Annotated in this window: 97 protein-coding genes, 1 pseudogene and 1 riboswitch (1 of these 99 running past the window's edge); of the genes and pseudogenes, 70 read left to right on the forward strand and 28 right to left on the reverse strand. The window is 65.0% G+C overall.

Annotated features, from left to right (window positions below):
- Positions 1-297: 297 nt before the first annotated feature.
- Both KHZ24_08000 and KHZ24_08005 read right to left on the reverse strand, forming a co-directional pair.
- Positions 298-499, reverse strand: a pseudogene (locus KHZ24_08000) (type II toxin-antitoxin system mRNA interferase toxin, RelE/StbE family).
- A gap of 266 nt (positions 500-765) precedes the next feature.
- Positions 766-2,379 carry a peptide chain release factor 3 gene (locus tag KHZ24_08005; protein ID MBS5451134.1) on the reverse strand — a complete coding sequence of 538 codons (1,614 nt, stop codon included), beginning with the start codon at positions 2,377-2,379 and terminating at the stop codon, positions 766-768.
- Positions 2,380-2,585: 206 nt separating this feature from the next.
- Between KHZ24_08005 and KHZ24_08010 the strand changes: the two genes are divergently transcribed.
- Together KHZ24_08010 and KHZ24_08015 are read left to right on the forward strand one after the other, a co-directional pair.
- On the forward strand, positions 2,586-2,858 hold the full coding sequence (locus tag KHZ24_08010) for a type II toxin-antitoxin system RelB/DinJ family antitoxin (GenBank protein MBS5451135.1): 273 nt from the start codon (positions 2,586-2,588) through the stop codon (positions 2,856-2,858).
- On the forward strand, positions 2,858-3,157 hold the full coding sequence (locus KHZ24_08015) for a type II toxin-antitoxin system YafQ family toxin (GenBank protein ID MBS5451136.1): 300 nt from the start codon (positions 2,858-2,860) through the stop codon (positions 3,155-3,157). The genes KHZ24_08010 and KHZ24_08015 overlap by 1 nt, the downstream gene beginning before the upstream one ends.
- Before the next feature lie 138 nt (positions 3,158-3,295).
- On the opposite strand, the gene KHZ24_08020 is transcribed toward KHZ24_08015, so the two are convergent.
- On the reverse strand, positions 3,296-5,101 hold the full coding sequence (locus tag KHZ24_08020) for an FAD-binding protein (GenBank protein MBS5451137.1): 1,806 nt from the start codon (positions 5,099-5,101) through the stop codon (positions 3,296-3,298).
- A gap of 242 nt (positions 5,102-5,343) precedes the next feature.
- Here KHZ24_08020 and KHZ24_08025 point away from each other — a divergent pair, with 242 nt between their 5' ends.
- From KHZ24_08025 to KHZ24_08040, 4 genes are all read left to right on the forward strand, one after another.
- A complete protein-coding gene (locus KHZ24_08025; protein MBS5451138.1) occupies positions 5,344-6,867 on the forward strand; it encodes a LuxR family transcriptional regulator in 1,524 nt (507 codons plus the stop codon).
- Entirely contained in the window at positions 6,857-7,495 is a 639-nt protein-coding gene (locus KHZ24_08030; protein ID MBS5451139.1) for an FMN-binding protein, read from the forward strand. The genes KHZ24_08025 and KHZ24_08030 overlap by 11 nt, the downstream gene beginning before the upstream one ends.
- A 416-nt stretch (positions 7,496-7,911) precedes the next feature.
- On the forward strand, positions 7,912-8,190 hold the full coding sequence (locus tag KHZ24_08035; protein ID MBS5451140.1) for a DUF4160 domain-containing protein: 279 nt from the start codon (positions 7,912-7,914) through the stop codon (positions 8,188-8,190).
- Positions 8,191-8,280: 90 nt separating this feature from the next.
- Complete coding sequence (locus tag KHZ24_08040) at positions 8,281-8,961, forward strand: hypothetical protein (GenBank protein MBS5451141.1); 681 nt, start codon at positions 8,281-8,283, stop codon at positions 8,959-8,961.
- Here the strand turns inward: KHZ24_08040 and KHZ24_08045 are convergent.
- A complete protein-coding gene (locus tag KHZ24_08045) occupies positions 8,955-9,707 on the reverse strand; it encodes a Crp/Fnr family transcriptional regulator (GenBank protein ID MBS5451142.1) in 753 nt (250 codons plus the stop codon). The two genes, KHZ24_08040 and KHZ24_08045, sit on opposite strands and share 7 nt — an antisense overlap.
- A 505-nt stretch (positions 9,708-10,212) precedes the next feature.
- Between KHZ24_08045 and KHZ24_08050 the strand changes: the two genes are divergently transcribed.
- The 3 genes from KHZ24_08050 to KHZ24_08060 all read left to right on the forward strand — a co-directional run bounded on the left by KHZ24_08050 (position 10,213) and on the right by KHZ24_08060 (position 14,845).
- Positions 10,213-10,920, forward strand: coding sequence for a 4Fe-4S dicluster domain-containing protein (locus KHZ24_08050; protein ID MBS5451143.1), 708 nt, complete (start codon positions 10,213-10,215; stop codon positions 10,918-10,920).
- 19 nt (positions 10,921-10,939) lie between these two features.
- Positions 10,940-13,222 (forward strand): molybdopterin-dependent oxidoreductase, encoded by a 2,283-nt coding sequence (locus KHZ24_08055; protein MBS5451144.1) that lies wholly within the window; start codon positions 10,940-10,942, stop codon positions 13,220-13,222.
- A 141-nt stretch (positions 13,223-13,363) separates the two neighbouring features.
- Positions 13,364-14,845, forward strand: coding sequence for a DUF1846 domain-containing protein (locus tag KHZ24_08060; protein ID MBS5451145.1), 1,482 nt, complete (start codon positions 13,364-13,366; stop codon positions 14,843-14,845).
- 76 nt (positions 14,846-14,921) lie between these two features.
- On the opposite strand, the gene KHZ24_08065 is transcribed toward KHZ24_08060, so the two are convergent.
- Entirely contained in the window at positions 14,922-15,365 is a 444-nt protein-coding gene (locus KHZ24_08065) for a helix-turn-helix domain-containing protein (GenBank protein ID MBS5451146.1), read from the reverse strand.
- A gap of 43 nt (positions 15,366-15,408) precedes the next feature.
- Positions 15,409-15,591 (reverse strand): type II toxin-antitoxin system HicA family toxin, encoded by a 183-nt coding sequence (locus KHZ24_08070; protein ID MBS5451147.1) that lies wholly within the window; start codon positions 15,589-15,591, stop codon positions 15,409-15,411.
- A 238-nt stretch (positions 15,592-15,829) separates the two neighbouring features.
- Here KHZ24_08070 and KHZ24_08075 point away from each other — a divergent pair, with 238 nt between their 5' ends.
- From KHZ24_08075 to fdhF, 5 genes are all read left to right on the forward strand, one after another.
- The gene (locus tag KHZ24_08075; protein ID MBS5451148.1) at positions 15,830-16,642 is read left to right on the forward strand and encodes an AIM24 family protein; all 813 of its coding nucleotides are present in this window, start codon (positions 15,830-15,832) and stop codon (positions 16,640-16,642) included.
- 263 nt (positions 16,643-16,905) lie between these two features.
- Positions 16,906-17,265, forward strand: a complete 360-nt coding sequence (locus KHZ24_08080; GenBank protein ID MBS5451149.1) for a BlaI/MecI/CopY family transcriptional regulator — start codon at positions 16,906-16,908, stop codon at positions 17,263-17,265.
- 70 nt (positions 17,266-17,335) lie between these two features.
- A complete protein-coding gene (locus KHZ24_08085) occupies positions 17,336-19,984 on the forward strand; it encodes a M56 family metallopeptidase (GenBank protein ID MBS5451150.1) in 2,649 nt (882 codons plus the stop codon).
- A 297-nt stretch (positions 19,985-20,281) separates the two neighbouring features.
- Positions 20,282-22,126, forward strand: coding sequence for an FAD-dependent oxidoreductase (locus KHZ24_08090; GenBank protein ID MBS5451151.1), 1,845 nt, complete (start codon positions 20,282-20,284; stop codon positions 22,124-22,126).
- 55 nt (positions 22,127-22,181) lie between these two features.
- Entirely contained in the window at positions 22,182-24,884 is a 2,703-nt protein-coding gene (fdhF, locus tag KHZ24_08095) for a formate dehydrogenase subunit alpha (GenBank protein MBS5451152.1), read from the forward strand.
- A 232-nt stretch (positions 24,885-25,116) separates the two neighbouring features.
- Here fdhF and KHZ24_08100 read toward each other — a convergent pair whose 3' ends face one another.
- Positions 25,117-27,084: an FAD-binding protein gene (locus KHZ24_08100; GenBank protein ID MBS5451153.1), complete on the reverse strand. Its 1,968-nt coding sequence runs from the start codon at positions 27,082-27,084 to the stop codon at positions 25,117-25,119.
- A 299-nt stretch (positions 27,085-27,383) separates the two neighbouring features.
- Between KHZ24_08100 and KHZ24_08105 the strand changes: the two genes are divergently transcribed.
- Entirely contained in the window at positions 27,384-28,790 is a 1,407-nt protein-coding gene (locus KHZ24_08105; protein MBS5451154.1) for a helix-turn-helix transcriptional regulator, read from the forward strand.
- Positions 28,791-29,198: 408 nt separating this feature from the next.
- Here the strand turns inward: KHZ24_08105 and KHZ24_08110 are convergent, their stop codons facing one another.
- The 6 genes from KHZ24_08110 to KHZ24_08135 form a co-directional block, all read right to left on the reverse strand.
- On the reverse strand, positions 29,199-31,178 hold the full coding sequence (locus tag KHZ24_08110) for a YgiQ family radical SAM protein (GenBank protein MBS5451155.1): 1,980 nt from the start codon (positions 31,176-31,178) through the stop codon (positions 29,199-29,201).
- Positions 31,179-31,358: 180 nt separating this feature from the next.
- A complete protein-coding gene (locus tag KHZ24_08115) occupies positions 31,359-32,150 on the reverse strand; it encodes a TatD family hydrolase (GenBank protein ID MBS5451156.1) in 792 nt (263 codons plus the stop codon).
- A gap of 5 nt (positions 32,151-32,155) precedes the next feature.
- Positions 32,156-33,091 carry a ThiF family adenylyltransferase gene (locus KHZ24_08120; protein MBS5451157.1) on the reverse strand — a complete coding sequence of 312 codons (936 nt, stop codon included), beginning with the start codon at positions 33,089-33,091 and terminating at the stop codon, positions 32,156-32,158.
- A gap of 50 nt (positions 33,092-33,141) precedes the next feature.
- Positions 33,142-34,035 carry a DUF4931 domain-containing protein gene (locus KHZ24_08125; GenBank protein ID MBS5451158.1) on the reverse strand — a complete coding sequence of 298 codons (894 nt, stop codon included), beginning with the start codon at positions 34,033-34,035 and terminating at the stop codon, positions 33,142-33,144.
- A 144-nt stretch (positions 34,036-34,179) separates the two neighbouring features.
- Entirely contained in the window at positions 34,180-34,572 is a 393-nt protein-coding gene (locus KHZ24_08130; GenBank protein ID MBS5451159.1) for a hypothetical protein, read from the reverse strand.
- Positions 34,553-35,998, reverse strand: coding sequence for a DNA repair protein (locus KHZ24_08135; protein MBS5451160.1), 1,446 nt, complete (start codon positions 35,996-35,998; stop codon positions 34,553-34,555). The genes KHZ24_08130 and KHZ24_08135 overlap by 20 nt, the downstream gene beginning before the upstream one ends.
- A gap of 316 nt (positions 35,999-36,314) precedes the next feature.
- Between KHZ24_08135 and KHZ24_08140 the strand changes: the two genes are divergently transcribed.
- The 4 genes from KHZ24_08140 to KHZ24_08155 all read left to right on the forward strand — a co-directional run bounded on the left by KHZ24_08140 (position 36,315) and on the right by KHZ24_08155 (position 40,519).
- Positions 36,315-37,364 carry an iron ABC transporter permease gene (locus tag KHZ24_08140; GenBank protein ID MBS5451161.1) on the forward strand — a complete coding sequence of 350 codons (1,050 nt, stop codon included), beginning with the start codon at positions 36,315-36,317 and terminating at the stop codon, positions 37,362-37,364.
- On the forward strand, positions 37,361-38,155 hold the full coding sequence (locus KHZ24_08145; GenBank protein MBS5451162.1) for an ABC transporter ATP-binding protein: 795 nt from the start codon (positions 37,361-37,363) through the stop codon (positions 38,153-38,155). The genes KHZ24_08140 and KHZ24_08145 overlap by 4 nt, the downstream gene beginning before the upstream one ends.
- A gap of 23 nt (positions 38,156-38,178) precedes the next feature.
- Entirely contained in the window at positions 38,179-39,315 is a 1,137-nt protein-coding gene (locus KHZ24_08150) for an ABC transporter substrate-binding protein (protein MBS5451163.1), read from the forward strand.
- 202 nt (positions 39,316-39,517) lie between these two features.
- Positions 39,518-40,519 (forward strand): YitT family protein, encoded by a 1,002-nt coding sequence (locus KHZ24_08155; GenBank protein MBS5451164.1) that lies wholly within the window; start codon positions 39,518-39,520, stop codon positions 40,517-40,519.
- A gap of 30 nt (positions 40,520-40,549) precedes the next feature.
- Here KHZ24_08155 and cydC read toward each other — a convergent pair whose 3' ends face one another.
- Together cydC and KHZ24_08165 are read right to left on the reverse strand one after the other, a co-directional pair.
- Positions 40,550-42,451, reverse strand: a complete 1,902-nt coding sequence (gene cydC / locus KHZ24_08160) for a thiol reductant ABC exporter subunit CydC (GenBank protein MBS5451165.1) — start codon at positions 42,449-42,451, stop codon at positions 40,550-40,552.
- Positions 42,448-44,364, reverse strand: coding sequence for an ABC transporter ATP-binding protein/permease (locus KHZ24_08165; protein MBS5451166.1), 1,917 nt, complete (start codon positions 44,362-44,364; stop codon positions 42,448-42,450). Before KHZ24_08165 ends, cydC begins: the two co-directional genes overlap by 4 nt.
- Positions 44,365-44,619: 255 nt before the next feature.
- Here KHZ24_08165 and KHZ24_08170 point away from each other — a divergent pair, with 255 nt between their 5' ends.
- Both KHZ24_08170 and KHZ24_08175 read left to right on the forward strand, forming a co-directional pair.
- Entirely contained in the window at positions 44,620-45,117 is a 498-nt protein-coding gene (locus tag KHZ24_08170; protein MBS5451167.1) for a YbaN family protein, read from the forward strand.
- A 185-nt stretch (positions 45,118-45,302) separates the two neighbouring features.
- On the forward strand, positions 45,303-46,802 hold the full coding sequence (locus tag KHZ24_08175) for an ABC-F family ATP-binding cassette domain-containing protein (protein ID MBS5451168.1): 1,500 nt from the start codon (positions 45,303-45,305) through the stop codon (positions 46,800-46,802).
- Positions 46,803-46,930: 128 nt separating this feature from the next.
- Here KHZ24_08175 and KHZ24_08180 read toward each other — a convergent pair whose 3' ends face one another.
- Complete coding sequence (locus tag KHZ24_08180) at positions 46,931-47,941, reverse strand: aldose 1-epimerase family protein (protein ID MBS5451169.1); 1,011 nt, start codon at positions 47,939-47,941, stop codon at positions 46,931-46,933.
- 168 nt (positions 47,942-48,109) lie between these two features.
- Here KHZ24_08180 and KHZ24_08185 point away from each other — a divergent pair, with 168 nt between their 5' ends.
- The 4 genes from KHZ24_08185 (at position 48,110) to KHZ24_08200 (ending at position 53,269) form a co-directional block, all read left to right on the forward strand.
- Positions 48,110-49,381, forward strand: coding sequence for an ammonia-forming cytochrome c nitrite reductase subunit c552 (locus KHZ24_08185; GenBank protein ID MBS5451170.1), 1,272 nt, complete (start codon positions 48,110-48,112; stop codon positions 49,379-49,381).
- 188 nt (positions 49,382-49,569) lie between these two features.
- Positions 49,570-50,250, forward strand: a complete 681-nt coding sequence (locus KHZ24_08190) for a M15 family metallopeptidase (protein ID MBS5451171.1) — start codon at positions 49,570-49,572, stop codon at positions 50,248-50,250.
- Positions 50,251-50,802: 552 nt separating this feature from the next.
- Positions 50,803-51,897: a histidinol-phosphate aminotransferase family protein gene (locus KHZ24_08195; GenBank protein MBS5451172.1), complete on the forward strand. Its 1,095-nt coding sequence runs from the start codon at positions 50,803-50,805 to the stop codon at positions 51,895-51,897.
- A 148-nt stretch (positions 51,898-52,045) separates the two neighbouring features.
- Positions 52,046-53,269, forward strand: coding sequence for a hypothetical protein (locus KHZ24_08200; GenBank protein ID MBS5451173.1), 1,224 nt, complete (start codon positions 52,046-52,048; stop codon positions 53,267-53,269).
- Positions 53,270-53,864: 595 nt separating this feature from the next.
- On the opposite strand, the gene KHZ24_08205 is transcribed toward KHZ24_08200, so the two are convergent.
- Positions 53,865-55,775: a DHA2 family efflux MFS transporter permease subunit gene (locus KHZ24_08205; GenBank protein ID MBS5451174.1), complete on the reverse strand. Its 1,911-nt coding sequence runs from the start codon at positions 55,773-55,775 to the stop codon at positions 53,865-53,867.
- Positions 55,776-56,024: 249 nt separating this feature from the next.
- On the opposite strand from KHZ24_08205, the gene KHZ24_08210 reads away from it, so the two are divergent.
- Both KHZ24_08210 and KHZ24_08215 read left to right on the forward strand, forming a co-directional pair.
- Positions 56,025-56,684 (forward strand): TetR family transcriptional regulator, encoded by a 660-nt coding sequence (locus KHZ24_08210; protein MBS5451175.1) that lies wholly within the window; start codon positions 56,025-56,027, stop codon positions 56,682-56,684.
- A gap of 293 nt (positions 56,685-56,977) precedes the next feature.
- Positions 56,978-57,928 carry an RsmB/NOP family class I SAM-dependent RNA methyltransferase gene (locus KHZ24_08215; protein MBS5451176.1) on the forward strand — a complete coding sequence of 317 codons (951 nt, stop codon included), beginning with the start codon at positions 56,978-56,980 and terminating at the stop codon, positions 57,926-57,928.
- A 341-nt stretch (positions 57,929-58,269) separates the two neighbouring features.
- On the opposite strand, the gene KHZ24_08220 is transcribed toward KHZ24_08215, so the two are convergent.
- Genes KHZ24_08220 through KHZ24_08230 form a run of 3 tightly spaced genes read right to left on the reverse strand, consistent with a single transcriptional unit; the run spans position 58,270 to position 62,958 of the window.
- Positions 58,270-60,072 carry a HAMP domain-containing histidine kinase gene (locus tag KHZ24_08220; GenBank protein MBS5451177.1) on the reverse strand — a complete coding sequence of 601 codons (1,803 nt, stop codon included), beginning with the start codon at positions 60,070-60,072 and terminating at the stop codon, positions 58,270-58,272.
- 46 nt (positions 60,073-60,118) lie between these two features.
- Entirely contained in the window at positions 60,119-61,972 is a 1,854-nt protein-coding gene (locus KHZ24_08225) for a response regulator (GenBank protein ID MBS5451178.1), read from the reverse strand.
- Positions 61,972-62,958 carry a hypothetical protein gene (locus KHZ24_08230; protein MBS5451179.1) on the reverse strand — a complete coding sequence of 329 codons (987 nt, stop codon included), beginning with the start codon at positions 62,956-62,958 and terminating at the stop codon, positions 61,972-61,974. The genes KHZ24_08225 and KHZ24_08230 overlap by 1 nt, the downstream gene beginning before the upstream one ends.
- A gap of 317 nt (positions 62,959-63,275) precedes the next feature.
- Here KHZ24_08230 and KHZ24_08235 point away from each other — a divergent pair, with 317 nt between their 5' ends.
- From KHZ24_08235 to gatB, 6 genes are all read left to right on the forward strand, one after another.
- A complete protein-coding gene (locus KHZ24_08235; protein MBS5451180.1) occupies positions 63,276-63,737 on the forward strand; it encodes an Rrf2 family transcriptional regulator in 462 nt (153 codons plus the stop codon).
- Positions 63,738-63,866: 129 nt separating this feature from the next.
- Positions 63,867-65,165: an O-acetylhomoserine aminocarboxypropyltransferase/cysteine synthase gene (locus tag KHZ24_08240; GenBank protein MBS5451181.1), complete on the forward strand. Its 1,299-nt coding sequence runs from the start codon at positions 63,867-63,869 to the stop codon at positions 65,163-65,165.
- 125 nt (positions 65,166-65,290) lie between these two features.
- Complete coding sequence (locus tag KHZ24_08245; GenBank protein MBS5451182.1) at positions 65,291-65,971, forward strand: molybdenum cofactor guanylyltransferase; 681 nt, start codon at positions 65,291-65,293, stop codon at positions 65,969-65,971.
- 135 nt (positions 65,972-66,106) lie between these two features.
- The gene (gene gatC / locus KHZ24_08250; protein ID MBS5451183.1) at positions 66,107-66,415 is read left to right on the forward strand and encodes an Asp-tRNA(Asn)/Glu-tRNA(Gln) amidotransferase subunit GatC; all 309 of its coding nucleotides are present in this window, start codon (positions 66,107-66,109) and stop codon (positions 66,413-66,415) included.
- A complete protein-coding gene (gatA, locus tag KHZ24_08255) occupies positions 66,415-67,911 on the forward strand; it encodes an Asp-tRNA(Asn)/Glu-tRNA(Gln) amidotransferase subunit GatA (GenBank protein ID MBS5451184.1) in 1,497 nt (498 codons plus the stop codon). Before gatC ends, gatA begins: the two co-directional genes overlap by 1 nt.
- Complete coding sequence (gene gatB / locus KHZ24_08260; protein ID MBS5451185.1) at positions 67,911-69,449, forward strand: Asp-tRNA(Asn)/Glu-tRNA(Gln) amidotransferase subunit GatB; 1,539 nt, start codon at positions 67,911-67,913, stop codon at positions 69,447-69,449. Before gatA ends, gatB begins: the two co-directional genes overlap by 1 nt.
- Positions 69,450-69,773: 324 nt before the next feature.
- On the opposite strand, the gene KHZ24_08265 is transcribed toward gatB, so the two are convergent.
- Complete coding sequence (locus KHZ24_08265) at positions 69,774-70,667, reverse strand: conjugal transfer protein TraX (GenBank protein MBS5451186.1); 894 nt, start codon at positions 70,665-70,667, stop codon at positions 69,774-69,776.
- A gap of 139 nt (positions 70,668-70,806) precedes the next feature.
- Here KHZ24_08265 and KHZ24_08270 point away from each other — a divergent pair, with 139 nt between their 5' ends.
- From KHZ24_08270 to KHZ24_08290, 5 genes are all read left to right on the forward strand, one after another.
- Complete coding sequence (locus KHZ24_08270; protein ID MBS5451187.1) at positions 70,807-71,391, forward strand: GNAT family N-acetyltransferase; 585 nt, start codon at positions 70,807-70,809, stop codon at positions 71,389-71,391.
- Positions 71,392-71,503: 112 nt separating this feature from the next.
- Positions 71,504-71,621: riboswitch (FMN riboswitch) on the forward strand.
- Between the two features lie 214 nt (positions 71,622-71,835).
- Complete coding sequence (gene ribD, locus KHZ24_08275; protein MBS5451188.1) at positions 71,836-73,074, forward strand: bifunctional diaminohydroxyphosphoribosylaminopyrimidine deaminase/5-amino-6-(5-phosphoribosylamino)uracil reductase RibD; 1,239 nt, start codon at positions 71,836-71,838, stop codon at positions 73,072-73,074.
- Positions 73,074-73,757, forward strand: a complete 684-nt coding sequence (locus tag KHZ24_08280) for a riboflavin synthase (GenBank protein ID MBS5451189.1) — start codon at positions 73,074-73,076, stop codon at positions 73,755-73,757. Before ribD ends, KHZ24_08280 begins: the two co-directional genes overlap by 1 nt.
- A 91-nt stretch (positions 73,758-73,848) precedes the next feature.
- Complete coding sequence (locus tag KHZ24_08285; GenBank protein ID MBS5451190.1) at positions 73,849-75,048, forward strand: bifunctional 3,4-dihydroxy-2-butanone-4-phosphate synthase/GTP cyclohydrolase II; 1,200 nt, start codon at positions 73,849-73,851, stop codon at positions 75,046-75,048.
- Positions 75,049-75,137: 89 nt separating this feature from the next.
- Positions 75,138-75,605 carry a 6,7-dimethyl-8-ribityllumazine synthase gene (locus tag KHZ24_08290; protein ID MBS5451191.1) on the forward strand — a complete coding sequence of 156 codons (468 nt, stop codon included), beginning with the start codon at positions 75,138-75,140 and terminating at the stop codon, positions 75,603-75,605.
- A gap of 114 nt (positions 75,606-75,719) precedes the next feature.
- Here the strand turns inward: KHZ24_08290 and KHZ24_08295 are convergent, their stop codons facing one another.
- The 4 genes from KHZ24_08295 to KHZ24_08310 all read right to left on the reverse strand — a co-directional run bounded on the left by KHZ24_08295 (position 75,720) and on the right by KHZ24_08310 (position 80,294).
- On the reverse strand, positions 75,720-76,343 hold the full coding sequence (locus KHZ24_08295; protein ID MBS5451192.1) for a molecular chaperone TorD family protein: 624 nt from the start codon (positions 76,341-76,343) through the stop codon (positions 75,720-75,722).
- A gap of 137 nt (positions 76,344-76,480) precedes the next feature.
- On the reverse strand, positions 76,481-77,167 hold the full coding sequence (locus KHZ24_08300) for a 4Fe-4S dicluster domain-containing protein (GenBank protein ID MBS5451193.1): 687 nt from the start codon (positions 77,165-77,167) through the stop codon (positions 76,481-76,483).
- 7 nt (positions 77,168-77,174) lie between these two features.
- A complete protein-coding gene (locus tag KHZ24_08305; protein ID MBS5451194.1) occupies positions 77,175-79,481 on the reverse strand; it encodes a molybdopterin-dependent oxidoreductase in 2,307 nt (768 codons plus the stop codon).
- A gap of 36 nt (positions 79,482-79,517) precedes the next feature.
- Positions 79,518-80,294 (reverse strand): hypothetical protein, encoded by a 777-nt coding sequence (locus KHZ24_08310; protein MBS5451195.1) that lies wholly within the window; start codon positions 80,292-80,294, stop codon positions 79,518-79,520.
- Between the two features lie 367 nt (positions 80,295-80,661).
- On the opposite strand from KHZ24_08310, the gene KHZ24_08315 reads away from it, so the two are divergent.
- The 3 genes from KHZ24_08315 to KHZ24_08325 all read left to right on the forward strand — a co-directional run bounded on the left by KHZ24_08315 (position 80,662) and on the right by KHZ24_08325 (position 82,899).
- Positions 80,662-82,032, forward strand: coding sequence for a hypothetical protein (locus tag KHZ24_08315; protein MBS5451196.1), 1,371 nt, complete (start codon positions 80,662-80,664; stop codon positions 82,030-82,032).
- 115 nt (positions 82,033-82,147) lie between these two features.
- The gene (locus KHZ24_08320) at positions 82,148-82,381 is read left to right on the forward strand and encodes a hypothetical protein (GenBank protein MBS5451197.1); all 234 of its coding nucleotides are present in this window, start codon (positions 82,148-82,150) and stop codon (positions 82,379-82,381) included.
- 176 nt (positions 82,382-82,557) lie between these two features.
- A complete protein-coding gene (locus tag KHZ24_08325; protein ID MBS5451198.1) occupies positions 82,558-82,899 on the forward strand; it encodes a DUF1292 domain-containing protein in 342 nt (113 codons plus the stop codon).
- A 582-nt stretch (positions 82,900-83,481) separates the two neighbouring features.
- On the opposite strand, the gene KHZ24_08330 is transcribed toward KHZ24_08325, so the two are convergent.
- A complete protein-coding gene (locus KHZ24_08330; protein MBS5451199.1) occupies positions 83,482-83,964 on the reverse strand; it encodes a YbaK/EbsC family protein in 483 nt (160 codons plus the stop codon).
- Between the two features lie 165 nt (positions 83,965-84,129).
- On the opposite strand from KHZ24_08330, the gene cobM reads away from it, so the two are divergent.
- The 19 genes from cobM (at position 84,130) to cobK (ending at position 101,740) form a co-directional block, all read left to right on the forward strand.
- The gene (cobM, locus tag KHZ24_08335; GenBank protein ID MBS5451200.1) at positions 84,130-84,969 is read left to right on the forward strand and encodes a precorrin-4 C(11)-methyltransferase; all 840 of its coding nucleotides are present in this window, start codon (positions 84,130-84,132) and stop codon (positions 84,967-84,969) included.
- On the forward strand, positions 84,969-85,784 hold the full coding sequence (locus tag KHZ24_08340; GenBank protein ID MBS5451201.1) for a sirohydrochlorin cobaltochelatase: 816 nt from the start codon (positions 84,969-84,971) through the stop codon (positions 85,782-85,784). Before cobM ends, KHZ24_08340 begins: the two co-directional genes overlap by 1 nt.
- On the forward strand, positions 85,784-86,956 hold the full coding sequence (gene cbiD / locus KHZ24_08345; protein ID MBS5451202.1) for a cobalamin biosynthesis protein CbiD: 1,173 nt from the start codon (positions 85,784-85,786) through the stop codon (positions 86,954-86,956). Before KHZ24_08340 ends, cbiD begins: the two co-directional genes overlap by 1 nt.
- Before the next feature lie 235 nt (positions 86,957-87,191).
- On the forward strand, positions 87,192-87,617 hold the full coding sequence (locus KHZ24_08350) for an Abi family protein (GenBank protein ID MBS5451203.1): 426 nt from the start codon (positions 87,192-87,194) through the stop codon (positions 87,615-87,617).
- A gap of 9 nt (positions 87,618-87,626) precedes the next feature.
- A complete protein-coding gene (locus KHZ24_08355) occupies positions 87,627-88,124 on the forward strand; it encodes an Abi family protein (GenBank protein MBS5451204.1) in 498 nt (165 codons plus the stop codon).
- Positions 88,125-88,317: 193 nt separating this feature from the next.
- Positions 88,318-89,064 carry a precorrin-2 C(20)-methyltransferase gene (cobI, locus tag KHZ24_08360; GenBank protein MBS5451205.1) on the forward strand — a complete coding sequence of 249 codons (747 nt, stop codon included), beginning with the start codon at positions 88,318-88,320 and terminating at the stop codon, positions 89,062-89,064.
- A 374-nt stretch (positions 89,065-89,438) separates the two neighbouring features.
- Positions 89,439-90,530: a cobalamin biosynthesis protein gene (locus KHZ24_08365; GenBank protein MBS5451206.1), complete on the forward strand. Its 1,092-nt coding sequence runs from the start codon at positions 89,439-89,441 to the stop codon at positions 90,528-90,530.
- Positions 90,527-91,342: a precorrin-3B C(17)-methyltransferase gene (gene cobJ / locus KHZ24_08370; protein MBS5451207.1), complete on the forward strand. Its 816-nt coding sequence runs from the start codon at positions 90,527-90,529 to the stop codon at positions 91,340-91,342. Before KHZ24_08365 ends, cobJ begins: the two co-directional genes overlap by 4 nt.
- Positions 91,339-92,760 carry a precorrin-6Y C5,15-methyltransferase (decarboxylating) subunit CbiT gene (gene cbiT / locus KHZ24_08375; GenBank protein MBS5451208.1) on the forward strand — a complete coding sequence of 474 codons (1,422 nt, stop codon included), beginning with the start codon at positions 91,339-91,341 and terminating at the stop codon, positions 92,758-92,760. The genes cobJ and cbiT overlap by 4 nt, the downstream gene beginning before the upstream one ends.
- A 20-nt stretch (positions 92,761-92,780) precedes the next feature.
- A complete protein-coding gene (locus tag KHZ24_08380; protein ID MBS5451209.1) occupies positions 92,781-94,148 on the forward strand; it encodes a cobyrinate a,c-diamide synthase in 1,368 nt (455 codons plus the stop codon).
- On the forward strand, positions 94,148-94,690 hold the full coding sequence (locus KHZ24_08385) for a bifunctional adenosylcobinamide kinase/adenosylcobinamide-phosphate guanylyltransferase (GenBank protein ID MBS5451210.1): 543 nt from the start codon (positions 94,148-94,150) through the stop codon (positions 94,688-94,690). Before KHZ24_08380 ends, KHZ24_08385 begins: the two co-directional genes overlap by 1 nt.
- Complete coding sequence (locus tag KHZ24_08390) at positions 94,681-95,538, forward strand: adenosylcobinamide-GDP ribazoletransferase (protein MBS5451211.1); 858 nt, start codon at positions 94,681-94,683, stop codon at positions 95,536-95,538. The genes KHZ24_08385 and KHZ24_08390 overlap by 10 nt, the downstream gene beginning before the upstream one ends.
- Before the next feature lie 233 nt (positions 95,539-95,771).
- On the forward strand, positions 95,772-95,993 hold the full coding sequence (locus KHZ24_08395) for a bifunctional adenosylcobinamide kinase/adenosylcobinamide-phosphate guanylyltransferase (protein MBS5451212.1): 222 nt from the start codon (positions 95,772-95,774) through the stop codon (positions 95,991-95,993).
- A gap of 14 nt (positions 95,994-96,007) precedes the next feature.
- The gene (gene cobD / locus KHZ24_08400; GenBank protein ID MBS5451213.1) at positions 96,008-96,979 is read left to right on the forward strand and encodes a cobalamin biosynthesis protein CobD; all 972 of its coding nucleotides are present in this window, start codon (positions 96,008-96,010) and stop codon (positions 96,977-96,979) included.
- On the forward strand, positions 96,976-98,088 hold the full coding sequence (locus KHZ24_08405; protein MBS5451214.1) for an aminotransferase class I/II-fold pyridoxal phosphate-dependent enzyme: 1,113 nt from the start codon (positions 96,976-96,978) through the stop codon (positions 98,086-98,088). The genes cobD and KHZ24_08405 overlap by 4 nt, the downstream gene beginning before the upstream one ends.
- Positions 98,081-99,637, forward strand: coding sequence for a cobyric acid synthase (locus KHZ24_08410; GenBank protein MBS5451215.1), 1,557 nt, complete (start codon positions 98,081-98,083; stop codon positions 99,635-99,637). Before KHZ24_08405 ends, KHZ24_08410 begins: the two co-directional genes overlap by 8 nt.
- A 16-nt stretch (positions 99,638-99,653) precedes the next feature.
- Complete coding sequence (locus KHZ24_08415) at positions 99,654-100,178, forward strand: cob(I)yrinic acid a,c-diamide adenosyltransferase (GenBank protein ID MBS5451216.1); 525 nt, start codon at positions 99,654-99,656, stop codon at positions 100,176-100,178.
- 48 nt (positions 100,179-100,226) lie between these two features.
- Positions 100,227-100,946: a precorrin-8X methylmutase gene (locus KHZ24_08420; protein ID MBS5451217.1), complete on the forward strand. Its 720-nt coding sequence runs from the start codon at positions 100,227-100,229 to the stop codon at positions 100,944-100,946.
- Positions 100,943-101,740, forward strand: coding sequence for a precorrin-6A reductase (gene cobK / locus KHZ24_08425; protein ID MBS5451218.1), 798 nt, complete (start codon positions 100,943-100,945; stop codon positions 101,738-101,740). Before KHZ24_08420 ends, cobK begins: the two co-directional genes overlap by 4 nt.
- Here the strand turns inward: cobK and KHZ24_08430 are convergent.
- Both KHZ24_08430 and KHZ24_08435 read right to left on the reverse strand, forming a co-directional pair.
- A complete protein-coding gene (locus KHZ24_08430; GenBank protein ID MBS5451219.1) occupies positions 101,737-103,737 on the reverse strand; it encodes an FAD-dependent oxidoreductase in 2,001 nt (666 codons plus the stop codon). The genes cobK and KHZ24_08430 overlap by 4 nt on opposite strands.
- A 266-nt stretch (positions 103,738-104,003) precedes the next feature.
- Positions 104,004-105,239, reverse strand: a complete 1,236-nt coding sequence (locus tag KHZ24_08435) for a glycosyltransferase family 4 protein (protein MBS5451220.1) — start codon at positions 105,237-105,239, stop codon at positions 104,004-104,006.
- Positions 105,240-105,456: 217 nt separating this feature from the next.
- Here KHZ24_08435 and KHZ24_08440 point away from each other — a divergent pair, with 217 nt between their 5' ends.
- The 10 genes from KHZ24_08440 to KHZ24_08485 form a co-directional block, all read left to right on the forward strand.
- On the forward strand, positions 105,457-105,597 hold the full coding sequence (locus KHZ24_08440) for a hypothetical protein (protein ID MBS5451221.1): 141 nt from the start codon (positions 105,457-105,459) through the stop codon (positions 105,595-105,597).
- 82 nt (positions 105,598-105,679) lie between these two features.
- Positions 105,680-107,179, forward strand: coding sequence for a multidrug efflux MFS transporter (locus KHZ24_08445; protein ID MBS5451222.1), 1,500 nt, complete (start codon positions 105,680-105,682; stop codon positions 107,177-107,179).
- A 160-nt stretch (positions 107,180-107,339) separates the two neighbouring features.
- Positions 107,340-107,642: a ribosome assembly RNA-binding protein YhbY gene (gene yhbY, locus KHZ24_08450; GenBank protein MBS5451223.1), complete on the forward strand. Its 303-nt coding sequence runs from the start codon at positions 107,340-107,342 to the stop codon at positions 107,640-107,642.
- A 132-nt stretch (positions 107,643-107,774) separates the two neighbouring features.
- Positions 107,775-109,256: an FAD-dependent oxidoreductase gene (locus tag KHZ24_08455; protein ID MBS5451224.1), complete on the forward strand. Its 1,482-nt coding sequence runs from the start codon at positions 107,775-107,777 to the stop codon at positions 109,254-109,256.
- A 379-nt stretch (positions 109,257-109,635) separates the two neighbouring features.
- Positions 109,636-110,553 (forward strand): phosphate/phosphite/phosphonate ABC transporter substrate-binding protein, encoded by a 918-nt coding sequence (locus tag KHZ24_08460; protein ID MBS5451225.1) that lies wholly within the window; start codon positions 109,636-109,638, stop codon positions 110,551-110,553.
- Between the two features lie 106 nt (positions 110,554-110,659).
- Positions 110,660-111,445, forward strand: coding sequence for a phosphonate ABC transporter ATP-binding protein (gene phnC / locus KHZ24_08465; GenBank protein ID MBS5451226.1), 786 nt, complete (start codon positions 110,660-110,662; stop codon positions 111,443-111,445).
- 14 nt (positions 111,446-111,459) lie between these two features.
- Positions 111,460-112,239, forward strand: coding sequence for a phosphonate ABC transporter, permease protein PhnE (gene phnE, locus KHZ24_08470; GenBank protein ID MBS5451227.1), 780 nt, complete (start codon positions 111,460-111,462; stop codon positions 112,237-112,239).
- Positions 112,236-113,024 carry a phosphonate ABC transporter, permease protein PhnE gene (gene phnE, locus KHZ24_08475; GenBank protein MBS5451228.1) on the forward strand — a complete coding sequence of 263 codons (789 nt, stop codon included), beginning with the start codon at positions 112,236-112,238 and terminating at the stop codon, positions 113,022-113,024. The genes phnE (KHZ24_08470) and phnE (KHZ24_08475) overlap by 4 nt, the downstream gene beginning before the upstream one ends.
- A gap of 158 nt (positions 113,025-113,182) precedes the next feature.
- On the forward strand, positions 113,183-114,040 hold the full coding sequence (locus KHZ24_08480) for a metallophosphoesterase (protein ID MBS5451229.1): 858 nt from the start codon (positions 113,183-113,185) through the stop codon (positions 114,038-114,040).
- A 247-nt stretch (positions 114,041-114,287) separates the two neighbouring features.
- Positions 114,288-115,343: part of an FAD-binding protein coding region (locus KHZ24_08485; protein ID MBS5451230.1), annotated on the forward strand (this coding region is incomplete at its 3' end). 420 nt of the annotated region lie beyond the right edge of the window; the window shows 1,056 of its 1,476 annotated nt.

Genomic DNA, 115,343 nt, shown 5'->3' on the forward strand with positions numbered 1-115,343 from the left:
GCCGGCTGGTCCCAGGTGCGCAACCAGCTCCTGTGCGACGAGGGCATAAGGCGCAGGGTGGAGAGGTACATGTGAGAGGACTTACACAGAGTTCTTGACGGTCCCTTCTCGGTTTCAACTACAAAGCGGCGATTGGCGAGCCTCTCACGGAGGTGTGCGCTAATAAAATAAAAAAGCTCGGCGATGGGAACGATAGGCAACAAAACGGAAGAAAGCAACGCTGAATATAGGCTCTGTCACCGACTTTATGAGAGGTGACGGGAAGAGTTATCGCCTCGTTTCTACCCTATGTCACCCCTATCCGAATAGCTCATCGTGCGATCCGGTTCTCCGGAAGACGGCGAGTCCTTTTTTCACGCCAGATAACAAGCCAATCGCCGGCGTTCGCGATGTGACACTCACGACTGCCCGGCCAGTTTTCCTTGAGGTCATGCATATTGTGCCTGCGACGTAGCTCTTCAAGGGAATCTGGTGTGTTTTGCAATACCAAATCAACCAGCGCCTTAAGCGGAGCTAAATCAACGTATTTTTAGCCGCTTAGAGTCCCTTTGAAACTGAGGGGTGAATTGCGCTTCCAGCACGCGTTACACCCCCCCATAGCCTCAAACATGTCGTTGGCCGAGGCGTAGCCAGGTCGGCCCTCGTAACCCTTCGCTTTTGCTTCCCCCGGGTTTATCAGAAACTGAGGCCAGAAAGGGGAGACCAATATACTCGCTGTTGCCTGCCGACTGAGCCGACGAGGACAAGTAACGTCGCCTCCCGCCCCTAAAACGTCACGTTGCCGAACTCCGAGAGCCTGAGCTCCTTGTTATGCTCCACGGCCCAATCCACGTTCCACGGGCTCGTGAACAGTAGGAGCTTGCCGCCGCGCATGTCCTCGACGCGGCAGGTGTCGCGCGTCAGGCTCAGACACGGGATGTCGATCTCGTCCGGGGCGTTCTGGATCCAGCGGATCTCCGTGTACGGCAGACCCTGCCGCCGCACCTTCACGTGGTACTCGCTCTCCAGGCGTTGCTCGAGCACCTCGAGCTGCAGCACGCCTACCACGCCCACGATGACGCTTTCCATGCCGGTGCCCAGCTCGCGGAAGATCTGCACGGCGCCCTCCTGGGCCAGCTCCTGCATGCCCTTCACGAACTGCTTGCGCTTGAGCGTGTCCACCTGCTCGATGCGGGCGAAGTGCTCGGGCGCGAACGTGGGGATCTCCGGGTACTCCACGCGCAGCTTCCCGCCGCATACCGTGTCGCCGATGGAGAAGATGCCCGGGTCGAACAGGCCCACGACATCGCCCGCAAAAGCCTCGTCCACCGTGGCGCGGTCGTCGGCCATGAGCGCGGTGCCCGTTGCCAGCTTGAGCCTGCGCCCTCCCTGCATGTGCCAAGCGTCCATGCCGCGCTCGAAGCGCCCTGAGCAGATGCGCACGAAGGCGATGCGGTCACGGTGGTTCTTGTCCATGTTGGCCTGGATCTTGAACACGAAGCCCGAGAAATCCTCCGTGGACGGGTCCACCTGCTCGCCCGTCAGGTGGTCCGTGTAGGCCAGCGGCGAGGGGGCCAGGCGCAGGAACTCTTTCAGGAACGGCTCCACGCCGAAGTTCGTGAGCGCGCTGCCGAAGAACACGGGCGAGAGCTTGCCGCAGCGCACGGCGGCCAGATCAAGCTCATCGCCGGCACCGTCGAGCAGCTCGATGTCGTCCGAGAGACCCTGGTGGTTCTCGACGCCGATGAGCTCGTCCATCTTGGGGTCGCCGAGCTCCACCTCGATCTCGGCGACCTTCTTCGTGGCGTTGGCGTTGCCGGCGCCCTCGAAGGCGAGCACGTGCCGCGTTTGGCGGTCGAACACGCCGCGGAAGTTGCGGCCGCTTCCGATGGGCCAGTTCATGGGGTAGGTGCCGATGCCCAGGACGGTCTCGATCTCCTCCATGAGGTCGAACGGGTCGCGAGAGTCGTGGTCGAGCTTGTTCACGAACGTGAAGATGGGGATGTGGCGCAGCGTGCAGACCTTGAAGAGCTTCTTCGTCTGCGCCTCGACGCCTTTGGCTGCGTCGATGACCATGACGGCGGCGTCGGCTGCCATGAGCGTGCGGTACGTATCCTCCGAGAAGTCCTGGTGGCCGGGGGTGTCCAGGATGTTGATGCACGCGCCCTCGTAGTTGAGCTGCAGCACGGACGACGTGACGGAGATGCCGCGCTCCTTCTCGATGTCCATCCAGTCGGACACAGCGTGCTTGGATGAGCTCTTGCCCTTGACGGAGCCGGCCGTCTGGATGCTGCCCGTGTACAGCAGGAGCTTCTCGGTAAGCGTCGTCTTGCCCGCGTCGGGGTGCGAGATGATGGCGAACGTGCGTCGGGAGGCAATTTGGTCTGACAAGCGTGACATGCGAGGCCCTTCTGGCATCACGGACAAAACTTATGCATTGTAGCCGGAAGCGCGAGGGGCCGAGGGCAGCCCAGAGCGTACTCGCACATCGGACATACCAGCGGAGGATGCGCCGTTGCCGAACGACACGAGCAGCGATAGAGAAATGCTATCATGTATGTGCATTAGAGTATGTTCATACATACACTTTGGAGACAGGAGTGGGCATGGCTACCTCAACGTTGACCATTCGTGTTGATGACGACCTGAAGCGCGAAGCTGCCGAGGTGGCGGATTATTACGGTCTTGACCTTTCGTCCGTTACGCGCGCGTTCTACAAGCAGATGGTAAATACTCGCCGCATTCCCCTGACGTTTGCGCCGGAAGAGCCCAATGAAGAGAGTCTTGAGGCCATTCGCGAAGGCGAGGCTTTCCTTGCCTCTGGCAGGGAGGGACACTTTGCGAATGGTGCCGATCTCGTTGCAGCGGCGATGGCGTAATGGGGAGGCTCACGGCTGATTTTTCGACTAGTTTCTCTCGAGATCTCAAAAAGAACGCGCGCCGTCGTAGCTGGAATCTGGCTGACCTGCAAAAGTTAATCGACTTGGTGTTGGAGAACACACCTGAGGCTATAGAAACGCTCAAACGTCGGCATAACATGCATCGTTTGTCTGGCAGCTGGAAGGGACGAAACGAGTGCCATGTCGCTAATTCCGGAGACTGGCTGGTTATCTGGTCGAGCAATGACCGGGTGGCCTTCTTCGAGCGAACTGGTAGCCATGATGAGCTATTTAAATAGTCGTTCGTGTCGTATATATGTGCCCTCTTGCTGCCTGGTGCAGCCCGGGTAGTAAGCAAAAAAGAGGCTCCGCGGCCTGCGAGCATTCTTCGCTTGCGGGTCGCGGAGCCATTTGCCTGGAATCGCCTCTGGAACTTCCTAGATATCCAGGTCCGGAATCTCCTCGGCAGCGTTGCCACCAGCAGCGTTGATGCCGGCGATGCGGCCGAATGTCACGCAACGGCCGTGGCCGATGCCGGGCACGTACGTCGGGTAGTCGCCGGCGCCAAAGAACTCGCCGGCCGTCGAGCCGCAGACGTACAGGCCCTCGATAGGCTGGTCCTCGGCGTCGAGCACGTGGCAGTCGAGGTCGGTGCGCAGGCCGCCGCACATCGTCAGCAGGTCGGCCTCGAGCTTGCCGGCGTAGAACGGCGGCTCGACGACCTTGCACATGACCTCGGGGCGCTTGCCGAAGTCCAGGTCCTTGCCCAGGTCGCACAGCTCGTTATAGCGCTCGACCGCCGCCACGAAGTTCTCGGCGGGCACACCCATCTTCTCGGCGAGCTCCTCGAGCGTGTCGGCCGTGTACGTTTTGCCGTCGGCGATTTCGCCCTCGAGCACGATCTTCTGCGCCTCGAGGTTGTACTCGCCGCCGACGGGCTGCGTCAACTGACCCCACTGCAGGCCTCCGCCCAAGCCGGCGTCCATCTGCTTCTTGACGTTCTCCAGACCGTGCGCGTCGTAGATCGTGAACGCCTCCTTATGCGTCTGCAGGGCCTTCGTCACGCTCTTGGACTGCGTGTTGACGTCCTCGTTCTTGAAGCGCTTGCCCTCCCAATTGACGTGTAGGAAACCATAGCTCGCGGCGCCGAAGTCCAGGTGCATGACCGCAGCGTGCGGTTCGGACTTCTGCATGGCGCCACCGACCCAGATGGCCTGCTTGTGCATGTCGCCCGTGTCGCAGTTCGGTGGCATGTACCAGCGCGCGTCCATGGCGTAGGCCGTCATGGGCGAGTAGTACTTGAACATCTCGTCGTCGGCCGCGTAGTCACCGGCGGCGATGACGACGGACTTGGCGTTGATCTGGGCGTAGCTGCCGTCCTCGTTGGAGACGATTGCGCCGGTCACGGGGCCGTCTCCGTCGCGCAGCAGACGCTCGCACTTCGTCGACCAGCGGATCTCTCCGCCCTTCTGCGCCACGATGTCGTAGAGTACCGGCATGAGGGCCGCGTTGCCGTAGACGTCACCGACGCCAGCGCCCTGGTAGAACGTGAAGTTGATGGTCTCCTCGTACTTGTCGGCCTGGTAGAAGATGTGCGTCACTGGGTACTCGGTGTAGTCCGGGCCCTTGTAGTAGCCGTCCCACAGCAGGGCTTCCATGCCGTTGGCCACGGCCAGGTCGTACAGCCAGTCGAAGCACGCGCCACTCTTGCGGGCGAACTCCCACAGCAGTGGCTCCTTGACGCGACCTTGCGCCCAGTTGATCCAGCGACGCACGACGTGATTGTAGTCGGGCTCCTCGAGCAGACCCTCCTCGACGAGCTTCTGCTGCACCTTCGTGTGGAAGCCGGCGATGTGCACACCGCGGCCGATGGGGGAGGAGCCGTTCGTCTTGTCGATTGTGACGACCTTGGCACCCTCCTCGAGCGCGGCCATCGTGGCGCACGCACCTGCGAGGCCAGCGCCGATGACGAGGACGTCGCACTCCTCCGTCGCACTGATCTTGTCAGCGGGGATGGGCTCGGGCGCAATCTCCCACGGGTGCAGGCCCGCTGCGTCGGGGCCGGCGGCCATGCCGTTGGGGCCGACGGGCATGGAAGTCGCGGCGTCGGCCGCCTTTGCGTCGGCGGCTGCCGAGCTCTCGGTAGCCAGGGCCGTGGATGCCATACCAGCGACAGCTGCTGCGCCGATGAGGCCTGCTCCACTGGCCTCGACGAACGTGCGGCGAGAGATCGAAGTGCTCATGTGCGTTCCTCCTTGTGTCGGTTGTGCTCGGCGGGTGGCACCCAATCTGTGAGCCGGTGCCCGGTCTTGCGATCGCTGGCCTCACTATGACGGTGGGCCGGCACGCTGCGCACCCCGTCGGTCGGGGGAGGGTGTGGGGATTGATATGCCCCTCCCCCTGCCCGGGGGAGGATAATGTGCGGCGTTGGTGAGACGATGCCAAGCCGCTTTGCAAGCGAAATCGAACCGGGTGAGTAGACGAGATGACACCAGCCACGCGAACAATGGACTATTGGCGTGCCCCGGACATTGCGGGATTTGCCGCGCATTGGACATGGATCTGGTGCGTCTTTTGGAGCTCGCTGTTCTATGGGATGTCGTCGACGCCGGGTGCCCTCGGAGCGGAGAGAGCGTTCGGTCCCGTCGTGAGCTCCGTCGGGGCCGGCATCCCGTCTGCCATTGCCACGCTTGAGCCGCTGTGGGCTGTCTCACTCAGCGCCAATGTCGTGGCCATTGCGGCCCTGCTTTTGCTTGCGCATCGGCGCAACCCCTTGGGCAGATTGTCGTGGCTTCCGTGGTCGGCGGCGGGTCTGACGTGCGTGGGGACGCTGCTCATCAGCCAAGTAGTTCTCGAGGCGGCATCCGGGGTTGCCCCGGCGCTCTACCTTGCGGGATCGGTGCTTACGGGCATCGGCAGCGGCGCAATCGTCGTGCTGTGGGGCGAGCTGCTCGCCAGCATTGGCTCACGCGAAACCGTGCGCTACAGCGTGATGGCCCTCTTGCTGGCGGCCCTTGCCTACGTGTTCATCACGCTGCTGCCTGTCGACGTGGCGCAGCTCGTCGTTGCGGCGCTACCCGTGCTGGGCGTCCTGTGCTACCGTCACGCACGCAGGGGAATGCCCCCATTGCCGCGCAGCCTGTGTGACGTACGTGTCAAAGCACGACCCCCGCTGCGCATGATGCTCATCGCTCTGTTCTTCGGGGCGTCGTTTGGCGTGATGAAGGGCCTGATGGCGCCGCTTGAGCCAGAACAGATCGTGCTGCGCGACGCACTGAACATCGTTGGAATCGTCGTGGGCGTGCTGGCCCTCCACGTGACAACGAACGTGTTCAAGATGGACTTCAGCCAGCTCACCTACCAGGTGGCACTGCCTCTCATGGCGGCGGGGTTTCTGTTCCTTCCGTTGCAGGGGGTGCCCGGCGTCATCGGCACGGCCGTGCATCAGTGCGGATACCAGTACTTCTACATCGTCTTGTGGGCAACGTGGCCCATCCTCGCACAGCGCGGGGGCGTCCCTGCGGGGCGCATCGTGGCGTGGGGGATGCTCTCCATCCAGTTCGGGCAACTCGTGGGGTCTCTGGCGGCATCGGTGCTCGCGCAGGTTGTTGAAGAGCAGTCGGGGCTCGCCATGTTCTCGGCGCTGTCCGTGTTCACGATGCTACTCGTGGCCATCTTCGTGTTTGCGAACCGATCGCCCGAGACGGGGTGGGAACGCGTGCGCCCTGGCGAGGCTGAGCGCACGATGACGGAGCTCGACGACGCGGCGACGTCGCTGGCCCGGCGCTTCCGCCTGTCGCCGCGCGAGGTCGAGGTACTCTTCCTCCTGGCAAAGGGTCGAAACCGGTCATATATCGCTCACGAGCTCGCTATCGGAGATGAGACGGTCAAAAGCCATGTCAAGAGCCTCTACCGCAAGATGGGTCTGCACTCCCAGCAAGAGCTCATCGACCTCGTGGAGGCTGAGGTCGGGTTCGGCCGCGTCGGAATCGGAGGTGATGCCCTGTGACGGAGGGACGGGGCCCGACAGGGACACGTTCAAGCACAGCATCGGCGACCTCGTGCGGGGCATCGGCCTTTCTCGCACGAGTCTCAGGTACCACGAGTCCATCAACCTCATTAGCCCCGAGCGCGACGAACTATCGAATTACCGCGCGTATGATGATGACGACTATCTGACGATGATCGCGTACACGGCCATGAGGAACATCGGCTATGAGGCTGGCGACCTGCGCGACGCCATACGGGAAGGAGACAACCCGTTCTCTGCCGACCGGCTTTTGGAGTATCAGACAAAGATCGAGCGAGACATCATTTACAAGCATGCCCTTTTGACGGCTTTGCGACGCGACCGGGAGCACCGACGGGCTGTGGACGACATCGTCAACGAGCGCGTGGGCACGAGCTCGCGGGGCATCGGCGGCGACATCACGGTGAAGGTCACGCTTGACGGCGAGAGGATTGCCGCCGTTGAGATCCTGAAGGCAAACGAGACGCCCGAGATCGGCGGGGTGGCGCTCGACAAGATGGTCGCGGCGGTGACCGAGACGGGGCCGACGGATGTGGATCTCGTCGCCGGTGCCACGGTAACCTGCAGCGTGTTCCTCGAGGCCATCCAGAATGCGCTCTCGGCATAGAAGCGGTATTGTTCTACGTATGAGGTACGACTAATTACGGGGTTGGCCTGCGGCGCAAAGCTGCGGGCCAACCCCGGCCTGCGTTTGGGTGCCGCACCGCTGCGGTATATACTGGTGGACAGCACTTGGCTCGGTTGGACGGAGGCCGTCATGATGTGGGAATATGTGTCCTTTCCTGACGAGACGACAGTCGCATATTCTGACCTGTGCCCCGACGGGACAGTGCGTGTTGCTGTCGAGCGCCCCATCGACATGGGATTTGACTCGGCACAATGCACGCTGCCTGCATATGTATGGTCGGATGTCGAGGGATTTTCCCCTGAAGAGGTGGCGCGTCTCGATACCTTTTTACGAGATAACGCCCCTCTTATCTTCGACCTTGCAGAGCGGCGAGCCGGGGAAAAGGTTGTAGCCTGATGCCGAAGATCCTGGCGTTTGGACAGTACGTCTTGTTCTTCTGGGTTGCTGAGAATGGCGAGCCGGTGCATGTGTATGTGGCTGTGCGGCGCGCGACTGTTAATGCCACGAAGTTCTGGTTGACCTCCGGAGGAGGCTGTCTGCTTGCAAATAACAACAGCGGCATCCCCGAGAAAGATTTGCGTGACATCGAAAAGCTCGTGAAGTTCAACCACAGGTATATTTGCTCGTGCTGGGTTGAGCAGTTTGGCGAGGATAGCTTGACGTTTTACGAATGAGGTCGCGTCGATCCCGACTGTGTCTCGATCGTTTCGAGAGCCTTGGCGCCTATTCGGACTTGCCGGGACCGCTTTGCCGAGGGGGTTCGTATGCACACGCGCTGTCACACGCTTCCCGACCCGCCGTACCTGTCGCAGTGGGGCGACATCGCTTGCAACGTCGCCGTCATCGAGCGGGGCGAGGACCCCATCCCGCTGCACGACTGGCGCGCCGACGGCTACCTCAGCGGCGAGGCGTACCGGCTGTGGTCGCGCAACACGTGCGGACTCACGTGCCTGCAGATGATCCTCGCGGCCGACCCGGCCCGCTGGCCCGACGTGCCGTGCAAGGCGGCCATGCTTGCGCAGGCCGTCAGCTGGGGCGTGCTTACGCCGCACGACGACGGCACCATCGGCGGCCTGTACTACGCGCCGTTCGTCCGTTGGGTCGCCCACGACTTCGGGCTCGAGGCCATCTCCCGTCCCGATCTGCTGCCCGAGGAGCTGGCCGAGCTTGTGGCCTCGGGGGAGTGGTACGCGATGGCGTCCGTCTCCTACGAGATTCGCCTGCCCGACCAGGAGCCCACGCACACGGGCGGCCACCTCGTGCTCGTCCATCGCACCGAGCCGGGGGAGGGCGATACGGGCCCGCAGCTCGTCTTTCACAACTCGTCCGGCCTGCCGGGCTCGGCTGAGAACGCCCGCGTCCCCCTCGAGCGCTTCGCCCGCTTCTACGCCGGACGCGGGATCCTCGTGCGCCGATCGCCTGCATCCCAGAACTATCCTCAGTAGAGCAGCGGGTTCTCCTCGAGGCAGAGGCGCGCGAGCTCGTCGGGGTCGCTGACGACGATCTGCTTTCGCGTGCGCTCGGCGATGCCGCGCCGCTTGAGCGCAGCCAGCAGACGGCTGCACGTCGTCACGTGGATCATCAGCAGGTCGGAGATCTCCTGCACCGTCATGTCACAGTCGATGTGATACGTCCCGTCCGCGTCGGGCTCGGCCGTGTCCACGAGCTTTTTGAGCCACACGAGGATGCGCCTGCTCGTCGACTGGGCGTCGACGTTGTCCAGGCGGTGCCCCAGCTGCCCGTACGTGAGGTGCGTGAGCGTAATGAGGTCCTCAAACGCGCGCGGATCGCTGGCCACGAGGTCGCGCACCTGCCGAAACGTCCAGCTCACGACGATGGAGTTTTCCGTCGCGCAGAACTGCAGCCGCGTGGCGCCCTGGGACGCGATGCCAGCAAACTCGAACTGGAACGCGTTGCCCGCCCCGCGCTCGTACAGACGCATGTGCGTGCCGTCCGTGCGCAGGAACAGGGCGTCGATGTGGCCCGACACGACATAGCAGAGATAGGGATCGTCTTCGTGGCGGCAAACTGTTCCGAATACCTCGCCCTTGAACAGCTTGAGCTGGGTGCCCGTGTCGAGGTGCTCGGCGAACGTCAGTGGTTGAAACGAGCTCGACGGGATGAGTACCGAACTCGCCGCCACGCTGAACGTCGCGTCCCCCGAGGGCCGCCCCTCGTCCTTCTGTCCCACTGTGCAACCCCTCCCCCTGCCGCGTGTCCGGCACCTGAAAACAGGCGCGCGGTACACCGCCGCTTATACCCCGCCACCTGCGGGATTCCTCTGAATCGCACGATGTTTCCCCACGGTCAAGGGTAGCGATGGCTCCGGCCGAGCGCAACATCGGCGCGTTGGTGCCGGCGTTGCCGATAGAAACATCCATGGTGCCGACAGTCACACGAAACGAGCCGCCACGGATGCCTAAATAGCCGGGAATCCGTCGAGGTCAAGGCTCCTGCCTGCGCTTTTGAAGGCGCCTTCACAAAACCATAGCGCACGCTATGAACGAGGGATCGCAAGGGCCACGCCCATGGTCTGACGCTCACGTCTACACCCTCTGAGCTGGCATTTCTATTATGTCTGTCGAGAGGGTGCGCCGCCGGGGCCATCGGGTTCGATGCCTGCGGGAGGGATCGGAAGGCCTGTCGTGGGGGAGTCGCGGGACGCACGCGGGGAGAAAAGAGGGGAAGGAACAGCCATGGCCCACTATGGGATGGTTATCGACATGCGACGCTGCGCCGGTTGCTACGCGTGCGTTGTCGCCTGCCAGCAGTGGAACAACCTGCGGCCGAACACGCCGGCCTGGAACGCGGTCGAGCGTCGCGAGTGGACGGACGCCGACGGCACGCCTCACCGCGGCTATCTGCCGCACGCCTGCATGCACTGCACGGACGCGCCTTGCGAGGCCGCGTGCCCGACGGGCGCCACGTTTACCCGCGAGGACGGCATCGTCATGGTCAACGGCGAGGCCTGCATCTCGTGCGGCGCTTGCGTCACGGCGTGCCCTTACGAGGCGCGCGTGATGGCCACGAACGAGGGCTGGTGGTTCGACGTCGAGAACCCCGCCCCCTATGAGGAGCAGGGTGCCCGCACGACGGCCGCCGTCGAGAAGTGCATCATGTGCGCCAGCCGCGTCGACGAGGGCCTCGAGCCCGCGTGCGTCGTGAACTGCCCTGGTGGCGCCCGCATCTTCGGTGACCTCGAGGACCCGGAGAGCCCCGCGAGCGTCGCGCTGGCCGAGGCCGGCGACGCCGCTTACAACGTGCCGGGCAGCTCGTACTACTACATCGGCTTCGAGGGGATGCCGGCCGAGTTCCTGCCGACGCCGTTCGAGAGCATGGCCTACAAGCCGGCCGGCACCGCCACGGACGGCGCCGCATCTGCCGCGGCCGACGCGGCTCGCTAGGACGAGGGGAGCATATACGATGACTGATTCGCTGAACATCGCCGTCGAGGCCGCGCTGCCCGCGTCCATCTCGCGTCGTTCGTTCGTCAAGGCCGGTATCGCCGGCGCCATCGGCGTCACCGCCGTCAAGGGCGGCTGGGAGTTCCTGTGGCCGGCTGAGGCCTTCGCTGACGAGAACAGCCCCACCGAGGAGCGCTTCTCGTACTGCGACATGTGCAACCACACGCCGAAGTGCGGCATCAAGGCCTTCGTTCGCGAGAACAAGATCGTCCGCATCGAGTCGCGCCAGGACGGCTACCCCAACGACCCGCTGTGCGCCAAGGGCATGGCCTCCATTCAGGAGATCTACGACCCGCACCGCCTGCTCTACCCGATGAAGCGCACGAACCCTGTCAAGGGCATCGACGAGGATCCGGGCTGGGAGCAGATCAGCTGGGAGGAGGCGTACGAGACGATCGCCTCCAAGATGCAACAGTGCAAGGAGGAGTCCGGCGCCGAGTCCGTGTTCCTGTACTGCGGCGACCCCAAGGAGCCGCGTGGCGCCGTCAACCGCCTCGCCAACCTGTTCGGCACGCCGACGTACGGCAACGAGAGCTCGACGTGCGCCTACGCCACGATCATCGCCGGCCAGCTGGCCTACGGCATCGGCGGTATGGGCACGAACCCCTCGGCCGACTCGAAGAGCTGCCTCATCTGGTCGCTGAACCCGGCCTGGTCGCTGCCGAACCGCTTCGGCAAGCTGCTGAAGCTCAAGAAGAACGGCACGAAGTTCGTCATCGTCGACCCGCGCATCACGCCGACGGTCGAGTCCCTGGCCGACGTGCACCTGCAGCCGCGCCCGGGCACGGACGGCGCTCTGGCGCTGGGCATCGCGAACTGCATGATTGAGAACGGCTGGTATGACCAGGAGTTCTGCGAGACGTGGGGCAACGGCTGGGAAGAGTTCAAGGCCTACGTCGCCGAGTTCACGCTCGAGCGCACCGAGGAGATCACCTGGGTGCCGGCCGACAAGATCAAGGCTGCGGCCGAGATCTGGGGCACGAACAAGCCCGGCGCGCCCATCTTCAGCGCGAGCCCGGTCGTGCACCACACGAACGGTGGCTATAACCAGATGGCCATCTGCCTGCTCGTCGCCATGCAGGGCGGCCTCGACATGGCCGGCGGTCTGACCGTGGGCGGCGGCCTGCCGTTTGACCTGTTCGCCTCCACGACGCAGTTCAACCGCGAGGACCTGTACGAGGAGATCAAGGACAAGCGCTACGACCTGCAGGACTTCCCCGTCTGGACCAAGTACGTCAAGCAGATGCAGACGAACCGCTGGCCCGAGTACGCCGCTGAGGGCAAGATCCGCATGATGATGATGTGGGGCGGCAACGCGATGATGTGGCCGCAGTCCACGATGTACCAGGAGGCTATCGGCTCGCTCGAGTTCGCGGCGGCTGCCGACTACTTCTACCGCCCCTGGACGCACAACTTCTGCGACATCATCCTACCCGCTGCCATGTGCATGGAGCGTATGGCGCCCCTCGCGGTGTTCGGTCGCAAGATCTTCCTGCGCGAGCCCGTCGTCGCCCCGCAGGGCGAGGCGCGCGAGGACTGGCAGATCGCCATGGAGCTCGGCTGCAAGCTGGGCTTCGAGGAGGAGTGCTTCGGTGGCAGCGTCGAGGCTGCGCTCGAGGAGGTTCTCGCGACGGCCGGCGTGGGCGTGACGATGGCCGATCTGCGCGAGCATCCCGAGGGCGTCGCCGTGCCCCCGACGGGCGATCCGCAGTACAAGAAGTACGAGACCGGCGGCATTCGCAAGGACGGCGAGCCGGGCTTCAACACGCCGTCGGGCAAGATCGAGTTCGTGTCCGAGGTGCTGCGCGAGGCGGGCTTCGACGGTCTGCCGCTGTGGAACGAGCCGGCGTACAGCCCCGTGTCGACGCCCGACGTCGCCGAGAAGTACCCACTCATCCTCAACACGGGCTCGCGCGTGCCGATGTACACGCACTCCAAGCAGCGCGACTGCCCCTGGCTCAACCAGTTCATGCCCGACCCGATCGTGCGCCTGCACCCGACGGACGCCGAGTCCCGTGGCCTGGTCGACGGCGACTGGGTGCGCGTCTTCAACGACTTCGGCGAGATCGAGATGCGCGTCGAGGTGACGAACCTCGTGCTGCCTGGCTGCGTCGACATGTTCCACGGCTGGTCGAACGCCAACGTGAACCTGCTCGTGTCGCGCGACTTTGACCCGGTCACCGGCTACCCGCCCTTCAAGGAGGGCCTGTGCCAGGTCGAAAAGATCGAGCACGCTGAGTAGCGGCGCGTAGAGGAGCCCCCTCTTGAGAGCCCGTCCCCGGAATTATTTCGGGGACGGGCTCCCTGCGTTTCAAGGGCCCGCTCGGGGGCGTACACTCAATGCCATATGCCATGGTGCCAGAGGAGAAGGGTAGCGCTGACAATGCAGATCGGATTTGACTGCCAGAAGTACCTCGACTTGCAGGCCGGCCACATCCGGGAGCGCATCGACTCGTTCGGCGGCAAGCTCTACCTCGAGTTCGGCGGCAAGCTGTTCGACGACCACCACGCGTCGCGCGTGCTGCCCGGCTTTCTGCCCGACGCCAAGATCCGCATGCTCAAGAGCCTGGCGGACGACGTGGAGATCATCATCGCCGTCAGCGCCGCCGACATCGAGTCGGGCCGCATGCGCAGCGACATCGGCATCACCTACGACGAGGATGTTCTGCGCCTCATGGACGTGTTCAAGGGGATGGGCTTCCTCGTGAGTGGCGTCGTCGTGACGCGCTACGCCGGCCAGCCCGCTGCCGACGCGTTCCGCAACCGCCTGTCGGAGATGGGCGTGCGCTCGTATCGCCACTACCCGATCGCCGGCTATCCCACCGACATTGACCACATCGTGAGCGACGAGGGCTTCGGTGCCAACGACTACGTCGAGACGACGCGCCCGCTCGTCGTCGTGACGGCGCCCGGCCCCGGCTCGGGCAAGATGGCGACGTGCCTGTCGCAGCTCTACCACGAGCACAAGCGCGGCATCGCGGCCGGCTATGCGAAGTACGAGACGTTCCCGGTGTGGAACCTGCCGCTCAAACATCCCGTGAACATCGCGTACGAGGCGGCTACCGTCGACTTGGACGACTCGAACATCATCGACCCGTTCCACCTGGAGGCCTACGACAAGGTCGCCGTGAACTACAACCGCGACGTCGAGACGTTCCCCGTGCTCAAGGCCATGCTCGAGCGCATCGACGGCACGAGCCCCTACCAGTCGCCGACGGACATGGGCGTCAACATGGCGGGCCTGGCTATCAGCGACGACGCCGTCGTGCGCCGCGCGGCCCAGATGGAGATCGTGCGCCGCTACTTCCAGACGGCCGTCGAGGTCAAGCGTACGGGCGTGGGTAAGGAGCGCATCCGCAGGCTCGAGCTGCTCATGAACCAGGCGGGCGTGACGACCGACTTCTGTCCGGCGCGCCAGGCAGCGCTTACGAAGGAGGAGGCGACGGGCCTGCCGGCGGGCGCTCTCGTGCTGCCGGACGGCGAGGTCGTGTGCGGACGGACGTCGTCAAGGCTGGGTGCGGCGTCGTCGCTGCTGCTCAACGCCCTCAAGAAGGTGGCGGGCATCCCCGAGAAGACGTACATCATCTCCGACGAGGCGCTCGACCCGATCTGCCACCTCAAGACGTCCCACCTGCATAACAAGAACCCGCGCCTGCACTCCGACGAGATGCTTATCGCACTGTCCATCAGCTCGGCGACCGAGCCGCTGGCTGACCGCGCTATCGAGGCCGCCGAGAAGCTGCGGGGCTGCGACGCGTTCTTCTCCGTCATCATCTCTGCGGCCGACGAGAAGCTCTACCGAACGCTCGGCATCAACGTCTGCTGCGAGCCGAAGTACGAGCGCCTGACGTACTACCACAAGTAGGCCAGCGCGTTCGGTGTCTGAACAGCCTGCGCCGCCGGTGTACGGGTACTGCCTGCGTGCCGGCGGCGCGGCTCATTTACGCCTCCACGGCTGCTTTCGGCCTGCCCGGTGCCGGGGTAGACGCCAGCCGTTCCTCAACGCTCTCGCAGGCAACCATGCGGGTTGCTCCGACTTTCCACGACGCAAGCTGGCCTGAGGCGCACATTCGCGCAACGCGGGCGGTTGATACGCCGAGCTTCCGTGCCGCTTCGGCGGCCGTCATTGAGGGGGCATCGGAAAGCTTCACCGGTACTGCCACCGCGATCACCGTTCCGCCTTCGCGGGGGGAGTGGCCGACGGTCCCGCCGGGTAGTGTCTTTCCGTGCAAGAGGGCGTCCAAGGCCATGAGGTGCAGCCATTCCGCGGCCATGGCCAACGCTTCCTGAGCTGTGTCCCCCTCGGTGCCCCCATCCATATCAAGGGGCAGTGCGAGGTAGCCCCCCTCATTCGGTATAATTTCGAATTCTCTTACGAACATCATGTCGATTCTCCTTTTGATGCTACAGGCACCTTGTGGCGGTGGGCTATCTGAGCCCTGCTTGCTTTCTGATTACGTCGGCCAGTCTGTCTTTGATTTCGCGATGCCTGGGGACGGCGACGGTGACATCGCCTAGTCGGTACTTGTCGTGGTTTGCGGTCGAGCCACTCCTTACTTGCTCAAATCCGGCTTTCTCAAGTTCGGCTATAAGGACACGCCGCTTGGTCATCGCCGCCTCCTTCTGATAAAATATTAGCATTACTAACTATTTATGCCAAGGAAAACGTTGACGAATCAATGCTCTCGCAGGGGGGCCTGACACGTCTCTGACAGAGATCTGACCCTCATTAGAAGGGAGTCGCCCCTGCTCCGATTTCGCGTGCCCGGGTGTTGGCGGTGGTATCTCTCTGGGTATATGTCAACAGGGTGCGGGGGACTGTGGATTTTTCTATCGAAAGGGGTCTTTTGTGGCGTTCACTGTCTACAACTTCGAGAACAACGACGATGTCAAGGTCGTTGCCCAGGCCGGCCAGTTCCGAGTTATTCAGTGGGACCGCGACCTGTCTGTGACGCCCGAGAGTGCCATGTCGGCATACTTTGCCGCGCAGATGGATGTGCGCCGTCGCCAGCTCGTCGCCGATCTCGACGGCCGCTGCGGCGTCACGCTGCAGGCGGGCGCCATGCAGTGGACGGTCGGCAACGTGAAGGCCACGACGGGCGTCAAGGGCGTCGGCGACTTCGTGGGCAAGATGTTCAAGGGTGCCGTCAGCCAGGACTCCATGATCAAGCCGGAGTACACCGGCGTCGGCAAGCTCGTGTGCGAGCCGACGTGGCGCTTCATTCTGCTCGTGGATACGACGAAGTGGGGCGGGTCTATCGTATTGAACGACGGTTTGTTCCTGGCGTGCGACGGCACGCTCAAGCACGAGCTGCAGCGCCGGACGAACCTCTCCTCCGCCGTGGCGGGCAACGAGGGCCTGTTCAACCTGCGCATTGACGGCACAGGCATCGTGGCGCTCGAGTCGCCCTGCCCCGAGCAGGAGATCGTCTACGTCGACCTCGACAACGATGAGCTTAAGGTTGACGGAAACTACGCGCTGGCCTGGACGTCGGGCCTCAGCTTCACGGTCGAGCGCTCTGGCAAGTCGCTGCTCGGCTCTGCGGTAAGCGGCGAGGGCCTCGTGAACGTCTATCGCGGCACCGGGCGCGTCATGCTCGCTCCGATGCAGGCTGCCACTTCGTACAACACGTTCGCTCCCCAGCCGACCGACCATCACTAGGCTGTAGCGGCTTTCTACAATTTGCACTGTTTTGCATCGCTCCCCATGACGCCGAGATGGTGCTGTGGGGAGCTTTTCTTTTGCCGGGGTCGGTGCGGGCTAGAGCGGCGGGCTCGCCCGCTTGACTCTGCTATACGACGAGAGTAGTATACAAGCTGCCGTCGTACTACAAGAGTCTTATGCAGGTTATAAATGGTGCGTCTTGATAACGGCGTATCTTTATGCTGCCGATTGATCGGGACGAGCGTGTGAGGCGGGAAGCCATGGATGTGAAGTTGTTTGATTCGGAACTCAAGGTCATGGATGTCCTGTGGCGGGAGGGTGACATGACCGCAAAGCGCATCTCGGAGATTTTGAAGGCCGAGGTGGGCTGGAACGTCAACACGACGCGCACGCTTATCAAGCGTTGCATCGAAAAAGGCGCCATCGAGCGCTCGGAGCCCCACTTCATGTGCCATGCGCTCATCGGCAAGGAGGAGGTGCAGCAGGCGGAGACGACCGAGCTCATCAACCGGGTGTTTGACGGCTCGACCAGTGGGCTGTTTGCCGCGCTGCTGGGCCGAACGAAGCTGCCTCCCGAGGAAATCGACCGGCTCAAGCGCATCGTGGACGAGCTTGAGTAGGCGTGTGGGGGGACTACTAGCCCCGCTATCGGTTTGAGCGGGGCGCTCAGGGGATTGAGGGGAGTAAGCCGTGGGGACGATGAGCCTTCTGGGCATGGGGCTGACGGGGGCGGTGATGGCGGCCGCCGTCATCGTGACGCGTGCCGCCTGGCTCAACCGCCTTCCCAAGGCCACGTTCGTCGTGCTCTGGCTTCTCGTGGCCGTACGGCTGCTCGTGCCGTTTTCGGTCCCTGTTCCCTGGAACGCCTATGCCGTGGTCGACTTGGTATCGCCAGGCATGGGCGAGCGAATCGGAGCCGCTCTTGCCCCGACGCCTTGCATTGAGTCTGTCTCTGCGGTGCAAGGTGTCTCCGGCGGTTCCGATACGAATGCCTTTGCTCCCGATGGGCCGGCCCGTGGTACGACGGCATTGAACCATGGGTCTGCGACGTTGAACGTTGGCGTGGCGGCGATGAACGGCGACATGCTGGCTTTGGACGATGGCACGACGGCATTGAACGAAGAGGCTGGCAAGCAGGCCGGCGATGAACCTGCGTTGAACGGTGGTCCAACGGCGCCTGAGGGCGACCCTGATGTTTTGAACAACGGCGGCACCACATTGAATATCAGCGGAGCGGCGCCGGGCGGTACGACAACAAGTTTGAACTACGACATGGCGACTTTGGACGGCGTGGGGTCTCATTCGGACATCGATGACGCCGGCGTTCAGGGCGCGTCAGATGGCGCGGCGCGTGGATGGTTGGTTCGCATGACGGGCCTACCTGCGTGGGTGTCGGTCGTGTGGGTGGCTGGCTCCCTGGCCTGCGCGGGGTGCCTCGCGGGTTGCTATGTGCGGAGCCGTCGGCGCTTTGCGGCTTCGCTGCCTGTCGAGGACGAGGCGCCGCTCTCTGCGTTGCGCGCAGAGACGTCCGGGATGCGTAGACCCGTGCGCTTGCGGTGCTCTGATCGCGTCGACACGCCGCTGACCTACGGCGTATTTCGGCCGGTTGTGCTCCTGCCCAAGGGAATGGGCGCCTGCGCGGAGACGCGGTTCGTCTTGGCGCACGAGGTCGCGCACATCCGTCGGCTCGATCTCGTCAAGAAGTACGTCCTGGCGGCGGCCCTGTGCCTGCATTGGTTCAACCCGCTCGTGTGGGCGATGTGGTTACTCGCTAATCGCGACATTGAACTTGCGTGCGACGAGGCGGTTGTACGGCGGATCGGGCATGACGCGCGGTCGAGCTACGCGCGCACGCTCATTGGTATGGAAGAGACGCGGGGTTCATTTGCCCCGCTGTACAGCGCCTTCAATACGGGGGCGCTCGAGGAGAGGATTGTGGCGATCATGAAGGTAAAGAAGCTTTCCGCAGCGGCGGTGCTCGCGTCGTCGCTGCTCGTCGCGGGTGTCCCAGCTGCTCTTGCTACGACGTATTCCGTGAGCACGGACAATGGCCCCGTGCTCATCTCGCCGCGCGTGTCCGATGGGATGTCGGAGCCGGAGGTGACCTGGTCCGAGGACGTCCGGGAGTCCGACGCGTTCCCTCGCTACTCGGCAAGCACGAGCGAAGACGGGGATGCGACCCTGCGCCTCGACCACGACGGCGAGTCGTCCTCGGCGCTGCTCCCGCACTATGCCGACAGCGTTTCGGCGTCGGCTGGGGCGGACGGAATCTCCCTGGCCTCGCCGGACGAAGGCTCCTATGCGAGCGAAGCGGCGCTTGCCGGGCAGGCTGACGAGCTGACCGAGCAGCTGCTCACGAGCTACGAGGCGTTCGGCCTGTCCTGGGGCTATGGCCGCAACGCGTCGTATTACGACGACTCCCCGTGGGAGCTCCTCATGGAGTACGAGGGCAAGGACGTCTGCTCCGTCTACGACGAGCTTCACGACGTCTGGATCGCCGCGAGCCTCGGCACGACACTGCGCGCGAACGGCGGCATCGACCTGATGGCGACCTACGGCGCGGATGGCAAGCTTACGGGCCTCGTCGAATGCGACGTCACCCTTCCTGGGGACTCGCTTGCCGGCGATGACGGCGAGATTGCGCATGTCAGCGGCCCCGGGGCCGTCATGTTCGCCTCCAGCGTTAGTGGCGACGGGGAGGTTTTCGCGGACAGCGTGGCGGCGGCATCTAGCGCGGACGAGCAAGCGGATGCCGTGGCATCCAGCGTCGCCGGCGGCAAGGCCGCAGACACGGCCGATCCTTCCGTCGTGTCGAGCGAAGCCGCTTCCGGGACGGACGTTCTCGCGCTCGATGCTGATGGCGCCTCTGGAGCTGACGCTCTTGTCTTCTCGACTGACAGCGCGAGCGGCACGGATCCCGCCGATGCGTCGGGCAGCTCTCTTGTTCTGTCTGGCGAGGCGACGGGCGCTGTTGCGAGCGAGACGACCTCGGGCGTCGCTCGCGGCCTGGCGCCTTCGGTGAGTGCCGATGCGGCGAGTGCCTTCGTGCGGTACGTTGATTCGAGCGAGGAGGGCACGGCCGACTCGCGTGACGTGCTTGCCTGGTACGAGCAGTTCGAGCCGTTCGGTCTCACCTACGACGCCAGGAGTGGGACGCTGACCTATCACGATGGCGACGCGCGTATTCCCGTGCATCAGTTCGTCGACGAGGAGGGCTCCAGCCTCTCCCTGTTCGAAGACGCACGCGTCCGCGATGGCATCAACCTACGCACCGTGCGCGATACCAACGGCAAGCTGACCGGTCTCGAGGAGTTCGCTGGCGAGTACGAGATCGGCTAGCAGAGCCGGCCTCGGGTCGAGAAGCCGCGTCACATCTTTCGGAAGCCTCTCCCTCGTCCCCGCAGCGCGCACCAGCGCTGTGGGGACGTTGCTATGTAGCCGCCTCTAACCTGGAGTCTCGCTGGTGACGACTGTCGTGACGCTGTCGGCACTCTTGTGTGGGGATGCCATGGGGTATGCTGCACGTATCCGTTCCATGAGACACTCAGGTACAGTAGGAGTCAATTAGCGATATTGATTCCTGTTAAGAGGTACCGTGTGCCAGCCAAAAGGCCGGGCGCGCGGGAGGGGAGAGGTATGAGTAAACTCAGGGTGGTCCCCCGGGTTACCACCGACACGAAGATAGGTGGCGTGCTCGACGAGTTCGTGCGACGCGTCTCCACGACGCCGACGGGCATGTGCCCTGTGGCGCTACAGCTCTCGATGGTGCAGGCCAGCGCCGCCCAGACGTGTGGCAAGTGCATTCCGTGCCGCGACGGCCTGCCGCAGCTCGCCAAGCTGCTCGAGAGGATCGTCGCCTGCGAGGCCGACGCCACGGATGCCACGCTCGAGCAGGTGCGCTCGCTCGCTACGTGGATTCGCGACGCCTCGGACTGTGCCATCGGCTACGAGGCCGGCCGCGCGTTCCTCGAGGGGCTCGACACGTTTGCCGACGAGTATGCCAGCCACGTGCAGGCGCACCACTGCCGCGAGGACGTTGCCCAGCAGGTTCCGTGCGAGGCCATGTGCCCCGCTCACGTCAACGCGCCCGGCTACATCGCCCTGGTGCGCGAGGGCGACTACGCCGGCGCCGTCAACATGGTGCGCAAGGACAACCCCTTCCCCACGGCGTGTGCCCTCGTGTGCGAGCACCCCTGCGAGACGCGCTGCCGTCGTCGTCTCATCGACGCGCCCATCAACATCCGCGGCATCAAGAAGTTCGCCGTCGACCAGACGCCGGCTGACAAGGTGGCCACGCCGCCACGCCTGCCCGACACCGGGCGCCGCATCGCCGTCGTGGGAGCGGGCTGCGCGGGCCTGACGTGCGCCTACTTCCTCGCGCTCATGGGCCATCGCGTCGACGTGTTCGAGGCCCAGGACCAGCTCGGTGGCATGCTGCGCTACGGCATCCCCGCCTACCGTTTTCCGCGCGAGCGCCTCGACGAGGACGTCAACGGCATCCTGTCCGTCGGCAACATCGAGGTGCACACGGGTGTCACCGTCGACGCCGCCAAGATGGCCGAGATCGCGCGCGATTACGATGCGGCGTTCGTCGCTATCGGCGCACACACTGGCAAGCCGCTGCGCCTCGAGGGCGTCGACGCGGAGGGCGTCGTGCCGGCCGTCGAGATGCTGCGCGAGATCGGCTACGACCGCTATCCCGACTTCACCGGCAAGAAGGTTGCCATCATCGGCGGCGGCAACGTCGCCATGGACTGCTGCCGCACGGCCGTGCGCGCCGGTGCCGACGAGGTGACGTGCATCTACCGCCGTCGCCTCGAGGACATGACGGCCCTGCCCGAGGAGGTCGAGGCCGCCATCGCCGAGGGCGTCGAGATGATGACGCTCGCTGCCCCGGCAGCCATCGAGAAGGACGCCGACGGCCACTGCGCCGCCGTTATCGTGCAGCCGCAGATGATCGGCCCCGTCAAGCGCGGACGTCCTGCACCGCTGGACGCCAGCAAGCCTCAGCAGCGCGTCGAGGCCGACGTCGTGCTCATCGCCGTGGGCCAGGACGTCGTGAGCGGCCCGTTCGAGGAGTTTGGCATGCAGGCCGACCGCGGCCTGTTCCGCGCCGACGCCGAGCTGCACGCGCCGGGCTTCGAGAACGTCTTCGTGGGCGGCGACTGTCAGAGCGGGCCGGGCAGCGCCATCATGGCCATTGGGGCTGGCAAGGTCGCCGCGCGCAACATCGACGAGTACCTGGGCTACCACCACAAGCTCAACTGCGGCGTCACCGTTCCCGAGCCGCGCCCCAATGACCCGACGCCCACGGGCCGCGTCAACGTCGCCGAGCGCCCCGTGCGTGAGCGCAAGCATGACTTCGCGGCCGTCGAGTGCGAGATGACCCCGGAGGAGGCGGCCCAGGAGTGCGGCCGCTGCCTGCGCTGCGACCACTACGGCTGCGGCGTGCTCGTGGGAGGGAGGACCCAGTATGTCTAACAGCAAGCCCGTCTACGCTGCGCCGGCACCCAACCACGTGCCGGCGGAGGCGCCCCTGGTGCACCTGACGATCGACGGCACGCCGGTAGAGGTGTGCGAGGGCACGACGATCCTGCAGGCCGCACGGTCGGTGCCCATCCCCATCCCCACGCTGTGCTACCTCAAGAACGCCAACGCTATCGGCTCATGCCGCGTGTGCGTCGTCGAGGTCGAGGGGCGTACCCAGCTCGCCGCCGCCTGCAACACGCCGGTGTTCGAGGGCATGGTCGTGCGCACGAACACTGAGCGCGTCCAGGCCGCCCGCCGCATGGCGCTTGACCTCATCGTCTCCAACCTGGGTGCCGACCCGTCGAGCCTGCCGGCCGGAGAGCTGAGCGCCGTCTGCCAGATCGTCGGGCTCGACAAGACGTCGTTCCAGGTCGAGCGCTCGTTCAAGCCGCTCGTCGAGGACAACCCGTTCCTGTCGTACAACCCCAACATGTGCATCGCGTGCCAGCGCTGCGTCGCTGCGTGCAACAACCTGGCACATAACCACTCGCTGCACACCGGCAAGCGCGGCACCCGCACGACGATCGAGGCTCCGTTCGGTCCCGACTGGAAGACCACGGAGTGCGAGAGTTGCGGCAACTGCGCGCAGGCCTGCCCGACGGGGGCCCTTGTCGAGAAGCGCGTCCGCACGTACATGTGGGCGCCCGAGCCGACGCGCACCGTGCGCACGACGTGCCCGCACTGCGCCGTGGGCTGCCAGATTGACCTCGTCGTCCAGGGTGACAAGGTCGTCGATGCCCGCGGTGCCGACGGTGCGTCCAACAAGACGATGCTGTGCGTCAAGGGCCGCTCGGCGAGCTTCGACTTCCTGAGCGCTACCGACCGCCTGCGCACGCCGCTGCTGCGCAACAAGCAGACCGGCGAGCTGGAGCCGTGCAGCTGGGACGAGGCCATGGACGCCGTCGTCGCCGGCCTGTCGCGCGTCAAGGAGACGTACGGCGCCGACGCTCTCGCCGGCTTTGCGTGCTCGCGCTCGACAAACGAGGACGTCTACCTGTTCCAGAAGATGGTGAGGTGCGCATTCGAGACGAACAACGTCGACAACTGCGCACGTGTTTGACACAGCCCGACAGTCGCCGGTCTGGCGACCCTCTTTGGCTCGGGCGCGATGACGAACGCCATCGACGACATCACGCAGGATTCCGACGTCATCATGCTCGTCGGCACGAACCCCGAGTCCGCGCACCCCGTGCTCGGCATGCAGATCCGCAAAGGCGTCGAGGCAGGCACGAAGCTCATCGTCGTCGACCCGCGCGACATCGCGCTGACCTCGCGTGCCGACGTGCACCTCAAGCTGCGGCCGGGCACGAACGTCGCCTTCGCCAACGGCGTCGTGCACATCCTCATCGAGCGTGGCCTCGTTGACCGCGAGTTCGTGGAGGCGCGCACGGACGCACAGGGCTTCGAGCGGCTCGTCGCGCTCACGGCGGACTACACACCCGAGCGCGTCGCGGAGATCTGCCACATCGACAAGGACGACCTCATCCACGCCGCCCTGCTCTACGGGCAGGCCAAGCGCGCGCCGATTCTGTACTGCCTCGGCGTGACGGAGCACTCCACCGGCACCGATGGCGTCATGTCGCTGGCGAACATGGCGCTTGTCACCGGCAAGCTCGGCCGTCCCGGCTGTGGCGTCAACCCGGTGCGTGGCCAGAACAACGTGCAGGGCGCCTGTGACATGGGCGCCTCGCCGATGGACTTCACGGCGTACCAAAAGGTCGAGAACCCCGAGGCGCGCGCGAAGTTCGAGGCCGCGTGGGGTGTGGGCCTGCCGTCGCACGAGGGGCTCAAGGCTACCGAGGCGTTCCCGGCCATGATCGACGGGCGTATCAAGGGCCTGTTCATCTTTGGCGAGGACCCGATGCGCACCGACCCCGACACGCACCACGTGCAGCGGGCGCTCGAGTCGCTTGACTTCCTTGTCGTGGACGACCTGTTCCTCACGGAGACGGCCAAGTTCGCCGACGTCGTGCTGCCGGGCCGGGCGTTTGCGGAGAAGGAGGGCACGTTCACGAACACGGAGCGCCGCGTGCAGCGCGTGCGCAAGGCTGTGGACGGTCCTGAGGGGACGCGTCTGGACACGGACATCTTCACGGAGCTCATGAACCGCATGGGCTACGAGCAGCCCGTGCTGACGGGCGCGCAGCTCATGGACGAGATCGCGTCGCTGACGCCGAGCTACGGTGGTATGTCGCACGCCCGCCTCGACGACTGGGGCAACGAGGGACGCGGCCTGCAGTGGCCGTGCACGGGCCCCGAGCATCCCGGCACGCCGATCCTGCACGTGGGGAAGTTCACGCGCGGCGAGGCGCTCTACATGCCGGCGCCGTATCGCCCGTCGGCCGAGCTGCCCGACGAGGAGTACCCGCTCATGCTGACGACGGGTCGCGTGCTGAGCCAGTACAACGCCTGCGCGATGACGGGCCGCACGGCGGGAATCGACCAGATCGAGGGAAGCTCGTTCATCGAGATCAACACGGCGGATGCCGAGCGCCTGGGCGTGGCCGATGGCGATCGCGTGCGCGTCCGCTCGCGCCGCGGCGCCATCGAGAGCACGGCGCGCGTGTCAGGCAAGACGTCACCGGGCGAGACGTGGATGCCGCTGCACTTCCAGGACGGCAACTGCAACTGGCTGACGAACGCGGCGCTCGACCCGGTGGCGAAGGTCCCCGAGTACAAGGTCTGCGCCGTCGCCGTCGAGAAGGCGTAGGCAGGGCGGCGGTTCCATAGGGACGAGTACGAGCAGGGCGGGTGCTGCCTCCATGTGGGGTGGCGCCCGCCCTCGTTTGGGACGGCCAGCCTCTGAGTTCTTGCACATAATGGCTGAGTATTCCTGCCGTCGGCGCGCCGGTTGGGTGGTTTGGCCTGCCGCGATAGACAGAAGGCCCGCTCGCACACGAGGGGCGAGCGGGCCTTCTTTAGTGCCTTACGACCTTGCTGCGTTACGCCTGCGCTTTGGCAAGCGCGTCACGCACGGCGCCCAGGAAGGCGACGCTCGAGATCGTGGCGCTGCTCACCATGTCGACGTCGGCGGAGTTGGCCGCAACGACCTCGTCGGTCAATGTGACGAACGCCGCGCCACCGAACTCGGGCGTCTCGTTCTGATCGAGCACCTCAACGCCCTCGATCGTGCCGTCCTTGTACGTGACGCGCACGACGACGCGGCCACCGATGCCGTCCTTGCTCAGGCCGATGTACTGGTTCTCGCCGGCCTCGAAACCGGAGATGTCGTAGGACGAGCCCATGTCGTTGGCGTCGCCGGGGTTGATGGTGATGTCCGTCTCGACGGCCGCGGGCATCTCGACGGCGGGCAGGGGATCCTTCTCGGCGGCGGCGTTTGTGCCGGCGATCTTGCCGAACACCATGCACTCGCCGAGGTTGCCGCCGGAGTTGTACTGGAAGGCGCAGATGCCTCCGAGCTCGCCGGCGCTGTAGAGGTGGGGGATCGGCGTGCCATCGATGCCGAGGACCTCGGCGTTCTCGTTGCGACGCGGGCCACCCTGCGTGTTGAGCACGCCGGGGCGGAACTCCGCCGCGTAGTATGTGCCGCCGTCAAAGGCGCGCATGCTTTCCGGGTTACGGTTGAACTGGTAGTCGCGGCCATTTTCCGCGTAGAAGTTCCAGTCGGCGATCGTGCGGGCGAGGATCTCGGGATTGGCACCGATCTTCTCGGCGAGCTCCTCGGGCGTCTCCGCAGTGATGAGCTTGGCGACGCGCTCCTCGGTCAGATAGCCGTCGGCGTCGAGGACGTCGTACTGGGCCTTGTCGAAGATGATGTGCGGGGCCCAGTTGGCGACGGGCATACGCCACACGCCGCAGCTGTACACGTGACCGTGGCGGTTGACAGCATTTTCGTTGATGAATCGGCTACCGTCGTCACCTACGAGGATGATGCTGCCCGTGCCGTAGTCGCCGCTTGTGAGCGACAGCGGGTTCTGCGGCTTCGTGGGGTCCTTCTCGAAGGCGAGGCGGCCGTGGTCGGTGGCCCAGGCGTTGCCGGCGAGAATGCCGATGGACTCGTACGCCTCCATGTGCCACATGTCGGCGCCGACCTCACGGCCGAACTTGATGCCGTCGCCGTTGTTGTACGTCGTGCCGAACGGCGTCAGGCGGGCGGCGCCGATGTAGTCCTGGATCATCTGCTGGTTGTTCTCGAAGCCGCCGCAGGCGAGCACGACGCCGTTCTTGGCGCGCACGAGCACCGATGCGCCCTCGCGCTCGATCTCGACGCCCACGACGGTCTTCGTCTGAGGATCCTGGATCATGTGCAGGGCCGGGGACTCGAGCCAAACGTCGATGTTGTCGGCGCGGGCCTCGACTGCGGCGTGAATGGTCTTCCACAAGGCGCTATCGAAGCCGGCGTCATGCACGAACCACTCGCACGTCGTGTCGCCACCGATCTCGTTGTACTCGGGGTACTCGGGTGTCACGATCGTGCCGCTGGGATAGCGGACAACGGGCTCCTCGGCGCCGAGGTACTTCATGAGGTTTTCCATGTCGCACAGGCCGTCGGTGTACGCGCGCAGCGTGGCGTCATCGATGTCGAAGTGCCAGGCGAGGCCCTCCTTGTAGTAGCGGAACAGCTTGTCGGGGTCGGCACCGCTTACGCACATCTGCGCGGCAAAGCGGGTGTTGCCGCCCTCGCTGCCCTCGGGGGCGACGTCGCAGAGAAGAACCTTGGCGCCGGCGTCGGCCGCGTAGACGGAGGCGACGCCACCCGCGCCGCCGAAGCCCACGACGACGACGTCGTATTCGGCGTTCCAAGCGATGGTGTCAGCAAACGTGAACGACGCAGCCTCGGCGGCGCGGGCCGTCGTGCTGGCGAGCGCAGTGGCGCCCAGGCCGGCGAGGCCCATGCAGGCGGCGCCCTTCACGAAGCTGCGGCGGTTCAGGTCAAACGTCTCGCTCATGGTGGTTCCCTTCGGTTGATGGTACCGAGCGGATGGGCTCGGCCGCGGCGGCGTCTGGGGCTGCGATGCAGGCCTTGTGCGTCGCCGGGCGGACGGGCCGTCGGACGCTTTTGAGTGTGCACCGGGAGAGGCTGGAGGGGTATCGCCCGACAGACTTATTCGTGGGACAATAGGCGCCGCATGGGGGATCACCCAAAAGACTTATAGACAGGCCACCTGCGGTTTTACCTAAGATAGGTCGGCTGATATCGCGCTCGTTGAGGGACGAGAGCGGGTCGCGTGACGAGGGGACGGCACGTATGGGGATATGGGTGAAGCGCGTCGAAGGGGTCGAGCCGTGGCTTGTTGCGGGTGCTTCGCTGTACTGGGCGGCCATTGTCGTGCAGTTCCTGCTCCCTGTGTCGTCTTCTTCCGCAGGATTGCTTGCTGACGGCATCGCGAAATATCTGCTGCTCGCCGCGTATGTTGGCGTTGGTTTTCTTGCGCCACGCTTGCTTTCGACGGAGAGGGGCAGACGCGGACTCTTCTGTGCGTCTCTAGCGGCATCGCTTGCCATCTGCCTGCTCAGCCCCGGGGTTGTGGGTGAGACGAGTGCCGCGCCGGCGCTTCAGATTGTGCGGCCCCTGCTCCACATGTTGACGGTCGCCGTGCTTATGGTCCTCTGGGGCTTCGCGTTCGCTTCCATGGACAAACGCAGCGCGGGCGTGAACGTTACCATCACGATGCTTATCGCGACGCTATTCATTCTGGGTGTGCTTGCGCTAGATCCGGTTGTGTCTACGAGTACTTCGACGCGGGCTCTCATGATGGCGTCGTCTCTTGTGCTGTTGAGTGGGCGGGTGCGCTTTCGCAATCATCGGAGGCGCCCCGAGCCGCGGGCTCGCGGGCCGCTCCTATCGTTCTTGCTGTCGCGCCTGGCATTTGGCATCGTCATGGGCTTTGCGATCGAGGCTCCGTTGCACTTGGACGTGGCAGACGCCTCGCCGCTGCTTACGGGGCTGGGGATCGCCGTGGTATTGATGGCGATCGGAGCGTATGCCCGTGCGGCCGAACGACTCTACTTTGCGCTGCCGACGCTGCTGTTTCTGACGATGGGCGTCACGTACCTGCCGTTTTTTGAGGGCGGCTTACGGACTGCGGCGGAGTGCGTTGTCGGCCTTGTGTGGCTGGCGTGGGCGGAGTTCTCGGCGTTTCAGCTCTCGGACCTCAAAGAGCGCTACGGCATGGGGGAGCTGGCGCTCTGCCTCATGGAGAAGCTCACGCTGTCGCTTGCCATGGTGGCGGGCATCTCCCTGTTCCGGCTCGTTGACCTGACGGCGTTGCTGGCGAGTCGCGAGGTACTCGAAGCCGTCGTGTTCGGCTCGGCCTGCGTGCTCATATTGGGCGCGGCCTACGTCGTGGGGTGCCTTGTGGGGGAGCGCACGGAGGACCAGCTGCGCGCCGAACTGGCCCAGACGCGCCGCGAGCAGGTTGAGAGCGTCTACGACAAGCTTGCGGGGGAGTACGCTCTGTCGGCCCGCGAGCGCGAGGTCATGGGCATGCTGGCGGAAGGGTATACGCGCGCGTACATCCGCGAGGCGCTCGGCGTGTCCGACGGCACGGCCAAGGCACACATCGCGCACATTTACCAGAAGCTCGATGTCCATCGCAAGGATGACTTGCTTGCTTTTATCGATGCGGAGGTCTCTCGCGCCGAGGTGTCCTGATCGCGAGGCCGAGCGCTGCCGGGCGCTTTCGAGGGGAGCTTTTTGCGGGCGGCTGCTCAAAAATGCCCTCGAGTGTAGGTTTCTTCGCGAGCAGCTGCGCAAGACGACCGTCGAGTGCAGGTTTCTTCCAGCCTGGTCCGGGTCGGCTTCTGGCCGGAGCGGCTTCCTGACCAGGAGCCGACCACAAACTCGCAGGTAGAGAGCCCGCGCTTCGGAGTCGCCGTGCGGACACGGAAGTCGGCCCAGCGCTTCGTCCCAAGAAACCTGCACTCGATGGGCGTCTTGCGCATGCTTGGCCGAAAAAGCGTGCACTTGAGGCCCAAACGGTGCAGACGCCCCGGGCTAACCGAGGAGATACCGATTGCGGTACGAAAAACTCCCTGGCCGGCGCGCGATGCCTGCCCCGCGTTACCGCGAACCGCTCCAGCGGGATTGCTTGCGACGGGACGTGGAGGGCCCTGCCGGCGACGCGCCCTTGCCGGGCCTGTGAGACTGCCTGGGCTTGGTGGTATCGGGGCAGCTGGTTCCTCGTTCGCTCTTAGCGCCCCTCGAGCTGCGCCCTTGACTGGGCTGTGTCCCCGAACCCGCCCTTGGCTTATTCGGCCGGATGAGGCAGCGCTTCTCGAAGCCGATGAGGTCGGCGCGCCCTGCCTTCTCGAGGGCCTCGCGCACGAGGTCGTAGTTCGCGGGGTCGCGGTACTGGATGAGCGCGCGCTGCAGCGCCTTCTCGTGGGAGCTCTTCGGCGTGTAGATCGGCTCCATCGTGCGGGGGTCGACGCCGGTATAGTACATGCACGTGCTCATGGTCGACGGCGTCGGGTAGAAGTCCTGCACCTGCTCGGGCATGTACCCCATGTCTCGCACGGCCTCTGCCAGCTTGACGGCATCGCGCAACGTCGAGCCGGGATGCGAGCTCATGAGGTAGGGCACGAGGTACTGGTCGAGCCCGTAGCGCTTGTTCGTCTCCTGGTACTTGGCAACGAAGCGCTGGTAGACGTCGTTGGAAGGCTTGCCCATGGCGGCGAGCACATCGTCGCTCACGTGCTCGGGGGCTACCTTGAGCTGGCCACTCACATGGTAGCGGCACAGTTCTTCTATGAAGGCATCACTCTTGTCGGCGAGCACGTAATCGAAGCGGACGCCCGAGCGCACGAACACCTTCTTGACGCCGGGCAGCGCCCTCAGCTTGCGCAGCAGCGCCACATAGTCGCTATGGTCGGCGTCAAGGGCGCGGCAGGGCTGCGGCCACAGGCAGCGCTTGTTCGTACAGGCGCCGCGCGTGAGCTGCTTGCCGCATGACGGGTGGCGAAAGTCTGCCGTGGGGCCGCCGACGTCATGGATGTAGCCCTTGAACTCGGGATCGCGGGTCAGGAGACGCGCTTCGGCTAGGATGGACTCGTGACTACGCACCTGCACGATGCGTCCCTGATGAAACGTGAGCGCGCAAAACGAGCACTCGCCGAAGCAGCCACGGTTCGAGACGAGGCTGAACTTGACCTCCTTGAGCGCGGGCACGCCGCCGTCACGCTCGTAGCTCGGATGGTACGTGCGCGTGTAGGGGAGCGCGTAGACCTCGTCCATCTCGGGCGTCGTGAGTGGCTCGGCGGGTGGGTTCTGCACGACCCACACCTTGTTGGGATAAGGCTCGACGAGGCGCCTGCCCGAGAACGGGTCCATGTTGTGGTACTGAACGTTGAAGCTGCGTGCGTAATTCAGTTTGTCGGCGTTGAGCTCGTCCCAGCTAGGGAGCGGCTCGTAGTCGTAGACCTCGTCGAGGGAGCTCGTGCGGTAGACCGTGCCAGGGACGTAAGTGATCTGGTCGATGGGCAGACCGGCGTCGAGCGCCTCCGCTACTTGCACGGTGGCGTGCTCGCCCATGCCGTAGACGATGAGGTCGGCGCCGGAGTCGAGTAGGATGGAGCGCTTGAGCGCGTCCGACCAGTAGTCGTAGTGGGCAAGGCGGCGCAGGCTCGCTTCGATGCCGCCGAGGATGATGGGCGTTTTCTTGTACGTGCGGCGGATGAGGTTGCCGTAAACGGCAGCGGCGTGGTTGGGGCGCGCGCCGGCACGGCCTCCCGGCGTGTAGGCGTCGGTCGAGCGCTTCTTCTTGTTGACGGTGTAGTGATTGACCATGGAGTCCATGTTGCCACCGGACACGAGAAAGCCCAGGCGAGGCTCGCCGAGCACGGTGACGCTGGCCGGATCGCGCCAGTCGGGTTGCGCGATGACGCCGACCTTGAAGCCGCGAGCCTCGAGCAGGCGCGTGATGATGGCGACGCCGAACGAGGGATGGTCGACGTAGGCGTCGCCCGAGACGAACACGAAGTCGCACTGGTCCCAGCCGCGACGTTGCATGTCGGAGCGATTGATGGGGAGAAACTGGCTCATGAGGGCTCCGATGGTCGAGGGTGGGGCTCTAGCGATTCTGGATAGCCGTGCCTGGATACGAGATGCCTACGCGGCGGTGGCCGCTGGGGTGCCCAGTATAGCAAGCGAGCGTCGAGGGCTCGTGACGCGGGCCAGGCGCGAGACTTCGATGCCCAGCGCGGGCCGGCGGCAGAGATGCCCTTACAGATCGAGCAACTCTCGGCTCGTCTGGGCGATGGCCTCAGCAAGGGCAGCGGGATCGGCTGCGCTGCGCGGACTGGGACCGGTACGCCTGAGGTCTGCGAGCCGGTTGAGCGTGTCGGCGAGTTCTGTATGCCAGTCCTCGCACGTAAGGCGAGCGTTGAGCTCGGGTGGCTCGTCCGTCTCGAGCAGCAAGCGGTCGGACGGTATGCTGCGGGCGTAGGCGCGACCGTGCTTCGTGGCGAACATGCGAGGGTTGATGGAGAAGTAGCACCCGGCCCGCAAGGCTCGAGTCAGCTCGTCGCTCGAGCACGAGAACCAGTGGAAGATGCAGCGGCACGTTTTCAGGCATCCCGTGCGGTCCAAGATGTCGAGGACGGCATCGGCCGAGCGTACGGCGTGCAGGGAGAGCAGCTTATCCTCTGAGAGAGCGCAGGCTGATGCGATGCGTTCGAGCGCGGCGACCTGCGCTTCGAACGAAGCTGCCCGGCGTGGCGCGAAGTCGAGGCCGACTTCCCCTATGTAGTGTGCCTCGGGGACGAGGCTCTCGAATAGAGAGAGATCCTCGTTGTCGAGGTGCCCGTCGGCGATCCACCAGGGATGGGCACCGAGCCCGGCATGAAAGCCCGGGACATCCGAGAGCGTGCCGCGGATACGCGTGAAGCCTTTCGGGTCGACCGTCACCGAGAGCGCGCCGACGCCGATGGCGGCTGCCTGTAGGGCGAGCCCGTGCGGATCGGGGAGAAAGTCGAGGTGGCAGTGCATGTCGAAAAGGCGGGGGCTCGCATCCATCGCGTCTATGCCTCGTCTGGGTGTGGCGCGCTGGGCTCGGGTTGGCTCGAGGCGAGATCTTCGGGCTGCCCGGTTGATGCGGCAGCCTGGCGGCGGGCTCGCCTCGTCTTTGGCCGGCTGCCGCGGGCGTTGGCAGATCGCTCGCGCTCCTGGGTTGCGACGGCGTCCTCGATGCCGGTGAGGTCGCAGATGACGCGTCCCGCCATCATTTGCCCCATGATGGGCGGGAAGAACGACGCCGTGCCGAGCGGTGGTTTGCGCACAGAGCCATCCTCGCTGCGCTCCCAGTGGGCGACGTTGACGGGACGTTCAGGCGTGTACAGCACGTTCATGTGCTCGAGGCCTTCGCGCCGGGCGACCTTGCGCACGGCGATGCACATGGGGCAAACCGTCGTCTCCGAGAGGTCAGCAAAGCGCAGCATTTCGGGGTGCAGTCGGTGGGCACCGCCCATGCTTGCCAGGTGACGAAGGCCACGCCCCTGGGCGACTTTGGCGATGGCGATCTTCTGCGTCATCGTGTCGATACAGTCGAGCACGTAGTCGATGCGTCCGAACGTTGCAAGCGCATCGTCGAGCAGCTCAGCCGCGTTATCGCGAGAAACGTAGGCGTGCCTCGCCTCGACGCGCGCCGCCGGGTTTATGTCGGCGATCATGGAGCGCATGACATCTGTCTTGGGGCGGCCCACCGTGCTGTGAAACGCCAGCGCCTGCCGATTGATGTTGCTGGCCTCCACCGTGTCGCGATCAACGAGGTACAGGTTGCCGATGCCGCCGCGCGCGAGGGCCTCGGCACAACTTGACCCCACGCCGCCCAGGCCGAACACGACGACGACGGCTGCGGCGAGCCTGTCGAGCGCCTTCCGCCCGAAGAGCAGTTCGAGGCGGGCGTCGATGCTCGCGTCGTTTGCGGGACGCGTGGGGGCATCATGGTTGTCTTGCATGGGCAGGACCTCCTTGGACGTGGGACGAGCAGGCACGTTCCCCGTCACGATCAGCGCGGTGAGACGTCGCCCTCTGCTCGGGCCCCCTGAGCGACGGGGCGCAGCTCGGCTGCGATGCGGGCAAGCTCGTCGTGCGAGCTCACCTGCGTGATGGCGTATCCGATCTGGTAGGGCGAGACCGGCCAGCGCGGGACGACGCGGCAGACAAGCCGCGCGGAAGCTGTATCGTGCCCGGTGCGCCACGCCCCCTCGTCTTCGAAGAAGAACAGGTTGTACGATCCGCATCGCCCGCCATGGTAGATGCCCAACAGGTAGGAGACGGAGGCGCGCAGCAGGTCTGCCAGCTCGTCCAGGCAGGCGGGGTCGCGCTGGTCTCTGGCCACGAGCGTTATCTCCGCCGGTCCGACGAACGGCCGCGTCGCCACGAGCGCGCGGGCGTTCGTCGAGCCCCACGCCTCGACGCCGTCGAGCAGGGCATCGACGGAGCGCTCCGTTCCCGCGTCGCGTTGCAGGCCGACGATCTGCATGTGGGGATGGCGAAGAGAGCCGCCGGAAAGCGGACCAAAGTTCTTGAACATCAAGACGCGTTCGTAACGGCCACTGCGCTTCATCTCATGCCAACACTCGATGGAAAACCGTAAGATGCGCCTCATCTCGGCGGCGGTGTAGTTCGAAGGGTCACCCACGTGGTCGGCTGACTCCACGATGATCGTCTGCGCTGTGTCCTCGATCGTCCGGTACTTGTTCATGAGCCAGATGAGGTCGCCCTCTCGGCGAAACACGTTCGTGAGCTGCTCCGGATGACAAAATGGGCACCAGCCGTTGACGTTGCGGATGTTTTCGGGCTTACCCTGCGCCTTGTCGCTGCGGAAAACGAGCAGGCGCGAGGCAAGCGAAGCCGTGCGCGTCGGGGCTGAGGGAGACGTGTGTGCCGCGTGATCCATGGGCGCCTTTCCTGAGCGAGCGAAGCGGTGTACCGACATGGAGCCGCCCTCGGTTTCGGGCACGTGCCCGACGGGGTGGCGGTGCGGACACACACGCTGGCGCAGTGCCGGTATATGTGCTCTTGTGCCCGACGATTGTACGACTCACCAGGGCGCTTTCTCGTCCTGTTGGGATGTCTCCACGGTGAGCAGGTCTGAAAACCCTATGCGGTGGTCTGCTACGCTTATCGTTTTCGATATGGTGTCAATCTGGCCAAGTGTCCCCTCAGTGCATGCATACGCTTCATCCTCTGCGCTGTAGTACGTTACGCGAACTCGTTCTCCGCGGTGCAGATGCTCTATTTTCCAAGAGAGCCCCCTGGCCTCGTCGGCGCTCAGCACGTGGCGCGTCTCAACGGGGTGAGCTTGTTTGCTGATAACCTCCTCGTAGCCGCGCAGAGCCGCAAATGGGATGAACTGCCGGGCCCTGTTTGCCTCGGCGCGTGCTCGCGTTGCACGGACCGATAGGGGTTCAACATCACGCACGATGGCCTCCAACCTGCATGTTTCGCTCGCGAGCCGTAGCTTTTTCCGTAAGGCTGACGCCCCTGAGCAGGGAATTCCCGCCAAAGCGTCCTTTGATGGCCAGCATGGCGTGGCTCAGACTTCGCTCGCGATCGAGCGCATCGACATCGGTGAAGAGGTCGATGGTTGTAAAACGTTCGTCGACAAGCCCCGAGAAGCTGATCATGAGGCGTCGGATGGGGACGTCGCGCGCCGTCGTTTCGTCATAGAGCGTCTCCATGGCTGACGCGAGCGCTCGAGATGAGTTCGTGCGCTGTGACAGGCGCCGATCGCCCCCGGTGTGCGGCCCGAAACGGTGGACGTGTTGCACCCCATGCTCTCCGACAAAGTCTTCCTCGCCTATGTCTCTGCGATTGTCAATGTTCGCCTCCTTGTGCCCAGGCCAGCCGGCCTGCCCCGAGCCTGGGGGCATGGTGCGACCGTCTCGGTCTTCCCCGGGGGCATCGCGACCGTGCTTTCCATATCCGACGAACAGCGAGATGCGGTCTGTGACAAGTCGACGTCCCACGAGCTCGAGTGCAAGCGCATCTACCATCTCGTACAGCACAATGCGCGCATCGTCGAACGTATAGTCCTCGGGCAGGATCTGCCCGTTTGTTAGGGAGTGCGCCTGAGGTTTATAGGAGCGAATCTGGTCGATCGTACAGCCCTCTCGGCCCCAGGCGTGGTCGATGAGGTATTCAGCGTTTACGCCGAACTCCCTGCGTATGATGACGGGGTCGGTCAAGGCAACGCCGGCCAGATCATGGATGCCGTGCTTGGCGAGGCGGCGTGCGATGCCTGGCCCTATGTTCCAGATGTCGGTGATGGGCCGGTGGTGCCATATCTGGGCGCGGAAACTCTCGTCGTCGAGCAGACCGATGCCATCGGGCACGTGCTTGGCCGTGACGTCGAGTGCCACCTTGGCTAAAAAGAGGTTGGGGCCGATGCCAGCCGTTGCCGTGATACCTGTCTCTTGTAGGACGGCACGGCAGAGCGTGCGTGCGAATTCGCGGGGGTCTTGCACATCGTAGAGCCGCAGATAAGGCGTGGCGTCGATGAAGCACTCGTCTATGGAGTAGACATGGATATCGTCGGGACTAACGTAGCGTAGGTAAATGCCGTATATGTCAGCCGAACGTTCCATGTACGTGCGCATGCGGGGCGGCGCGACTATGCACGACAAATGCTCGGGTATCTCGAAGAGTCGGCAGCGGTTTCGTACGCCGAGCTTCTTGAGGGCAGGGGAAACGGCTAAGCAGATGGTCGTGCGCCCTCGCGCTGGATCGGCGACGACGAGGCGAGCTTTGAGCGGGTCGAGCTTGCGGGCGACGCACTCGACGGAGGCATAAAAACTCTTGAGGTCTATGCAGAGATAGCAGCGCTGTGTCTCAAGTGCTGTCTTCTCTTTGTTGGACATAGCGCCTCCCTCCGATGGGACCAACCTCTAGCCATGAACGAACGTCTGTTCGCATCGCATATGATTCTGGACCATAGAGACGTCGATGTCAACCAAAATCAGAACGTATGTTCTATCTGTGGCAAACAGAGGGTTTGCTCAGTTTTCCAAGAAGTGCCCTTTTCAATATCAGATAATGCTCTAGACACACAAACGAGCGGTGATAGTATGATTTGCCACATGAGATATGTCCTAACCGACATAAGCTGTGAATAGGGCAGGAAACGGTTGATCTGCCATCGCCAGGGCGTGTTCGGGACATATGGGAGAACGGGGGATGCGCATGAGCGGGGGAGGCGAACACCGTCGTTGGTCGGACGGGCGAGAGTGGCTCGTCATCGCTGTGCTCGCCGTCGTCGTTTTTGCGCTTGCCGGTGTCTCCCTTGTGCTTGGACAATTTCCGATCGAGCCTGCTGATGCGCTGCGCATGATCGCTCACAAGGTTGCCCCCGGTCTTGTCGAACCCACGTGGACCACTCAGCAGGAGTCCATCTTCTTTAACGTCCGCCTTCCGCGCATCTTGCTCGCTCTTATGGTGGGCTGCTCGCTGGCTGCAGCGGGTGCTGCGTTCCAGGGCACGTTCCAGAACCCGCTCGTCTCGCCGGACATCCTGGGCGCCTCGCAAGGCGCGGCGTTTGGCGCGGCCGTCTCAATCCTGCTGGGCATGTCATCATTTATGGTGTCTGCCAGCGCCTTTGTTGTCTCGCTCATCACGGTGGCGCTCGTCGTCGTCATATCCATGCGGGCGCGCGGCAACCAGATACTCGTCGTTGTGCTGGCCGGTGTCATGGTGAGCTCGCTGTTCTCCGCGGGCGTCTCGTACACAAAGCTCATCGCCGATCCCAATGACACATTGCCCGCCATTACGTACTGGCTTATGGGCAGCGTGGCCAGCGCGACGATGGACGATGTGAGACTGGCTGCCATTCCCATGGCCCTCGGCCTTGCGGTGCTGTTCCTGCTTCGCTGGCGCATCAACATTCTGACGATGGGCGACGACGAGGCTTCAACGATGGGCGTCAACGCGCGCCGAACGCGCGCCGTCATCATGGTGGCCGCCACACTTGTCACGGCGTCGAGCGTGGCCGTGACCGGCATGATTGGCTGGGTTGGCCTCGTCATCCCTCACTTGGCACGCATGCTCGTGGGTTTTGACTATCGCAAGTTGCTGCCGACAAGCATGATCGTCGGCGCGGGCTTTCTGCTGCTCGTCGACGACATCGCGCGCCTCGCTGCCACGATGGAGATCCCCATCGGCATCCTGACCGCTTTTGTGGGCGCCCCCTTCTTCGTGTACCTCATAACGCGGGGGAGGAAGCAGTCATGAGCATCGACATCGAACACCTGAGCTTTTCGTATGGTAGCCACGAGGTCTTGCACGACATCAGCCTCTCCATTCCCGATGGCACGCTCGTCAACGTGCTCGGGCCTAACGGTGTGGGCAAGTCGACGCTGTTCAAGTGCATCCTGTGCCTGAATCGGGACTACGAGGGCACCATCACCGTCAACGGCCATGACCTGCGTCGCATGAGTGTGCGAGAGCGCGCTCGCGAGATCTCCTACATCCCGCAATCACACTCCTCCGTCTATGACTACGAGGTCATCGATGTCGTGCTCATGAGCACGGGCACGGATCTCGGCGCGTTCCGCACGCCGGGCAAGCGCCATCTCGAGCGAGCGTGGGAGGCGCTGGAGACCGTGGGCATCACGGAGCTAGGTCATCGCCCCTATACGGAGATATCCGGTGGCGAACAACAGCTCGTGCTTATCGCACGCGCTCTGGCGCAAAACGCCAAGACCATCATCATGGATGAGCCTACGAGCGCGCTCGATTACGGCAATACGGTGCGCGTGCTGTCGTGCGTGCGACAGCTTGCCAAGCAAGGTTACTCCATCATTCAGTCTACGCACCAGCCTGACCAGGCATTTCTCTACGCCGACAAGACGATGGTCGTGTTTGGGGGCGGAGTATTGGCCTACGGCTCTCCCAAAGAGGTCATCACGGCGGAGCTTATCAGCAAGATCTACGGCGTCGACGTCGAGATCAACTCCCTTTATGGCGACAAGGTGCGCGTTTGCGTGCCCGTGCGCGAGTTAGATGCATGTTCGGACAGGTAGGTAGCAACGGAAAGGATGTGGATATGGAACGTAGCACAACCGCACGGCGCTCGGCGGGGCTCATCGCCCTGCTGTGCGCGCTGGTCTTGGCGCTCGGCGTGGCTCTGGCCCCGCTGAGTGTCCAGGCAGCCGAGTCTGCGGGCTCGTCTGCGGCCGATAAGGCCGCCAGCACGGGTGCCACTCGCGAGTTCACGGACTCGCTGGGCCGCACCGTCGAGATCCCGGAGAACGTCACGGCCATCGCCGCCTCGGGCCCGCTGGCCCAGCAGGTGCTCATGACCATCGCCCCCGACAAGCTCGTGGGCCTGGCCAGCGAGCTCTCCGACTCGCAGAAGAAGTACTTCGGCGAGCAGTATGGTGACCTGCCCGTGTTTGGCCAGTTCTACGGCGGCAAGGGCGACACGCTGAACAAGGAGGCCGTCGCCGCTGCCAACCCCCAGGTCGTCATCGACGTGGGCGAGGAGAAGGACGGCATGGCGGAGGACTTCGACGCCCTGCAGGATCAGATGGGCATCCCGGTCGTCCACATCGCCTCGACGCTTGCCACCTACGATCAGGCTTACACGATGCTGGGCGAGCTGCTCGGCATGCCTGACAAGGCCAAGGAGCTGGCTGACTACTGCGCCAACGCTTACGAGCAGGTCAAGAGCGTCATGGACTCCATTCCCGAGGACGAGCGCACCTCCGTGCTCTATCTGACGGGCGAGGACGGCACGAGCGTGCTGGCCAAGGGCTCCTATCAGGCCAACGTCATCGACATGGTTGCCAACAACGCAGCCGTCGTCGACGACCCGTCTGCCAAGTCCAACCAGACGAGCCTCGAGCAGATCTCGAACTGGAACCCCGAAGTCATCATCTTTGCTCCGAAGAGCTACTACGACAAGGCCGCCGACGACCCCACGTGGTCTGCTCTGACGGCCATCTCGTCCGGCTCGTACTACCAGGTGCCTGCTGAGCCGTTCAACTGGCTCAACGGTCCGCCGTCGGTCAACCAGGTGCTCGGCATGCAGTGGCTGCCGCGCATCCTGTACGCCGATAAGTTTGACGACAGCCTGTACGATGTTGTCTCTAGCTACTATAAGACGTTCTACGGCTACGATCTCACGCAGGACGAGTTTAACGAGCTGACGGCTACCGCTGTCCCCGAGGACCTCAAGTAAGATTCCTTCTCAGGGGCGCTGTGCCTGAACGCGTTGCGTCGACATTTTAAAAAAGGCCCGGCTCGCGGGGTGTTGCATACCCGCAGCCGGGCTTTTGTGTGCGCGAGATGGGGTCGCGCGCTAGGACTATGTTTGTGGGGCAGGAGCACTGGCTGCGCTATGATGCGCCTCGGATGTTGCGGGCGGTGGGAAGGAGATGACCATGGGATCGGATGCGCAACCGCAGTCTTCGCAGGCGCACGGGGCAGGTCGGGCCGGTGCGCGGCCGGACGAGACGGCGCCCATGCAGCCCGTCTCGCGCTACCAGACGCCCGAGGAGGCACTCCACGCGGAGGAGGCAACGCGCAGACGCACGTCTGAGCCAGGCTTCGTTCGCTTCTTCCTGCTGCTTAACCTCGGCCTCATTCTGACAGCCATTTCCATCGTCATATTCAAGGCACCAAACCACTTTGCGTTCGGCGGCACATCAGGTGTCTCGCTCATCCTCAACACGCTTGTTCCGCAGCTGCCCGTGAGCGTGTTTATGTGGATTCTCAACGGCGTCCTCGTCGTGCTGGGCCTTATCTTTCTCAAGCCGAAAGTCGTCGGCTGGAGCATCTACGCCTCGCTTGCCCTGTCGGCCTATACGAGCCTGACCGAGCTTGTCTATCCCAGTGGTGTCTCGCCGACGGGTGACATGTGGCTCGACCTCTGCATGGCGGTCATCCTGCCGGCCGTGGGCAGCGCCATCGTGTTTGATATCGGTGCGTCGACGGTTGGAACGGACATCATCGCGCTCATCCTCAAGGAGCGTACGAGCCTCAAGATCGGCAAGGCCCTGCTCATCGTCGACATATCCATCGTCGTCGTTGCAGCCTTCCTCTATGGGCCGCGCGCCGGTCTGTATTGCGTGCTGGGGCTGTTCGCTAAAACGATGGTCGTGGACAGCGCCATAGAGAGCCTGCACCTGCGCAAGGTGTGTACGGTCATCTGCGCTTGCCCCGAGCGCGTCGAGGAGTTCATCGTGCGCGAGCTTGACCGCACGGCCACGATCACGCTGGGGTACGGTGCCTATTCCGGTCGTCGCGTCGTCATTCTGATGAGCGTGCTGAGCCGGCGCGAGGCCGTCCGCCTGCGCCAGTTCGTGCGCGAGGCCGACCCGGGCGCCTTCATCACGATCGTAAGCAGCTCCGAGATCATCGGCCGCGGCTTCAGAGGGGTGTAGATTCTGCCTGCGCACCTGCGAAGGGCGCCGCTAGACTCCGCGGTCGAAGGCGAGCAGACGCTGGTAGCGCTCGCTCGTGGCCGCAAGCTCTGCGGGCGTGCCGTCCAGCTCGAGGGTGCCGTCCTCAATGAACACGACGCGATCCATGAGCGAGACGCCCTGCAGGTGGTGCGTTACCATGACCACCGTGCGGCCGTCAAGCGCGTCGAACAGCGTGCGTAGCAGCTCGTTCTCTGTAAGCGGATCGAGGCCGACCGTCGGCTCGTCGAGCAGTACGATCGGCGTGTCCTGCAGCAGGACGCGCGCCAGGGCGATGCGGTGGCGCTCTCCGCCCGAGAAGCGCAGGCCGGCCTCGTCGACGACGGTCGCAAGACCCTGGGGCAGCGCCTCGGCCATGGCGCGGAGCCCTACGCGATCGAGCGCCTTCCACGCTTGGGCCTCGCTTGCGAGCGGATTGCCGATGCGCAGGTTGTCGAGCAGTGTCGTGTTAAACAGATATGTGCGTTGCTGGATGACGCCGATGAGGCGCGCGACGCCGTCGCCCATCTCGCACGTGGGCGCGCCGCCTAGCAGGACGCGCCCCTCGTCGGGCACGAGGTCGCCACGGATGAGCGAGGCAAGCGTCGACTTTCCCGATCCGCTACGGCCTAGAATGGCGAGCTTCTCTCCCGGCCTTACCCTGAGGCTGAGGTCGCGCAGCACGGGACACGGCGCCCCGGGGTAAGCGAAGCTCACGTGCTCGATACGGAGCTCCGGCACGGAAAGCCGGTCCGCGCTATACGCGACCTGGGACTTTCCCGAACTCTCACGCTGCGTCTCATCATCACTGTCATTCTGAGCTTTATCGTGAGACTTCTTCCCTTCATCGCTGCTCAGGGGTGCAGGCATCTCGTTGAGCCGCTCGATGGCGTCCAGGTGGGCGTTGGCCTCGACGGCGGCAACAGGCAGGGGGGCGAACGCGTCGATGAGCGGGAAGTATCCCAATACGAACGCGGCGATCCAGTTGGCTGCGCCACCGTGGACGCCGCCGAAGTATAGCCCGCACCACAACAGCAGCACGACAGCCCCTATCCCGAAAAGCACCTGCTGGACAAGGTCTCGGCCATGGTCGAAGCGACGCATAGCCTCTTCCTCCGCACGCAGACTCCGCCTCAGGGGCTGTGATCGCTCGAGATAGTCCTTAGCGCGCTGGGAGAACACCCAATCTGCGACGCCGAGAACGTCGTCGGTGAGCTCGCCGTACAGCTCGTTGCGCAGCGCTTTCACGTGGGCCTGGCGCGCGCCGTTCGCCAGCACGGAGACGAGCGGCACGAGCGTGACATTCGCTCCCAGGATGACGAGCATGCCCAGGGCGAACCACACGTCGAACGCGCCAAGTACTGCGATGAGGATGCCCCACAGCAGCCAAGCGATGACGGCTGGGAATATCGTGCGTAGGTAGAGGTTCTGCACGTGGCCGGTGTCCTGGGCAAGCAGTCCCAGCACGTCGCCCGTGCGCCGCAACGCCCGCTCGAACACGGCACCGCCCTCAAGTGAGCGGTATAGCCTCAGGCGCAGGCTTGACGTCATGCGCAGCACCCAGTCATGGCTCACGAGGCGTTCGAGGTAGCTGAGCAGGGGCTTTCCGATGCCAAAGATGCGCACGAGTATGAGCGGGATCGTCAGCGCGAACACGGAGGCCGGCATCTCGGCTGCCCCGCTGATGGCGAAGCCCGCTGCCACCATGAGGCCGGCGGCAAACGCGAACGCGAGTACGCCAAGCGTCAGGGCGAGCGCCAGCGCCCGACGATACTGCGAGAAGTACGGCCGCACCCAGGCATCGGCGCGCCATACGTCTCGCCAGCGCCGACGTGTGGCGGCGCTGTTAGCCGTCTTTGTAGGGGAGGGCGCCTGGTCCGCGGCGTTCTTGCGCGTGGCATGTGCCTGGCTCATCGCTCCTCGCCTCCTCTCAGTTGGGCGGCAAGTCGGGCGAACGCCCCGCTCGTCGCGCCGATGAGCTCGTCGGGCGTGCCGACCTGTGCGAGCCTGCCCCGCTCAAGCACGGCGATGACGTCCATGTCCGTCATCCAGTGCAGGCGGTGTGTCGCAAAGAACACGAGTCGTCCCTCCATGAGCGGCAGCATGCGCTCCTTGAGCTCCATCTCTGTCTCGATGTCCAGGTGCGCCGTCGGCTCGTCGAACAGAAGGATGCGCCGATCATCGTCAAGGAAGGCACGTGCCAGGGCGATGCGCTGGGCTTGCCCGCCCGATAGCGCGCGAGCCCCCTCGCCGACGAGCGTGTCGAGCCCCTGGGGGAGCTCTTTGACGACGTCGCTGAGACCTGCCACCTCTACGGCTCTCCTGATCTGCGCCTCGGTGGCGTCGGGACGATAGAACGCCACGTTGTCGCGCAACGTCGCGTGGAAAACGTACGGGTTCTGGGGGATGAAAGTCACCTGACGCTGCCAGTCGGCGCGGTGCAGGCTGGCGTAATCGGCGCCGTTGACCGCGATCATTCCGGACGTCGGCTCTGCAAAGCCGCCAAGCAGGCTGATGAGCGTCGACTTGCCCGAGCCGCTCATGCCGACGATGCCGACTTTCACGAGGCCGCTGACGCGTAGGGACACGTCTTCGAGGGCCGGCTGGGGTACCTCGCAGGTCTGGTTGCTAGCGCGTGCGGGGGGCACTTCGCGGAGGGCGGCCAGCTGCGATGCCTGGGCCTCGACCTCAGCTGCGCGCGGGTCGTCGTCATAAACGAACTCGACGTCCTCGGCGCGCTCCTTCTCGGGCGAGCCCTGCTCGAGGGGGCCCGTAAGCTCCGGGTAGGTGAAGCTGACGCTCCGCAGCTCAAGCTCGGAGTCGCCGTCCCACATGCCGATGCCCTCGGGGGCCTGCTGCCCCATGTGGGGCGTTTCGCCCGCCTGCGCTGTGAGCGCGAGGATCGACGCCAGGGCATTTTTGCCGTCGAGCGACGCGTGGAAGTCCGAGGCAAACTCACGGATGGGCCGGAAGTACTCAGGCGAGAGGATGAGCGCCGCCAGGGCGGGCCAGAATGCCAGCGAGCCGTCGACGACGCGGAAGCCCATCATGATGCAGATGCCGGCGAGCCCCAGCGTCGTGAACAGGTCGAGCACGGCGCTCGACAGCGTTGCCACGCGCAGCGTCTTGATCGTGGCCGCGCGGAACTTCTCGCTGACGTCGTAGATCTGCGCTCCGTGTTCGCGGGCCCGTCCGAAGAGCTTCAGCGTGTCGATGCCGCGCAGCGAGTCGACGAAGTGGTTGGAGAGCCGCTGATACTCGTTTCGCTGACGCGCTGCCTCGTCATGGGCGAGCGATCCCAGGATCACCATGAACAGAATGATGCACGGGAAGATGGCGAGTGCTATGAGGCCGGTCACCCAGTCGAGGACGAACAGGGCGACGAGCAGCCCAAGCGGCACGACGAGCAGGTCGGCGAGCTTGGGCAGGATGAGCGAGAGGTAGTTTTCCACCTGGTCGACGCCCTCGACGAGCGTCGTTGTGACGTTGCCGGTGCCCTGCTCCTGCACGAGGCGTGGCCCGACGGAAAACGTCGTGCGTAGCAGGTCGTCGCGCAGCTCGGATGCTCGCTCGGAGGCAAACGCATCGAGCGCGCGATCCCGCAGGGTCTTGACGAGCTGTCGACCGAGGAAGCAAACGAAGAACAGGGCAACCCAGCCGAGCTGGTCGGTGACGTTGCCGGCGTTCCAGAGGTTGACGATGGCGGTTGTCAGGGCAAGCGCCTGGCCAACGACGAGCCCTGCCTTGACGAGCGCGCTGGCCAGTAGCCAGGCGAGCATGCGACGGGCGCCCGGCAGGCCGAGCACGGCTTTGTCGAACATGTTCACGAGAGCATGCCTCCCGATTCTTTCGCGGGCTGATAGCGAGCCGGAAGTCCCAGTGTATACGACGGGGGCCGTCGCCGACGAATCCCGGCCTGGCGCATGGGATTCATACGACTTTGGACCAATAAGTTATCTGAGACTATCTTATAGAGTTTAACTGGTGTAACTTATGGGGAGCCACAAGAAAAATTGCCGGACGGTGTTGGGCGGACGGGAAAGGGGAGGGACATGGCACGAGACCAGAGGGGCGCGAGCCGGATGGGGAAGCCGTGCCCGAAAGAGACGCCGGCCCCTCCCTCGGACGCCCTGCGACGTGGCAACGCCGTCTCGCGTCGGCTGTGGGCTGCCTTAGGCTTTGCGACGTTCGGCCTCGGTGCGCTGGGGGTGGCTCTGCCGTTTCTGCCGACAACGCCATTCATGCTCGTGGCGGCGTTTTGCTTTGCGCGCAGCTCGGAGCGCCTCAACGCATGGTTTCGCTCGACGGCGCTCTATAAGCGGGTGCTCGAGGGCTATGTGCGCAGCCGCTCGATGACGGTGAAGGCGAAGCTCACGATTCTCGTGCCCGTGACGGCGCTGCTCGCTATCGGCTTCGCGATGATGGGCCGCGTGCCGGTGGGGCGCGTCGTGCTCGCTGTCGTGTGGGCGGCGCATGTCGTCTACTTTGGCTTTGTCGTGCGGACGGATCGCGGCGAGGCATCCCCTTCTGTTCGCACGACCGATCCGGATGACGACCCAGTCGTTTCCGTGCTACGATAGATTCACTTACACCAAATGCGAGGCCTATATGCCATGCCTCGCAGCGCCAAAGGAGACCGATCGGTGAAGCTCTAGACGATGTCGCGCATTTTACGAACCGTTTTCCGTTTTGGGAGCGGCGTTCATCGTCTCACCGAAAGGTTTCCGTCATGGCTAAGCCGTCTTCTGGCATGTCTGTTGCCGGCGTGTCCCTGCGTCTTTCTCATATTACCTACACCTATCCCGGCGCGTCCGATTCCGCACTGTCCGACGTGTGCTTGGCGCTCGGTTCCGGTTGGACGGGCGTCGTGGGCGACAATGGCTGCGGCAAGTCGACGCTTGCCCGTATCGCCGGCGGGCTGCTCATGCCGGATACCGGTTCGGTGGCGCCACGTCTGAGCTGTGCCTATTGCCCGCAGGACACCGATGAGCCGCCTGTCGACCTCGAGGCGTTTGCCTGCGATTACGATGCCCGCGCATGCGAGCTGCGCGCCATGCTCGCCATCGAGGACGAGATGCTCTGGCGCTACGATGCGCTGAGCTGCGGCGAGCGGAAGAAGATACAGATTGCGGTCGCCCTGTGGCGTGGCGCGGAGCTGCTTGTCGTCGACGAGCCGACGAACCACGTCGACGCTGCCTGTCGCGAGCGCATCCGTACGGCGTTGGCTGCCTACGACGGGATCGGGCTGCTCATATCGCACGACCGCGAGCTGCTCGACGCGCTCGTTGTGCGCTGCGCGTGCTTCGAGGCGGGGCGCGTCGTGCTGCGACCGGGCACGTACTCGCGGGCGCACGGGCAGGCCGATATCGAGCGGGCGACGGTGGCTCGCGGCCGCGCCAAGGCGAAGGGCGAGCTTGCGCGGCTCTCGGCGGAGTACGAGGACCGGGCCCAGCTCGCTTCTCGGACGGCGTCTCGGCGAAGCGCGAGGAACCTCGACAAGCACGACAGCGACGGGCGGGAGCGCATCCGCCTCGCCGTCTACACGGGCCAGGATGGCCGGACGGGCGCTCTGGCGAGACGCATGGGCGCGCGTGTCGAGCAGGCGCGAGGGCGGTTGGCTGGCCTTCGCGTCGAGAAGCGCTACGAAGGCGACCTGTGGCTCGACGCCCGCCCACACCCGCGCAAGGTGCTGCTGCGCCTCGATGCTGTCGAGCTGCCGTGTGGGCCGGGACGCGTGATGCGCGTGCCCGAGCTCGTTCTCGGCAACATCGATCACCTGGGCATCTGCGGTCCCAACGGTGCGGGCAAGTCCACGCTGCTGCGTCACATGCTTGCATGTATGCCGGAGGATCTGCCGGTGCTGTACCTCCCCCAGGAGGTTGCTCCTGCTGAGGCGGCGCGCGTCCTTGCGGCCGTGCGGGAGTTGCCCAGTGCGCAGAAAGGTCGCGTGCTGTCTATCGTGGCCCAGCTTGATTCCGACCCCGATCGCATCTTGGCCGGGGATGCTGCGAGTCCTGGCGAGCTGCGCAAGCTGATGCTTGCCGCGGGCGTGCTGGGCAACCCGGCGCTCATCGTCATGGACGAGCCGACGAACCACCTGGACATCCACTCGATCGAGGCGCTCGAGCGGGCGCTGGCGGCATACCCCGGCGCGCTCGTGCTCGTAAGCCACGACGAGGCCTTCCTGGCAGCGGCCTGTCCGAGCTTGCGTCTGCGCCTTGATCCCGGGCCTGCTCAAACTGCCTGTCACCTTGAGCTGCGCTAGGGATACGTGCCGCTGCCTAGCTCATGCGTGGCGAGCCCCGACGGCCCGTTCGGGGTCGACAGAACTGACCTGCGGGGGCCGGTGGGGCTCGCCATCCTTGACCGCCGTCCGCCGAGCTGGTACGTCCTCTATGCCAGCGTCATCGTGAATGCGTGCGATGCAATTGCGCCGGGCGCGAGCAGGCGCATGCCGCGCTTGTCCTCGAGACGGTTGCCCTCATCGGCTGCCGTGGCGCAGCCGCACCAGGGCTCGACGGCCACGAACGGGGCGGTGCCGTAGCTGGCCGACCAGACCCCCAGGTAGTCGAAGCCTGGGAAGTCAAGCCGCACACTGCGCCCCGCGCCTGCGTCGACGAGGCTGACCGTGCGGTCTGGCACGTCGTGCAGCACGATGGTGTCCGTGGCGAAAAGATCGCGCCTCAGGGGCAGGCAGTCGCTGTTCTCGAGCAGCGGTATGGCCTGCTCGAAGTCGAGCAGGCCGCCGTCGACCATCGTGGGCGAGTTTGCGGTCCACGGCCGTGCGAACTCAAGCGAACACCCTTCGAATGCGGGGTTCTTCCCATCCGCCTCCGTATTGCCTTCGTCCCCCGTATGCTGCGCGCCTCCGAGCGGCAGGGCGAAGGCCGGATGCCCACCAACGACGTAGGGCATTGGGGCCTCGCCGGTGTTTTCGACCTCGAAGCGCTGCTCGAGCGTCGTCTCTCCAACGACGGCATAGCCCATGCGCAGGCGAAAGCGGTAGGGGTAGGCTTTCAAGGTCTCTTGCGTTGCCACGCATCCAAGGACCAAGTGCTCCTCGCTGTGTTCGATGACGTCGAACGCCTGAGCGCGCGCGACGCCGTGGCGCCCCATGGGGCAGGGGCCGGCGGCGCTCACTGTGCCCGGCCTCAGCGAGCCCACAATGGGAAACAGCACGGGGGAGCGACGGGGCCACCAGCGGGGATCGCCCTGCCAAAGGTACTCGATATCGTCGAGCTTGAGGCTCATGAGCTGGGCGCCCAGCGTGTCGACCCGTGCGCTCAGCCGCCCGGCCCCTATCGATATCGTCGTCGTTTCCACGGTCGCTAACCTCCCTGGTACTGGCGTTTTTGCGCACCCATGATAGCCGTTGCACGCCGGCTGGCCTCCCGGGTATGGCATATGCGTTTCTGTTCTTCTGCGGGAAGTGTTCATCTCTTCAGGCAACATTCAGAATTTGCCCTCTTTTACTCTGTTTTCAATTGGAGTACGATAATTTTGTGGTGTGGCTGGTCTCGAAAAAATACCCACACGAGACCAGGGAGAGGCTTGAGAGAGGGAGGGTCTGCAATGCTACGCACGAAAAAGCTGTCGCTGGGTGTTGTTGCTGTGCTCTGCATGGCACTCACGTCGGGAGCGGCCGTCATCGCGACTGCCGCGCCTGCCAGTAAGGACGCCTCTGCGGCGCCTGACGCACAGGCTGCGGCCGCCGCGACGCCCGAGCCTGACGAGTTTGGCGTTGTCACGGCCGAGCAGTGGAAGGACATCTACCCCAACGAGTACGCCACGTACATGGAGAACGAGGCCAACTCGCCGGATTCTGGCAAGCACAACTACCTCGAGCTCTATCCGGCACTCAACACGATGTACAAGGGCTACGGCTTCGCGAAGGGCTACGACGAGGCATCGTCGCACCTGTATACGCTCGAGAGCATCAAGGCAACGCCGCGCGTGAACGAAAAGACGCTGGCCAACTGCATCACGTGCAAGACGCCGCAGTTCACCAACACGGTGAACACCGAGGGCGACGAGACGTATGCTCAGCCGTTCGCGGATCTCATCGACAAGTTTACCGAGCCCGTGAGCTGCTTCAACTGCCACGAGAACGATCCGGAGAGCCTGACGGTCACGAGCCAGTTCTTCGTGAACTCCCGCGGTGACGACGCCGACAAGGCGCCGATCGAGTCCGAGGTGTGCGGTCAGTGCCACAACGAGTACTACTTCGATCCGGACACGAAGGCCACGACGAACCCCTACACGGGCCTTGCCGCGATGAATCCTGACGACATCCTCGCGTACTACAACGAGATGGGCTTCAAGGATTGGGAGCACCCGGACACCGGCGCCGCGATGATCAAGGTGCAGCACCCCGAGTTCGAGACGCTCTACGGTGGCGATACCCAGCCGACGATGGTCCAGGCCGGTTACACGTGCGCGGATTGCCACATGGCTGCCACGACGGCTGACGACGGCACTGAGTTCGCGTCCCACAACTGGGTGAGCCCGCTCGACAATGAGCAGCTGCTCGCCGACAACTGCTCGAAGTGCCACGAGGATCTTGCCTCAGAGGTCAAGGCCATCCAGGACGAGGAAGAGGCTCGCGTCACCGCCATCAGCGAGAAGATCGAGGACCTCGTGAACCAGGCTGCTGCCAAGAAGGCCGATGGCTCGCTGGCCGGCGATGATCTCGCCAAGGTGCAGGACCTGCAGCGCACGGCGCAGTTCTACTGGGACTTCGTCATGGTCGAGAACAGCGAGGGTGCGCATAATCCCGACCTGACGTTCGACACGCTCGACAAGTCCGAGGCCGCTGTCGACGAGGCCCTGGCGATGCTTGCCTAGCCTCTTGCTGGATGCTGTACGTGCGTGACTGGCGGCGGCCGACTGGGAAGTTGGCCGCCGTCGAAAGGGACATTGCAAGCGTTGGCGGGCCCATTCGGTGCGAACCGGGTGGGTCCGTCTTTGTTTGGGATACGATGGAAACGTCCCGCCTGCCGCAGAGCAGGCTGAACGCCAGGAGGGGAGCGACGATGGGCGAGGCATACGTCCAAGAAACAACGCAGTCGGCTGACGCTGGCTCGCACGATGCGTCGGGCTTCGTGCTCGTGAGCGACGTCGTGCCCGACGCTATTCAGGAAATCCGCTACTTCTCGACGTACAACTTCCTCGGGCGTCGCGTCGCGGGCTACGAGCAGCCAGTCGCCCTCATGACGCGCGAGGCTGCCGAGGCCCTGCGCGTGGCGAGCGACGAGTTCGTGGCGCGTGACTATCGCATAAAGCTGTTCGATACGTATCGGCCCCAGCGCGCTGTCAATGACTTCATTTCGTGGGCGCGCGACCTTGACGACGTCGCGATGAAGCCGGTGTTCTATCCCGACGTCCCCAAAGACGAGCTGTTCGAGCGCGGGTACATCGCGGCGCGCTCGGCCCACTCGCGGGGGAGCTGTGCCGACATGACGCTGCTCGACATGGCGACCGGCCGCGAAGTGGACATGGGCTCGCCGTTCGACTTCTTCGGCCCGATTTCCCACGCGGACTATGCGGACCTGAGCCCAGAGCAGCTTACTAACCGCGCCCTGCTGCGCGACGTCATGGTCGCGAGCGGCTTTGAGCCCTACCACGAGGAGTGGTGGCACTTCACGCTGGCAGACGAGCCCTACCCCGAGACGCACTTCGACATCCCCGTGAGCGTGGCGAGCGTCGGACGGTAGCTTATGGGTGTGTGGCTCGGTTTGCCCTGCCTTGTCTCGGTTGCCCCGTCTTGCGTGGTTTCTGCCTGGCCGCTTTTCGCGGCTGTGCGAGCTTTTGCAAAACGAGCTTCTGAAATTGGGCGCGGATTGCGGTTCTGCGAGGATTGACTGACCTGGTTCTGCGGTTCTGCAAGGCGTCTTATTGCGTCAGCCTTTCCCACCTGCGGTTTTCGTTTTGTGCGCACTCGGGATCTTTCCGCAAACCTCGCACAACCGCAACCTGCGCCCATTTTGAGGGCACGTCTTTGCAAGATCCCGCACAATCGAAGATCGTGCCCATGGTTCGGGGCGGCGCTCGGGAGAATCGAGCAGGGCGCGAGGGCCTGCCGCGCGGATCGCATCCAAGCGAGGCTTCGCTACTCGATGGGCCGAGCGCGGCCGCGCGTTGTGCCCAAGTCCCGGGGCCTTGGGGCCGCGAGCCCCGGGAATCGCGCTCTGAGCTAGAATGATGCGCCGCTCGCAAAGACAAGCAATCCTAGCCCGGCGGGTCCGGGCTCAGAAAGGTGGCACACCATGTACGGCATACGATCCGTCCTGCTTGCTCAGGAACGCGGTGACTACTCGGAGCATCTGAGCGAGGGCGCCTACGAGCTCGACTGCTCCATGGGCTCGAACCCCTACGGCACGCCACCGCTGGCGCTGCCCGCGGACGTCCTGTCTCACCTGGCACTCTACCCGCACGGCGACGAGGAGCTCATTGGTCTCATCAGGGAGCGCTTTGCTCCCATCCTGCGGATCGCCGACGACATGATTGCCTTTTCGTGCGGCTCCATCGGCACGTGCATGGCGCTCAACCGCATGTGTCTCGAGCCGGGCAAGACCGTCGTCTGCATGGCGCCGACGTTCACGGCCGTCACCGACGACATGGTGACGTACGAGCCGCGCTTCGTCCGCGTCTCCCTGCGCGCCGAGCGCAACTTCGCGTTTGACGTCGACGACGTGCTTGCCGCCATCGAGGCGAGCCCCGGCGCCTTCGTGTACTTCGACAACCCCAACAACCCCACGGGGCAGGTGTTCCCTCTGACTGACGTGCGCCGTATGGCGGAGGCCGCGCGTGCTGCAGGCTCGCTCATCGTCATGGACGAGGCGTATGGCGACTACATGGCCGACGACCAGAGCGCCCTCAGCCTCGTCGAGGAGTTTGACAACCTCGTCGTCGTGCGCACGTTCTCCAAGGGCTTTGGCGAGGCGGGCGTGCGTCTGGGGTACTGCGTTGCGCAGGCCCCCGTCATGGCAGCGTTCCACAAGGTGAATATCCCGTTCGCTAAGAACTCGCTGGCAAACGAGCTTGCTTGCCAGTCGTTGCGTGCGGGGTGGGCCGCCAAGAGCCGCCAGCGCGTGCTGGCCGACAAGCCCCGTCTGCTCGAGACGCTCGAGGACTGCGCTCACCTGCGCGTTGCCCACACCGATCCCGGCGTGTCCATCTCGATGGTGTACGTTGACGATCCGTCCGTGAACCTCGAGCACGTCTTCCTGCAGGCGGGCGTGCGTGCTGTGACGTGCGCGGGCTATGACGGCCTCGGCGCCAACGCCGTGCGTCTCAACCTGCACGAGAACGTCGAGCTCCTCTGTGAGCTCGTGCGGAAGGCTGACGCGCTGCTCGCGTAGGGGGAGCGTTCGTTAACTTTTGAGACATCCGGCCGCATTATGCGTTGAATTGTTTTGCGTGAGCGCTATCATGCGGCCCATCGTATTCGTTGCCCCTGCGGTACTCGAACGCCGCAGGGGCTTTTCGTACCGCGAAAGGCAGGTTTGCATGGCTGAGCACAACACAAGTCCCGCCGCCGTTGGCGCGGCGGGCACGCAGGGGCGCCCTGCGGAGGGGGACCCTCAGGGCGGCGGCAAGGTCAACATCGCCAACGTTCTGAAGTTTTCCGGAGCGTTCGTCGCGTTCATGATCGGGTCGGGCTATGCGTCCGGCCAGGAGATCATGCAGTTCTTCACCGCCTACGGCATCTGGTCTATCGGCGGCCTCATCATCGCGCTCGTGCTGTTCTCCTGGCTGGGCAAGGTGCTCATGAACTACGGCTACCGCCATCGCGAGCTCACGCCCGAGCAGATGCCTGACCAGAGCTTCCGCTACTACTGCGGCAAGTACTTCGGCACGTTCCTCGCGTGGTTCATCCCCGTGTTCCTGTTTCTCGTGTGCGTCGTCATGACGTCGGGCGCAGGCGCAACGCTTGCCCAGTACTTTGGCCTGCCGACGTGGGTGGGCGCGCTGGGCATGTGCGTGCTCGTGTTCGTCACGAACCTGTTCGGCTTCCGCCGGATCGTCGACATCGTGGGCGCTCTGGGCCCGCTGACGATCATCTTCTCCATCGTCATCGCCGTCTTCGCCATCGCGTCCAACCCTGCGGGCCTGGCCAACGTCGCCTCGCATGCCGACGTCTTCGCGAGCATGGCCAACGCCACGAACGGCGCGCCGCTGTGGGCGCTGGCGGGCCTGCTCTACGTCGCGTTCAACATGACGGGTTCGGTGCCCTTCCTCACCCAGACCGGCGCGACGGCCGCTTCGGCGCGCGAGGCCAAGTGGGGCGCGATCGGCGGCGGCATCCTGTTCGTCGTGGCAGGCCTGCTCATGAACCTGGCGCTGCTGTGCTACATCGATGACGTCTCGCAGCTCGAGGTGCCGGTCCTGTTCCTGTCCGACCTCATTAGCCCGGTCGTCAGCGTCATCTTTGCCATCATCCTGCTCGACGAGATCTACTCCACGGCTGCCCCGATGATGTGGACGTCCGTGAACCGCTTTGCTCCCGAGGGCACGAAGCTCAACAAGGTCGTGCTCGCCGGATTCTCGGTGCTCGTGCTGCTTATCGTGCTGAGCCCGCTGTCTTACGGTCAGCTGCTCGGTATCGTGTATCCCTACACCGGCTACATCGGCATCCTGTTCATCATTTGCGTTATCGTGCGCCAGTGCATCGAGCGCTACAACCGCAGCAAGGGCCTCGACATCGAGACGCCGCTCATCTTCAAGAAGTAGGGTTGTGCGTGGGGAGGGGTTGGTCTATCCTTCCCGGTGATCGTGATTTGCAAGGCAAGGAGAACGCCCGTGCCCGACTTCCGGTTTGCGGAGTAGAGCACGGGCGTTTTTTGGTGTTCACTATGCCGTGCGTCGTCACGTGCGGGAAAGCGGCATAACTGGCGAAAAGGTGCGTGGCAGTCGGGAGTTACCGCAGGTGCGGGGGATTCGCTGCGGTAGCGCCAGCTCAGAGAAGAACAAAAGTCCAGCCTTTTGGCCAAAAATACCCTGCTTTGCGAGGCGATAGAACGCTCTCGGGCTGCGAAGGTCCTTTTTGCCCGCCTGGCGCCCCGGGCCCACCTGCGGTTTCTCTTTCGCTGCCTTTTGTTGGTGGGCCATGTGGCCCCCACAGACTCGCAAAGCGGGGTAGTTTTGGCCAAACGGGTAGGTCGCGGGTCGTTTCTGCCTCCCGCATGGGCATCCAAGGCCTTGCGCAAGGATTTCCGGTCTCAGACTCGAGGTTCGCAGGCGGGCGGCCAACCAAAAGGCCCCGCGCCCCGGGTGGGAATTCTCCCAAACCGGAACACGGGGCCTTGCGTAGGGCGGAAATACCTCGCTACTCTGCGGCGAGCTCCTCGTGGGCGGCGACGTATTTCTTCATGGAGTAGTACGTGATGTCGGAGCGGTTGATGACGCCCACGACCTGGCCGTCGTCGAGCACGGGCACCTTCTTCAGGTGGTTCTCGCCGAGTACGCGGCAGATCTCGGGCAGATCGTCGTGGACGTTGACGCCGATGATGCCCTTCGTCGCGATGCTTGTGGCCGGCAGCATCATGAGCGCGTCGATCTTCTCGTCGAACTGCTGGCCCTCGGGCGTGTTGCTCACCGTGCGAGCAATCATGACGACGGGGTCGACGACGGTGGAGCTACGCGTCGAGAGGAACCGCAGCACGTCGCCGTCGGAGATGAAGCCCACAGCCTTGCCCTGCTCGTCGACGAGCGGGGCGGCGCTGATGCGCTTGTCAACGAACAGCTTCACGGCGTCGAGCACGGTGGCGCCGGCGGGCAGCGCGTACACGTCGCGCTTCATGATGGACTCGATGATCGAGCGCTTCTCTCCCGTGGGATCGCTGACGGCCTTGTCGCCCGGCTTGTCCTTGACGAGCAGCACGACGAGGATGAACCCGATGAGACACAGCACGCCGGCCACGAGGAACGCGACGTTCGTGCCGTGGACGCCGGCGTGCACCGCGTCCATCGTCTGCGCGGCGCTGTTCGTGGCCGCCGTGGACACCGACACGATGACGGCCGTGCCCAGAGAACCTGCAACCTGCCTGAACGTGTTGCTCACGGAGTTACCGTGGTTGATGAGCTTGTTGTCGAGCGCGTTCATGCCCCACGTCATGATGGGCATGTTGACGAGCGACAGCGAGAACAGGCGCACCGTGTACAGCACCGTCAGGTAGACGAGGCTCGTCTCCGTGGTCAGGAACGCGAACGCGAACGTCGTGATCGTCAGCACGCTCGTACCGATGAGCGCTAGCACGCGCGGGCCGTGCTTGTCGAACAGCTTGCCGGCCACCGGGCCCATGAGGCCCATGAGGATGGCGCCGGGCAGCAGCACCATGCCGGACGTCGTGGCGGAGAAGTGCAGGTAGGACTGCAGGTAGATCGGGATGAGGATGCCGGCAACGAGCAGGGCGGCCTGCACGAGCATGCCGATGATCGTCGCGATGAGGAACTTGCGGTTGGCCAACACGCGCACCTGCAGCATCGGCTGGTCCATGTGCAGCTGGCGGTAGAAGAAGAACACGAGCGCCACGACGCCAACAAGCGACGTCACGATGGATGTCACGCTCACGCCGTACGAGCCGATGGCGCTCAGGCCGTAGAGCAGCAGGCCGAAGCCCAGGCTCGACAGGATGACGGACGCGATGTCGAGGCGTGCGTCTTTGTTCGTGCCAGCGCCCTTCTCAAGCACAAGCACGCCTGCGACGATGACGAGCACCGACAGCACGGTGATGGCGTAGAACATGACGTGCCAGCTGTAGTGGTCGATGACGAGGCCGGCGATCGTCGGGCCGATGGCCGGCGCAAACGCGATGACGATGCCGAAGATGCCCATGGCCTGACCGCGCTTGTCGACGGGGAACGTCAGCATGAGCACCGTGCCGACAAGCGGCATGAGGATACCGGCGCCGGCGGCCTGGACGAGGCGGCCAAGCAGCAGCACGGGGAAGATGGGACCCCAGCCGGCTAGTAGGCTGCCCAGCGTGAACATGCCCATGGCGGCGATGAACAGGTTGCGCACAGAGAAGCGGTCCTGCAGGAACGCCGTGATGGGAATCATGATGGCGTTGACGAGCGTGAAGCCGGTCGTGAGCCACTGAGCCGTGGCCGCGTCGACGCCCATTTCGCTCATGACGGACGGCAGCGCGGGCGACACGACCGTCTGGTTGAGGACCGTGACGAACGTGCCGAATATCAGCACGCCCAGCATGGCGATTTTCTTGCCGGACAGACCCATAAAACTCATAGGCAATCGCTTCCTTTCCCGAGGCCTCGGCATCGACGGCGCCGACACGCCGGGATCACCAAATGATGAGGCTGGCGTGACGTCTGGGGCACGGAAGATGCTCGAAGTGAAAATATGCACTCAGTGTAAACTTATCCGATATGTAAGAATTGTGCGAGGCAGAGGCATATACTGCACGCACGGAAATGTCACACCTTGTCCGGGCTGCAGTGCGCACTGCCGGCCGCCGGGAGGAACCCCATGGGTTTGCGCGATCAGAAGAAGAACCGGCTGCGGGGCGACATCGAGCGCTGCACGCTTGAACTCGTCATCGAGCGCGGCGTCGATGCCGTGACGATTGAGGACATCTGCGCGGCGGCGGAGATCTCCAAGAAGACGTTCTTCAACTACTTTCCGTCAAAGGCGGCGGCCATCGTGGGCTACCGGGGCACGTTTCCCGAGGTCGATGAGCTTGTCGAGGCGCTGCACGCGGGGGAGGATGTCGACGCCTGCTACCTGGATACGCTCGTGCACCTGTTCAACTCGCGCGTCGTGCCCAGCGACGACGCCGAGGTGGCTCGACTGCGCGGCGAGGCCCTACGCGCGATGCCGCAACTGTTCTTTCAACAGCAGAAAGCCATGTTCGGTGTGCACCACATCGTGGCCCAGGCCGTGACCGCCTATCTGGGGGAGTGTCCCGCGCGTCGTATGGTGCCGGATCTGTCGCTCGACCAGGAGGCGTTCATCGCGTCGTCGAGCGTTTCGAGCATCGCGCGCATACGTTCGATGCTTGTGGTCGAGGGGCACGCCGATCTGACGGCGGCCCAGACGCGCGAGCTCCTGGCGCGCTGCTTGCTCGCGGCTCCGGAGTCCGCTCCCTCTTCGGGTGCCGCGCCGTCGCCGAGCTCGAATGTGGGCTGACGCTGGTCTCTTTTTGGGAGCCGCTCTATAAAACCCTCAACCAACCTGGGGAAATGTGGCCCAAAACCCTCAAGTCCCCACAGAGAGATTCCCGTCAGCCCTCATTCGACGCGAGAGGGGCGGGCACGGCGTGCGTGCCGGCGGGTGCCGCAGCGCGAGCCGGCGCCGGGTGATGCTGCACAGAAGGCGCGGCCTCCCTGCGGAAAAGCTATGCGACCGGTACAATGGGCTCGATATTGCGAGGGTAGGGCGCAGGCGAGAGGGGACAGGCGATGGGCGAGGCGCAAGGCGAAATGACGGTCTCAGACGTCACGGGAGATCCCGGCGAGCCCTCCGATCGCGTGCCGGTGTTTCTCCTCGAGGCGTTGACGAACCAGTATGGCGCCGACGTGGCCCGACTCATCGTCGAGGAGGGTTATGCCGCCCGCCGCGTCACCAGCCTGCGAGCTAACACTCTTCGTTCGAATGCCGCCGCAGTTGCAGGCGCCCTCGACGCAGCTGGCATCGCTCGCGAGGGCGTCTCGTGGTACGCCGACGCATTCGTGCTGCCCGAGGCTCGCGAGCGTGCCGTGTGGGAGCTGCCTGCCTACGAGCGAGGCGAGCTCTACCTGCAGAGCCTCTCCTCCATGTTGCCGCCGCTCGTCTTGGGGCCGCGTCCCGGTGCCGACGTCCTGGACATGTGCGCTGCGCCCGGCGGCAAGACGACGCAGCTCGCGGCGCTGTCGGGCGGGGCAGCTCACATCACGGCTTGCGAGATGAACGGCCCGCGCGCGGAGAAGCTCGCGTTCAACTTGCGCCGACAGGGGGCCGATGGCGTCAATGTCATGCGGACGGACGCCCGACGCCTCGACGACTTCTTCTCGTTCGACCAGATCTTGCTTGACGCCCCCTGCTCGGGATCGGGCACGGTGAGCGTGGCTGACCCCAAGCTCGCCCAGCACCTGACCCCCCAACTCGTGGTCAAGTCCGTCAAGGCGCAGACAGCCCTGCTCGCCAAGGCGTTGCGCCTGCTCAAGCCGGGTGGTGAGCTCGTGTACTCCACGTGCTCCATTCTTGCGGCCGAAAACGAGGAGGTCGTGTGCGGGGCGCTGCGTAAGGCTCGCGCAAAGGTCGTGCCTATCGAGCTGCCGGGGATTGAGGGCGAGCTTCCGCTGCTTCCCACGACGCTCGACGGCGCCCTGCTCGTTCAGCCTACGCAGCGCTACGAGGGGTTCTTCGTCGCCAAGCTCCGCCGCATGGGCTAGGCGCAGCCAGCTGAATCGGCAAAGCTCGCTGCCGACGAGGCCTGAGACCGCATCAGACGCCTGAATTGCTAAGAATTGACGGTTGGGCGAGGCCCGCAGGCGCGCTCTGTTAAAAATCGCCAGTTTGGTGATCTCGATAGGGGGCGTGGGGGCAGAATTCCGGGCTGTGAGCCCTCGGAATGGACGCTGTGGGCGGCAAATCGCCAATTCCGGGGCTCTATGGGCGCAAAGGACATCGCCAGAACGGCAATTCATAGCAGCGCCTCTCTGCGGAGGTCGCCCAAGCGAAAAAACGTAGCAACACGCATGCCTTTCCTGGTGGGAACGCGCTCGCGGGCTTCCTAAAGCGAGAACCGCGCGACAACGCGGGCGCCGCCGGTGGGGGAGGCGCCGAGCTCAAGCGAGCCTCCGTGCCGCTCGCAGAGCACGCGGGCGATGTTGAGCCCCAGGCCGAGGTGCTCGGCCCCACGGTTCTCGCCAAAGAACGCCTCGCATCCCCGCTCGCGCGCCTCAGGCGAGAAGCCGGGCCCGTCGTCGTCCACGACGAGCACGAGAGTCCGTGCGGAGCCGGTGGTCTGCTCGATGGAGAGGTGGGCCACCACGCGGCTGCGGGCATACCGGGCGGCGTTGGCGAGCAGGTTGTCCGCTACTTCGAGCACGAGCGCCCGGTCCACGGCAATGCGCTCGTGCTCGCTCGGAGTGCCGTTCGCGCAGGCCGGAGCGTTCCCGATGGTGTCAGCCAGCTCGAACGCGACGCCGTGCGGCCGACAGAGCCCGGCGCCCTCCTCGCGTAGCTCGCGAGCAAGCGCGTCCACGTCGATCGAGGCTCGCATGACCTGACGCTCCTCGAGCTTGCGCAGGCTACTCATGGCGGCGACGTAGCGCTCGAGCCGCTCGACCTGCGCTCCGAGCGAGGTGACATCGCGGGCGAGCGCCTCGACATCGAGCTTTCCGGAGTTCCGAGCCGGCGCCGCATCGGCTCGTGTCCTCTCGGTGTCGTTCGCCTGTTCGTCGCCCTCCTGATCCGCGCGCCCTACGTCCGCCGCCTCAATGCGCGCAGCCATGAGCTCGATCTTGCCTCGGAGTACGGTGAGCGGCGTGCGCAGATCGTGCGCAAACGCGGCGTTGAGCCGACGGCGCTCCTCGGATGTGCGCATGAGCTCGTGCTGGGACTGGGCAAGCGAGGCACGCATGACCTCGAAGGAGTCCGCGAGCCGCCCCATCTCGTCACGTCGGTCGTAGCTGACGGTGAAGTCTAGGTCGCGCTCGGCAATCTTGGCGGAGGCATCGTCGAGCAACCCCAGCGCCGGCTTCACGCGCTTGTCGTAGAAGCGCCTCGCTGCCAGGGTGAGCGCCGCCCCAATCCACAGCGGGAACATGGCGACAGAGAGCAGGCCCAGCGTCGTCATCATGGTCCGGGCCCCGGCCGAAGGCTCCTCGTAGAGGTAGTAGGCAACCGGCGATGCCAGCGGGCCTCCGTCGGCAGACGTGGAGCTGGCCGCCTCCTCTATAATGCGGGCCGTTTCGCCGCCGGCCACCTTTTGGACGAGCTGTGTTACTGCTGTTCGTGCCTCGCGGTCGTATGCGGCGAGGTCATCGATGGCGAGCGTGTCGGATGGCTCATCCTTGCTCGAAAACTCCACGATGGTCTGGTCTGCGAGGAGCGGCTCAGTCGGGTAGGGCGTCGACGCGCTCTCAGCGCTGGCGCTTTCGGCTACATCCCCCGGCGCCGGTTCTTTTAAGCTCGTCTTGCCTCCGGTGAATCCCAGGGGCGAGACGGCTGTGAAATCGGCTGTTTCTGAGTCGGTGGCGATGAAGTACAGCCATCCAGTCTCGTTGTCGATGCGCGCGTCCTCCGGCAGGTCGGCAAGCGCGATGCGGCGCGTGCCGTTGCCGGTTGTCTCGACATAGAGCGGCGCGTGCTCCTCGCCGACGTAAACGGAGGTCGCGGGCACGAGCTCGTCGGTTGCTTCGTCGTAGAGATAGAGGCCGGTCAGCTCCCTGCCGTCCTGCGTCGCCTCGTTACCCACCTCGGCGATGCACGCAGCGAGCACCGAGGCGACAATCGCTCCCGCAACGAGGTAGACAACGACATATGTTACGAACGCCCCTTTGAGCGACGCGTTGTGCCAGCGCTTCTTCATGCGCGCTCGCAAGTCATGGATGCGTACGCCCAGCCGCGTACCCCCCCTATGCGCGCCACCGGTACCCCATGTCCCAGATCGTCTCGATGGGGTCGGCCCCGGGGCCGGCACAGGCCATCTTGTTGCGCAGCCGGCGCACGTGCTCCGTGATGACGGATGGATCGCTCTCGCTGTCCCAGCCGCAGACGCGTTCGTGGATGAGCTCGCGCTCGAACACCTGGCCCGGGCTCTTTGACAGCAGTGCCACGATGTCGAACTCGCGCTTTGTCAGCGCTACCGGCTCTCCGCCGACCGCGAGCGTGCGGGCTCGGTAGTCGATGAGGATGTCCCCGGCAAAGCGAACCTGCGCGCGGTTGCGACGACGATCCTCGCGCACGAGGTGGGCACGTATGCGGGCGCCGAGCACGGAGAGCGAGAAGGGCTTGAGCACGTAGTCGTCCCCGCCGACCTCGAAGCCGGTCAGGGCGTCGGCGTCCTCGACGCGCGCCGTCAGAAAGACGATGGGGCAGCTCAGCGTCTCGCGCAGGCGTCGGCAGACCTCGAAGCCGTCGCTGTCGGGCAGGCCCACGTCCAGTATGACGAGGTCTGGCGCGCACGTCGCACGCTCGAGTGCCTCGCGCCCTGTGTGCGCTGTCGTGACGGCATATCCCTGGCCGTTGAGGTATTCGTCGAGCAGCGAGGCGATCTCCGGGTCGTCGTCGACGACGAGGATGCGCCGTCCTGCAAGGGAGGTGCTCTCGTCGCTTTCTTTGTGCTGCTCGTCTGCTGTCACCATGCCGTCTCCTCGCGTGTCATGTGTCCGCGGGGTCATTCTCGGTGAACATTCCCACGAAAGAACCAACGGGCGGCGAACCCGTTGCTGGGGGATCAGCGATTCAGGTCGAGCAGGACGGTCGTTGTGAACGTCGGTCCATTCTGGGAGCCCCGCTCGTCGCGGCGTGTCTCGAGGCGGCCGCCGTGGCGCTGCGCGAGCTGCTCGAGGATGACGAGCCCCCCAGCCGTGCTCGGAAAGCCCCTGGCCACGGGCGTTGCCCGTGCGCTGGTGGTGCTTCGACCGCGCGCTGCCTGCGGGGACCTGCCCTGAGTCCGGGCGCAAGGCCTCGCTCTCGCGCTCCAGGGCGCGCAGTTCGTCGGGGCGCGCGCAACTGTTCTTCACGCGCACGACGTAGAACCCGCCCGCAGCATGGGCGTCGAGCGACAGCGTGCGGCGACCCTCAGGCACGATCTCGCAGGCGTGGATCGCGTTGTCGACGATGTTGGCGAACAGGGCGCACGCCTCCGTGCCGCTCAACGGTAGGTCGGCCGGCACGACGGCGTTGACGCTGTGCGCGATGCCCAGCTCGTCGCAGCGTTCCATCTTCATGGCAAGCAGGGCGTCGGCCACGGGGTTGTCGCAGAGACGGACGCGGGCAGGGCCCAGCGAGCCCACCATCTGCTCAAGCTGCAGGAGTGCCTGGCCGTCTTCGCCACGCGCAAGCAGGTCGTCGATGCCTCCTACCTTGTGGAACATGCCTGCTCGGATGGAGCGCGCCTGCTCGAGCGTCGCTGTGACGCTGACGAGGTGCTGCTGCTGTATGGCGAGCTGCTCGCCCAGCAGCCTTTCGCGAGCGAGCTCTGTCTCGGCGTTCTGGGCGCTAACGATCCGGCGCAGAAGCAGGGGATCCAGGACGGTTGCCACGGCGAGGAGCGCGGCGGCAATCGCGGCGGTGATGTCGCGTGCAGGGGCGGAAAGAGGCTGCAACAACAGCAGGGTGAGCACGGCGCTTGCTAGTTGCATGAGCGGGAGGGTGGCAGGCAGCACGCTGATGCCCTCTGCATGGAGATGACGCGCCATTTGGATGACGAGTGCGATCTGAATGATGCCGGCAAGAGCGACGGCAGCGCAGGCGGCAACATACATCAGAGGCCCTTCTCATCGGGGTCTGCCGGGCAGAGGGACGAAGCGGCGCAGGCGCGCGTCAGGTCGGCGAGCGTACCCTGCAAATGCTCCCTTGCGGCATCGCGTTTATCCTTCTTGAGGAGGGCGGCGGCTGTTGCCAGCTGGTTCTTGAGGTCGTGGCGCAGACGGGCAACATCCTCTATCTCGGCGTTTATGTCCTTGTAGCCCTCGAGCATCGTATCGAGCTGAGCGCTCAATGCGTCTGCGCGCTGCTGAGCACGCTGTTGCCTGCCGAAGCTCTCGACAGAGGCGATGAGAACGGGCGTCAGGACAACGGAGGCGACGAGCAGGACCAGCACGCAGATCACGAGCCCCGCGTTCGGCCTGAGCCCGGCTGAGGACAGTGCTGACAGGGCGATAACAACCGTCGTGCTTGTGAGTCCAAGCACAATGAGCGTAGCAAGGTAGGGCCAGGCATGGCGTCCGACATCGTGAGGCACGCGTCGGTACAGGAACGTCTCGAGGGCTGACAGGCCGCATGCCGTGGCGAGGGGGCCTGCGATCATCGAGGCGATAAAAGGCGCTGGGTGCGCGAGGGCCGCATCCCATGTGATGGTGGCGTCCATCTGCGCGGGCCCGTCGATGAGCAAAGAGCAGATGGAAGATAGCGTTCCCTGGATGGCCGCCGCGGCGGCGGTGACGAGCAGGCTTTTGCCGAAAGTCTTCCGTGGGCAGAACAGGACGGGGAGGAAAAAAATCTGGAACAGGATGAGAATCATGCCGGCGAGCGCGCCGCCTGTCTGGCCAAAGACGATCGGGAGGATCTGACTGCCCAGCGTTGTCAAAAATGCGCGTAGGGACAGCGAGATGGCCCAAAACGCTGGCTTGTGGCGCATGGGCAACAGGCGCGTGAGAAAGAAGAACAGGACGATGTCGCCTGGCAGCTCGTGAACAAAGGCCAAAAGGCTGTCAAAACTGAGCGTTAAGCCCAGGGGCAGGTCGATCATGGGGAGGCGTCCTCTTTCTTTTGCGCGCGAGAGCGGGCGGGTTGCTGCCCCGCACCGCTGACAACGCTCCGATTGTACCGTTCACCGACGCCGCTGAGGGCACTTTCCCGCAGATGGTGAGCGGGCAGCCGTGAATTGCCTACCGTAGCGGACGGCCGTGAATTGCCTACCGTATATGAGGGGAAGTACGCCGCGTGCTCACTTTTCTCCCACGAACATGGTAGCCTGAAGCGCAGAGAGTATCGAGACCGTGTGCCTCGGGCGCTCGTCCGCGCGTCAGACGGGGCGCCCCTGACGGAAGAGGGGAGTCTGGGAGCATGATGATCTCAACCCGGGGACGCTACGCCCTGCGCGCCGTCATCGACCTTGCCGACCACAGCGTCGGAGGGACGTTTGTCCCGCTCGCTGACATCGCGCAGCGACAGGGTCTGTCCGAGAAGTATCTCGAGAGCATCGCGTCGTCGCTGTCGAAGGCCGGCGTCATCGTGGGCGTGCGCGGCAAGGGGGGTGGCTATCGCCTCGCGACCGACCCGGCGGACTGCCGTGTCATTGACGTGCTTCGTGCCACGGAAGGCTCGCTGGCTCCCGTTGCATGCCTGGCATGCTCGACGAACGACTGCGACCGGGCGGGCAGCTGCCCCACGCTTCCCGTGTGGGAGGGCCTGGGATCTGTCGTGGACGAATACCTTGCGGGCATTACGATTGCGCAGCTCATGAGCCAAGGTGCCGCCGGTCTGGATCTTGGTGACGAGGACGTGACGGCGACGCCAGAGGCGTAACGCGGTCGTAACATAAACCTATTGACATACTATATTGATAGGTATGTAATGCCAAACAACCTGACGGGCTGTGATGTCCGCCGCTGCGGCGCGCCGCCGGTGTGCCCTCTTCCTGAAAGGTTGCCTGCCATGGCTGATCAGACCGCACCGCACTATCACTTCGAGACGCTGCAAGTGCACGCCGGCCAGGAGAGCCCCGACCCCTCGACCGATGCGCGCGCCGTCCCGATCTACGCCACGACGTCCTACGTGTTCAAGGACTCCGCCACGGCCGCGGGCCGCTTCGGCCTCGCCGAGGGCGGCAACATCTACTCGCGCCTCACGAACCCGACCGTGGACGTACTCGAGCAGCGCATCAACGCACTCGAGGGCGGCGTTGGGGCGCTGGGCGTCGCGACGGGCGCCGCTGCGATAGACATCGCCGTCTCCAATATCGCCACGGCCGGTGACCACATCGTTGCGGCGGCTGACCTCTACGGCGGTACGATCAACTTCTTTAGCCACGTGCTGCGCGACCGCGGCGTCGAAGTTACGTTTGTCGACCCGCACGACCCGGCCAACTTCGAAGCTGCCATCAGGCCGAACACGAAGCTGGTCTACGGGGAGACGCTGGGCAACCCCAACTCCGACGTCCTCGACATCGAGGCCGTGTCCGCCGTCGCGCACCGTCACGGCGTGCCGCTCATCGTGGATGCGACGTTCTCGACGCCCTACCTGCAGCAGCCGCTCAAGCACGGGGCCGACGTCGTCGTGCACTCCGCCACGAAGTTCATCGGCGGCCACGGTACCGTCATGGGCGGCCTCATCGTCGACGGCGGCAATTTCGACTGGACGGCCTCGGACAAGTTCCCCGGCATCTCCCAGCCGAACCCCTCCTACCACGGCATCGTGTTCGCGCAGGCGGGCGGGGCGGCCGCCTACATCCTCAAGGCGCGCGCCACGCTGCTGCGCGACCAAGGCCCGACGTTGTCTCCGTTCAACGCATTCCTGCTGCTCCAGGGCCTCGAGACGCTGTCGCTGCGCGTCGAGCGCCACGTCGAGAACGCGCTGAAGGTCGTTGACTTCCTGGCTCACCACCCCCAGGTCGAGCGCGTCAACCACCCGAGCTTGGCCACGGGCCACGCCAAGGAGCTGTACGACCGCTACTTCCCGCACGGTGCCGCGTCCATCTTCACGTTTGACATCAAGGGAGACGCCGAGACGGCCAAGAAGTTCACCGAGTCGCTCAAGCTGTTCTCACTACTTGCGAACGTCGCTGACGTCAAGTCTCTCGTCATCCACCCCGCCTCGACGACGCACAGCCAACTCAACGAGGAGGAGCTACTTGCGGCTGGCATTCGTCCGACGACGGTACGCCTGTCCATAGGCACGGAGCACATCGACGACATCCTCGCCGATCTGTCCCAGGGTTTCGACGCTGTGAAGTAGACGCTCCTCAGAAGTTTTGCCTCGGCGTGGCGCGTGCGTCTTTTTGAGGACGTGCGCGCCATTTTTGTGTGCGATGGGGGTACCATGGCGATGTTTCGACGCATAGGGGCGAGCGGGGGAGAAGCGTGGAAGACGAACAGACGCTGCGGGCGACGGCGCTCGGCTTGCCGCCGTTGACGGTGGCCATCCAGGCGGGTGGCGAGTCGCGGCGCATGGGGCGCTCCAAGGCAACGGTGCCGTTTTTGGGACGCCCGCTCATCGAGCGCATAGCGGGGCGCCTGGCCCCCATAGCCTCCGAGCTGCTCATCACGACGAACGAGCCGGAGAACCTCTCCTTCCTCGCGCAGATGCCCGAGGCAAACCGCATCCGGCTCGAGCGCGACCTCAAGGACCGGCGTGGCTCGCTGACGGGCCTATACTCTGCGCTGTCGCTGGCACGCTGCGACTTTGTCGCCGTGTGCGCGTGCGACATGATATTCGCGAGTCCCGCGCTGTTCCTCGCGCAGTTTCGCCTGCTCGCCGACGACCCTTCGCTCGACGTCGTCGTGCCGCGCACGGAGTTCGGCTTCGAGCCGTTTCACGCCGTCTACCGGCGCCGGAGCTGCCTTGCTCAGCTTGAGGCGTCGCTTGCGGGCGGAGCTTGCAGCCTGCGTGCCTTCCTCGGTGAGGTCAACACGCGCAACTTCTCGATCGAGGAAGTTTCCCGCGCCGTGCCGACGGGGCGCTGCTTCATCAACGCCAACACGCCTGAGGAGCTTGCGAAGGCCGAGTCCATCGCCCGCGAGATCGAAGGCACAGACGCGTAATGCCCCTCGGGGCGCATTGGCTCTTTTTCGGGCGAGTGAACAATTGAGGGAGCTTGTCGCCGCAGGTAAAGGGCCCGGTGTATCCTTCGGTGCATGAGTTTTCCAACCGTGCCAACCAACTGTGAGGGGATGTGCATGAGCCTTTCCCAGAACGATGTGCGGGGCATTGCCGACTATGCCCGCATCGCGCTCACCGACGAGGAGCTCGTCGAGATGACCGCCTACCTCAACGACGCCGTCGACAACGTGCTCGCGCCGATTCGCGCCTACGAGCTCGATGGCGTGGAGCCCGTGTTCCATCCCATCGGCGACCTGTCCAACGTCATGCGCGACGACGTGCCGGCGCCTGGTCTGCCGCTGGGCGAGGCGCTCGAGAACGCCGGACAGTCCGAGGGGCGTTTCTTCCGCGTGCCCTCCATCCTGGGAAACGGGGGTGAGCGCTGATGGTCGCCCCCGCCCGCTCGCTCGACCAGCTCTGCGCCTCCGACATCGCTACGCTCGTGACCTCTGGCAACGTCTCCGCCCGCGAGGTCGCGACGGCCGCCTTGGCCGCCGTCGAGGCGCGCGATGCCGACGTCCACGCCTTCCTGCAGGTGACGCCCGAACTCGCCCTGGCTGCGGCCGACCGCATCGACGCGGCCCGGGCGGCGGGAGAGGCCTTGCCGCCTCTGGCCGGCGTGCCTTGCGCGTTCAAGGACAACATGCACCTCGTCGGCACGCGCACGACGTGCGGCTCGCGCATGCTGCAGGACTACGAGAGCGTCTTCACGGCCACCTGTGTCCAGCGCATGCTCGACGCAGGTTGCCTGCCGCTCGGCAAGCTCAACATGGACGAGTTCGCGTTCGGCTCCTCCACGGAGTCGAGCCACTTCGGGCCGACGCGCAACCCCCGCGACCTTGCACGCGTGCCTGGTGGCTCGTCGGGCGGCTCGGCGGCGGCCGTGGCGGCGGGCATGCTGCCGCTGACGCTCGGCTCGGACACGGGCGGCTCCATCCGCCAGCCGGCGAGCTTCTGCGGCGTCGTCGGCTTCAAGCCCACGTACGGCATGGTGAGCCGCTACGGCGTCGTCGCGTTCGGTAGCTCGCTTGATCAGGTGGGCCCGTTCGGCCGCACCGTCGACGACGTGGCACTCGCCATGGACGCGCTGGCCGGCCGCGACGAGCGCGACTGCACGTCGCAGGCGTGGGACGCCAGCTTCCGCGCGCACCTGCACGACGGCGTTGCGGGCAAGCGCATCGGCATCGTGCATGCGATGAACCACGCCGACGGCGTGACGCCCGAGGTCGTCGCCGCCATCGACGCCGCGGCTCAGGCTCTCGTGGATCGCGGCGCCACGCTCGTGGACGTCGAGCTGCCCAACGCGGCGGCCGCCATCAGCGCCTACTACGTGCTTGCCCCGTGCGAGGCGTTCTCGAACCTCGCGCGCTTCGACGGCGTGCGCTACGGCTACCAGCACCCCGGTGCGCGCGACCTGGCCGAGATGACGTCGCTCTCGCGCGCCGAGGGCTTCGGGGCCGAGGTCAAGCGCCGCATTCTGCTCGGCGCCTACCTGCTGTCCTCCGGCGTGTACGACGAGTACTACTACCCGGCGCAACAGGTGCGCGCCCTCATCACGGCCGACTATCGCGCCGCATTCGAGCAGGTTGACGCCATCCTCATGCCGGCAAGCCCGCGCACGGCGTTCAAGTTCGGCGAGATGAGCAGCCCCACGGAGATGTACCTGTCCGACATGTTTACGATCTCCATCAACATCGCGGGCAACGCCGGCATCACGGTGCCGGTTGGCTTGGGTGCCGACTCGGGGCTGCCTGTGGGTGCCCAGCTCGTCGGTCCCGCGTTCAAGGACGACGAGCTGCTGCGCATCGCCGCGTCGCTGCAGGAGGCCTACGGGCCCGCGCCTGTCGCGTCGGCGTTTGCCGAGAAGGGAGGCGAGCTGTAATGAAGAGCCTCGCGGAGGTTCTGCAGACGTGGGAGCCGGTCATCGGCCTGGAGATCCACACGGAGCTCACGACGCTGCAGACGAAGATGTTCTGCAGCTGCCGTCTGTCTCACGACGATGAGCCGAACACGAACGTCTGCCCCGTGTGCCTGGGCATGCCCGGCGCGCTGCCCGTGCCGAATAAGGCTGCCATCCAGTCTATCGTGCTCGCCGGTTTGGCCACGAACTGCCAGATCATGAAGCACTCGATGTTCTATCGAAAGAACTACTTCTATCCCGACATGGCCAAGAACTTCCAGACGACGCAAGGCCCGATTGCCTTCTGCATGGGTGGCTGGCTCGACCTGGAGGTATCGGCGTCCGGCTCTGCCGAGCGCTACGACGATGGCGAGGTCACCCGCGCTGACGACGGCAGTTATACAGCGCACATCGGCATCACGCGCATCCACATGGAGGAGGACGCCGCCAAGATGGTGCACGTCGGCGGCATCGACGGACGCATCGACGGGGCGACGGCCTCGCTCATCGACTACAACCGCTGCGGCACGCCTCTCATCGAGCTCGTGACGGAGCCGGACATGCGCAGCCCCGAGGAAGCGCGCCTGTTCATGGAGAAGCTCCGCCAGATATTCCTGGCGCTGGGCATCTCCGACTGCTCCATGGAGAGCGGCTCCATGCGCTGTGACGGCAACGTGTCGCTGCGCCGTCGCGGCACGACCGGTCTGGGCACGAAGACGGAGCTCAAGAACCTCAACTCGTTCAAGAGCCTGCACGACGGCCTCGAGTACGAGATCCGCCGCCAGGCCGAGGTGCTCGAGGAGGGCGGGCGTGTCGCGCAGGAGACGCGTCACTGGGAGACGTCGACGAAGCGCACGCTCGTCATGCGCACGAAAGAGACGGCCGACGACTATCGGTTCTTCCCCGAGCCTGACCTCGCGCCTTACGACCTGTCCGACGCGTTTATCGACGAGGTACGCGCCAAGCTGCCCGAGCTGCCCGACGAGCGCCGCGCCCGCTACGAGCGCGACTTCGGCCTACGGCACGCCGACGCGGGGCAGCTCGCCGGCGACCCGGCCTACGCGCGGTTCTTCGAGGCAGCGATGGAGGGTGTGCCCGCCAAGCTGGGCCAGGCAGTGGCCAACGTCGTGCTGAACGACCTGACGGGCTACCTCAAGGCGGCGGGCTCGTCGCTCGAGGAGACGTCTATCACGCCGGCCCAGGTGCGCAGCCTCTCCGAGCTGCTGGCCAGCGACGCCATTACGTCCAAGCAGGGGCGCGAGGTGTTCGACCTCATGGCGGACAGCGGCGAGGACCCGGCGGCCATCGTCGATGCGCACGGCATGCGGCAGGTGAGTGACACGTCTGCGCTCGAGCCGATTGTCGCGCAGGTCATCGAGGCCTGCCCCGACCAGGTGGCGCAGTACAAGGGCGGCAACGCCAAGGTCATCGGCTACCTCGTGGGCCAGTGCATGAAGGTAAGCCACGGCAAGGGCAACCCCAAGCTGTTCAACCAGTTGCTTGCGGAGAAGATGGCGTAGAGGGCGAGCGTGGCCTGGTTTAGCCTCAGATGAGGCGGTATTTCTTGTCACAGGGGCGGCTTCCGCTGATGGGAGCCGCCCCTGCTTGCCAAAGCAGGACAAAACGACGTCTCTGTGGACAAAACTACCGAGGCTTGCGAGTCCTGCAGGCGTTGGTGGCGCATCCGGGAGCTCAGCAGAGACGCGCCACCTGCGCTTTTTCTTGCGCGCACCCTGATTCACGCCGACGGAGGGCATGGGATGACCGAGGCACACTCGCAAACCTAGGTACTTTTGGCCATCCGGGGGCTGTCTACTCCTGCTCTGACTGTGCTCGGCAGGCGCTTACCCCATGAGCTGGGCAATAACGCCGATGATGAGCATGTGCGCCGGGTAGAACACGTAGAAGAACCACTTCATGGAGCGACCGCGCTTCCCGTTGTACAGGAACAGCAGCAGCAGGCCGATGACGGCGTAGCTCTCGAACAGGTCGCCGCCGTGGTCCCAGCAGTACCAGGCCACAAGGGCGCAGCCAAGCGCGACCTGGAGCACGCGCGAGCGCCGCGCCAGATAGAGTGCCCCGGGGAGCAGGACACCGAACGCGTGGTAGCTCATCTCGGTGATGTCTGCGAACCAGGCGCCGAGGAGGATGAACACGATCGTCGCGATGACGACGACAGGCGTGAGGCTGCGCGACGCCGAGTTTGTCCCCAGGGAGTTACCGTTTGCAGCGAGGTCGCTGTGGGCGCCGGTGCGCCCGCGCGCTATGGCTCGGTCGATGAGCCCGCCGAGCGCCTCTCCCGCCCAGAGCGCCAAGAAGCTCACGAGTAGCGTGAACATGACGTTCTGGTGCCGGGTGAACTCGAGCCCCGTACCGTAGAGCGCCCAGTCGTATGGCCACTCCGAGATGAGCGCAAACAGGAACAGGCGCCAGGCGTACTTAGGCTTGCTGTGCGTGTGCGCGAAGCCCTCGGCCAGCAGGAAGCAGAACAGCGGGAACGCGACGCGTCCGATGTGGCGCATGAGCAGGTAGAGGTCGTACCAACCCTGTGCGTCGAGCCGAGCGCCGCTGCGGTAGACGTCACCGTAGACCTGCCAGATGACGATGGCGGCCACGTGGTCGAGCACCATCGTGACGATGGCGATCCACTTGATGGCATAGCTCGTGAGAAACTGCCAGCGACGGTCGCGCTCGGCAAGCGCTGCGGCAGAGGGGGCGTGCTTCGTGGCCTGTGCCATGGGACGGCTCGCTTTCTGCGATGGGGGAGCGGCGCGCCGTTACAAGACGACGCGGGACAAGCGGTAAGATACGGAGCCACATGATAGGCTATCGAGCGCGCTCGAATGCAACCGATGCCGGCACACGAAAGGGACGCGCATGGAGATTCGACAGGCGGTGATAGGCGATCTGGATGCCGTGCTTGGCATCATCGCCGACGGGAAGGCTGCACTGGCGGCACAGGGACTCGACCAGTGGCAGGGAGGCAACCCCACGGCGGAGAAGATCGAGGCGGATATAGCTGGCGGTCACACGTTGCTTGCCGTGGCGCAGGAGGACGATGCCATGCCGGAAGGCTGCGTGCCGCTGCCTGCTGGGACGATCCTAGGCGCGATCGCGCTGTTCGAAGGGGGCGAGGCGGACTACGACACCGTTACGGAGGGCGCGTGGCTCACGTCGTCGCCCAACACGCCCCGCGACGGCGCCGCCACGTACCTCGTGATGCACCGACTTGCCGTTTCGGCGAAGGCGCGGCGACGCGGTGTGGCAAACGCCCTGCTCACGGCTGGTGTCGAACGAGCGCGGGAGCTGGGTCTGACAAGCGTGCGCGTTGACACGCACGAGGGCAACGTCCCCATGCAGCGCGGTTTCGAGAAGGCCGGCTTCACGCGCTGCTGCGCCATCGAGATCTCGGATCCCGGTGAGCTCTCCCGTCGCCGCATCGGTTTCGAGCTCGTGCTCTGAGGCAAGCCGGCCTTGGCGGGGCGCTGGACCGTTTACTTTTACGGGAGCCTGTGTGCCAAAATTCCCTATTGACGCGATGCTTGTCTAGGTGTACTGTTCGCGCAAATTGAATAGAAATCTTCAGGGCGGGGTGCGATTCCCCACTGGCGGTAAAGCCCGCGAGCCCCGAAAGGGGCAGACCCGGTGAAATTCCGAGGCCAACAGTATGGTCTGGATGGAAGAAGATTTTGGAGACGTGCGTACTGAGTGCGTGCGCGTTCGCATAGACATCGAGGCCCTGGAAGCAGATATCTTTCCTGCTCCCAGGGCTTTTTCTTGCGGGGCGCTCGCCCCCTGTGCCGTGGCAAAGCCTGGATCTCGTGGGCCCAGACTATCCAGCCATCTCTCCGACGAACCCTGGAGGCATTTCTATTCAGGGCCGTTTCGTCCAGGGGGATGAGCCATATGAGCGATGTTACGTTCATGCATCAGGCGATAGATCTGGCGCGCAGAGGGGGCGGGTGGGTTAACCCGAACCCCCAGGTTGGCTGCGTCATCGTGCGCGAGGGGCGCATCATCGGCCAGGGCTGGCATGAGCGCTACGGCGAGGCGCACGCCGAGCGCAACGCCCTGGCATCCTGTGTCGAGGATCCGCGCGGCGCCACGCTCTATGCCACGCTCGAACCGTGCTGTCATAGCGGGCACCAGCCTCCCTGTACGCAGGCCATCATCGAGGCAGGCATCGGGCGCGTCGTCGTTGGGTCTGCCGACCCCAATCCGCTTGTTGCCGGGCGCGGGGTTGGCTTGCTGCGTGAGGCGGGCGTGCGTATTGACGAGGGCATAGCCCGTGCCGCCTGCGACAAGCTCAACGAGGTGTTCTTTCACTACATCACTACCAAGACGCCGTTTGTCACGATGAAGTACGCCATGACGATGGATGGCAAGGTCGCCACGAGAACTGGGGCCTCGCGCTGGGTTACCGGTGAGAGCGCTCTGCGGCGCGTTCATGCCGATCGCAGCCGCTATGCCGCCGTCATGGTGGGCGTGGGGACGGTGCTGGCTGATGACCCGCTGCTCACATGCCGTATGTCTGGCGGGCACGAGCCGGTGCGCGTCGTTGTGGACACTTACTTGCGCACGCCGTTCGACTCCCAGCTCGTGCGTACCGCAAGACTTGCTACGCGCGGCCTGGGCGAGTCGGCTCTGCTGGGGAGAGACGCGAGGGGAGAAAGGCGACCTGCGGCCGAGGGAACCTCGGCCGATGTCTCGCCTGGCCCCGTTGTCATCGCGACGGCCTGCTCTGATCCTTCCCGCAAGGAGGCGTACTGCAGAGCGGGCGCACACGTCCTCGACGTTCCCGGGCCCGACGGCAAGGTTGACCTGCCCCTACTCATGGCCAAGCTCGGCGAGCTGGGGATCGACAGCGTCATCCTCGAGGGAGGGCCGACGCTCAATGCCGCGGCCCTCGAGTCCGGCATCGTGCAGCGCGTGCAGGCTTATGTGGCGCCCAAGATGTTCGGCGGATCCGGCGCCCCCTCTCCCGTCATGGGGGCCGGCGTGAGCGATCCGGCGCATGCCGTGCTGCTCGGCAGCCCGACTGTGCGCCGCTTCGGCGACGACTTTCTCATCGAGAGCGACGTGCTGGGCCCACGCGACTCCGATGCGCCCGGGCGTGCCTCCGCAGGCGAGGGAGGCGGTCGCTGATGTTCACCGGCATTGTCGAGGAACTCGGGGCCATCCGTAGCGTGCGTCGAGGCGATCGCTCGTGTACGCTCGAGGTGGGTGCCTGCGTTGTGCTCGGCGATCTCAAGATAGGCGATTCGGTCGCCGTCAACGGCGTGTGCCTTACGGCGACATCGGTTGGGCAGGGCGGTTTCTCCGCGGACGTCATGCACGAGACGCTCGGCCGCTCCTCTCTGGCCTCGGCGCGTCCCGGTACCCCCGTGAACCTCGAGCGCGCCATGGCGGCAGATGGGCGATTCGGTGGCCACATCGTCTCGGGGCATATCGACGGCACGGGCACGATCGTCCTTATCGAACGCGACGACAACGCAGTCTGGCTCACCATACGAGCCGCGCGTGACGTCATGGCGCTCATCGTCGAGAAAGGATCCGTCGCTGTCGACGGTATCAGCCTCACTGTTGCGCGCGTCGACGAGCAAGCGGGCACATTCAGCGTCTCTGTCATCCCGCACACGTTCGAGGTCACGGCGTTGGGCCGTAAGCGCGTGGGTGACGTCGTGAACCTCGAAAACGATGTCATCGGCAAGTACGTTGCGCGCCTGGTGTGCGGGGGAGCGCTGGCCCTGCCTGACCGCGTTCCCAAAAACGGCGCCTCCCATACCACCCTTGACCTCGCCTTTCTCGAACATAACGGCTTTGCCTGAGACGGTGGCTCCGGCGCCAGCGCTCTCGGATAGTTCTGGCTCTCAGCCTGAAGACGGCGTGCAGACCTTTCACAGGGAAAAGGAGACCGGCATGTTCACGTACAACACCATCGAAGAGGCACTTGACGAGCTGCGTCAGGGTCATCTCATCCTATGCACCGACGACCCGGAGCGCGAGAACGAGGGCGACCTCATCTGCGCCGCCGAGTTTTGCTCGACAGAGAACCTGAACTTTATGGCGTGCCATGCCAGAGGGCTTATCTGCCTGCCCATGTCGAAGCTCTATGCCGACAAGCTCGGCCTTGGGCCCATGGTCGCCCGCAACACGGATAACCACGAGACCGCGTTCACCGTATCTATTGACCACGCCAGCACGACGACGGGCATCTCGGCTGTCGAGAGGGCGCTTACGGCTCGCATGTGCGTTGCGGACGACGCGCGCCCCGAGGACTTCCGACGGCCCGGACACATGTTTCCGCTCATCGCGCGGCCTCATGGGGTGCTCGAGCGCAACGGGCATACGGAGGCGACCGTCGATCTCATGCGCCTCGCCGGTCTCAAGCAAGTCGGCCTGTGTTGTGAGGTCATGAAAGACGACGGCACGATGGCGCGTACGCCCGAGCTTATCGAGATGGCGCGGGAGTGGGGGCTTGCGTTCATTACGATCAAGGATCTGCAGACGTATCGCAAACGCCACGAGAGGCTGGTTGAGCGTGCCATCGTCACGCAGATGCCCACGAAGTACGGCGACTTCATGGCGTATGGCTATGAGGACACGCTTTCTGGCGAGCACCACGTCGCGCTTGTGAAGGGCGACATCGGCGACGGTGAGGACGTGCTGTGCCGCGTGCACTCCGAGTGCCTCACGGGTGAGGTGTTTGGCTCGCGGCGCTGCGACTGCGGCCAGCAGTTTGCCGCAGCCATGGCGCAGATCGAGCAAGAGGGACGCGGGATCCTGCTCTATATGCGCCAGGAGGGGCGCGGCATCGGGCTTATTAACAAGCTCAGGGCCTATGCGCTGCAGGATCGCGGCATGGATACCGTCGAGGCGAACCTCGCGCTTGGCTTTGCCCCCGACCTGCGCGAGTACCACATCGGTGCCCAGATCCTGCGCGATCTCGGCGTCCGCTCGATGCGCCTTCTGACGAACAATCCCGACAAGATGTATCAGCTCGGGGACTTTGGACTCCAGATCTTGGGGCGTGTGCCGATACAGGTGGAGGCCACCGACCGTGACCTGGGATATCTCAAGACCAAGCGGGAAAAGATGGGACACATGCTCGTGTTTTAGGCAGTAGACACAGGGAAGGTTTGGACGTCCGGGGTTCGAAACACCGCAAAACCAGACTCATAACACCATTCAAGAGAAGGGGTCGTGATATGCAGGCGTTTGAGGGCAAGGTAGTTTCTCAGGGCATCAAGGTCGGCATCGTTGCCGCGCGATTCAACGAGTTCATCGTCAGCAAGCTACTCGACGGCGCTCTTGACGCCCTGCGTCGCCATGACGTTGCCGATGACGACGTGGCGGTCGCCTGGGTGCCTGGCGCGTTCGAGATCCCGCTCGTTGCGCAAAAGATGGCGCAGAGCGGTCGCTACGACGCCGTCATTGCGCTCGGGGCTGTCATTCGCGGCGCAACGAGTCACTATGACTACGTGTGCAGCGAGGTGTCCAAAGGCGTTGCACAGACGGCGCTCAAGACGGGCGTCCCGGTAATGTTTGGCGTGCTGACGACGGAGAACATCGAGCAGGCTATCGAGCGCGCGGGCACGAAGGCCGGGAACAAAGGCTTTGACTGCGCGACGGGTGCCATCGAGATGGTCAACCTGTTGCGGCAGCTCGAGGGATAGCGGCGACGCGGGTGCGCTTGGACGTACAGCAGGGAAGGCTTGCGCTGCACATGGACGCAAGCTGTTCCCCAGCTGCCGTTTCCGTGGCGTCGACCCCGTCGCGAGGTGTGGGCCTTACAGCGCTTCGGCGAGCTCCTTCGTCGCGTCGGCAGCGAGCGAGGCGACGCGGGCGTAGAGGTCGTCGTCGGAGCTGGCCAGGCAGTCTGCGGCGTCGGCAAACCAGGCCGTGTGGCGTGCGACGAAGTCGGAGAGCAGGCGACGGGCCGACTCGCGGGTCTCGTCTGCTGCGTCGTTGGCGCAGGCGGTGCGAGCGAGCTCGGCGAGGAAAGCGAGCTCGACGGAGAGCGAGTCGGGATGCAGGGACTTGACGGCCAGGTCGTAGCCCTTGAGCGCCCGGAAGTCAAAGCCGACGGTGCGATAGCAGGACAGCGCGTGGTCGCCGCGGCTGCTCGTCATTGGCCCGTAGACGAGGCGGCCCTCGCTCGTGACGCGCTTCGTGATGGAGCTCTCGACGAGCGGCACGTAGTAGGGGCTGCTCGAGACGAACAGGCGGTTGTAGTAGCGCTGCGTGAGCTCGGGGCTCGCGGCAACGTCGTCGAACCGGGTATCACCCAACGCGTGGGCAACGCGGCGCACGTCATCCAAGACGGCGTTGCTCGGCTCGCTAAGCAGGGCCTCGGCGCACGTCTCGGCTAGCACGGCGTACCCGGCAAGCATCTGTCCAGTCTCGGAATCCATGGTGGTCCCCCTTGTGTGTGGCTGCGGTCGCGGCTGGTTGTGCGCCGCCTCTTATACCCAGGGGCGCCCCCGGAGATGGCGTGAGAGCTTCTCCGGGGGCGCCGATGTTTTAGAAGCAAGCTACGTGCGTGAGTCCGTTACTTGCTGTCCTTCGTGGAGCTGGCGGCCTTGGCCTCGCCGTCAGCGGCACCCTGGAACCCAGCGTAGGGCTCCAGGACGTTGCCACCCTTGTGGACGGCGGAGCGCTTAGGCATGGCCATCGTCTTGTCGAGCCCCACGTAGTACACGCAGGGGTTCAGGCCGGTGTCGGGCAGCAGGACCTCCGTGTCGACCTCGGCGAGGCGCTTGGAGATGTCGCTGTCCGGGTCGTTCAGATCGCCGAAGATGCGGGCGTTCGACACGCACGTCGCCACGCAGGCTGGGAGCAGGCCGTTCTCGGAGCGGTGGTGGCAGAACGTGCACTTGCCGGCCACGTTGAGCTCCGGGTTGATGTAGCGCGCGCCGTAGGGGCAGGCCTGCACGCAGGCGCCGCAGCCGATGCACTTCTCAACGTCGACGAGAACGGTGCCGTCCTCTGCCGCATAGGTGGCGTCGGCGGGGCAGACCTCGACGCACGCCGGGTTCTCGCAGTGGTTGCACAGCTTTGGGACGTTGGCGCGACGGACACGACCCTCGGCATCCTGCACGTCGAAGCTCTCCACCCACGTGTTGAAGCACGTCAGCGGCACGTCGTTCTCTTCCTTGCAGGCCACAGCGCACGCGTTGCAGCCGATGCACAGGGAGAGGTCGATCAGCATGCCAAATCTCTTATCGCTCATGACCATACCTCCCTTATGCCTTCTCGATCTTGAACATACCGCCGTTGCGGCCGGGGCACGCGGCGTCCTTGTCTGCGATGACGCACAGGACATCCTCGCCGACGGTCGGGTCGAGCATCATGCGCGTGCGGGCACCGGCGGCGATGTCGGGGTTGCCCGGCGTGAGCTTGCCGTCGATCTCGACGTCCTGGGCGCCGTAGGCCAGGTGGCCATAGCCGAACGACATCGAGAACGCACCCTTGGCCTGGCCACCGCGCACCATGACCTCGCCCTCGGTCACGTCGCCGAGCGGCGTGATGGCGTTGACCTTGTCGCCGTCCTTGATGCCGAGGCGGGCGGCGTCCTCGTCGTTCATCTCGATGTAGTTGTGCGCGCACAGGTCACGCATGATCGGGCTGTTCGACAGCATCGAGATGGAGCGGAAGCGCGGCTTGTGCTCCGACACCATGAACGGGTACTCCTCTGTGGAGAAGTGATCGCTCATGAGCGACCAGTCGGAGAACGTCTGCGGCATGTAGCGCAGCGTGCCGGGCAGGCTCTTGCCGCCCGCGGGGCTTTCGCCGCCGTAGCAGTTCGTGGCCGTGGCGCGGCGCTCGCTGTAGATCATCGTGAGGTTCTCGTCGAGCCAGCGGCTGCGGCCGTTCTCGCCCCAGACGTACTCGATGGGCCAGTAGCGTCCACCGCGCGACAGGACGTTCTCGACCTTGGGCCACTCGGTCTTGCTGACGGCGGCCTTGAAGCTCTCGGGCAGCTCGTCGAGGCCCTGGATGTGCTCCTCGGTCGGGTCGATGTCGTCGACGGGGTCGTCGTCGGCATAGGCGAGGTTGGCGACGGCCTTGAGGTAGTAGTCGCTCGCGTCGTTGAGCGGCCACGTGTTGCCGTCGACGTCGGCGATGGCGTCATCGCCCCAGCCGGGCAGCTCGCATGCCTTGGCGACGTCGACGAGGAACGTCTCCCAGCTCGCGTAGCGGCCGTCGTCGAGCTGCATGCTCTCGGGCGTCTTGACCTGCCAGCGCACGGAGCTGCCGTAGCCGGAGAACGAGCTGCCGACCGTCGGCAGGCCGAAGCTCTCGTACGTGCTCACGTCGGGCACGATGTAGTCGGCGTACTGGGCCTCCTCGCCGACGACGATGTCGCAGGCTATGTGCAGCGGGATGACCGAGGTGTTGGCCAGCTTGGCGAGGACCTCGTCGCGCATGGCACCCGGCGTGCCCTGGAGCATGTTGTTCATCCAGGTCATCATGATCTTGCACTGGTACGGGTACACGTTGACGATGGACATGAGCGCCTGGCTGTCAGAGGCCGGGCCGAACGGATACCAGGGCAGCAGGGGCTTGGGGTCGGTCTCGCCGGCGGCCACGCGGGCCTTGTACTCGTCGGTCGACTCCCAGGTCTTGCCGGTGCGCGAGATGTAGCTGGCGTTCTTCGTGGAGACGTCGGCCTTCTCGAACTTGGAGAGCTGGTAGCGGGCGCCGTTGCCGGTGGTGGTGGGGCTCATGCCGTTGGGCGCGTTGCCGCCGATCATCTGGTTGGCGCCGATGAGCGCGCGCAGCACGGCGCAGCCCATGGCCGACTCCATGCCGTTGACGGACTGCGTGGCACCGCCCTTGAACCAGATGCAGGCACGCGTGCCATGGGAGGTGTACTCCTTAGCGATGCGCTCGAGCTCGGAGGCGGGGACGCCGGTGATCTCGACGTACTCGTCCTCGGTGTAGGCGTGGACGTTCTCGGACAGGATCGAGAAGGCCGTGCGGACCTTGACGCCGTTGACCTCGCCCTCATAGTCGAGCTGGCCCTGGGCGCACTGGCTGTGCACGCACGGCTCGCCGGTCGCGCGATCGATGACGACGTAGGCCTCGGGAGCCTTTTCCTCGCCCTCGGCGGGCGCGGGGGCCTCCAGGCCTGCATCCGCAGCGCGCATGAGCTTGAGGTAGTTCTCGTGGGTCTCGTCGACGATGACGAGGTAGCTGGCGTTGGTGTACGACGCGTACCCGCCGTCAACGGCGGCCTGCTGCGTCGTGAAGCTCAGATAGTCCTCGTTGTACGTGCCGGCGTCGATGATGAGGCTCGTGAGCGCCGCCGTGAAGGCGCCGTTCGTCGCAGGCTTGATCGGCACCCAGTTGATGCCGGGCATCGTTGAGGTGACGCTGCCGTTGGCCAGCGTACAGTCGATGACGTCCATCTTGATGTTGCCCTCGGCGAGGTTCTTGATGGAACGCTTGCCGGAGCTCTGGTAGTTGATGCCGCTTCCGCCGGGGAAGCCGCCGATCCACAGGCCGTACTCGCTGCCCTCAAGCTCGGGGGTCAGGCCGTTCTCCATGCTGGCGTAGAGCGAACTCGCTCCCTGTGCGCCTGCTCAAGACGAGCCGTGGCCGTACTGGTTGATGGTGCCGTACGTGCCGGTGAAGCGGCTGCTGAACGCGCCGCGGCCGTCGGAGCGGCCGCCGAACATGCACACCTGGTTCGACACGGGGCCGAGCATGGGCTTCTCGGGATCCAGCGGCGTCACGTTGTCGTGCAGCGCCTTGAAGCCCTCGATCTCCTGATCCTCGCCGATCTCGGCGAACAGCTTGCCGCCCTCGGTGACCTCGGTGATGAGCTGATCCCAGCTGATGGGCTTCCACTTACCCTCGCCGCGCTTGCCGGCGCGCTTGAGCGGCACGGTGATGCGGTCGGGCTGGCTCACGGCGTCGAGCGTACCGTTGCCGCGTCCGCAGACGGTGCCGCGCAGCTGGTTGCCCTTGCCATTGGCATAGCTCATGGACTGGAACGCCTCGGTGAGCGGGGCGGTGAAGTCCAGGTACGGATAGGCGCAAGCGGGGTTGTAGGGGTTGCCGCCCACGCTGAGCACGCGACCGCTCTCGCGGTCGAGCTTCACGCGGTTGCCGCACGAGCTGTAGCAGCCGACGCACGTCGAATAGCGCACGAGTACGTCCTCGTTGACCGTGACGTCGCCTGTCTTGGGATCAACCTTGGCCTCGATGGGCTTGCCGCTCTGAGGCGCGGGGAACTCCGCGTCGGCGGCCACGCCCAGCGACGGCATAGAACCGAGGCCGACGCCCGCGACGGACACGGCGCCCAGGGCGCCCATGGCCGCGACGAACTGGCGACGATTCATCGTCCCTTCTGTCATGGCTCTCCTCTCCTTACTTTCTCCCTTACGTGCAGGCGCCCCATGGGGGCGTCGCATTGCGTCTGGTGCGCGCCCCCTGACGCGCATCGCAGACGAGTTCATTGTTTCGAAACAAAGGGAGGGATTCAATAGCCGATACAAGGTGAGAACTCGGATTTAGAAGGACGCCCCCATCTCACCTTGACTCGGCTATTTACAGACATTTCCGCAGGTTGGTCGTGTAATCCTTGCGAGGCTATCCTATGGCACCACACGGGCGGCTTTTATCGAGGCGGAGATGTCCTTGCGTGCGTTTGGTGGGCGTGGGGTCCCGTGGCGGGCGTTTCTTATAATGGTGCTGATAGGGGAAAACAAATCGGGGGGCGGGATGAGATCGTACTTTCGGCGGCACCTGTCGACCTACTGGCGGCGCGACGTGGGCTTTGCACTCTTCCTTGCCTGGCTGTATTGCACGCTGTTTGGCTGTGGCCTCGCGACGCCGGATCCCGCTGTCGTCGGTACGCCGACGCAGTGGTGCCTTGAGCGCATCTGGATGTTCAGCGGGCTTGCCGAGGGCGTTTGTGGCGCGCTTGGCCTCGCCCTGTCTTCGCGTCCGCGCGTGCGCGCTGTTGCGGCGGATGCGCGCTTCGCCATCCTTGCCGCAGGTGTCTCGATGCTCGGCAGCGCTCTGGTGTGGGTGGCCTGGCTCGAGCGAACGACGCTGTTCTGGCAGGTTCACGCCATCGGAGGGCTGGTGTGCGGCGTCGGCGTCGCACTATTCACGATGGTGTGGGGCTCCCGTCTCGGCTCTGATGACGAGGCGCGCATCGAGCTGGCGATCCCCGTGTCGTTTGGCCTTGCCTTTGTTATCTATCTGGCGCCGCTGTTCACGAAGTGGAGCAGCGTGTTCACGCTCGTGCTGTGCGTTGCTCTCTGCGTAGCATCGGCGGCGTTTGCGTGCCGTCGCGTCGACGAGCCCCTACGCGTTTCCGAGCGCCGCGTGCGTGCTGTGGCTTCTGATGCGAACGGCGCGTGCGCGCTCTCTTGCGAGGGCGGCTGCGAAGCGGGGCGGCCGGGTCCCTCCATGCGCGACATACTTTCGTTCGTCGTGCTCGCCGGTGCGCTGTGGTTCCAGATCGCTTATTTCCGCCTCATCGCGACGCCGGCTCGCCTGGGCAACAACTTCATGCACTACCTCTATCCGTTTGCGGGGGCATGCCTTGCGTCGCTTGTCATGGTGGTGCTCTGCATCCGCATCTCGCGCTATCTCAACCTCTCGCTGGCCTATCGCTGGGGCCTGCCGGCATTCGTCTTGAGTTATGTGCCGCTCATCTTTGGCTATGACGACCCGAGCTTGCGCGTCGTCGCCTACGCCATTAATTTCCTTGGGATGTTTGGTGTGCAGTATGGCTGCTGGCTGGGGGCCTCCAAGTGGGTTCGGCGCATGGGAAGCGATCCCCTCCACACGTTTGGCGCGTTCTCTCTAGGCGAGGGAGTGGGCATATTTGCGGGCTGCGCCCTGGGCCTGTTCGTGATGGAGCGCCTGTCGATCGGGCTCGTGATGGCCTCTTCTCTGCTCGTCCTCGCCGTTGTCTGTCTCGTGGTGATGATGGTTGGCTTCAATCCCGACGCCCTCTTTCGGCGCACGCGCGGCATGGCGGCGAGAGATTCGCATTCCAACGGCGAGGGTGCTCCCACGTCGAGCCGCGTTGCTGTGGCGGCGCCCTCCGGGGTGTGCCCCGCCGTCTCGGGCGGCTGACAGGGCGCACCTGTCGTCGGGGCCGACGACACGAGCGTGCAGCGCGAAAGCGCCGGGGAAACGCCGAGTATCGAGGACCTCATCCATCGGGAGGCGCTAGGCCTGCGCGACGCGTATGGTCACGGATCGCGAGGTCGAGGTTGCCGAGCTACTGCTCGCGGGTCGCAACCGCCCGTTTATCCGCGACGAGCTGCTCGTCTCCATCAACACGGTGGGTGCTCACGTGCGCAACATCTTTGGCAAGTGTGACGTTCACTCTCAACAAGAGCTTATAGATCTGGCACGTGGCGAGGATCGACCCATAGTTGAGGGTGAGTCTGGATCTCCCGAGAGCGCACCCGGCGTGTGACGGGGATGACTGGCTTGCTCGTGCGCCGCGTTCCTTGTGAAGCGCCTATGCGGGCCGGTGAGCGCCTCGCGGCTTGTGTGCGCGCCTGCTACGATGGGCACATCACGCGGGATAGCCAAGGGGGCTGCCCCTGCTGCGTGACGCACACCCGACGACGCGAAAGGCGGAACGCCACCATGGCAGACGAGACGCTTGAGAACGAGGAGCTTGAGGGCCAGGACGACGATCTGGTCGTGCTGACCGACGACGACGGCGAAGAGGTCGAGTTCGAGCACCTCGACACGATCGAGTACGAGGGCGCCCAGTACGTCGTGCTGCTGCCCGTCGAGGCCGACGAGGATGAGGACGAGGAGGAGGGCGACGCCGCCGGCGTGCTGATCCTCAAGGCCGAGAAGGTTGAGGACGCTGACTCCGAGTTCTCCGAGGAGTACGTCACGATCGACGATGATGAGCTGCTCGACAAGGTGTTCGCGCTGTTCTGCGAGCGCCACGGCGACGAGTACGAGTTCGAGGACTAAGCTCGTTCCTTTTTTGCACGCGCTAGCTGCGCCCTTCCGCTGCGAAGCCTGCCTTCGCATGCCGGGAGGGCGCAGTTTTTTCGCAAGGCTGAACGGCTGGCGGGGTGGTGGCGTGCGTGTGCTTGACAGGGCGCAAAATGCGTTTGTGCGAGGTCTTGCAAAACTATGCTTCAAAAATGGGCGCGAATTGCGGTCGTGCGAGGTTTGCGGTGGGTGTTGCGACTACCTGAGATGCCACCGTTTAGAGAAGCCGCAGGTAGGCGTGTTGGCAGCCATGTGTTACTCATAGCTGAGGTGCCCGGATGGTCGCGCAAACCTTGCACAGCCGTCAATCGCGCCCATTTCCAGCCTCCGGTTTTGCAAAACCTCGCACAACCGTAAGAATTGCCCACGCGGACAGGGGCCATGCGGCTCCGTGCACCGGCCATCCCTGCGATCACACCATGGGCAGGGGCCACATTCGCCACTTCGCGCCCTTGCGCGGCTCCGTGTATGGCTCGCTCTCATGGGAGTCGCGAGCGCAGGCGGCTGGTTGCTCGCAGGGTCTTTCCGCATGCGCATACGTCCCGGTGCGCGTGCTCCCTACTCCTCCGGCTGCCATCCCTTGCAGATGTCGACCCAACCCTGGGCGTTTGCGGCACGCTCCAGCTCGGCGGGGGAGAGGCGCACGCCGCTGCGGGCGTCCCCGCATGCCGGGTAGACGGCGTCGAAGCGCCGTAGCGACTCATCGAGATAGCACGTGACGCCCTCGCGTACGCCAAACGGGCAGACGCCGCCGGGTGCGTGACCCACGAGCTGCTCGACCTCTGCGGGCGAGATCATCTTCGCCTTCGTGTGGAACGCCGCCTTGAAGCGCCCCGAGTTCACGTGCGCGTCGCCGGCACAGACGACAAGGAGGGCCGTGTCGTCCGCTGCGAGAAACGCCATCGTCTTGGCGATCCTCGCGGGCTCGCAGCCCAGTGCCTCGGCTGCCTCCTCGACCGTTGCGCTCGAATGGTCGGGTACGATGACGCGATCATCCAGGCCGAGCCCGGCGAGATAGTTCTTGGCTGTTTCAAACGACATGGGGTCTCCTCTGTGGGCCAGGGGCGGGCGAGATATGTTGCCGCCTGCCGGCTCTTCGTTTCCTATGGGCACATGCTAGCGGAGCACCTCATGCGGCGTCGGTGTCACATCGGCGAGTATAGTGCATCTCCAGGACGCGTGTGGGGTGCAGGGAGGAGCTGCTTGATGATTCACTTCGTGGGGGCCGGGTCGGGGGCACCCGATCTCATTACGGTGCGCGGTCAGCGTCTTCTTGCCGAGGCCGACGTCGTGATCTGGGCGGGCAGCCTTGTGAACCCAGCGCTGCTCGACGCCTGCCGGCCCGATTGCGAGCTGCACGATTCGTCTCGCATGACGCTTGAGGACGTTATCGACGTCATGGAGCGGGCCGAGGCTGCGGGTCGTGCGGTCGTGCGCCTGCACACGGGCGATCCCTGCGTATACGGGGCCATCCGCGAACAGATGGACGAGCTGGACGCGCGGGGCATCCCTTACGACGTCACGCCGGGTGTCTCGAGCTTTTGCGGGGCGGCTGCGGCTCTCGATGCCGAGCTCACGCTCCCCGGTGTCAGCCAGACGGTCATCCTGACGCGTCTGGCGGGACGAACGCCTATGCCGGCGGGCGAGGGCATGGCGGAGTTGGCGTCGCACGGCGCGTCGATGGTTGTCTTTCTGTCAGCTGGCATGCTCGAACGGCTTTCCGATGAGCTGCTTGCAGGCGAGGCGTATGGGCCGGACACGCCGGCTGCTCTCGTCTACAAGGCAAGCTGGCCTGACGAGCGCGTCGTGCGCTGCACGGTGGGCACGCTTGCGCAGGCAGGCCGCGACGCCGGAATCGACCGGACGGCGCTCGTGCTCGTGGGTGACGCCCTGGCTGCGTGTGACCCGGCTCGGGTCCGCAGCCGGGACGAAGGTGCGGCGACCTTCCGTGTCCCGGAGCGCAGCCGCCTCTACGACCCGACGTTTTCGACAGGCTACCGGGCGGCGAGCGCGGAGCCGTCGCCGAATGGAAAGGAGCCGCGCTGATGGCCGCTGTGGACAATCTCGGCATCCTATTCGCAAGCTTCGGCACGTCGTATGACGATGCTCGCGTGCGCTGCATCGACGCTGTGGCTGCCGACTTGCAGTCCGCTTTTCCCGAGGCTGCTTTGGCGCAGGCGTACACGAGTTCTATCGTGCGCCGCGTGCTCGGCCGGCGTGGCGCCCAGGTTGACGATGCCCGCGGAGCGCTCGTGAGGCTGGCGGCACAGGGCGTGCGCAACGTCGTCGTGCAGCCGGGCCACCTCATGCCCGGCCACGAGTACGACAAACTGCGGCGCCAGGTGTCTGCCTGCGCAGGCGTGTTTGACCACGTACGCGTGGGGGAGCCCCTCGTTGCCAGTACAGATGACGTTCATCGGCTCGTTGATCTTATGGCAGCGGAGTATCCGCGCGAGCAAGGGCGCGCCATCGTTCTCATGGGCCACGGGACGGACCACTTCGCCAACGTCGTTTACGAGGCGATGAACTTCTACGCGCGGGTCATAGGCCGCGATGACATGCTCATCGGAACGGTCGAGTCCCAGCCGAGCCTGGCGACGCTGCTGCGCCTCATGCGCGAGCACGGCGGCATCGAGCGCGTGACGCTTGCGCCGCTCATGCTCGTGGCCGGCGACCACGCGACAAACGACATGGCGGGCGGCGACCCGCGCAGCTGGGCGTCGCAGCTGCAGGCGGCAGGCTACGAGGTGTCGTGCGTCATGCGGGGGCTGGGCGAGATGCCGGCCGTTCGGCGGATGTATGTCGAGAAGGCGCGCGCGGCGCTGGGTGGCCGCGACGTGGCGTCGGAGGCCGGAGTGTAATGGCGCTCGAGCGCTATGTCTATGCGGGAACGAAGCGCCTGCGCTGCGGGTACACGACGGGGAGCTGCGCGGCGCTGGCGGCCCAGGCGGCGTGTCGCATGCTGCTGGGTGAGCCGGCTCCTGAGCGGGCGAGCCTCGTGACGCCGAACGGCGTGCGCGTCGAGGCCGACGTGCTTGACGCAGCGCGCGCAATTGACGGGACGTGGGCTCGCTGCGCCGTGCGCAAAGACGGCGGCGACGACGTGGACGCAACCGACGGCCTGCTCGTCTACGCTGAGGTGCGGTTTGCGCGCGAGGGGGAGGATCCGTCGGCGGGCGGCGTCGCCATCCGGGGTGGCGAGGGCGTCGGTCGCGTGACGCGACCGGGTCTCGAGCAACCGGTGGGCGAGGCGGCTATTAACAGCGTGCCTCGCGCGATGATCGTCGAGCAGGTGCATGCCGTCTGCGCAGGGCACGACGAAAGGCCTGAGCGCCCCATTGTCGTGACCGTCAGCGTGCCGGGCGGTGCGGAGGTTGCGGCGCGCACGTTCAATCCGCAGCTCGGGATTGAGGGCGGCATCTCCATCCTCGGGACGACGGGCATCGTCGAGCCGCGCAGTGTGGCGGCGCTCGTCGACAGCATCGAGCTCGAGGTTCGCCAGCGCGCTGCCGAGGGCGCGCGCGAGCTCGTCATCGTCCCCGGCAACTACGGACGCGACTTTGTGGGGGCGTATCTGACGCAACTGATGGACGTGCCGCTCGTCTCGTGTTCCAACTACCTGGGTGAGGCGCTGGACTTTGCTGCGCGGCATGGCTTTGAGCGCGTGCTACTCGTGGGCCACATCGGCAAGCTCGCCAAGGTGGCTGCCGGCGTCATGAACACGCACTCGCGCGTAGCTGACTGCCGCTGCGAGGTCATCTGCGCACATGCGGCGATGGCAGGCGCGTCCCAAGAGGTCGCGCGCCAGATCATGGCATGCGCGACGACGGATGCCTGCCTCGACGTGCTGGACAAGGCCGGCCTGCTCGCGCCGGTTATGGCGAGCCTTACCGCCGCCATTGCCGACCACGTCGAGCGCCGCGCCGCCGGAGCGTACGAGAGCGCCGTTGTCCTCTTTTCCCAGGTGCGCGGCGAGCTCGCCCGAAGCGCCGGGGCGGAAGCGCTTATCGGGCGGATGACAGGCGGCGCGTGACATTGCGAGTTGTGTGATGCGAACGCGTGCTGGTAAGAGTGAAAATCGGAGGGCATAGGAAAGAATACGGGGTTTCAAAACCCATGCGCCGCGCTTTGGAGAAGGAGGGTATAGATGGGGAAGGCTGTGAAATTTGACGGGGTGGAGGTCTATGAACAGAGCGGGAGGAAGTGTAGGCGTTGGCACATGTGGTATACTGAACCATGATAGTACCCAGCACGCTTGCGGCGGTGACGTGGCAGCGAACCAGGCTGGGTCCTTTTTTATGCCGATCAAGCCCTTTCTATCCATCGATGATCAGGTCGCCCATTTAGAGAACATGGGCTTTGAAATAGAGGATCGCAGTTTTGTGGCTTTGTGCCTTGCGGAAACTAACCATTATCGCATTCGTGCGTATTGGATGACGTTCGAGCGCGATGGCGTAATTATTCCGGGGACTTCCTTTGCGATGGTCTGGCAAATCTACCGGTTTGACGAGGCGCTTCGCCTATGGCTATGGAAGCAGATTGTGCCTCTTGAAATAAAGGTACGGACTCAGTTTGCTTATTGGATGGCAGAATCCTGTGGGCCGCTTTCATATTGCGAGGCGCATTTCTTTGCCAATAAAAATAAACATGCCGTGTCAATGAAAGCGTTTGAGCGTGAGGTTTCCCGCGCGTAAAAGGACGAAGTGCCCTGCGTTGTTCACAATCTCCAGAAGTATGGCCAGCTTCCTGTGTGGGCGGCCGTTGAAATCATGTCCATGGGGCTTGTGTCTTCCCTTTTCGGCAATGTGAATAGGGACTCGGGCAGTGCATCATTGGCTGCTTCCGAGAATATGTGTGCTGCATTTGGTGTGAAATACCCGCTCCTTAGAAGCTGGCTGCATCATCTTACGAATGTTCGCAACGTCTGCGGGCACCATGGCCGCTTTTATAATCGCATCATGAGGGTGCGTCCGAGAATGCTGCGCCGGGATCGGCAGTATGCTTGCGATAAGGAGTTCCCCACGTTTCTTGTTCTGAAGAGGCTATACGAGAGCTCGTGGCCGGAGCGTTGGGATGGCGCTCGAAGGGAGTTGACCCGCCTCATCGACGAATATTCCGATGTCGACTTGAATCCCATGGGATTTCCTGAAGACTGGCGGGAGATTCTTGGGGAGTGCGGCGCGTCCGATTCTTCGTGCTAGCTTGAATGGCTGGCATGACAGTTTTCTCTTGCGGAAAAGTAGAAAGTGAAATAAACCTTCGGTACAGCTGCGATGATACCTTGTTGCCGCGTAAGGGAATTCCTTCAGGTACGCTGGGGTGACGGGCGACGCACCGTTTTTGTTTTGTACTACGTGAGGAACCTTTGGAATGGGTGGGGCGATGGATTTAGATATGCCGGCGACGACTCCCGGCGCCCTCTACGCCGTGGGAGTGGGGCCGGGGGATCCGGAGCTCATGACGCTCAAGGCCGTGCGTGTGCTCGAGAGCTGCCCGGTTGTCGCTGCCGTGTATTCGAGGGGCGGGCGTCCTCGGGGCTCCGAGGCCTCGGCGCGCTCCGGTGCGACGACGGCGTTCGACATCGCGCGGCAGGTCGTTGACCTGGGCGGCAAGCGCGTCATCGAGCTGACGTTTGCTATGTCGCGTGACCCTGAGGTGTTGCGCGCAAGCCATGCCGCAGCGGCGGAGGCCGTGTGCGCCGAGCTCGCCGAGGGCCGTGACGTTGCAATGCCCATTCTGGGAGACCCGAGCATCTACTCGACGTTTCACCACATAAAGCCGCTCGTCGAGGCCGCAGACTTCGAGACGCGCATCATCCCTGGCGTGCCGAGCTTCTGCGCAGTCGCTGCGACGCTCGGTGCCAACCTCACCCCGTCCATGGACGCGCCGCTGCACGTGCTGCCGGCGGGCTATGTCGACATGCGTGCCGCACTCTCCCTACCTGGTGGCAAGGTCTTCATGAAGGCGGGCCGTAGCCTCGACGCCCTTTCCGACGCCCTGCGCGACGAGGGCCTGCTCGACCGCGCGGGCCTTGTGCGCGACTGTGGCCTGCCAACGCAGGCTGTCGTCCCGGACCTTTCCGATGAGCGGGCACGCGGCGAAGCAGCGGGCGGTTACTTCACGACCGTCGTGGTGAGGTGATCGTGCGCGTGGACGAGCTGCAGCTGCTTCCTGACGAAGACTTCATGGCATCCGAGTCGCTCCCCGGCGCCCTGCCGCCCGATGCCATTCGCACGCGTGCCGAGTTCTCTGAGCTCGTGCGCCGTCTCGCCGAATGCCCCAGCGAGAGGACGCCGGAACAGAACGCCCGCTTGGACGACTATATCAGGCGTTGCACGGCTGCTGGCCCACATGCTGCCGCCCCCAAGCGGCTCGCCTGCATCGCGTTTACGGCGCGGGGTGAGCGCCTGGCCCAGCGCGTTGTGGAGGGCCTCGTGGGAATGCGACGTACTAGCGGGGACGGAGACACGTTGGGCGGTGCGGGCGTCGCGCCTGACGAGGTGGCTGCACTGGGTATGCATGGCGCAGACGTGGACTGCCCACCTCATTTTGAGAACTCTGACAGTACGGGGCACACCGCGCCTGCGGAACGTTGGCTTGCTTCCGTATCGCGGGGTTCGGGTCCGGGCAAGGAGCCGCTGGGCCCCTGGACGGAGTACCATTTCGCTCACGACGATGCCCTGCTGTTCGTGGGCGCGGCGGGCATTGCGGTGCGAGCCATCGCCCCGCATGTGCGCTCCAAGGCGTCCGACCCGGCTGTTCTCGTGATGGACGAGGCGGGCACATGGGTCGTTCCGCTGCTCTCGGGCCACATCGGCGGCGCGAACCGGCTGGCTTTGCGCATCGCCCAGCTGGCGGGCGCCCAGCCTGTGCTCACAACTGCCACCGATGTGCGGGGCATGTGGGCCGTCGATGAGTGGGCGGCCCAGCGCGGTCTTACCATTGCCAACCCGGGCGCCATCAGGGCCGTCTCGGCGAAGCTGCTTGCGGGCGGCACCGTGCGCCTGTACTCAGACGTAACGCTTGCCGATGAGCTGCCCGCGCATGTCGAGCTTGCCGACGCGCTTCGGGATGCCGATGTCGTGATTTCGCCGTTCGCTTTCTCTGCGAATCGGGACGAGGCGCCTTCTCCATTGCACCTTATCCCGCGCGTCATCCGTGTGGGCATCGGCTGTCGGCGGGGCGTCTCGGAGGCGCAGGTTGAGTCCGCGTGGCGGGAAGCGCTGGACGTGTTGGTGCAACGGGGCGCCGGCGTGCTTGACGAGCGGTCGGTCGCTGGCGTCTACTCCATCGACCTCAAGGCGCACGAGCCGGGGCTGCTCTCGTTCTGCACACGTCACGGCTGGTCTCTGACGACGTACTCTGCAGGGGAGCTCGCTGCAGTTGAAGGCATGTTTACGGGCTCGGACTTCGTGCGCGACGTCACGGGCGTCGACAACGTGTGCGAACGGGCGGCTCAGCTTGGCGGGGCCTGGCCGGTTCTTCCTAAGCAGGCACACGACGGCGTGACCGTTGCACTGGCTCGTGCCGACATCACTCTGACGTTTGGCGATCCCCTGGTTGTGCATGCGGGCGAGATATGCGAGAAGGAAGGTTCGTCTCTATGAGCGAGACGGGATGCGTGCACGTGGTGGGTTTGGGGCCGGGAGACGCAGCCGGCATGACGGCGCAGGCTGCGGAGACGCTGACCTCAGCGGATATCATCGTGGGCTACACGGGCTACGTTGCCTTGCTCGGCGATCTCATCGCTGACAAGGACGTCATCTCGACGCCGATGCGCCGCGAGGTTGATCGCTGCCGAATGGCGCTCGAGCGGGCAGCTGCGGGCGCCGACGTTGCGCTCGTGTGCTCGGGTGACGCGGGCATCTACGGCATGGCGGGGCTTGTGCTCGAGCTCGCACCTGACTTCCCCGGCGTTACCGTCGAGATCGTCGCCGGTGTCTCGGCAGCCCAGAGCGGTGCCGCGCTGTTGGGGGCGCCCCTGGGCCACGATTTCGCGACGATCTCGCTCTCCGACGCGCTGACGAGTTGGGACGTCATCGAACGTCGCCTGCGTGCGGCGGCCCAGGCTGACTTCTGCCTCGCGCTCTACAACCCACGCAGCCACCATCGCCCCGACCATCTGCGTCGCTCCGTCGCCGCCCTGATCGACGCGGGAAAATCTGCCGAGACGCTGTGCGGGTGGGCGTGCAACGTGGGACGCGATGGTCAGGCCTACGGCACGTGCTCGCTGGCGGAGCTCGCCGATCTCGACGCTGACATGTTCACGACGGTGTTTGTGGGCAATGCCGACACGCGTCTCGTCAATGGTCGCATGGTGACGCCGCGTGGCTACCGGGGCGTGGACGAGCGGGCCACGTCGGGAGGCGTGGGGTCTTGCGCGAGTGAAACGTGTGCCGGGGGAGGAACTCAGCAATGAGAGATGGCAGATTTGAATGCGGGGGAACGGTATCTGCCGATGCCGCAAGCCCCTTCCCGCAGGCTGACGAGGCGGCTTCTCCCGACGCTTCTCGCCACATCGCCATCGTCGGCATGGGGCCAGGCGACCCCGACCTTTTGACGGTGGCTGCCGTCCGAGCGCTCAAGCGGGCGCAGCTCATCGTCGGAGCGCCTCGCTTGCTCGATGCGCTTCCAGAGGGTTGCGCCGCTCAGCGCGTTTCGGCCGTCTCGACGCAGGCCATCGTGGAAGCCCTGGCCATGGACGCCGGCGATGGATGCACGTGGGAGCGGGCCGTCGTCGTCATGAGCGGAGACATCGGCCTGTTCAGCGGGGCGCGCACCTTGCCTGAGCGCCTGGCCTGCGAGCTTCCCGGTTGCGAGATATCCCTTATCCCTGGCATCAGCTCGCTGCAGTTGCTTGCGGCGAGGCTTGCCCGGCCGTGGCAGGACTGGCGCATCGCGAGCGCCCACGGCGTCGCCTGTGACGTTGTCACCCAGGCTCGCGAGGCCTGGCGAACCGGTGCCTCGCTGTTCCTCGTGACCGGCGGCGCGACGAAGGCCCACGACCTGTGCGCGCGGCTCGCCGAGGCGGGCCTGGGCGCAGCGCGCGTCTCCGTAGGGGAGTGCCTGGGTTACCCCGAGGAACGGCTCATGCAGGCCAGCGCTGCGGAGCTGTCGTGCGAGACGTTCGACAGCCTCGCCGTCATGCTCGTGGAGGCGCTCCCCGATGGCGAGGGAATGCCGGATGTCGCCTGGCCATGGGAGACGCCGGGCATCCCTGACGAGGCGTTTGTGCGTGGATCCGTCCCGATGACGAAGCAAGAGACGCGCGTCGTCGCCCTCGCCAAGCTGAGGCTGCGTGCGGATGACACCGTGTGGGACGTCGGCGCCGGGACGGGGTCCGTCTCGGTCGAGGCGTCCCTTATCGTGCGCCGAGGGCACGTTTGCGCCGTCGAGCGCAACGCCGATGCCCTTGCGCTCATTCGGGAGAACGCCAAGAAGTTCGGTTGCTCCAACATCGAGGTCGTCGGAGGTGAGGCGCCGGCGGCCCTCGAAGGGCTGCCCCGACCTGACGCCGTGTTCGTCGGTGGGTCGGGCGGCGAGCTTGATGCCATCTTGGAGCAGGCCCGTGCGACAAATCATGCCGTGCGCGTTTGCGTCGCCTGCATCACGCTTGAGACGCTTGCCGAGGCGACGCGTCTGCTGGCAGGGCCGGGCTGGGCGGCTTTTGAGGCATGCCAGGTCAGTGTGGCACGCTCCCAGGAAGCCGGAAGCTACCACCTGATGCGCGCCCAGAATCCCGTCTACCTCGTGAGTGCACAGGGGGTGTTGCCTGCATCGGCCGCCTCCGGTGCCTGCGGGTCTGATGTGGACTACCCGGATGGGCTCGCCTCATGAGCACCTCCGTCCCGCGCCTCATGATCGCTGCGCCCGCGAGCGGCTCCGGCAAGACGACGCTCACGTGTGGCTTGGTGCGCCTGCTTGTGGATGAGGGCTTGCGACCGACGGCGCTCAAGTGCGGCCCCGACTACATAGACCCGCAGTTCCACCGACGCGTCTCCGGCGTGCCGGGCGGCAACCTCGACACGTACTTCACCGATGCGCCCACGTGTCGTTCGCTTCTCGTTCGCGCAGCTCAGGGATGCGGTATCGCCGTGCTCGAAGGCGTCATGGGCTACTACGATGGCATCGTGGGCGGAGGCACGACGGCCAGCAGCTACGACGTCGCCCGCGCCACGTCGACGCCTGTCGTGCTCGTGCTGAACGCACGCGGCGCCTCGCTTACACTGGCGGCACTCGTCCACGGCCTGGCGACGTTTCGCCCCGACGCCAGCATCGCAGGCGTCATCCTCAACGACTGTTCGCCGAGCCTCTGCGCCCGACTGCGCCCCGAGCTCGAGGCAGAGACGGGCGTACGCGTGCTGGGCTGCCTGCCCCGAGACGAGCGGTTTTCCTTCGAGAGCCGCCATCTGGGGCTCGTGGGTGCTGCCGAGATCGCGGACCTGCGCGAACGCATCGGGGCCCTTGCTGCGACGCTGCACGAGACGCTTGACGTCGACGCGTTGCTGGCTATCGCCCACTCTGTGCCCGAGCTCGATGCCCCGGCGTATCGGAGCGCGCCACTCGTTCCCAAGGGGGCGCCTCGACCCCGCATCGCCGTGGCGCGTGACGAAGCGTTCTCGTTCTACTACGACGAGAACCTGCGTATGCTCGAGGATCTCGGTGCCGAGCTCGCGTTCTTCAGCCCGCTGACAGACGCCGGTCTGCCGGAGAGCTCGTGCGGGCTCTACCTGGGCGGAGGCTATCCCGAGCTCCACGCGCGCGAGCTGGCCGAAAACGCGGGCATGCGCGAGGCCGTGCGCATCGCGGCTCAGCGGGCGGCTGCCGGCGGGGCGCCCGTGCTGGCGGAGTGCGGCGGCTTCATGTACCTGATGCGCGAGCTTGTCGACGCCGACGGGATCGCGTGGCCCATGGCGGGCGCGCTGGAAGGCATGACGCGCAACGAGGGGCGACTGCGCCACTTCGGCTACGTCGAGCTGGAGTCCGGCGTCGAAAGTCTGCTGGGTCCTGTTGGCGCGCACGTGCGGGCGCATGAGTTTCACTACTGGCATGCCGACAACGAGGGGAGTGCTTGCACGGCTCGAAAGCCGGCGGGCGCGGCTTCCGCTGGCTGGCCGTGCATGGTTGCGCAACGCACGCTGCTGGCCGGCTACCCCCACGTCTACTTCCCGGCGCACCCCCAGCTTGCCGAGAACTTTGTGCGCGCGGCTTTGGCGGCGCGCTGATGAGGACACTCGTCTACGGCGGCGCTGCCTGCGGAAAGAGTGAGTTGGCCGAACGCCTGTGTCGGCAGGGGGCCATCGGGGCGCCACTCGTTTACCTAGCGACGATGGAGCCGGACGGCGCCGAGGCCACCTCTCGCATCGCGCGTCACCGTGCCCTTCGCGCCGGGGGCGGCTTCACGACGATCGAGTGCCCCCGCGACCTCGCGCGCGTCGAGCTGCCCTCACACGCCCACGTGCTGCTCGAGTGCCTGGGCACGCTCGTCGCAAACGAGTTATATGCTCCGCCCGACTGGCACACGCGGCCGCTGACAGACGCGCTAGACGACGTTCTGCGCGGCGTAGAACATCTGGAGTCCGTGGCGGAGGGGCTCGTCGTCGTCTCCAACGACGTGTTTTGCGACGGCGTGTCGTACCCTGGTGAGACGCAGATGTACGTTGACGTACTGGCGCAAGCCAACGCCATGCTTGCGCAACGATTCGAACGCGTCGCCGAGGTAGTTTGCGGCATTGCGATCTGGCAGAAGGGAACCGGATGCGAGTGATGGGTGATCGCGGCGAACGCCCGCAGTCGAAAGAGGCGCAGGCTAAAGGCCGGCGAGATTCGCGCGAGGCCAGCGTGCCCGCCGCCCTGCGGCCCGTCGTCGTGGCGCTCTCGATGTTCTCCCGCATCCCGATGCCTACCGTTTCCTGGGATGCTGGCGCCCTGCGCTACGCCATCGCCGCCTTGCCGCTCGTCGGCGCCATCCAGGGCTTTGCAGTGCTCACCTGGTGCCACTTTGCGACGCTACTGTCGTTTCCGCAGGCTTTGACGGCCGGCGCCCTGCTTGCGTTGCCGTTTCTCATCAGCGGCGGGCTGTTCGTCGACGGCCTGGCCGACACGTCTGACGCCCTGGCGAGCCATGCAGAGCGGGAGCGACGGCTCGAGATCATGGCCGACCCGGCGTGCGGATCGTTTGCGGTGCTGACGATCGTCTGCTATGTCGTGCTGACGTATGCGCTGCTCGCGAGCGTCACGTGGGACCTCTGGATGACGCTTGGCCTTGCGCTCACGTATGTCGCGAGCCGTGCCCTGGCTGGCTGGACGGTCGTCCGCTGGCCGAGCGCTCACCCCGGCGGCCTGGGCGACACGTTCGGTGCGGGGGCACGCGGCGGAAAGGCACACGTCGTGTTGGCCGCGACGGCGGTCGTGGCGTGCGTGGGCATCGTCATAAGCTGCGAGATACCCGGGCAGGTCAGCGTCCTGGTTGGGCTGGGTTGCCTTGCCTGGTACCACCGCATGTCGCAGAAGGCGTTCGGTGGCGTGACGGGCGACACGTGCGGCTGGTTCGTGCTGACGTGCGAGCTTGTGATGCTGGCGGGGCTCGTCGTGACGAAGGCGGTGCTCGGATGATGCTCGTCGTGGGGGGCGCCAGCACGGGCAAGCGTACGTTCGCGCGCCAGGAGCTTGCGCCGACGGGAGGCTCGACCGAGTTGGATTGCGCGCAGATCGGTGCCGCGCCCCTCGAAAGGCTGCCGCTCGGCCTCAAGACGCTCGTTCTTGACGCACATGCCCTCGCGCCTGCGCTGCTGCGCCGGGATGCCGATGGCGCCGGCTGGCGCGTCGACGAGGCCACCGTAACGCGGATGGCGGAACTTCTTGCCACCTGCGCTGCTGTCACGTGGGCCGAGCAGGGCTGTGGCATCGTTCCCATCGACGCCCACGACCGGGCTGTGCGCGAGGCGGCAGGCCGGCTGGGCTGCGAGTTGGCAACGCGGGCTGATGTCGTTGTGCGCATGGCGTGCGGCATCCCGCAGGTTATCAAGGGCACGCTGCCTATGGGAGGCTCGCCGTGCCCGCGCCTTTAGCTACCGTCCTCCCGCTGCTCGTCGGCTTTGCGCTTGACCTCGCGCTCGGCGACCCGCGTCGCCTGCCGCACCCGGTCGTCGGCATGGGGCGCACGATTGCCTGGCTCGAGCCGCGCCTGCGTCGCGCCTTCCCCGACACGCCTGCCGGCCGGAGACACGCGGGCCTTGTGCTCGCCGTAGTCCTCCCGCTGGCAACACTCGTGCTGTCGGGAGGGCTCGTCGCGCTCGCAGGCCTCGCATCGCCGTGGCTCGCACTGGTCCTGCAGTGTCTCATGTGCTATCAGGCGCTTGCGACGTGCGAGCTGCGGCGCCAGACGATGGCCGTGCGCGCGCCGCTGCTCGCAAGCGACCTGCCGGCGGCGCGGACGGCTGTCTCCATGGTCGTGGGGCGCGAGACGGCTCAGCTCGACGAGGCGGGCGTGACGCGGGCAGCCGTCGAGACCGTTGCCGAGAATGCGAGCGACGGCGTCGTGGCGCCCCTGCTGTTCATGGCGATCGGCGGCGGCCCACTGGCGCTGGCATACAAGGCGGTGAACACGATGGACTCGATGGTCGGCTACAAAAACGAGCGCTACCTCGACTTCGGCCGGGCTGCGGCCCGCCTGGACGACGTGGCGAACTGGCTGCCGAGCCGCTTTGCCGCCCTGTGCTCCGTGCTCGCTGCATCCCTCGTGAGCCTGTCGGCGCCCGGTGCGTGGCGTGTGTGGCGACGCGATCGGCGCAAGCATGCGAGCCCTAATGCTGGCCAGACGGAGGCGGCGTTTGCCGGGGCACTCGGGTTGCAGCTCAACGGCGACGCCACGTACTTCGGGCATGTCGTCCACAAGCCGACGGTAGGCGATGCAACGCGGCCCATCGAGCCCGACGACATCGTCCGAGCCAATCGCCTCATGCTAGCGACGTCCGGCGTGGCGCTTGTTGCGTGCGTGGCGGTGCGAGCGGGCCTCGCGGGGCTGGCCGTCGCCATCGTGGGGGTGATCGCATGACGTCTCGCAGTGTACTTCCTGCCCACGGGGGCGACGTCGTCACGTATCGTGAGCGCTTCGGGCGCGAGCCGCTCGACTTCTCCGCGAATAGCAACCCACTCGGCATGTCACCGGCTGCTCGCATCGCTGCGGCCGACGCTCTGCACGAGGCCGATCGCTATCCCGATCCGCTCTGCCGCGAGCTGCGGGCCGCCCTTGCGACCCGCACGGGCGTTAGCGTCGACCACGTCATCTGCGGCAACGGAGCCGCTGACCTCATCTGGCGTCTCGTGCTGGCGCTACGGCCCTGCCGTGCCCTCGTGTGCGCGCCGACGTTCTCCGAGTACGAATCGGCCCTGCGCGCCACGAGCGGCGGCTCGTGCCTTGTTGTTCGCCACGAGCTATCCCGCGCGGAGGGCTTTGCCTTGACCGGGCGTCTCCTCGACGACATCACGCCTGACACGGACGTTGTTTTCCTGTGCGTCCCCAACAACCCGACGGGGCTCGTGCCACCGCGCGCCCTGCTCGAGGCGGCGCTCGCGCGCTGCGAGGAATGCGGCGCCCTGCTCGTCGTCGACGAGTGCTTCAACGGGTTTCTGCCGGACCCAGATGCCGCGAGCATGCGTGGCCTTGTCGAAGCGCACCCACACCTGCTCGTCCTCGGCGCGTTCACGAAGCTCTACGGTATGGCGGGCTTGCGTCTCGGATGGGCGCTGTGCTCAGACGAGCCCCTGCTGTCGGCCATGCGCGCCGCGGGCCAGGCCTGGCCTGTCTCCAATGTCGCGCAGGCCGCGGGCGTGGCCGCGCTGTCCGATGACGCGTTCATCGCAAAGACGCGCGTACTCGTCGCAGAAGAGCGTCCGCGGCTGGCCGAGGGTCTCAGGGCGGCTGGCTGCACGGTTTATCCCGGTCAGGCAAACTACCTGTTCTTCGAAGCCCCCGTGCCTGATCTCTGCGACCGGCTGGCCTCGCGCGGCATCCTTATCCGCGACTGTGCGAACTATCCCGGCCTGCGTCCGGGTGACTGTCGCGTGGCCGTGCGCACGCCTATCGAGAATGACGCCCTCCTGCGGGCCGTGCGTGACGCCGTCGGCGCGGGCGACCAAGGGGAGGGGGCGCCCCATGCCTAGGGCCCGCGTCATCATGGTGCAGGGTACGATGTCCAACGTCGGCAAGAGCCTGCTCGTGGCCGGGCTATGCCGCGTGCTCGCCCAAGATGGCCTAGGGGTCGCGCCGTTCAAGAGCCAGAACATGGCGCTCAACAGCGGCGTCACGCGCGATGGCCTCGAGATGGGCCGCGCGCAGATACTGCAGGCCCAGGCGGCGGGCGTCGAGCCGGACGTCCGCATGAACCCCGTCCTGCTCAAGCCGACGAGTGACGTGGGCAGCCAGGTCATCGTGTGCGGGCGCCCCGTGGCGACGATGCGCGCCGGCGAGTATTTCCGCTACAAGCGCGAGCTCATCCCCACGATTCGCCGCTGCTTCGACGGGCTGGCTGCGACCTACGACGCCATCGTCATAGAGGGGGCGGGCAGCCCGGCGGAGATCAACCTCAAGGCCGATGACATCGTGAACATGGGCCTGGCGCGTATGGTGGGGGCGCCGGTGCTGCTCGTGGGTGACATCGATCCCGGAGGCGTGTTCGCGCAGCTCTACGGCACGATGCAGCTGCTCGAGCCGCAGGAGCGTGCCCTGGTGCGCGGCCTCATCGTCAACAAGTTTCGCGGGGACGTCGACATCCTGCGCCCCGGATTGGCCCAGCTCGAGGAGCTCTGCGGCGTACCCGTGCTCGGCGTTGTCCCCCACATGCAGCTCGACCTGGACGACGAGGACTCCCTGTCCCCGCGTCTCGCTGCTCCTGGCGCCGACAGCCCTGTCCCTGTCCTCGATGTTGCCGTCATTCGGCTGCCGAGGCTCTCGAACTTCACGGACTTCGCGCCGCTCGAGCGCCATCCTCTCGTGGGCGTGCGCTACGTGCAGCACGCCTGCGACGTGGGCCGGCCCGACCTGCTCGTGCTGCCGGGAACGAAGGCGACGCTGGCCGACTTGGCGTGGATGCGCGAGCAGGGCATCGATCGCTGCGTGCAGGCGTTGGCTGGGCAGGGTACGCCGACGATCGGCATTTGCGGCGGCTACCAGATGCTCGGGGCCGAGTTGGCGGATCCCACCGGCTCCGAGGGGGCGCCTGGGGATCGTGCGCCCGGTCTTGGCCTGCTCCCGGTGACGACGGCGTTTTCTCGCGAGAAGCACCTCGGCCTCGTGAGCTCGTCGCTCGGGCGGGTGCCCGGGTTCTTTTCGTGTCTGGAGGGCATCGGTCTCGAGGGTTACGAGATTCACATGGGGGAGACGACGCAGCTCTCGGGCGGCGATGCCTGCGTCGCGCTCTTCGCGAGCCCGTCGGGGGACGCTTCCTGTGCGCCGCATGTCGTCGGCCTCGTGCGTGGCGATGTGCTCGGCACCTACTTGCACGGCTTCTTCGACGCCCCCGGCGTTGTCGAGGCGCTGGTCGACGCCCTGCTCGCGCGTCGTGGCCTTCCTCCGGCAAGCACCACCGTCGAGCCGGCGTCCATCCACCGCGAGCGCGAGCTTGACCGCCTTGCCGCGGCTCTGCGCGCCAGCTTGGACATCTCCGCCGTTCGGCGCATCCTTGAAGAGGGCGCTGCCACTTCGACCCGATAACTCGATCGGAGATCACATGCTACACGTGTACCACGGTGACGGCAAAGGCAAGACGACGGCTGCGATGGGGCTGGTGTTGCGGGCGCATGCGGCCGGATGGCCCGTGCTCGTCGTACAGTTTCTCAAGGATGGCACGAGCGGCGAGGTGCGCGAGCTCATGCGTCTGCCGAGAGTGCGCGTGTTGCATGACGAGCCGCCCGTCACGTTCACGTTTCGCATGACGCCCGAGCAAAGGATCGCGTCGAAGGCCGTGCACGATGCCAACCTGGCTTGCGCCCTTGATGCCGCGCGCTCTGGGGAAGCCCAGCTCATCGTGCTGGACGAGGTGCTGGACGCCCTCAACGCGAGCCTTCTGGACGAGACGGCTCTGCGCGAGCTCGTGCGTTTAGCTTCCGGCGCCCAGAGTGGCCCCGAGCTCGTCATCACGGGACGCAACCCGGCGCCCTGGATACTTGAGGCTGCCGATTACGTGACCGAGATGCGCAGTGTGCGCCATCCCTACGAGCACGGCGTTGCAGCTCGTGCCGGCGTGGAATACTGAGGGCGGAGAGCTGGGCGAGGCCGAGAGGACGCATGCATGCCTGACCATATGAAACCCTTGCGCGACGCCCGCGTAGAAGACCGCTCGCACGACCTCGCGTCGGCCGCCTCTGACATCGAGCGTGAGAGCCTGCGCATCATCCGTTCAGAGCTGGGCTCGCGGCTGGATCGGCTCGATCCACTCGTCGCCCCCATCGTGTTGCGCGCCATCCACACGACGGCGGACTTCTCCTACGCCGATACACTGACGTTTTCGCCGAGCCCGCAGGTTGTGGCACATGCGCTCGACGCTCTGGCAACTGGCGGCGTCACGATCCTGACGGATACGAACATGGGGTTGGCCGGTATCAGCAAGCCGTCTCTTGCGCGCCTCGGCTGCACGGTGCGGTGCTTCATGGCGGATGCCGACGTCGCCGCGGCAGCTCGTGCCAACGCCACGACGCGTGCGGTGGCGAGCATGGACAAGGCGTGCGGCATCGAGGGCCCGCTCATCATCGCCGTGGGCAACGCCCCTACTGCCCTATTGCGTGTCAACGAGCTGCGCCGCGAGGGCCGGCTTGACCCCCTGCTCGTCATAGGCGTTCCCGTGGGCTTTGTCCACGTTGTCGAAAGCAAGGAGGAGCTGCTGGCAAGCGGGGCCCCCTGTATCGTCGCACGCGGACGCAAGGGCGGCTCGAATGTCGCCGCCGCCATCGTGAACGCGCTGCTCTACATGCTGACGCGCCCGGGTGCCGACCCGCGGAAAGCCTGCACGGGGGAGCTTCGATGAGGGACTTGCACAACGCGCGGCTCGCCCTGTTTGCGGGCACGACGGAGGGGCACGAGCTCTGCCGGTTGCTCAGCACTGCCGGAAGGCGGGCGACGGCCTTTGTCGCGACCGAGTACGGTGCCGAGCTGCTGCAAGACCTTCCGGGCATCGATGTCCGCGCTGGCCGCCTTTCCGAGGCCGCCATGGAGGAGGTGCTGGCCGGGGGCTTCGACGTCGTCATCGACGCGACGCACCCGTATGCCGCCGAGGCCAGCGCTAACATCCGCGCGGCGGCGGAGCACGATGGCGTTCGGTACCTGCGTCTGCTGCGCCCTTCCTCGCGCGAAGACGCTGAGAGCGGGGCACCTTTCGACGACGCAAGCGCCCGTATCGTCGAAGTCACTGACGCCGCGGCTGCCGTGCGCTTTCTCGCGAGAACCGAGGGACGTGTCTTGCTCACGACCGGCAGCAAGGACCTTCCGACGTTTGCGACACTGCCCGACTTCGTCGCGAGGCTCTATGCGCGCATCCTGCCCGACCCGGCCGCGCTCGCGCGTGCGAGGGAGCTGGGCTTTGCGCCGGCGCACCTCATCTGCATGCAGGGCCCGTTTCCTCGCGAGATGAACGTCGCGACGCTGCGCATGGTCGGCGCCCACTGGATGGTCACGAAGGATGCGGGCGCCCCTGGCGGCATGCCTGCCAAAATAGAAGCGGCCCGGGAGGCGGGCGTGGGACTCGTCGTCCTTGCCCGTCCTCCCGAGCCGGGAGTCACCTATACGTTCGAGCAGGTTTGCGCTGCCCTCGGCCTCGCTTAGTGATCGGCCACGAGCGTCTCAGCGGCGAGCTTGCCGAACACGACCGTGTCGACGATGGCATTGCCACCGAGGCGGTTGCCACCGTGCGTGCCGCCCGTAATCTCGCCGGCTGCGTACAGGCCGTCGATGGCGGCGCCGGACTCGTCGAGCACGTGCGCCTCGGTGTCGATCGTCACGCCGCCCATCGTGTGGTGGATGCACGCCTGGCGCGGCGTAGCAACCCACGGACCGTTCTCGAGCTTCGTGCTGAACAGCGCACGCCCGAGCGGGTCGTTGCCGGAGTCTACGATGGCGTTGAAGTCGTCGACGGTTGCCTGCAGCGTGGCCGGGTCCATGCCGAGCTTGCCGGCCAGGCCCTCGAGCGTGTCATCCCAGACGATGTAGCCGTTCTGCTCGAGGTACTCGAACGTGAAGCCGTCGTCGCTGCGCCACTCGGGATCGTGGATGTCCTTGTAGCCGGCGCCGTCGCCCGACTCGAGGAAGTAGAACATCTTGTCAGGCTGCTCGAACACGGCGAGGCAAATCTGGTCGCGACGGCCGTCTTCCTGCACGAAGCGCTCACCGTTCTTGTTGATGAAGATGACCTGGTCCGTGCCGCTCAGCACGCGCGTCGGGTACTTCGTCATGTGGCCGTCAACCGTGTTGCCGAGGTAGAGCAGCTGGATCTGGTCCATGTCCGTCAGCGACGCCTCTGCGCCCTGAGCCATTGCGATGCCGTCGCCCTGGGAGCAGCTGAAGCGGTTCGTCGTCATGACGTCGGAGAGGTCAGGCCACTTGCCGGCAGTATTGTTCTCCTGCACCATCTTGCCATTGGCAGAGAAGCCGCCCGTCGACAGCACGACGCCGTCGGTGGCGCTCACCGTGAACGACTCGCCGTTGTGGTTGCCCTTCGCGACGACGCCGACGACCTTGCCGTCCTCTACGACGAGCTCGGTGGCCGTGGCCTCGGTGAACACGGTGATCTGATCGGAGAGCTCGGCGAGCTGCGTGCCGTACGTGCTGATGAGGCCCGTGCCCATACGCATCAGCGGCGAGTGCGTGCGCTGCCACAGCGCTCCGGCGGCCTGAGCGATAGTGTCGCTGGACTCCCAACCGATGTCCTTAAGCCAGTTGAGGCCGTCGTACGCGCTGTACGTGAGTACCTTGACGAGCTCAGGGTTGGCCACCATGTCTCCGTTGATCCACGTCTGGAGGGCGTACCACTCCTTCGTGTCGAACAGGTCGGTGCGGCCGGAGGCCTTGTACTCCTCCCACTGCTCCTTGACGGGAGCCTGCATCTCCTCAAGAACCTTCTGCTTATCAGGGTCGTCGCTCGTCTTTGCGAGGGCGTCTTCGACAACAGCCTTCAGCGAGTCGCCCATGTCGACTTTGGACTGCAACGCTTCGTCAGGAGAGTTGTAGACGCCGCCGGAAACGAGCGTGTCGCCGCCACACGAGCCGTTCTTCTCGATGATGGCGACCGTCTTGCCCTGTTGGGCTGCCACGATGGCCGCCACGAGGCCGGCGCCGCCGCCACCGACGACCACGACGTCAGCCGAGGTGTCCTCATAGCTGGGATAGCTGACCTCTGCGGCGAAGTCGTCGGGGTTGCCGCCGGCCTGCTTGATGCAGTCGGACACGGCGTTGAGGATGACGACAGACGTGATGGTGGCGCCCGTCACCATGTCGACGGCGAGCGACTGGTTCTCGACGATGAGGCCAGGAAGGAGGTCGACCGGCGTGGTGCCCGTCGACGTCACGACGGCGCCCGTCTTGTCGAGCAGCTGGCCACCGATGCCGGGCGTCTCGGCGTTCTCGCCGACCTGGATGTCGGCGATGGCGCCACCCTCGATGACGACTGTGACCGTCACGTCGCCGTTCATGCCCTGCTGCGTGGACTCATACGTGCCGTCGGTGAGGCTGGCTGCAGCGTCGGCGGCCGAGGAGGCCTTGTCTGAAGCAAAGGCATTGCGAGCGCCGAGCGTGAACAGAGGCGCTGCCACCGCCGTGGCGAGCATGCCGCCAACGACCTGACGGCGGGAGAGCGACGGGGCGAGTGCTGCGAACTTTCGATCCATGGAAAACCCCTTACTTCGTGGTACCAACGGATACGAAACAAGAGGCACCACCCCTACCGCTGCGTGGGCAGGAGCGGTGCGGCATAACGTTCATAGCACCTTGAGGGGGTGAGACATGGCTTACTGGAGGGTGAAAGCCGGCAAGAGGGATGGCGAAAAGTTTGCTGAAACAAAAGTTAGAAGACGTATTGACAGCTTTGCACGAGCTACGAAGTACGCCTGTATGCGCCTGTCAATACAGATACAGCGTGTTCGGTAACGTGCTCCCACGAGAGGTCGCTCGTGTCGCAGGAGCGCGCCGGCATCGCGATTGCGGTGCGCAGCGCGTCGGCGAGGCGTTGCTCGAACGTGGGCAGGTCTTCGGCGAGCGGCTCGTCGACGCTGACCATGCGCGGCGGCTCGACCCAGGTGACGTCAGCGGTGGGCAGGCTTGCCTCCATCCAGGGGCGGATGCCGGGCAGGTCGGTCATGACGACCTTGCACCCGCAGGCGAGCGCCTCGATCGTCACGAGCGGTAGCCCCTCGAAAAACGAGGGCAGCACGAAGACGTCGGAGCTTCGGTACGCCGTTGCAAGCTCCGTTTGGGGGAGCTTGCCGAGCAGTTCGACAGGCCAGCGACAGGCCTTCGCCCGCGCGACGATGGCCTCGTATTCGCTCTCGTCGCCGCTGTGCCCGCCAGCCATGCGCAGCCGCAGGCCTGTGCAACCCTGTGGCAGGTCGTCCGGGCCGATGAGGTCGAGGGCCTCGAGCAGGCTCGCCACGCCCTTCTTGCGCCAGATCTTTCCGGCGTATACGAGCTCGACGGGGCGAGGTGCCGGTGCGGGCTCTGTCTTGCCGTGGAACACCTGCGCGTTGTAGCCGGTTCCGATGACGTGCACGCAGGCGGGGTCGATGCCGTACGTTGCCACGATGTCGCGCGCCTGCGCCTCGTGAAGGGCAAGCACGACGTCCATGTTCCTCATGGCTGCAATGATGCGCTCACGCTCAAGACCGTGCTGGCCCATCTGGCGTAGGTCGGTCGAGTGACAGACGACGCCCATCGGGACGTTTGGCGCAAGCTCACGGGCGAGCGTCGCCACGACGTAGAGGTGGTGACAGATGACGATATCGGGTTTGAACTGCTGCAGCGCCGTGCTGAGCACGCGTGTGAACGCTGCCTCGAACTGGGCGAGCATCTCAGGCGTGAGGTCGCGGTAGCGCGTCGAGGGGTAGGGCATGCTGTCCGACATGCCGCACACGCAAAACGGGAGCTCGGGCGTCTCGAAGCGCGCGGGATACAGCGCGGTGCTCGCCGGCAGGGTCGTCACCTCGTCGTCGCGTGCCAGCCCGCAGACGACGGCTGTCTCGTGGCCGGCCGCATCCTGGCAGCGCACCATCTCGGCCAGGTAGACGCCGCTGCCTGTGCTGTCGGGCTTCTGCGCTGTGACGTTGAGAATTCTCATGTGTTGGCTTTCTCTGCGGGGGCGACTTTTCTATCGAGAAACAGTATAGGTGGCCGTTCAGGCATTCGATGCCAAGCTTGTACAAACTCTCTACAGCTGTGAACGTTCGAGGTGAGCCAGTGGTAGGCGTGCCGTGCGGCTTGACCTGTCCGGCTGCCGGCCATACGGTGCAGTGCATATCACGGGTACACATGTGGAGCAGAAGGAGGTGCGCGGCATGGACGTCATATTCTTCGAGATTGTCCGAGCCTATCGTCGGGCTCGCCGCGCGCGCCTGTATATCGCCAACCCCGCTCTCGCGCCCGAGCGTGCTGCGCGTTTTGAGTGTCCCACGTCCCTCTCTACGATGCTCATCTGATTACGTCTTATGTCGCGTGACATGGCGGTATGCGACATAAGACGTATAAACGCATCGGGTATGAGAGGAACGAACGTTCATCATGGCACGTAAACAATCGCAAAGGGAAACAGCTGCCGCAACGAAGAGGAAGGCTCCCGCGTCTCAAGGCGCCTCTGCCATTCCCGCGCCGGGCGGAGAGATCAGTGGAGCTTCTATCGCCATCGTCGCTGTCGTGACGCTTGGCGCATTCGTTGCCCTGCTCAACCAGACGATTATGTCCCCGGCGCTGCCAGGGCTTATGCGTGACTTCGGCATCAACGCCGGTGACGCCCAGTGGGTCACGAGCATCTACATGCTTGTTTCCGGCATCATGGTTCCGGTTTCGGGCTATCTCATCGATAAGTTCTCTACGCGCAAGCTATTCTTTGCATCGATGGGCGCGTTCATCGTCGGCACGCTGCTGTGTGCCGCCACCCCTGCCTACCTCATCCTTCTCCTGGGGCGTGTGCTGCAGGCGGCCGGTTCGGGCGTGTTGTTGCCCCTAGTTGCCACCGTGCCTCTGCTCGTGTTCCCGCCTGAAAAGCGCGGTACAGCCATGGGCGTCGCCGGCATCGTCATGGCGGCTGGCCCCGCCGTGGGTCCCGTCGTGGGAGGCATGATCATCGACTCAATGGGCTGGCGGCCCATGTTTCTCATGATCGCACCGCTCGCAGCCCTCATCCTTGTGCTGGGCCTGTGCATGCTCAGAAACGTCGGTACGCTCAGTGACCCGGGTTTTGACATCCTGTCCGTCGTGCTGTCCACCGTCGCGTTTGGCTGTATGCTTTACGGCTTTTCGAGTGCCTCGAACATGGGCTGGAGCAGCCCGGTCGTCATTGTCTGCATTGTGCTGGGCATCGCTGCGCTCGTCATGTTTGTTGTGCGCCAGCGCAGGCTTGCCGAGCCTCTGCTGCGCCTAGAAGCCCTGGCGACGAAGGACTTCCTTGTGGCGGCCATCGTCGTGACGCTCATCAACGCGGCGGTCTCCGTCACCAATGTCACTCTGCCCATCTTCCTACAGAACGTTCTGGGCGTCTCGGCTGCCACGACGGGTATGGTCATGCTGCCTGCGGCGGCCGTAGGCATTGTGTTGAGCCCGGTTGCCGGCGTGTTGTTCGACCGCCGCGGGCCACGCGGATTGGCCGTGGTCGGCCTGATCGTCATGACGCTCGGCCTGTTCATGCTCTCGCGTGTCAACGCTCAGACGACCGTCATCTATGTCGCGGTGTTCTGCATGGTGCAGGCCATCGGCCAGGGCCTGGCGAACATGCCGGTGAACACCTGGGGCGTCAACTCGCTGCCCAATGACCTCATCGCTCACGGCAATGCCATTGCTAACACGGGCCGGCAGGTGTTTGGCGCCATCAGCACGGCCATCATCGTGACGGTCATGACGTCGGTTACAGCGAGCAATGCAGCGCTTGGTGACGCGGCAGCTCAGGGCGCGGGCATCAGCGCGTCCTACCTGGTGTGCGCAGCTATTTCGTTCGTGACGCTGCTCGTATGCATTTTCTTTGTGCGTCCGACGCACCATAGGGCGGCCGCTCCTGCTAAAAAATAGGAGGCTTTGGTCACGCCACAACTATATTGTGACTCCGTTCGGGTGCCGTCCGCTTTCTTTGAGAACGGACGGCACCCGCCTCTGTTTCACCCCTGGGCACGGTATCGTTGTACAACCTCTGTAACGCAAGACGTACAACAAGAAAGCGAGCGGTACCTTCATGGCAGCACTGACTGGCGCCCAGATCAAGCAGCTTCGCGGCATGGCCCACGAGCTCAAGCCCGTCCTCATGGTCGGCAAGGGCAACATCACGACCGACGTCGTGGCCCGTGCCAACGAAGTTCTCGAGGCGCGCGAACTTATCAAGTGCTCCGTGCTTGACACGAGCGAGCTCGACGTGCGCGAGGCTGCCGAGGATCTGGCGAGCCGCTCTGGCGCCCAGGTCGTGCAGATCATCGGGCACAAGTTCGTGCTGTACCGTGCCTCGCATCGCCGTGACATCAAGCGCATCGAACTCGTGTAGCATTTTGCCCTCTGAGCAGGCGTTTTAACATCCATCCCAGGAAATGGGTGATGCTCCTGCAAGGCCCAGTGACCATGATGGTGTCCAGGTGCGTGCCGTAAGGGGCGGCGCGCCAAAGGAAAGGGGACACCTATGGCTGAGCTTACGCGCAGGACGTTCGTAGGGACGGGCGCTCTCGGTCTGGCCGCCGTTGCGGCGGGAAGCATGGCGATGACGGCTCAGGCGGCTGAGAGCTCTGCCGCCAAGGACGTCGCTGACGCCTATGACGTCATCGTTGTTGGCGCGGGCGGCTCCGGCCTCTGCGCCGCCCTCGAGGCGTGCGACGCTGGCGCTTCCGTGCTCGTGCTCGAGAAGGGCACGGTCACGGGTGGCACGACGTCCGTCTCGCAGGGCCTCATCGGCGGCTACGATACGTACATCCAGAAGGAACAGGGCGTCGAGCTCACGTATCAGGAGATGTACGACAACCTGGCCGCCAACGCCTCATATCGCCTCGACCCCGAGCTCATGGGCATCACGATCGAGCAGTCCGGCCCGTCCATCGACTGGCTACACGAGCGCGCTGACGTTCCGTTCCAGCCCGAGGCCGTCGTCGGCTACGGCCCGCTCACGATGATGCACATCGTCGACGGCGCCGGCGCCGCCTTGACGGACGCGCTGACGAAGGCCGTCGAGGCGTCGGGCATTCCGATCCTGCTTGAGACGACCGTCACGTCCATCGTCATGGAGGACGGCGCCGTCGCGGGCGTCGTGGCCAAGGGTGCTGACGGCGTCGAGAAGACGTACAGCTGCGCGGGGCTCGTCATCGCCACGGGCGGCTACTCGATGAACGTCGATCTGGCGGCTCGCTTCACGCCTGAGGTCGCAGGCACGATGGGCATCGGCCATCCCTGCGCAACGGGCGACGGCATCATCATGGCTGCCAACGCCGGCGCGTGCACGAGCCACACCGACTCCATGATGTGCGTGCTCAAGGACTACACCATCATGACGGAGGGCACGCCCACCTCTGCTGCAGCCGATGTGCACGGCTTCACGTCGCTGCCGAACATGATCATGGTTGGCAGCGCTGGCACGCGCTTCTACAACGAGGGTGCCAAGGGCTACATGAGCCAGGATCTCAACCGCCCCGTGTTTGACCAGATGCACAAGGACGGCCTGGGCTACGTGTGGATGGTCTCCGACAAGGCCGCCATCGACGCGACGGAGGGCAAGACGAAGCGCGGCGAGGACCGCGAGTACGCAACCGGCGACACGCCCGAGGCGCTGGCCGAGGCCATGGGCGTCGACGCCGCCGGCCTTGCCGCGACGATCGAGGCGTACAACGCCGCCGTCGATACGGGCTTCGACGCAGAGTTTGGCCGCGTGCCCACGCAGAAGCTCGAGCCGCCGTTCTTCGCCCTGCCCGTGACGCCGTGCTCCATCATCACGTACGGCGGCATCCTGCGCGACAAGGACAGCCAGGTCCTTCGCGCTGACGGTGAGAAGATCCCCGGCATGTTCTGCTGCGGCGAGACGAGCTGCAACTCCGCGTTCATGGGCTTCACGATCTCGAACGCCGTCACGTGGGGCCGCATCGCTGGCGCCGGCGCCGCAAAGGCCGCGGGCAAGTAAAACTTCTGATACCTAGCGCGACGGGGTGGCATGCCTGAGGGGATGCCACCCCTTCTTATGAAGAGCGTTGGCAGATGCGACGGTTTTCGCGGGCGTCCCTCGTTTCAGGTGATCACGGCGTGAACGTGGCCTGGGATAATCGTAAACGGTCTGCAAAGCCTTCGCTTCACAGCATGGAGGGAACGACCGAAGACGTATGCTGTGCAGGCGAGGGCCGATGCCCGATCCGCGCAGGTGATGCCCCCCGTGTCGCCGGGTGCGCGGGCGCTTCGTTTTAACCAACAGAAAGGGATGCGCAATGACTGCAGTTTCCAGGCGTGAGTTTGTGGCGGGTGCCGTTGCTGCCTTCGTGGCTCTTGGCGTGCTGCCCCTGACGGGCATGGCTGCCGAGGCCTCCTCTGCCAAGGACGTTGCCAAGGCGAGCTCCGGCGCTGCGGACGCCCAGCCTCTGCCTGACCTGCCCATCGACGAGTCCAAGAAGCTGACGGTCCAGTTCGTCCCCACGAATAACGACGGCTCCATGCAGGCCAAGGCCAAGCCGTTCGCCGAGTACCTCTCCAAGAAGCTCGGCATGAGCGTCGAGGTTACGCTTGCCACCGACTACTCCACCATCGTCGAGGCCATGGCCTCCGAGCAGGTTGACCTCGGCATCATGCCGCCGGCCGCCTACGTGCAGGCGCGCAACATGGGCGTCGCCAAGGCCCTGCTGACCTCCGAGCTCGGCGCGTATGACCGCGAGACGGGCAAGCCGATCGACGGCCAGCTCACGGGCTCGTTCAAGGGCGAGGTGCTCGTGAAGGCCGACAGCGGCCTCGAGAAGCTCGAGGATCTCAAGGGCAAGAAGATCGCCACGCTGTCGCCCAACTCCGCGAGCGGTTACATCTACCCCGTCGCCGAGATGAAGAAGCTCGGCATCGACCCCGTTGTCGACTGCACGCTCACGACGGTCAACGACATCCCCTCCGAGATGACGGCTGTGCTCAACGGCCAGCAGGACGCCTGCTTCGTCTTCGAGGGAGCGCGCAACGTCTTCGGCGGCAAGTTCGCCGACCAGGACCTGTATGCCGAGCTCAAGGTGCTCTACCTTACGGAGGGCGACATCCCCAACGACGCCATCGCCGTGCTGCCCGGCATGGACGAGGCCCAGCAGGGGGCCATCAAGAACGTGTTCCTGCACATGAGCCTCGACACCGAGGGCGCCGACGCCATGGCCATGTGGAGCCACAAGGGCTACACCGAGGCCGACGAGGCCGCCTACGACACGATGCAGGAGTACATCGACCTCGCTTCTGAGTAAGCCGCGGGCGGGAACTTCGCACATCTCGTTGTTCGCAGGTGCCCCGGTCGCCTTTTGTGCAGGCGGTCGGGGCACTCCTTATGTCTCCCGTCTCAGAGAGGCTCACATGATCGAGTTCAAGGACGTATCGAAAGTCTATCCAAACGGGACGCGTGGCCTCGACCACATCAACCTGACGATCGGGGACGGCGAGTTCGTCTCCATCATCGGCCTCTCAGGGGCCGGTAAGTCGACGCTGCTGCGTTCCATCAACCGCCTCATTGACATCACCGAGGGTGACATCGCGGTGAACGGCACGTCCATCACGAAGGCCGATCGCAAGCAACTTCGTCGCATTCGCAGCGACATTGGCATGATCGCCCAGCACTTCAACCTCGTGAAGCGCTCGACCGTGCAACGCAACGTGCTGTCGGGCCGCCTGGGCCACTACTCCACGCTGCGCTCCATTTTCGGCCTGTTCACGAAGGAAGACTACGAGAACACCGTTAAGGCGCTGGCAACGGTGGGCCTCTCCGACAAGCTGCACTCTCGTAGCGACGAGCTCTCGGGCGGCCAGCAGCAGCGCGTGTGCATCGCGCGCGCCCTCGTGCAGCGGGCGAGCGTCATCCTGGCTGACGAGCCCGTCGCCTCGCTCGATCCCGTGACGACGCGCACCGTCCTAGGCGACCTGCGGCGCATCAACCGCGAGGAGGGCAAGACCGTCGTCGTCAACATCCACTCTGTCGAGCTGGCGCGCTCGTACTCGACGCGCATCATCGCGCTCAAGGCGGGCAGCGTCGTGTTTGACGGCACGCCTGCCGAGCTGACGGACGACATGCTGACGCAGGTGTACGGGACGTCCGCTGCTGAGCTGCGCGCCGCCGACAACGCCGCGTCCGACGCGCGCTCATAGGGGCGGGGATCGCCATGAAGATCAGCGAGACCGTCCACTTCGACTGGTATAAGAAAGCGTTCACGCTTGCAGTGCTGCTGCTTCTAGCGTGGGCGAGTGCCGTGGCGACCGACGCCAATCTGTCCGACGTCGTGGCAGGCGCCCCACAGGCTGGCGTGTTTCTCTCCAAGTTCTTGCAGCCCGACTTTTCGTATGTGCCCAAGCTCATCGACCCGATGATCAAGACGATTCAGATGTCCGTGCTCGGCACGGTTGTCGGCGTGGTCGTCGCTGTCCCGCTCGCGTTTCTTGCCACGACGACCGTCACGCATAACAAGGCGCTCACGTGGGTGTTTCGCGTCATCCTCGACATCATTCGTACTATCCCCACGCTGCTCCTGGCTGCGCTGGCCGTTGCCATCCTGGGCATCGGTGAGTTCACGGGCGTCGTCACCATCGCGATATTCACGCTTGGCATCGTGAGTCAGCTCGTGTTCGAGGCGGTCGAGTCCGTTGACGAGGCACCGATCGAGGCGGCTATCGCCGTGGGCGCCAACAGGCTGCAAGTGGCCGTGTGGGCGATATTCCCGCAGGTCATGAGCCAGATTGCCAGCTATACGTTCTATGCGTTCGAAATAAACGTGCGCGCGTCGACCGTGCTTGGTTACGTGGGCGCCGGCGGTATCGGCACCATCTTGAACTCGCAGCTCGGCCTGTTCCGCTATGACCGTGTGAGCGTCGTCATCCTCATGATCCTCGTCGTCGTCATCGTCGTCGACTTTCTGAGCGAGCTGGTTCGAAGGAGGCTCAAGTGAGTGGGCATAGCGTTCTGCTCCAGCGCGTCCGCCGCATCGTCATCGCCGTTCTCGTTGTGGCGATCGTCGTGTGGTCGGCGGCCGGCCTGGACTACTCGAGCCTCGGATCGTTCTCGGCGTCGCTTGCCGGCAGCGTGTTTGCGGGGCTAGCCCAGCCCGACTGGGCGTACTTCTACGACGGCAGTGGCGAGGACGTTTTCAGCCTGCTGCTGCTGACGATCGGCATTGCTTTTCTCGGCACGGCCATCGCGTGCGTGCTGGCGTTCCCCGTCACGCTGCTTGCGAGCAACGTGCTGTGGAAGCATCCTGTCGTGCCGCGCGTGTTCAAGTTCGTGCTCAACGTGCTGCGCGCGTTTCCCGAGCTCATCTACGCCATCATCTTCGTGAAGGTCGTGGGGCCCGGCCCGTTTGCCGGCGTGCTCGCCATCGGTGTGCACCAGATCGGCATGCTGGGCAAGTTGTGGTGCGAGGAGATGGAGGCGATGAGTGACGAGCCGGTCGAGGCCGTGCGTGCCGTGGGCGGCAACTTCTGGCAGGCCATGTTCTTCGCGCGCATCCCACACCTGATGCCCATCTGGAGCTCCATCGCGCTCAACCACTTCGAGATCGCTGTGCGTTCGGCGGCGACGCTGGGCCTCGTCGGGGCAGGCGGCATCGGTGCTCCGCTTATTTTTGCCATTCAGGCTCGTAACTGGGCGACGGTGAGTATCATCCTGCTGTCCGTTATCGTGGCCGTGTTCGTCATCGACTTCGTGGGCGGGGCCATCCGCAAGCGTCTGAAGTAGCGTCTCTGGACGCCGGGGTTTGGGCTTCTTAGTGCCCCGCCTTTGCCTTCCTCGTGCTTGTCTGTGCGGGAGATTTGTCCAAGACGGCCCCGAATCTGCGCACAGGTGCAGGCTCGGGGCCGTCTCTGCTTTGCATGCCCGACAGGGGAGGTCTTCTCATGGTACGCGTGCTTCACATCTCCGATACGCACTTTCTGCGCTCATACGAGGGACGCGGCGGCGCTGACGCAGCGAACGCCTCGGCATACGACCGCATGCTCTGCGCGATGGGCGACATAACCGGTGCGCTGAGCGAAGCGCTGTCGAGGGGGTGCGCAGGGGGAGTAGACCTCATCGTGCTTACCGGTGACCTCACTGATGACGGTGACGAGGGCGACTACCGGGCGCTGCGCCGCTCTTTTGACGCCGCACTTGCCGACGCGGGGGCGGTGGGCACGCCCGTGCTCGTGACGCCAGGCAACCACGACCACGTTGCCGCCCTGCGCGCAGGCTGGTATGGCCAGGTGGTTCCGGCATCCGAGTTGCCGTTTGCTCCGCAGGTCGAGGTCGTGGGCGGCGTGGCGTTCGTGACGTTTGACTCCGCGCGCTTTGGTTATGCGGACGGGTTCGTGGATGACGGGCGTGTCGAAGCGCTCGACGGCGTTCTTTCGAAACTGCCGAAGGGGACGCCCATCGTGCTGGCGACGCACCATCACCTCGACCCGGGCCAGTTCGCCACGCCGGCTGTCGACGCTCCCGACGCGCTGTGGGACTGTCTGGCCGCGCATGGCGTGCGCACGATCCTCACGGGTCACACGCACCATCAGGCGCGCGGCTTTGTGCACGGCATCCCGTATTACACGGCCGACGGGCTGTCATTCCAAGGTGATAACCTCTATGGCCGCTCCGGCGTCGGCTTCACGCGGGCCTGGGGATTCAATCGCTACGAGGTGGCTGCCGACGGTAGGGTGAGCCATGTCGAGACTCACACGTTCAGCGATGGCAGTTCTATCGGCGAGGTTATCTTTTCCCGATAGGGCGGGGTCACCAGAAGCTCGGTATGGTGGCCGTCTGGGGCACTTATGCACGGAACCGAACCTTGTCAATGCCTCCACGTCATCACCAAATATCGGTTAGCCGTCTGGATTGCCTGGCAGCTTGACGCCTCTACCTGCGGGTTTGCTGGGGTGCAAAATGCACCTATCCCTTTTGTGTGGCGCCCTCCATGATGAGATCAGCTGGCGCGTCAAGGGGGCGCGCCGATATGCGTAAGGAGGCACACGTATGGCTACCACATGCACCCGTAGGAATCTCATCAAGGGGGCGGCGCTGGGGACCGCCGCCCTGGGCTTTGCGGCTATTCCGCCGGTTGTCATGGCATCCGAGGCCGGAGACGCCGGCTTTGACACGACGGTCGACTTCCTCGTTGTCGGCTATGGCCTGGCCGGCGAGGCCGCTGCCCTCGAGGCAAGCGACATCGATCCCGACGCCAAGATCCTCGTCATCGAGAAGCTTGACGAGGCCCAGGCCGGCGGCAACTCCATCGCGTCTGGCCAGACGGTCATCTGCCCGAACCCCGATGACATCGACACGTTCAAGCGCTACATGGCGGCGTGCTTTGAGCCGAACCCCATCCCCGAGGAGTACCTCGACTGGCTGTGCAACGAGTTCGCGACGCAGACGGGCTGGATCCAGGGAACGGTCTCGCCGGTCGACTACGAGATCGGCTACGTTGGCGGCGGCCCCCTCATTTGGGGCAAGCTCGTGACCGAGTTCCCCGACCTCGACGGCTCCAGCTTCTCCGGCTGCTCGGGCCACGTGCGCGCTGCCGGCACGACGTTCGAGTACGGTGGCGTGTGGCGCGGCTTCCACCTCGCCTGCGAAGCACGCCCCAACATCGAGGTGCAGTACGAGGTCGCGTTCAAGAACGTCATCATCGACGAGGACGGCCGCGTCGTCGGCATCCTTGTCGATGACAAGGGCACTGAGAAGAAGATCAAGGCCGAGAAGGGCGTCGTACTCGCCTGCGGCGGCTACGAGAACAACCTGCAGATGCAGCGCGACTTCCACGGCATGGACATGGTGTACACCGGCGGCACGCCGGGCAACACCGGCGACGCCATCCAGGTACTCATGGGCCTGGGCGCCGAGATCTGGCACATGCGCAACCAGACGCAGTCCGGCGGTTTCTGGCTGGGCATCAAGGTACCGGACTACGAGAGCACGTTCATGCGCAACTTCACGATGGCTGCCGGCTCGTGGATCGAGGTTGACGCCGAGACGCAGCGCTTCTACAACGAGGCCGGCTCGTACCACCGCCAGCACATGAAGTACAAGCAG

This window comes from Coriobacteriia bacterium (assembly GCA_018368455.1).
GTDB lineage: Bacteria > Actinomycetota > Coriobacteriia > Coriobacteriales > UMGS124 > JAGZEG01.

Bases quoted from the DNA above. Each gene is read 5' to 3' on its own strand.
- KHZ24_08005 (MBS5451134.1), bottom strand. From the start codon at position 2,379: ATGTCACGCTTGTCAGACCAAATTGCCTCCCGACGCACGTTCGCCATC.
- KHZ24_08010 (MBS5451135.1), top strand. From the start codon at position 2,586: ATGGCTACCTCAACGTTGACCATTCGTGTTGATGACGACCTGAAGCGC.
- KHZ24_08015 (MBS5451136.1), top strand. From the start codon at position 2,858: ATGGGGAGGCTCACGGCTGATTTTTCGACTAGTTTCTCTCGAGATCTC.
- KHZ24_08020 (MBS5451137.1), bottom strand. From the start codon at position 5,101: ATGAGCACTTCGATCTCTCGCCGCACGTTCGTCGAGGCCAGTGGAGCA.
- KHZ24_08025 (MBS5451138.1), top strand. From the start codon at position 5,344: ATGACACCAGCCACGCGAACAATGGACTATTGGCGTGCCCCGGACATT.
- KHZ24_08030 (MBS5451139.1), top strand. From the start codon at position 6,857: ATGCCCTGTGACGGAGGGACGGGGCCCGACAGGGACACGTTCAAGCAC.
- KHZ24_08035 (MBS5451140.1), top strand. From the start codon at position 7,912: ATGCCGAAGATCCTGGCGTTTGGACAGTACGTCTTGTTCTTCTGGGTT.
- KHZ24_08040 (MBS5451141.1), top strand. From the start codon at position 8,281: ATGCACACGCGCTGTCACACGCTTCCCGACCCGCCGTACCTGTCGCAG.
- KHZ24_08050 (MBS5451143.1), top strand. From the start codon at position 10,213: ATGGCCCACTATGGGATGGTTATCGACATGCGACGCTGCGCCGGTTGC.
- KHZ24_08055 (MBS5451144.1), top strand. From the start codon at position 10,940: ATGACTGATTCGCTGAACATCGCCGTCGAGGCCGCGCTGCCCGCGTCC.
- KHZ24_08060 (MBS5451145.1), top strand. From the start codon at position 13,364: ATGCAGATCGGATTTGACTGCCAGAAGTACCTCGACTTGCAGGCCGGC.
- KHZ24_08065 (MBS5451146.1), bottom strand. From the start codon at position 15,365: ATGATGTTCGTAAGAGAATTCGAAATTATACCGAATGAGGGGGGCTAC.
- KHZ24_08070 (MBS5451147.1), bottom strand. From the start codon at position 15,591: ATGACCAAGCGGCGTGTCCTTATAGCCGAACTTGAGAAAGCCGGATTT.
- KHZ24_08080 (MBS5451149.1), top strand. From the start codon at position 16,906: ATGGATGTGAAGTTGTTTGATTCGGAACTCAAGGTCATGGATGTCCTG.
- KHZ24_08090 (MBS5451151.1), top strand. From the start codon at position 20,282: ATGAGTAAACTCAGGGTGGTCCCCCGGGTTACCACCGACACGAAGATA.
- KHZ24_08100 (MBS5451153.1), bottom strand. From the start codon at position 27,084: ATGAGCGAGACGTTTGACCTGAACCGCCGCAGCTTCGTGAAGGGCGCC.
- KHZ24_08105 (MBS5451154.1), top strand. From the start codon at position 27,384: ATGGGGATATGGGTGAAGCGCGTCGAAGGGGTCGAGCCGTGGCTTGTT.
- KHZ24_08110 (MBS5451155.1), bottom strand. From the start codon at position 31,178: ATGAGCCAGTTTCTCCCCATCAATCGCTCCGACATGCAACGTCGCGGC.
- KHZ24_08115 (MBS5451156.1), bottom strand. From the start codon at position 32,150: ATGGATGCGAGCCCCCGCCTTTTCGACATGCACTGCCACCTCGACTTT.
- KHZ24_08120 (MBS5451157.1), bottom strand. From the start codon at position 33,091: ATGCAAGACAACCATGATGCCCCCACGCGTCCCGCAAACGACGCGAGC.
- KHZ24_08125 (MBS5451158.1), bottom strand. From the start codon at position 34,035: ATGGATCACGCGGCACACACGTCTCCCTCAGCCCCGACGCGCACGGCT.
- KHZ24_08135 (MBS5451160.1), bottom strand. From the start codon at position 35,998: ATGTCCAACAAAGAGAAGACAGCACTTGAGACACAGCGCTGCTATCTC.
- KHZ24_08140 (MBS5451161.1), top strand. From the start codon at position 36,315: ATGCGCATGAGCGGGGGAGGCGAACACCGTCGTTGGTCGGACGGGCGA.
- KHZ24_08145 (MBS5451162.1), top strand. From the start codon at position 37,361: ATGAGCATCGACATCGAACACCTGAGCTTTTCGTATGGTAGCCACGAG.
- KHZ24_08150 (MBS5451163.1), top strand. From the start codon at position 38,179: ATGGAACGTAGCACAACCGCACGGCGCTCGGCGGGGCTCATCGCCCTG.
- KHZ24_08155 (MBS5451164.1), top strand. From the start codon at position 39,518: ATGGGATCGGATGCGCAACCGCAGTCTTCGCAGGCGCACGGGGCAGGT.
- cydC (MBS5451165.1), bottom strand. From the start codon at position 42,451: ATGAGCCAGGCACATGCCACGCGCAAGAACGCCGCGGACCAGGCGCCC.
- KHZ24_08170 (MBS5451167.1), top strand. From the start codon at position 44,620: ATGGGGAAGCCGTGCCCGAAAGAGACGCCGGCCCCTCCCTCGGACGCC.
- KHZ24_08180 (MBS5451169.1), bottom strand. From the start codon at position 47,941: ATGCCATACCCGGGAGGCCAGCCGGCGTGCAACGGCTATCATGGGTGC.
- KHZ24_08185 (MBS5451170.1), top strand. From the start codon at position 48,110: ATGCTACGCACGAAAAAGCTGTCGCTGGGTGTTGTTGCTGTGCTCTGC.
- KHZ24_08190 (MBS5451171.1), top strand. From the start codon at position 49,570: ATGGGCGAGGCATACGTCCAAGAAACAACGCAGTCGGCTGACGCTGGC.
- KHZ24_08195 (MBS5451172.1), top strand. From the start codon at position 50,803: ATGTACGGCATACGATCCGTCCTGCTTGCTCAGGAACGCGGTGACTAC.
- KHZ24_08200 (MBS5451173.1), top strand. From the start codon at position 52,046: ATGGCTGAGCACAACACAAGTCCCGCCGCCGTTGGCGCGGCGGGCACG.
- KHZ24_08205 (MBS5451174.1), bottom strand. From the start codon at position 55,775: ATGGGTCTGTCCGGCAAGAAAATCGCCATGCTGGGCGTGCTGATATTC.
- KHZ24_08210 (MBS5451175.1), top strand. From the start codon at position 56,025: ATGGGTTTGCGCGATCAGAAGAAGAACCGGCTGCGGGGCGACATCGAG.
- KHZ24_08215 (MBS5451176.1), top strand. From the start codon at position 56,978: ATGACGGTCTCAGACGTCACGGGAGATCCCGGCGAGCCCTCCGATCGC.
- KHZ24_08220 (MBS5451177.1), bottom strand. From the start codon at position 60,072: ATGAAGAAGCGCTGGCACAACGCGTCGCTCAAAGGGGCGTTCGTAACA.
- KHZ24_08225 (MBS5451178.1), bottom strand. From the start codon at position 61,972: ATGTATGTTGCCGCCTGCGCTGCCGTCGCTCTTGCCGGCATCATTCAG.
- KHZ24_08230 (MBS5451179.1), bottom strand. From the start codon at position 62,958: ATGATCGACCTGCCCCTGGGCTTAACGCTCAGTTTTGACAGCCTTTTG.
- KHZ24_08235 (MBS5451180.1), top strand. From the start codon at position 63,276: ATGATGATCTCAACCCGGGGACGCTACGCCCTGCGCGCCGTCATCGAC.
- KHZ24_08240 (MBS5451181.1), top strand. From the start codon at position 63,867: ATGGCTGATCAGACCGCACCGCACTATCACTTCGAGACGCTGCAAGTG.
- gatC (MBS5451183.1), top strand. From the start codon at position 66,107: ATGAGCCTTTCCCAGAACGATGTGCGGGGCATTGCCGACTATGCCCGC.
- gatA (MBS5451184.1), top strand. From the start codon at position 66,415: ATGGTCGCCCCCGCCCGCTCGCTCGACCAGCTCTGCGCCTCCGACATC.
- gatB (MBS5451185.1), top strand. From the start codon at position 67,911: ATGAAGAGCCTCGCGGAGGTTCTGCAGACGTGGGAGCCGGTCATCGGC.
- KHZ24_08265 (MBS5451186.1), bottom strand. From the start codon at position 70,667: ATGGCACAGGCCACGAAGCACGCCCCCTCTGCCGCAGCGCTTGCCGAG.
- KHZ24_08270 (MBS5451187.1), top strand. From the start codon at position 70,807: ATGGAGATTCGACAGGCGGTGATAGGCGATCTGGATGCCGTGCTTGGC.
- ribD (MBS5451188.1), top strand. From the start codon at position 71,836: ATGAGCGATGTTACGTTCATGCATCAGGCGATAGATCTGGCGCGCAGA.
- KHZ24_08280 (MBS5451189.1), top strand. From the start codon at position 73,074: ATGTTCACCGGCATTGTCGAGGAACTCGGGGCCATCCGTAGCGTGCGT.
- KHZ24_08285 (MBS5451190.1), top strand. From the start codon at position 73,849: ATGTTCACGTACAACACCATCGAAGAGGCACTTGACGAGCTGCGTCAG.
- KHZ24_08290 (MBS5451191.1), top strand. From the start codon at position 75,138: ATGCAGGCGTTTGAGGGCAAGGTAGTTTCTCAGGGCATCAAGGTCGGC.
- KHZ24_08295 (MBS5451192.1), bottom strand. From the start codon at position 76,343: ATGGATTCCGAGACTGGACAGATGCTTGCCGGGTACGCCGTGCTAGCC.
- KHZ24_08300 (MBS5451193.1), bottom strand. From the start codon at position 77,167: ATGGTCATGAGCGATAAGAGATTTGGCATGCTGATCGACCTCTCCCTG.
- KHZ24_08305 (MBS5451194.1), bottom strand. From the start codon at position 79,481: ATGGAGAACGGCCTGACCCCCGAGCTTGAGGGCAGCGAGTACGGCCTG.
- KHZ24_08310 (MBS5451195.1), bottom strand. From the start codon at position 80,294: ATGACAGAAGGGACGATGAATCGTCGCCAGTTCGTCGCGGCCATGGGC.
- KHZ24_08315 (MBS5451196.1), top strand. From the start codon at position 80,662: ATGAGATCGTACTTTCGGCGGCACCTGTCGACCTACTGGCGGCGCGAC.
- KHZ24_08320 (MBS5451197.1), top strand. From the start codon at position 82,148: ATGGTCACGGATCGCGAGGTCGAGGTTGCCGAGCTACTGCTCGCGGGT.
- KHZ24_08325 (MBS5451198.1), top strand. From the start codon at position 82,558: ATGGCAGACGAGACGCTTGAGAACGAGGAGCTTGAGGGCCAGGACGAC.
- KHZ24_08330 (MBS5451199.1), bottom strand. From the start codon at position 83,964: ATGTCGTTTGAAACAGCCAAGAACTATCTCGCCGGGCTCGGCCTGGAT.
- cobM (MBS5451200.1), top strand. From the start codon at position 84,130: ATGATTCACTTCGTGGGGGCCGGGTCGGGGGCACCCGATCTCATTACG.
- KHZ24_08340 (MBS5451201.1), top strand. From the start codon at position 84,969: ATGGCCGCTGTGGACAATCTCGGCATCCTATTCGCAAGCTTCGGCACG.
- cbiD (MBS5451202.1), top strand. From the start codon at position 85,784: ATGGCGCTCGAGCGCTATGTCTATGCGGGAACGAAGCGCCTGCGCTGC.
- cobI (MBS5451205.1), top strand. From the start codon at position 88,318: ATGCCGGCGACGACTCCCGGCGCCCTCTACGCCGTGGGAGTGGGGCCG.
- KHZ24_08365 (MBS5451206.1), top strand. From the start codon at position 89,439: ATGCATGGCGCAGACGTGGACTGCCCACCTCATTTTGAGAACTCTGAC.
- cobJ (MBS5451207.1), top strand. From the start codon at position 90,527: ATGAGCGAGACGGGATGCGTGCACGTGGTGGGTTTGGGGCCGGGAGAC.
- cbiT (MBS5451208.1), top strand. From the start codon at position 91,339: ATGAGAGATGGCAGATTTGAATGCGGGGGAACGGTATCTGCCGATGCC.
- KHZ24_08380 (MBS5451209.1), top strand. From the start codon at position 92,781: ATGATCGCTGCGCCCGCGAGCGGCTCCGGCAAGACGACGCTCACGTGT.
- KHZ24_08385 (MBS5451210.1), top strand. From the start codon at position 94,148: ATGAGGACACTCGTCTACGGCGGCGCTGCCTGCGGAAAGAGTGAGTTG.
- KHZ24_08390 (MBS5451211.1), top strand. From the start codon at position 94,681: ATGCGAGTGATGGGTGATCGCGGCGAACGCCCGCAGTCGAAAGAGGCG.
- KHZ24_08395 (MBS5451212.1), top strand. From the start codon at position 95,772: ATGGCGGAACTTCTTGCCACCTGCGCTGCTGTCACGTGGGCCGAGCAG.
- KHZ24_08405 (MBS5451214.1), top strand. From the start codon at position 96,976: ATGACGTCTCGCAGTGTACTTCCTGCCCACGGGGGCGACGTCGTCACG.
- KHZ24_08410 (MBS5451215.1), top strand. From the start codon at position 98,081: ATGCCTAGGGCCCGCGTCATCATGGTGCAGGGTACGATGTCCAACGTC.
- KHZ24_08415 (MBS5451216.1), top strand. From the start codon at position 99,654: ATGCTACACGTGTACCACGGTGACGGCAAAGGCAAGACGACGGCTGCG.
- KHZ24_08420 (MBS5451217.1), top strand. From the start codon at position 100,227: ATGAAACCCTTGCGCGACGCCCGCGTAGAAGACCGCTCGCACGACCTC.
- cobK (MBS5451218.1), top strand. From the start codon at position 100,943: ATGAGGGACTTGCACAACGCGCGGCTCGCCCTGTTTGCGGGCACGACG.
- KHZ24_08430 (MBS5451219.1), bottom strand. From the start codon at position 103,737: ATGCTCGCCACGGCGGTGGCAGCGCCTCTGTTCACGCTCGGCGCTCGC.
- KHZ24_08435 (MBS5451220.1), bottom strand. From the start codon at position 105,239: ATGAGAATTCTCAACGTCACAGCGCAGAAGCCCGACAGCACAGGCAGC.
- KHZ24_08440 (MBS5451221.1), top strand. From the start codon at position 105,457: ATGGACGTCATATTCTTCGAGATTGTCCGAGCCTATCGTCGGGCTCGC.
- KHZ24_08445 (MBS5451222.1), top strand. From the start codon at position 105,680: ATGGCACGTAAACAATCGCAAAGGGAAACAGCTGCCGCAACGAAGAGG.
- yhbY (MBS5451223.1), top strand. From the start codon at position 107,340: ATGGCAGCACTGACTGGCGCCCAGATCAAGCAGCTTCGCGGCATGGCC.
- KHZ24_08455 (MBS5451224.1), top strand. From the start codon at position 107,775: ATGGCTGAGCTTACGCGCAGGACGTTCGTAGGGACGGGCGCTCTCGGT.
- KHZ24_08460 (MBS5451225.1), top strand. From the start codon at position 109,636: ATGGCTGCCGAGGCCTCCTCTGCCAAGGACGTTGCCAAGGCGAGCTCC.
- phnC (MBS5451226.1), top strand. From the start codon at position 110,660: ATGATCGAGTTCAAGGACGTATCGAAAGTCTATCCAAACGGGACGCGT.
- phnE (MBS5451227.1), top strand. From the start codon at position 111,460: ATGAAGATCAGCGAGACCGTCCACTTCGACTGGTATAAGAAAGCGTTC.
- KHZ24_08480 (MBS5451229.1), top strand. From the start codon at position 113,183: ATGGTACGCGTGCTTCACATCTCCGATACGCACTTTCTGCGCTCATAC.